Source organism: Leptospira ryugenii, assembly GCF_003114855.1.
GTDB classification, from domain to species: Bacteria; Spirochaetota; Leptospiria; order Leptospirales; family Leptospiraceae; genus Leptospira_A; species Leptospira_A ryugenii.
This window is the reverse complement of the sequence record NZ_BFBB01000009.1, coordinates 1-115,343: the sequence shown is the minus strand read 5'-3', so window position 1 is coordinate 115,343 and position 115,343 is coordinate 1. Positions and strand designations below refer to the sequence as shown.

105 protein-coding genes and 1 pseudogene (1 of these 106 running past the window's edge) are annotated in these 115,343 nt (G+C 40.2%); 56 read left to right on the top strand and 50 right to left on the bottom strand.

What is annotated here, in order from left to right; translation table 11 throughout:
• The 4 genes in view from DI060_RS17525 to DI060_RS17510 are tightly spaced (at most 9 nt apart) and all read left to right on the top strand, a layout consistent with a single transcriptional unit that may run on beyond the window.
• A protein-coding gene (locus DI060_RS17525; RefSeq protein WP_108978296.1) for a ParA family protein crosses the window boundary here: on the top strand, window positions 1-738 show its 3' portion. It extends 186 nt beyond the left edge of the window; the window shows 738 of its 924 coding nt (coding positions 187-924); its start codon lies off the left edge, out of view; the stop codon is at window positions 736-738.
• Window positions 722-1,429 carry a ParB/RepB/Spo0J family partition protein gene (locus DI060_RS17520; protein WP_108978295.1) on the top strand — a complete coding sequence of 236 codons (708 nt, stop codon included), beginning with the start codon at window positions 722-724 and terminating at the stop codon, window positions 1,427-1,429. Before DI060_RS17525 ends, DI060_RS17520 begins: the two co-directional genes overlap by 17 nt.
• A 9-nt stretch (window positions 1,430-1,438) precedes the next feature.
• Window positions 1,439-2,095: a DUF1569 domain-containing protein gene (locus DI060_RS17515; protein ID WP_108978294.1), complete on the top strand. Its 657-nt coding sequence runs from the start codon at window positions 1,439-1,441 to the stop codon at window positions 2,093-2,095.
• Window positions 2,092-2,697, top strand: coding sequence for an NADPH-dependent FMN reductase (locus DI060_RS17510; RefSeq protein WP_108978293.1), 606 nt, complete (start codon window positions 2,092-2,094; stop codon window positions 2,695-2,697). The genes DI060_RS17515 and DI060_RS17510 overlap by 4 nt, the downstream gene beginning before the upstream one ends.
• On the opposite strand, the gene DI060_RS17505 is transcribed toward DI060_RS17510, so the two are convergent.
• A complete protein-coding gene (locus DI060_RS17505) occupies window positions 2,666-3,718 on the bottom strand; it encodes an acyltransferase family protein (protein WP_108978292.1) in 1,053 nt (350 codons plus the stop codon). The genes DI060_RS17510 and DI060_RS17505 overlap by 32 nt on opposite strands.
• A 103-nt stretch (window positions 3,719-3,821) precedes the next feature.
• Here DI060_RS17505 and DI060_RS17500 point away from each other — a divergent pair, with 103 nt between their 5' ends.
• Window positions 3,822-4,259 carry a Crp/Fnr family transcriptional regulator gene (locus DI060_RS17500; RefSeq protein ID WP_108978291.1) on the top strand — a complete coding sequence of 146 codons (438 nt, stop codon included), beginning with the start codon at window positions 3,822-3,824 and terminating at the stop codon, window positions 4,257-4,259.
• A 1-nt stretch (window position 4,260) separates the two neighbouring features.
• On the opposite strand, the gene DI060_RS17495 is transcribed toward DI060_RS17500, so the two are convergent.
• Window positions 4,261-4,512: a hypothetical protein gene (locus DI060_RS17495; protein ID WP_108978290.1), complete on the bottom strand. Its 252-nt coding sequence runs from the start codon at window positions 4,510-4,512 to the stop codon at window positions 4,261-4,263.
• Window positions 4,509-6,011, bottom strand: a complete 1,503-nt coding sequence (locus tag DI060_RS17490; protein ID WP_108978289.1) for an HDOD domain-containing protein — start codon at window positions 6,009-6,011, stop codon at window positions 4,509-4,511. Before DI060_RS17490 ends, DI060_RS17495 begins: the two co-directional genes overlap by 4 nt.
• Between DI060_RS17490 and DI060_RS17485 the strand changes: the two genes are divergently transcribed.
• On the top strand, window positions 5,996-6,634 hold the full coding sequence (locus DI060_RS17485) for a hypothetical protein (RefSeq protein ID WP_244594490.1): 639 nt from the start codon (window positions 5,996-5,998) through the stop codon (window positions 6,632-6,634). The genes DI060_RS17490 and DI060_RS17485 overlap by 16 nt on opposite strands.
• On the opposite strand, the gene DI060_RS17480 is transcribed toward DI060_RS17485, so the two are convergent.
• Window positions 6,591-7,091 (bottom strand): hypothetical protein, encoded by a 501-nt coding sequence (locus DI060_RS17480; protein WP_135355094.1) that lies wholly within the window; start codon window positions 7,089-7,091, stop codon window positions 6,591-6,593. The genes DI060_RS17485 and DI060_RS17480 overlap by 44 nt on opposite strands.
• Window positions 7,092-8,372 carry an STAS domain-containing protein gene (locus tag DI060_RS17475; protein WP_108978287.1) on the bottom strand — a complete coding sequence of 427 codons (1,281 nt, stop codon included), beginning with the start codon at window positions 8,370-8,372 and terminating at the stop codon, window positions 7,092-7,094.
• A 171-nt stretch (window positions 8,373-8,543) separates the two neighbouring features.
• On the opposite strand from DI060_RS17475, the gene DI060_RS17470 reads away from it, so the two are divergent.
• The 6 genes from DI060_RS17470 (at window position 8,544) to DI060_RS17445 (ending at window position 14,234) form a co-directional block, all read left to right on the top strand.
• Entirely contained in the window at window positions 8,544-8,846 is a 303-nt protein-coding gene (locus tag DI060_RS17470; RefSeq protein ID WP_108978286.1) for an HU family DNA-binding protein, read from the top strand.
• Between the two features lie 49 nt (window positions 8,847-8,895).
• Window positions 8,896-9,339, top strand: coding sequence for a M14 family metallopeptidase (locus DI060_RS17465; RefSeq protein WP_108978285.1), 444 nt, complete (start codon window positions 8,896-8,898; stop codon window positions 9,337-9,339).
• Window positions 9,340-9,416: 77 nt separating this feature from the next.
• Window positions 9,417-11,033: an FAD-binding oxidoreductase gene (locus tag DI060_RS17460; RefSeq protein ID WP_108978284.1), complete on the top strand. Its 1,617-nt coding sequence runs from the start codon at window positions 9,417-9,419 to the stop codon at window positions 11,031-11,033.
• A gap of 1 nt (window position 11,034) precedes the next feature.
• A complete protein-coding gene (locus DI060_RS17455) occupies window positions 11,035-11,670 on the top strand; it encodes a TetR/AcrR family transcriptional regulator (RefSeq protein ID WP_108978283.1) in 636 nt (211 codons plus the stop codon).
• Between the two features lie 3 nt (window positions 11,671-11,673).
• Window positions 11,674-12,600, top strand: a complete 927-nt coding sequence (locus tag DI060_RS17450) for a diacylglycerol/lipid kinase family protein (RefSeq protein ID WP_108978282.1) — start codon at window positions 11,674-11,676, stop codon at window positions 12,598-12,600.
• Window positions 12,594-14,234 carry a glycerol-3-phosphate dehydrogenase/oxidase gene (locus DI060_RS17445; protein WP_108978281.1) on the top strand — a complete coding sequence of 547 codons (1,641 nt, stop codon included), beginning with the start codon at window positions 12,594-12,596 and terminating at the stop codon, window positions 14,232-14,234. The genes DI060_RS17450 and DI060_RS17445 overlap by 7 nt, the downstream gene beginning before the upstream one ends.
• Here DI060_RS17445 and DI060_RS17440 read toward each other — a convergent pair.
• From DI060_RS17440 to DI060_RS17430, 3 genes are read right to left on the bottom strand one after another with little or no spacing between them, the layout of a single operon-like run.
• Window positions 14,231-15,187, bottom strand: a complete 957-nt coding sequence (locus DI060_RS17440; RefSeq protein WP_108978280.1) for a P-loop NTPase family protein — start codon at window positions 15,185-15,187, stop codon at window positions 14,231-14,233. The two genes, DI060_RS17445 and DI060_RS17440, sit on opposite strands and share 4 nt — an antisense overlap.
• Window positions 15,184-16,341 (bottom strand): PP2C family protein-serine/threonine phosphatase, encoded by a 1,158-nt coding sequence (locus DI060_RS17435; RefSeq protein WP_108978279.1) that lies wholly within the window; start codon window positions 16,339-16,341, stop codon window positions 15,184-15,186. The genes DI060_RS17440 and DI060_RS17435 overlap by 4 nt, the downstream gene beginning before the upstream one ends.
• An 8-nt stretch (window positions 16,342-16,349) precedes the next feature.
• Window positions 16,350-18,374 (bottom strand): protein meaA, encoded by a 2,025-nt coding sequence (locus tag DI060_RS17430; protein ID WP_108978278.1) that lies wholly within the window; start codon window positions 18,372-18,374, stop codon window positions 16,350-16,352.
• Between the two features lie 225 nt (window positions 18,375-18,599).
• On the opposite strand from DI060_RS17430, the gene DI060_RS17425 reads away from it, so the two are divergent.
• Window positions 18,600-19,808 carry an LTA synthase family protein gene (locus tag DI060_RS17425; RefSeq protein WP_244594489.1) on the top strand — a complete coding sequence of 403 codons (1,209 nt, stop codon included), beginning with the start codon at window positions 18,600-18,602 and terminating at the stop codon, window positions 19,806-19,808.
• Between the two features lie 2 nt (window positions 19,809-19,810).
• Here DI060_RS17425 and DI060_RS17420 read toward each other — a convergent pair whose 3' ends face one another.
• Together DI060_RS17420 and DI060_RS17415 are read right to left on the bottom strand one after the other, a co-directional pair.
• Window positions 19,811-20,401, bottom strand: a complete 591-nt coding sequence (locus DI060_RS17420) for a lytic transglycosylase domain-containing protein (RefSeq protein ID WP_108978276.1) — start codon at window positions 20,399-20,401, stop codon at window positions 19,811-19,813.
• A 66-nt stretch (window positions 20,402-20,467) separates the two neighbouring features.
• Complete coding sequence (locus DI060_RS17415; RefSeq protein ID WP_108978275.1) at window positions 20,468-21,013, bottom strand: DUF4334 domain-containing protein; 546 nt, start codon at window positions 21,011-21,013, stop codon at window positions 20,468-20,470.
• A gap of 104 nt (window positions 21,014-21,117) precedes the next feature.
• Here DI060_RS17415 and DI060_RS17410 point away from each other — a divergent pair, with 104 nt between their 5' ends.
• The 5 genes from DI060_RS17410 (at window position 21,118) to DI060_RS17390 (ending at window position 23,476) form a co-directional block, all read left to right on the top strand.
• Window positions 21,118-21,753 carry an NAD(P)-dependent oxidoreductase gene (locus DI060_RS17410; RefSeq protein ID WP_108978274.1) on the top strand — a complete coding sequence of 212 codons (636 nt, stop codon included), beginning with the start codon at window positions 21,118-21,120 and terminating at the stop codon, window positions 21,751-21,753.
• 4 nt (window positions 21,754-21,757) lie between these two features.
• Window positions 21,758-22,171, top strand: a complete 414-nt coding sequence (locus tag DI060_RS17405) for a hypothetical protein (RefSeq protein WP_108978273.1) — start codon at window positions 21,758-21,760, stop codon at window positions 22,169-22,171.
• Window positions 22,172-22,235: 64 nt separating this feature from the next.
• Window positions 22,236-22,685 carry a Spy/CpxP family protein refolding chaperone gene (locus tag DI060_RS17400; RefSeq protein WP_244594488.1) on the top strand — a complete coding sequence of 150 codons (450 nt, stop codon included), beginning with the start codon at window positions 22,236-22,238 and terminating at the stop codon, window positions 22,683-22,685.
• Between the two features lie 19 nt (window positions 22,686-22,704).
• Window positions 22,705-23,226: an RNA polymerase sigma factor gene (locus tag DI060_RS17395; protein ID WP_108978272.1), complete on the top strand. Its 522-nt coding sequence runs from the start codon at window positions 22,705-22,707 to the stop codon at window positions 23,224-23,226.
• The gene (locus DI060_RS17390; RefSeq protein ID WP_108978271.1) at window positions 23,216-23,476 is read left to right on the top strand and encodes a hypothetical protein; all 261 of its coding nucleotides are present in this window, start codon (window positions 23,216-23,218) and stop codon (window positions 23,474-23,476) included. The genes DI060_RS17395 and DI060_RS17390 overlap by 11 nt, the downstream gene beginning before the upstream one ends.
• A 1-nt stretch (window position 23,477) precedes the next feature.
• Here DI060_RS17390 and DI060_RS17385 read toward each other — a convergent pair whose 3' ends face one another.
• The 15 genes from DI060_RS17385 to DI060_RS17315 form a co-directional block, all read right to left on the bottom strand.
• Window positions 23,478-24,164, bottom strand: coding sequence for a sulfite exporter TauE/SafE family protein (locus DI060_RS17385; protein WP_108978270.1), 687 nt, complete (start codon window positions 24,162-24,164; stop codon window positions 23,478-23,480).
• Window positions 24,161-24,331, bottom strand: a complete 171-nt coding sequence (gene ccoS, locus DI060_RS17380; RefSeq protein WP_108978269.1) for a cbb3-type cytochrome oxidase assembly protein CcoS — start codon at window positions 24,329-24,331, stop codon at window positions 24,161-24,163. Before ccoS ends, DI060_RS17385 begins: the two co-directional genes overlap by 4 nt.
• A gap of 1 nt (window position 24,332) precedes the next feature.
• Window positions 24,333-26,789 carry a heavy metal translocating P-type ATPase gene (locus DI060_RS17375; protein WP_108978268.1) on the bottom strand — a complete coding sequence of 819 codons (2,457 nt, stop codon included), beginning with the start codon at window positions 26,787-26,789 and terminating at the stop codon, window positions 24,333-24,335.
• Between the two features lie 9 nt (window positions 26,790-26,798).
• A complete protein-coding gene (locus DI060_RS17370; RefSeq protein ID WP_108978267.1) occupies window positions 26,799-27,293 on the bottom strand; it encodes a FixH family protein in 495 nt (164 codons plus the stop codon).
• A 1-nt stretch (window position 27,294) separates the two neighbouring features.
• Window positions 27,295-28,605 (bottom strand): cytochrome c oxidase accessory protein CcoG, encoded by a 1,311-nt coding sequence (gene ccoG, locus DI060_RS17365; RefSeq protein ID WP_108978266.1) that lies wholly within the window; start codon window positions 28,603-28,605, stop codon window positions 27,295-27,297.
• 1 nt (window position 28,606) lies between these two features.
• The gene (locus tag DI060_RS17360) at window positions 28,607-29,134 is read right to left on the bottom strand and encodes a c-type cytochrome (protein ID WP_108978265.1); all 528 of its coding nucleotides are present in this window, start codon (window positions 29,132-29,134) and stop codon (window positions 28,607-28,609) included.
• A gap of 3 nt (window positions 29,135-29,137) precedes the next feature.
• Window positions 29,138-29,287 (bottom strand): CcoQ/FixQ family Cbb3-type cytochrome c oxidase assembly chaperone, encoded by a 150-nt coding sequence (locus DI060_RS17355; RefSeq protein WP_108978264.1) that lies wholly within the window; start codon window positions 29,285-29,287, stop codon window positions 29,138-29,140.
• A 6-nt stretch (window positions 29,288-29,293) separates the two neighbouring features.
• Complete coding sequence (locus DI060_RS17350) at window positions 29,294-29,989, bottom strand: cbb3-type cytochrome c oxidase subunit II (RefSeq protein WP_108978263.1); 696 nt, start codon at window positions 29,987-29,989, stop codon at window positions 29,294-29,296.
• Window positions 29,989-31,419: a cytochrome-c oxidase, cbb3-type subunit I gene (gene ccoN / locus DI060_RS17345; RefSeq protein ID WP_108978262.1), complete on the bottom strand. Its 1,431-nt coding sequence runs from the start codon at window positions 31,417-31,419 to the stop codon at window positions 29,989-29,991. Before ccoN ends, DI060_RS17350 begins: the two co-directional genes overlap by 1 nt.
• Window positions 31,420-31,616: 197 nt before the next feature.
• Window positions 31,617-32,612: an LA_0442/LA_0875 N-terminal domain-containing protein gene (locus DI060_RS17340; protein ID WP_244594487.1), complete on the bottom strand. Its 996-nt coding sequence runs from the start codon at window positions 32,610-32,612 to the stop codon at window positions 31,617-31,619.
• 206 nt (window positions 32,613-32,818) lie between these two features.
• The gene (locus DI060_RS17335; RefSeq protein WP_108978261.1) at window positions 32,819-34,261 is read right to left on the bottom strand and encodes a glutamate synthase subunit beta; all 1,443 of its coding nucleotides are present in this window, start codon (window positions 34,259-34,261) and stop codon (window positions 32,819-32,821) included.
• The gene (gene gltB, locus DI060_RS17330) at window positions 34,254-38,831 is read right to left on the bottom strand and encodes a glutamate synthase large subunit (RefSeq protein ID WP_108978260.1); all 4,578 of its coding nucleotides are present in this window, start codon (window positions 38,829-38,831) and stop codon (window positions 34,254-34,256) included. The genes DI060_RS17335 and gltB overlap by 8 nt, the downstream gene beginning before the upstream one ends.
• Window positions 38,832-39,108: 277 nt before the next feature.
• Window positions 39,109-39,636, bottom strand: coding sequence for a shikimate kinase (locus tag DI060_RS17325; RefSeq protein WP_108978259.1), 528 nt, complete (start codon window positions 39,634-39,636; stop codon window positions 39,109-39,111).
• Window position 39,637: 1 nt separating this feature from the next.
• Window positions 39,638-40,492: an HDOD domain-containing protein gene (locus DI060_RS17320; RefSeq protein WP_108978258.1), complete on the bottom strand. Its 855-nt coding sequence runs from the start codon at window positions 40,490-40,492 to the stop codon at window positions 39,638-39,640.
• 6 nt (window positions 40,493-40,498) lie between these two features.
• The gene (locus DI060_RS17315; protein WP_108978257.1) at window positions 40,499-41,002 is read right to left on the bottom strand and encodes a chemotaxis protein CheD; all 504 of its coding nucleotides are present in this window, start codon (window positions 41,000-41,002) and stop codon (window positions 40,499-40,501) included.
• A gap of 60 nt (window positions 41,003-41,062) precedes the next feature.
• Here DI060_RS17315 and DI060_RS17310 point away from each other — a divergent pair, with 60 nt between their 5' ends.
• The 3 genes from DI060_RS17310 to DI060_RS17300 are packed head-to-tail and all read left to right on the top strand — an operon-like array spanning window position 41,063 to window position 43,200.
• The gene (locus DI060_RS17310; RefSeq protein ID WP_108978256.1) at window positions 41,063-42,289 is read left to right on the top strand and encodes a TraB/GumN family protein; all 1,227 of its coding nucleotides are present in this window, start codon (window positions 41,063-41,065) and stop codon (window positions 42,287-42,289) included.
• Between the two features lie 19 nt (window positions 42,290-42,308).
• Window positions 42,309-42,698, top strand: coding sequence for a hypothetical protein (locus tag DI060_RS17305; RefSeq protein WP_108978255.1), 390 nt, complete (start codon window positions 42,309-42,311; stop codon window positions 42,696-42,698).
• Between the two features lie 55 nt (window positions 42,699-42,753).
• Complete coding sequence (locus DI060_RS17300) at window positions 42,754-43,200, top strand: four-helix bundle copper-binding protein (protein WP_108978254.1); 447 nt, start codon at window positions 42,754-42,756, stop codon at window positions 43,198-43,200.
• A 3-nt stretch (window positions 43,201-43,203) separates the two neighbouring features.
• Here the strand turns inward: DI060_RS17300 and DI060_RS17295 are convergent, their stop codons facing one another.
• Genes DI060_RS17295 through DI060_RS17285 form a run of 3 tightly spaced genes read right to left on the bottom strand, consistent with a single transcriptional unit; the run spans window position 43,204 to window position 47,443 of the window.
• Complete coding sequence (locus tag DI060_RS17295) at window positions 43,204-44,013, bottom strand: esterase/lipase family protein (RefSeq protein ID WP_108978253.1); 810 nt, start codon at window positions 44,011-44,013, stop codon at window positions 43,204-43,206.
• A 47-nt stretch (window positions 44,014-44,060) separates the two neighbouring features.
• On the bottom strand, window positions 44,061-46,229 hold the full coding sequence (locus tag DI060_RS17290) for an adenylate/guanylate cyclase domain-containing protein (RefSeq protein ID WP_108978252.1): 2,169 nt from the start codon (window positions 46,227-46,229) through the stop codon (window positions 44,061-44,063).
• Window positions 46,229-47,443, bottom strand: a complete 1,215-nt coding sequence (locus DI060_RS17285; protein ID WP_108978251.1) for a M48 family metalloprotease — start codon at window positions 47,441-47,443, stop codon at window positions 46,229-46,231. Before DI060_RS17285 ends, DI060_RS17290 begins: the two co-directional genes overlap by 1 nt.
• Before the next feature lie 98 nt (window positions 47,444-47,541).
• On the opposite strand from DI060_RS17285, the gene DI060_RS17280 reads away from it, so the two are divergent.
• From DI060_RS17280 to DI060_RS19375, 5 genes are read left to right on the top strand one after another with little or no spacing between them, the layout of a single operon-like run.
• The gene (locus tag DI060_RS17280; protein WP_135355093.1) at window positions 47,542-49,083 is read left to right on the top strand and encodes a hypothetical protein; all 1,542 of its coding nucleotides are present in this window, start codon (window positions 47,542-47,544) and stop codon (window positions 49,081-49,083) included.
• 3 nt (window positions 49,084-49,086) lie between these two features.
• On the top strand, window positions 49,087-50,550 hold the full coding sequence (locus tag DI060_RS17275) for an OmpP1/FadL family transporter (RefSeq protein WP_108978249.1): 1,464 nt from the start codon (window positions 49,087-49,089) through the stop codon (window positions 50,548-50,550).
• A gap of 4 nt (window positions 50,551-50,554) precedes the next feature.
• Window positions 50,555-50,917, top strand: coding sequence for a hypothetical protein (locus tag DI060_RS17270; protein ID WP_108978248.1), 363 nt, complete (start codon window positions 50,555-50,557; stop codon window positions 50,915-50,917).
• A gap of 15 nt (window positions 50,918-50,932) precedes the next feature.
• Complete coding sequence (locus tag DI060_RS17265; protein ID WP_244594486.1) at window positions 50,933-52,351, top strand: UTP--glucose-1-phosphate uridylyltransferase; 1,419 nt, start codon at window positions 50,933-50,935, stop codon at window positions 52,349-52,351.
• Between the two features lie 2 nt (window positions 52,352-52,353).
• Window positions 52,354-52,617, top strand: coding sequence for an LA_0364 family Cys-rich lipoprotein (locus tag DI060_RS19375; protein ID WP_108978247.1), 264 nt, complete (start codon window positions 52,354-52,356; stop codon window positions 52,615-52,617).
• Between the two features lies 1 nt (window position 52,618).
• Here DI060_RS19375 and DI060_RS17255 read toward each other — a convergent pair whose 3' ends face one another.
• Window positions 52,619-55,021, bottom strand: coding sequence for a C1 family peptidase (locus DI060_RS17255; protein ID WP_135355092.1), 2,403 nt, complete (start codon window positions 55,019-55,021; stop codon window positions 52,619-52,621).
• 177 nt (window positions 55,022-55,198) lie between these two features.
• Between DI060_RS17255 and DI060_RS17250 the strand changes: the two genes are divergently transcribed.
• Genes DI060_RS17250 through DI060_RS17240 form a run of 3 tightly spaced genes read left to right on the top strand, consistent with a single transcriptional unit; the run spans window position 55,199 to window position 60,659 of the window.
• Window positions 55,199-57,043 (top strand): hypothetical protein, encoded by a 1,845-nt coding sequence (locus tag DI060_RS17250; RefSeq protein ID WP_108978245.1) that lies wholly within the window; start codon window positions 55,199-55,201, stop codon window positions 57,041-57,043.
• Window positions 57,044-57,055: 12 nt separating this feature from the next.
• Complete coding sequence (locus DI060_RS17245) at window positions 57,056-60,259, top strand: efflux RND transporter permease subunit (protein WP_108978244.1); 3,204 nt, start codon at window positions 57,056-57,058, stop codon at window positions 60,257-60,259.
• Between the two features lie 43 nt (window positions 60,260-60,302).
• Window positions 60,303-60,659 (top strand): PilZ domain-containing protein, encoded by a 357-nt coding sequence (locus DI060_RS17240; protein WP_108978243.1) that lies wholly within the window; start codon window positions 60,303-60,305, stop codon window positions 60,657-60,659.
• 4 nt (window positions 60,660-60,663) lie between these two features.
• On the opposite strand, the gene meaB is transcribed toward DI060_RS17240, so the two are convergent.
• From meaB to DI060_RS17220, 4 genes and pseudogenes are all read right to left on the bottom strand, one after another.
• The gene (meaB, locus tag DI060_RS17235) at window positions 60,664-61,701 is read right to left on the bottom strand and encodes a methylmalonyl Co-A mutase-associated GTPase MeaB (RefSeq protein WP_209452081.1); all 1,038 of its coding nucleotides are present in this window, start codon (window positions 61,699-61,701) and stop codon (window positions 60,664-60,666) included.
• Window positions 61,702-61,747: 46 nt separating this feature from the next.
• Window positions 61,748-63,814, bottom strand: a pseudogene (scpA, locus tag DI060_RS17230) (methylmalonyl-CoA mutase); the annotation flags it as partial.
• Window positions 63,815-63,896: 82 nt separating this feature from the next.
• Window positions 63,897-65,693: a methylmalonyl-CoA mutase family protein gene (locus DI060_RS17225; protein ID WP_108978241.1), complete on the bottom strand. Its 1,797-nt coding sequence runs from the start codon at window positions 65,691-65,693 to the stop codon at window positions 63,897-63,899.
• Window position 65,694: 1 nt separating this feature from the next.
• On the bottom strand, window positions 65,695-66,000 hold the full coding sequence (locus tag DI060_RS17220; protein ID WP_244594485.1) for a hypothetical protein: 306 nt from the start codon (window positions 65,998-66,000) through the stop codon (window positions 65,695-65,697).
• Window positions 66,001-66,064: 64 nt separating this feature from the next.
• On the opposite strand from DI060_RS17220, the gene DI060_RS17215 reads away from it, so the two are divergent.
• From DI060_RS17215 to DI060_RS17200, 4 genes are all read left to right on the top strand, one after another.
• Window positions 66,065-66,715, top strand: a complete 651-nt coding sequence (locus tag DI060_RS17215) for a lysoplasmalogenase (protein ID WP_108978240.1) — start codon at window positions 66,065-66,067, stop codon at window positions 66,713-66,715.
• 73 nt (window positions 66,716-66,788) lie between these two features.
• Window positions 66,789-67,514: a ferritin-like domain-containing protein gene (locus tag DI060_RS17210; RefSeq protein WP_108978239.1), complete on the top strand. Its 726-nt coding sequence runs from the start codon at window positions 66,789-66,791 to the stop codon at window positions 67,512-67,514.
• Window positions 67,514-67,996 carry a DUF2505 family protein gene (locus DI060_RS17205; protein ID WP_108978238.1) on the top strand — a complete coding sequence of 161 codons (483 nt, stop codon included), beginning with the start codon at window positions 67,514-67,516 and terminating at the stop codon, window positions 67,994-67,996. Before DI060_RS17210 ends, DI060_RS17205 begins: the two co-directional genes overlap by 1 nt.
• Window positions 67,997-68,002: 6 nt before the next feature.
• A complete protein-coding gene (locus tag DI060_RS17200; RefSeq protein WP_282097157.1) occupies window positions 68,003-68,878 on the top strand; it encodes a DMT family transporter in 876 nt (291 codons plus the stop codon).
• Here DI060_RS17200 and DI060_RS17195 read toward each other — a convergent pair whose 3' ends face one another.
• Complete coding sequence (locus DI060_RS17195; RefSeq protein ID WP_108978237.1) at window positions 68,879-69,322, bottom strand: hypothetical protein; 444 nt, start codon at window positions 69,320-69,322, stop codon at window positions 68,879-68,881.
• Window positions 69,323-69,431: 109 nt separating this feature from the next.
• Complete coding sequence (locus DI060_RS17190) at window positions 69,432-70,523, bottom strand: TMEM43 family protein (RefSeq protein ID WP_108978236.1); 1,092 nt, start codon at window positions 70,521-70,523, stop codon at window positions 69,432-69,434.
• A gap of 151 nt (window positions 70,524-70,674) precedes the next feature.
• Between DI060_RS17190 and speE the strand changes: the two genes are divergently transcribed.
• From speE to DI060_RS17135, 11 genes are all read left to right on the top strand, one after another.
• A complete protein-coding gene (speE, locus tag DI060_RS17185) occupies window positions 70,675-71,520 on the top strand; it encodes a polyamine aminopropyltransferase (RefSeq protein WP_108978235.1) in 846 nt (281 codons plus the stop codon).
• Between the two features lie 10 nt (window positions 71,521-71,530).
• Window positions 71,531-72,772, top strand: coding sequence for a TMF family protein (locus tag DI060_RS17180; protein WP_108978234.1), 1,242 nt, complete (start codon window positions 71,531-71,533; stop codon window positions 72,770-72,772).
• Between the two features lie 10 nt (window positions 72,773-72,782).
• The gene (locus DI060_RS17175) at window positions 72,783-73,478 is read left to right on the top strand and encodes a hypothetical protein (protein ID WP_135355091.1); all 696 of its coding nucleotides are present in this window, start codon (window positions 72,783-72,785) and stop codon (window positions 73,476-73,478) included.
• On the top strand, window positions 73,475-74,341 hold the full coding sequence (locus tag DI060_RS17170; protein ID WP_108978232.1) for a hypothetical protein: 867 nt from the start codon (window positions 73,475-73,477) through the stop codon (window positions 74,339-74,341). Before DI060_RS17175 ends, DI060_RS17170 begins: the two co-directional genes overlap by 4 nt.
• Window positions 74,338-75,168: an orotidine-5'-phosphate decarboxylase gene (gene pyrF / locus DI060_RS17165; RefSeq protein ID WP_108978231.1), complete on the top strand. Its 831-nt coding sequence runs from the start codon at window positions 74,338-74,340 to the stop codon at window positions 75,166-75,168. The genes DI060_RS17170 and pyrF overlap by 4 nt, the downstream gene beginning before the upstream one ends.
• Window positions 75,169-75,185: 17 nt before the next feature.
• Window positions 75,186-76,454, top strand: a complete 1,269-nt coding sequence (locus DI060_RS17160) for an NAD(P)/FAD-dependent oxidoreductase (RefSeq protein ID WP_108978230.1) — start codon at window positions 75,186-75,188, stop codon at window positions 76,452-76,454.
• Window positions 76,451-77,260 carry a DUF1365 domain-containing protein gene (locus DI060_RS17155; protein WP_244594484.1) on the top strand — a complete coding sequence of 270 codons (810 nt, stop codon included), beginning with the start codon at window positions 76,451-76,453 and terminating at the stop codon, window positions 77,258-77,260. The genes DI060_RS17160 and DI060_RS17155 overlap by 4 nt, the downstream gene beginning before the upstream one ends.
• Window positions 77,261-77,357: 97 nt before the next feature.
• Entirely contained in the window at window positions 77,358-78,542 is a 1,185-nt protein-coding gene (locus DI060_RS17150) for a class I SAM-dependent methyltransferase (RefSeq protein ID WP_209452079.1), read from the top strand.
• 52 nt (window positions 78,543-78,594) lie between these two features.
• Window positions 78,595-79,041: an SRPBCC family protein gene (locus tag DI060_RS17145; protein ID WP_108978228.1), complete on the top strand. Its 447-nt coding sequence runs from the start codon at window positions 78,595-78,597 to the stop codon at window positions 79,039-79,041.
• Window positions 79,042-79,100: 59 nt separating this feature from the next.
• Window positions 79,101-79,463, top strand: coding sequence for a PLU-1-like domain protein (locus tag DI060_RS17140; RefSeq protein ID WP_108978227.1), 363 nt, complete (start codon window positions 79,101-79,103; stop codon window positions 79,461-79,463).
• Window positions 79,464-79,579: 116 nt separating this feature from the next.
• Entirely contained in the window at window positions 79,580-80,608 is a 1,029-nt protein-coding gene (locus tag DI060_RS17135; RefSeq protein WP_244594483.1) for a DUF1574 domain-containing protein, read from the top strand.
• On the opposite strand, the gene DI060_RS17130 is transcribed toward DI060_RS17135, so the two are convergent.
• The gene (locus DI060_RS17130; RefSeq protein ID WP_108978225.1) at window positions 80,532-82,106 is read right to left on the bottom strand and encodes a peptidase MA family protein; all 1,575 of its coding nucleotides are present in this window, start codon (window positions 82,104-82,106) and stop codon (window positions 80,532-80,534) included. The two genes, DI060_RS17135 and DI060_RS17130, sit on opposite strands and share 77 nt — an antisense overlap.
• Here DI060_RS17130 and DI060_RS17125 point away from each other — a divergent pair.
• The 6 genes from DI060_RS17125 (at window position 82,088) to DI060_RS17100 (ending at window position 88,770) form a co-directional block, all read left to right on the top strand.
• Window positions 82,088-82,768: a hypothetical protein gene (locus tag DI060_RS17125; RefSeq protein WP_108978224.1), complete on the top strand. Its 681-nt coding sequence runs from the start codon at window positions 82,088-82,090 to the stop codon at window positions 82,766-82,768. The genes DI060_RS17130 and DI060_RS17125 overlap by 19 nt on opposite strands.
• A 33-nt stretch (window positions 82,769-82,801) precedes the next feature.
• Window positions 82,802-84,274, top strand: coding sequence for a glycosyltransferase family 2 protein (locus DI060_RS17120; protein ID WP_108978223.1), 1,473 nt, complete (start codon window positions 82,802-82,804; stop codon window positions 84,272-84,274).
• Window positions 84,267-85,307 carry an NAD-dependent epimerase/dehydratase family protein gene (locus DI060_RS17115; protein WP_108978222.1) on the top strand — a complete coding sequence of 347 codons (1,041 nt, stop codon included), beginning with the start codon at window positions 84,267-84,269 and terminating at the stop codon, window positions 85,305-85,307. The genes DI060_RS17120 and DI060_RS17115 overlap by 8 nt, the downstream gene beginning before the upstream one ends.
• Entirely contained in the window at window positions 85,308-86,024 is a 717-nt protein-coding gene (locus DI060_RS17110; protein WP_108978221.1) for a glycosyltransferase family 2 protein, read from the top strand. It begins immediately after the preceding gene.
• 62 nt (window positions 86,025-86,086) lie between these two features.
• Window positions 86,087-87,547 (top strand): hypothetical protein, encoded by a 1,461-nt coding sequence (locus tag DI060_RS17105; protein WP_135355090.1) that lies wholly within the window; start codon window positions 86,087-86,089, stop codon window positions 87,545-87,547.
• Window positions 87,544-88,770: an AZOBR_p60025 family cell surface glycopolymer formation protein gene (locus DI060_RS17100; RefSeq protein WP_108978219.1), complete on the top strand. Its 1,227-nt coding sequence runs from the start codon at window positions 87,544-87,546 to the stop codon at window positions 88,768-88,770. Before DI060_RS17105 ends, DI060_RS17100 begins: the two co-directional genes overlap by 4 nt.
• Here DI060_RS17100 and DI060_RS17095 read toward each other — a convergent pair.
• Both DI060_RS17095 and DI060_RS17090 read right to left on the bottom strand, forming a co-directional pair.
• Entirely contained in the window at window positions 88,767-90,251 is a 1,485-nt protein-coding gene (locus DI060_RS17095) for a PDZ domain-containing protein (protein ID WP_108978218.1), read from the bottom strand. The genes DI060_RS17100 and DI060_RS17095 overlap by 4 nt on opposite strands.
• Before the next feature lies 1 nt (window position 90,252).
• On the bottom strand, window positions 90,253-91,749 hold the full coding sequence (locus DI060_RS17090) for a S1C family serine protease (protein ID WP_439956944.1): 1,497 nt from the start codon (window positions 91,747-91,749) through the stop codon (window positions 90,253-90,255).
• A gap of 91 nt (window positions 91,750-91,840) precedes the next feature.
• Here DI060_RS17090 and DI060_RS17085 point away from each other — a divergent pair, with 91 nt between their 5' ends.
• Window positions 91,841-92,881, top strand: a complete 1,041-nt coding sequence (locus DI060_RS17085; protein ID WP_108978217.1) for an ATP-binding protein — start codon at window positions 91,841-91,843, stop codon at window positions 92,879-92,881.
• Between the two features lie 3 nt (window positions 92,882-92,884).
• Here the strand turns inward: DI060_RS17085 and DI060_RS17080 are convergent, their stop codons facing one another.
• From DI060_RS17080 to DI060_RS17060, 5 genes are all read right to left on the bottom strand, one after another.
• Window positions 92,885-93,418 (bottom strand): adenine phosphoribosyltransferase, encoded by a 534-nt coding sequence (locus DI060_RS17080; RefSeq protein WP_108978216.1) that lies wholly within the window; start codon window positions 93,416-93,418, stop codon window positions 92,885-92,887.
• An 87-nt stretch (window positions 93,419-93,505) separates the two neighbouring features.
• On the bottom strand, window positions 93,506-94,399 hold the full coding sequence (gene htpX, locus DI060_RS17075; RefSeq protein WP_108978215.1) for a protease HtpX: 894 nt from the start codon (window positions 94,397-94,399) through the stop codon (window positions 93,506-93,508).
• A gap of 98 nt (window positions 94,400-94,497) precedes the next feature.
• The gene (locus tag DI060_RS17070) at window positions 94,498-96,108 is read right to left on the bottom strand and encodes a permease (RefSeq protein WP_108978214.1); all 1,611 of its coding nucleotides are present in this window, start codon (window positions 96,106-96,108) and stop codon (window positions 94,498-94,500) included.
• Window positions 96,105-96,578 carry a ClpXP protease specificity-enhancing factor SspB gene (locus DI060_RS17065; protein WP_108978213.1) on the bottom strand — a complete coding sequence of 158 codons (474 nt, stop codon included), beginning with the start codon at window positions 96,576-96,578 and terminating at the stop codon, window positions 96,105-96,107. Before DI060_RS17065 ends, DI060_RS17070 begins: the two co-directional genes overlap by 4 nt.
• Entirely contained in the window at window positions 96,575-98,455 is a 1,881-nt protein-coding gene (locus tag DI060_RS17060) for a polysaccharide biosynthesis protein (RefSeq protein WP_244594481.1), read from the bottom strand. Before DI060_RS17060 ends, DI060_RS17065 begins: the two co-directional genes overlap by 4 nt.
• A gap of 83 nt (window positions 98,456-98,538) precedes the next feature.
• On the opposite strand from DI060_RS17060, the gene DI060_RS17055 reads away from it, so the two are divergent.
• Window positions 98,539-99,051: a protein NinF gene (locus DI060_RS17055; protein ID WP_108978212.1), complete on the top strand. Its 513-nt coding sequence runs from the start codon at window positions 98,539-98,541 to the stop codon at window positions 99,049-99,051.
• Here the strand turns inward: DI060_RS17055 and hrpB are convergent.
• Window positions 99,043-101,517, bottom strand: a complete 2,475-nt coding sequence (gene hrpB, locus DI060_RS17050) for an ATP-dependent helicase HrpB (protein WP_108978211.1) — start codon at window positions 101,515-101,517, stop codon at window positions 99,043-99,045. The two genes, DI060_RS17055 and hrpB, sit on opposite strands and share 9 nt — an antisense overlap.
• A gap of 9 nt (window positions 101,518-101,526) precedes the next feature.
• Complete coding sequence (locus tag DI060_RS17045) at window positions 101,527-102,123, bottom strand: TetR/AcrR family transcriptional regulator (RefSeq protein WP_108978210.1); 597 nt, start codon at window positions 102,121-102,123, stop codon at window positions 101,527-101,529.
• A 112-nt stretch (window positions 102,124-102,235) separates the two neighbouring features.
• Here DI060_RS17045 and DI060_RS17040 point away from each other — a divergent pair, with 112 nt between their 5' ends.
• Window positions 102,236-102,703: a PaaI family thioesterase gene (locus tag DI060_RS17040; protein WP_108978209.1), complete on the top strand. Its 468-nt coding sequence runs from the start codon at window positions 102,236-102,238 to the stop codon at window positions 102,701-102,703.
• Here DI060_RS17040 and DI060_RS17035 read toward each other — a convergent pair.
• On the bottom strand, window positions 102,674-103,294 hold the full coding sequence (locus DI060_RS17035) for a TetR/AcrR family transcriptional regulator (RefSeq protein ID WP_108978208.1): 621 nt from the start codon (window positions 103,292-103,294) through the stop codon (window positions 102,674-102,676). The two genes, DI060_RS17040 and DI060_RS17035, sit on opposite strands and share 30 nt — an antisense overlap.
• Before the next feature lie 104 nt (window positions 103,295-103,398).
• Here DI060_RS17035 and ppnP point away from each other — a divergent pair, with 104 nt between their 5' ends.
• Window positions 103,399-103,713, top strand: a complete 315-nt coding sequence (gene ppnP / locus DI060_RS17030; RefSeq protein WP_108978429.1) for a pyrimidine/purine nucleoside phosphorylase — start codon at window positions 103,399-103,401, stop codon at window positions 103,711-103,713.
• Window positions 103,714-103,843: 130 nt separating this feature from the next.
• Window positions 103,844-105,625: a sensor histidine kinase gene (locus tag DI060_RS17025; RefSeq protein WP_108978207.1), complete on the top strand. Its 1,782-nt coding sequence runs from the start codon at window positions 103,844-103,846 to the stop codon at window positions 105,623-105,625.
• 13 nt (window positions 105,626-105,638) lie between these two features.
• On the opposite strand, the gene recD is transcribed toward DI060_RS17025, so the two are convergent.
• From recD to DI060_RS17005, 4 genes are all read right to left on the bottom strand, one after another.
• Entirely contained in the window at window positions 105,639-107,372 is a 1,734-nt protein-coding gene (recD, locus tag DI060_RS17020; RefSeq protein ID WP_108978206.1) for an exodeoxyribonuclease V subunit alpha, read from the bottom strand.
• Entirely contained in the window at window positions 107,372-110,845 is a 3,474-nt protein-coding gene (locus DI060_RS17015) for a UvrD-helicase domain-containing protein (RefSeq protein WP_108978205.1), read from the bottom strand. Before DI060_RS17015 ends, recD begins: the two co-directional genes overlap by 1 nt.
• Window positions 110,842-114,189 carry an exodeoxyribonuclease V subunit gamma gene (locus DI060_RS17010; protein WP_108978204.1) on the bottom strand — a complete coding sequence of 1,116 codons (3,348 nt, stop codon included), beginning with the start codon at window positions 114,187-114,189 and terminating at the stop codon, window positions 110,842-110,844. The genes DI060_RS17015 and DI060_RS17010 overlap by 4 nt, the downstream gene beginning before the upstream one ends.
• A gap of 64 nt (window positions 114,190-114,253) precedes the next feature.
• Complete coding sequence (locus DI060_RS17005) at window positions 114,254-114,703, bottom strand: hypothetical protein (protein WP_108978203.1); 450 nt, start codon at window positions 114,701-114,703, stop codon at window positions 114,254-114,256.
• 80 nt (window positions 114,704-114,783) lie between these two features.
• On the opposite strand from DI060_RS17005, the gene DI060_RS17000 reads away from it, so the two are divergent.
• The coding region (locus DI060_RS17000) for a serine aminopeptidase domain-containing protein (RefSeq protein ID WP_209452076.1) at window positions 114,784-115,343 on the top strand (560 nt) is incomplete at its 3' end.

Below are 115,343 nucleotides of genomic sequence, written 5' to 3'. Positions count from 1 at the left end.
GCCATCTCAAATCAGAAGGGCGGGGAGGGGAAAACTACTATCAGTCTCTATCTCTCTGAAGCCTTGGCCTTGCATTGCAAGGTTCTATTGGTTGATTGGGATCCACAAGCGAACGTAACTCAGTTGTATAGTAAGGAAGACGGACCTTCCATTATGGATTGTTTATCTTATCGAGGACGAAAACCTTTGGAATTGTCTAAAATCATTAAAGAGATTACGGACACTTTTCATATCGTACCCTCGAGTCTAGAATTGGCAAATTTAACTACTCCTTACGAAAGGGACGATTTTGAGTTACTCTCGGAGGCACTAATGCCAGTGAGATCGTCCTATGAATATATCATCATTGACTGTCCTCCCTCATTGGGATTGATTTTGGAGAATGCATTAATAGCAGCGGATTATGTTTTAGTTCCTATTCAAACGAGAGCATTTAGTTTACAAGGGATAAAGGATTTGTACGAAACAATTTCCAAAATCCAAAAAAAGGCAAACCAAAGGTTAAAACTATTGGGTGCAGTATTAAATCAATACGAATCTCAAAAGGCTTTAGCAGGTTTGGCAGAAGGCATAAAAAAATATTTTCCAGTTTTTGAAACCGTCATTCATCGGAGAGAATCGATTCCTCAGGCTCAAGCCAAGATGACTCCTCTCGCAAAAATTGATCAGAATACGCTGAAAAATTTTAAGGAATTGGCTAATGAATTAAAGGAGAAGTTAAATGTCCAAAAGAAGTGAGTTCAAAGCTCTGGACTTAATCTCTGCTTACACCGAGAAAAAAAATAATCCAAGTGTTATTGAGATGGAGCTTATTGTACCAAATCCCATTCAACCAAGATTAATTGGAAAAGAAGATGTAGAAGATTTGGTACTCTCCATGAAACGATTGGGTTTAATTGAGCCTATCATCGTACGCAAAGAAAAGAATCGTTATACAATTGTTGCTGGCGAAAGAAGATTTAGAGCCGCGACAAAGCTTGGTTGGTCTACTATTCCCGCGGTGGTTACTGATGCAGATGAGGATGTCTGCTATGAAATGGCATTAGCAGAGAATGAAAAAAGGAAAAATTTAAATCCTTGGGAAGTAGGTAGGGCGATTCAATATCTCAGGAAAGAGAAGAAAAAAACTGCGGATGAGGTCGCAGAATTACTGGGATACTCAGAAAGGTATATAAAACAACTTAGTTCAATTGCGAGATTAGACCAAAAATCAGTAATGGAACTTTTGATATCAGGAAAACCTCTTTCCGTTAAAAATTTGGAGTCTTTGCTTAAATCTAAAGAGAATAGAGGGGGTGAAATGGTTTCACCCCAAAAAAAACATCGATTCTCGCTCAGTTTGGATTTAAGCAAATTATCTTCAAAAAATAGAGAAAACTTACAGAAAGAAATCTCGAATATATTAAAAAAATATGGCTTATCCATCTAAAGAGGAAAAATGAAAGCGCCACAAAAGTATAAATCAATTTCGGATGTAGAAGATGAGTTGAACATCATTATATCTTGCAATCGTAAACCTAAATACGATTTATCAATTTACCAAATTATGAACTTCATTGCAGAGTTTATTGAATTGTCCATTCAGTCAGCAGACCAAAAGCGAATCTTCAATACTTGGCATAGGATTATAGGTAAATATAAATTCGCAAAACTCATGTCATCTGGATTCTATTCAAAGGCCTCCCAGGTGTATGGATTCCCATCAAAGGCTGAATCTGGAGATGAAAAATCTGCTGAGATGAGGCTTCGCACAGCTTTAACTGCTTTCAAACTACATTCGGGACCTTTCGGAAGCCATCCTATTTATGGAGATCTTGATAAAAAACAATGGGAAAAAGTAATAAGTATCTTATCGGGTTTCTTGTTCGGATATATTCATCTAGAAGGCGATGAGAAGGCTCGGTTTTTAAGGGACAAGGAATTACAAAAGGAAAAACACGAAAAGCGAAAACAAGACCAAAAAGAGAGTAAATATCTCTCTGATAAGAATTCTAAAAATCACAAACATAACAATAGAAATAAAAATAGAAATTGGAAAAATAAAAAGAGACACCATAAAAAAGATAATCGTAATCAAGGCGAAGGTGCAAAATGAAGATATCGTTAATTTCAGGGAGCCATCGGAAAAATTCTCAATCAACTAAAGTAACCTCCTTTGTCCAAGGCATTCTTGAGAAAAAACACGGAATCAAGACTCAGACATTCGATTTAGGGGAAAAACCTCTCCCAGTTTGGGAGCCAGGTATGTGGCAGAAAGATTCTGAAATTAAACAATTTTGGAAGACTTATTCAAATGGACTTACGGAGTCAGATGGATTCATTTTCTTCTCACCAGAGTATTCTGGTATGGCAAGCCCTGCTTTAAAAAATTTCTTTCTATTTATCAGTGGTGCCGATTTCGCTCACAAACCTGGCTTACTTTTTTCAATATCATCCGGTAGAGGAGGAGCCTATCCTATTTCCGAGTTGAGATCCTCGAGTTATAAGAATACTAGAATAGTCTATGTTCCTGATCACGTTATTGTACGGAATGTAGAAAAGGTTTTGAACGATGTCAATGCGATCGATGAGGATGATACTATGATTAGGGAGAGAATTGAATATAGTCTCGCTGTATTTTTGGAATATAGCAAAGCTCTCCAGACGGTCCGTTCAAGTGGAACAATCAATTTGCAAAAGTTTGGGAACGGTATGTAATCAGATATGCGATGAGGGTTGGTATGCCGATGTTTAAAATCAAAGTGATAAGATAACCAACCAAGGGATTGAAGAAGAAATACGGATCAATAGCGTGCATATAGTGGATAACAAAAGGGTGGATTAAAAAGATATACAAACTGTTTTTGCCTACAAATCCAAGGAACTTTGACATTTTACCAACAGATTGGGAAGCGAGTATTTCTCTCAGAAATAATACCATCAAGATTGGGTAACCTAGATGGTGATTTTTAAGATCGATATGCTTATAACTATAAAAAATGATGAGCACTCCCATTGAGATTGTAAAGGGTAGTAAATATGATATCAGTGCTTGTTTAGGAAGTGAGTTTGAATTCTTCGAGTTTTTCAAAAGTATTCCGAGGAAAAAGAAACCAATATAGTTAAAGATTGAAATTGCATGGTATTGTTTTGGCAGCAATTCATCTAACAATCCCAAATTTGACAGAAAGTTAACAATTAACGAAAGTATAGAAACCAAAACTAAACTCAGATAATTCCATTTTTCTAGGAAAAGAAAATAGTATAGCAGATAAAACTGAAAGAGTAGTGGTACAAAGTAATAAGGAGTGAATACTTCCCCAAAAAGGATTTTTGCACTTAAATCCAAAAGTGAAAGATTAGAATACTTTACAAAATATCCAATACAAGAAGCCAATAAATACGGCAAAACCAATGACTTCCCTTTGTTCAACCAATAGCCTTCTTTTTTACTCAGAAATAATGAAGAAGCAAATATAAATAAAGGTACTGAGAAACGACTGAGATTGGAAAAGAGTAGGGTATATGTAAGGATCTGCGTGTCTTTTGGGTGGAAAAAGGAAAAATATGAATGAATGTGAATACAAACAATTCCAATCATAGCCAAGCCTCTTAGCTGGTCTAAGGTAGTATCCCTTCCATTTTTGTTCTTTTGCCAGATTGGAGAGTTCTCCCCAGAAACCCGATAGCAAAGATAAAAAATCCCGATTAGTGCAATTCCTAGTAATTCCCAGTCCATTTTTACCCCAGATAGAAGTTTCTTAGGAAATTACCTGGTAGCCAAGCGAAAATGAATTCAGTTTCGGGATAAAGATGCCAAAAATAATACCAGGAGCCTTTTAATGAGCAAGATCAGCATTCCTGCCGGACAAAGAATATTCAAAGAAGGTGAGTTGAATAATTCTATGTACATCATTCTTCAAGGGAATGTGGAAATCTATTTCACGGTGAACAATAGCCAAACGAGATTAGCTATCATGAAACCTGGTGATTTTTTTGGTGAAATGGCCTTGTTTAGCTCCAAACCCAGAAGTGCAACCGCTCGGACTATCACTTCTGCCGAACTGGCAATCATAGAAAGCAAACAGCAATTAGAAAATTTTTTAGTTAAGAATCCAAAGTTTGCAGCAAAGATGGTGTCGATTATGGCAGATCGTCTCGCACGCACGAATGAATTGTTGATCTCAAGCATGGAGAAATCAGTTGCGAAAAAGATAGAATACAGCACTGGTGATAAGGAAGCACACACCTCACCGAATGATGTAGAAGATATTCCTTAAGCTATCCGTAAATTGAAGGCAGATTTTTTCTATGTAATGTAATTTCAAAAATTGGTGCATATTGTAACAAATTTTTGATACTTACGATTTGGCCTTCTGCTTCCAAAAATTCAGATAATATTTCCAAAACTTCCTCTTCATCCAATTGTGATAAAAAAGGATATTCTGGGTGGCCTTTTAATGAAAATTCTTTGGCATTCCTCGGATCATCTAAAAAAGCATCCTCTTGGTTGATCATCTCTTTCCAATTCATGATAAGATCCTTTCATATTCTTCTTTTTTAGATTCGTACTTACGTTTGAGATGAGCAAGGAGTTCCTGAAATGATTTTTCATCGTAAATTCCGAATGTCGATAGTACCTCAGGTTCAATCGTATAATAATTTCCCTTTCCCCTATGCGTACTTGCCATGATATCACTCAAATAGACAAGTCGACAATACACTTCATTGGATGTGCGGCAAAGCCAGGGTTTATGATGGAATCGAATGACGTCTAAAATCTCCTCAGGAAAATTCCACTTTTTCCCAATCATATAGCCAATCTCTGAGTGTGTTATGCCAAGGGTGTATTCTTCTACCCATTCGGACAGTTGAGTGTTATCCTCGCTTTTCAAAACACGAATTTGATCTACAAGGCTTAGATCCAAACTCAACAAGACCATCCTTCCAATGTCATGTAAAAGACCAGAAACAGATGCTACCTCTGCAAATTTTGCATAGGTATGTATTTGCTCTCCTAAAAATCGAACATACAAGCTAACTTTAAAGGAGTGGGACCAAATCGCAATTTGTTTGTCATACTTTCCATTCAGAATTTTACGTGCCCCTAATGTAAGAAGGATCGATTCTAAATTCTTTAGTCCAATTCGCTTAAGGGCTTCTTCCATTAAAATGACTTTTTGGTGTGCGCCAAATAAAGGAGAGTTTGCAATTTTTAAAATTTCCGCTGTTACGGCTGGTTCTCGTTTTACTTCCTCAGCAAGAGGGTGCCAATCAGAGTCTTTCTTTTTGACTTCACGAATCAAATGTTGGATGTGAGCGGAAAGTGGAGGTAAACTTTCTACTTCTTGCGTAAGTATATTTCTGATTTTGGTTTGAGAATCAATGGGGAGTAAAAGTTTAGGTATTCTTACCGTAACAGTTGTCAGGTGCTCTTCGGTTTTTAATTCAAAAAACTTTTCTTTCACTCCTGAGTTTCTAAGTAGGATATGTATGAGCACAATGCCAAGCCCAGAGCTTTCTTCGGAATCTACAGACTCTTTATACGCATCATTGATATTTTTGTATTTTTCTGAAGCTAGGATTCTTTGGTTGATTCGGTTTCTCTCTTCTTCAAGAATCTTTGCATTGTTGGACACTTTAAACTCGAGGTATTGTGGATGGTTTTTTGCGATCACATTGACGAGATACTCGGTATTCTCTAACTGTCGAAAGAGTTCCGTACGATGGTGCCCAAATTGGAATTTGAAGAGGGAAATTCCTTTTTTATAATCCGATGGTTCTTGTAGGTTGAGTGACTTTTCGCGGAAAAAAACCCGTTTGGCATTTGCTTTGCAGCCATTGACAAGAAGCTCATTTAGGATGGTAAAGAGAATTTCATGCAAAAATTCCAAGGAGACAGAACGGCAGATTCTACCAATCCATAGATCTAGGTCGTGGCAATTGACCTCTGAAAAATGGACATAATCTTTCTGGGCGGGTTTTCCGGAAAGAAATTCTTCTTGGAAAGCCACTAGTGGAGAATCTGGCATTGGTTCCAGTTATGGCTTTGTTTCCCTTTTTGGAAACAGAAAATTTTCTTTCCAGTCTCGTAGTTCTTTTTCCGATACTTTTATTGATGGAACGATATAAAAATTCAGTCATTATGATCCTTGTCATAGCAATGACCGGAATAGGTTCATTGGTTTTGGCTCAGACCACAACAAGTCCCAATAATACGGGTTCAACGCCAGAAACTGAGAACCATGATGGCAAAGAAGGGCAAGATAAAGAGTTTTATGAGTATTATTATAAAACTCAGGCAGAAAACCTACCACTTAAAAAAGCAAAGTTAGAATACAATCTAATCAGAACCCTAAAGAAAGAGATTTTGAGCAGAGATTATTCTAAAGCGAATCTTGAGTTGGTAAAGAAAATCGAAGGCTCAAATATCAAATATGAGCGAGTCTATCGAGATAGCAAATGGGTGAGAGGTTTTCTTTCACAAATGCCACATTTAAACGTGTTAGACTATATGTACATTGTTAAACATGACAAGTATATGTGTTTTTTAACGTTTGAGACGAATCCTGAGTCGTATTTACAGGAAGCCAGACAATCTCAGTTATTATTTACGGGGAACGATAAGTTCGAAATTGTAATCCCCAAGCCCTGAATAGGGTTGCTAGTCCAATGAGGACTGCGAAGTAGGCAACTGCTCCACGAAAGAATCGTTCCAGGTGGATGAGTGGTGTGCTTACTTCGTCGTTTTCTTTAATTTTTGAAACGGCAATCTTCCTGCCAAAAACCGTCATTTCTTTCCGGTAAATTTGAATTGAATCACCTAATTTCAGTTTTCTGTAAATTGAGTAAGGGATCACCTCTGAGGACTCAGCAAGTTGGCCGTTCTTTAATGAAAAAGAATAATGACATTCATATTGAATAGGAAACTTGTTTTTGACTCGACCAATCTCTTGTACCACCGCAAAACTTAGATTACCTAAGTTTTCCAAATGGTTCATCTCGTCTTGAACTCTTACAAATTCCCTGTGTACGAAAAAATAAATCCCAAGTGAAGTTAAAAAACAAAGTAGTATCGTGTTCGATACCCATATGGGTAAACGAGCTGACATTTAGGATTTGTTTTTGCCCTCAAAGTACTGGAAGGCTTCTGGTCTACTTTCAAAAAATTGGAAGGCACCTGAAAGTCCAAGCAGGTGAAAGACTTGGGCAATAGAGCTACTAACACCCACTAAGGCTACGTCTTTGGATTTTTTCTGTAGGCTTAATTTCACATCGAGAATCATTCGTATACCTAAACTGGAGATATAACGAAGTTCTGAGAAATCGATGATGAGGTGCTTTCGTTCAGGAGCCACCATTTCATCTAGGATGGTTTGAGTGATTTTATCAAGAGGCCCTGATTCCATTCGACCTTTAATCTGAACAATCACTGTACCGTTCACCTTTTCTCGTTCGATTTCGTAAGGTAATTCCTGCATTGTTTTTCCTCTTCCTTTCGGAACCACAACGGAGAGAGTATCATTCGACAATTTGAATCTTGCCTTAGAGTAAGGTGGGAATGAGTAATGTCGTTCTGTAAGCGAGTCGACAGCGATTCCCCCATTCATCTCCGAGATTACTTCCACTTCATCCAAAGCCCTGAAATCTGCCAAGGAAAACTCATACCCTGTTTGTTTGCTTCTGATTTCCCTTGCATAGACATGAAAGTATGGTTCTTGTTTTGCAAAAGGTGGGAATTTCTTAGGGAAACAGGAGGAAATCCATCCAGTAGAGCCAGCACCAGTGTATACAAGCAAACCTGAGCATTTCTGCTCCTCTTTAGTGCCTTGGTATGAGATCCAATAGCGTGAGGTCAAGTCAGGGCTATTGTTGCGGATGGAAAGTTCACACACGGCAGGCACAGTATCCACCTTGGTCCCATCTGGGTATTCAATCTGAGTTGTGATGAGACTCCACTGTTCGATTTCTGAACCTATGAAACTCTGTTGCACTTCTTTTTCTAATTCCTCTGCCGTATAACTAAGGAGAGCTCCAACCGATGTAAATGGATCAGAGTTGACTCCTATCAAGGGAATATTGGCTACTTGGTGGGCAACATAAGTGAAATGATTGTCTCCTCCATGTGAAATGACTAGATCATACTTTTTCTTTTTGAGTAAGTCTTCAAACTCCTCTCGAAAGACAAAGTCAGCATTTGGGAATACTCTTTCACGAAGGTATTTACGGGAAGAAATCTGCCTTTCGTGAGATGCAAGAGTTCTCTCATAAACTTCTGGTTTATCTTTTGTGACTCTCTCGTAGGCACTAAGGGATCCAAAAGACTCAAGGTCCAATTCGAATTTAGTTCGTTTCCATACGACAATCACTTTGGAAAAGAAGAGTTTTGGCATCGTAAAGTCAGAAAATGCAGAATTCTTTAGGAAAATAAAGGTTTTTTTAAAAAATCTTTATTTTTCCTAAGAAAAATGAAGAAAAGTGCTATCCAAAAAATTTTCGCTTGTACGAAAATCATAATTCATCGAAATATTGAGTAACCGAATGGTTCCGAGGAAGAACAAAGTATGGCAACTGCAACCCCAATGAAAAAGTCTGAGATGTTATCAGAACTTGCTGAAATCACAGGAATGACTAAGAAGAACGTCGCGGCATTTCTTGATGCTTATGTGGAATTAGCTTACAAAGAAACCAAAAAAAATGGCGTATTTGTAATCCCAGGTTTGGGAAAACTAGTGAAACGAAACCGTCCCAAAAGAAAAGGTAGAAATCCTGCGACAGGTGAATCCATTGTGATTCCTGCAAAAACTGTTGTTAAATTTACTCTTTCCAAGTCTGCAAAAGACGCAATTGTTCCACCTAAAAAATAAAGACTCATCTACCCAGGTTTACTGAATGACTCCTGGGTAGATTCTATTCATGGAAAAAAGACCTTTTCCTTTTTCACCTTTCGTTGATTCTCTGTTAGGTGAAAAAATTCTCATCATAGCGAAGAAACATGGATTAAGTGAAGATTTTCTTTTATCATCGCTTAAAAAGAATCTCTCTTTGCCAGAATTCTATTTCACGCCAAATTCTCAGAAGCAGACTCTGATGGTGAGGTATCCGAATCTTATTCGAAAGTTGATCGAGAGTGGAGACTTCAATGGATTGGTGGACATATTTTTAAAAATTTCAAAAGGCCAAACCCAAGAGTTTGAGATACCTGCCATTGATTTGAGTTTTGAACTCATAGAATGGCTGTTAACTGGATTTGAAATGAAAAACCAAATAGCTGATATTCTCAATGCTTTGTTTGGGGTTTCAGAATTCCAAGAATCTTGGATCGAAGAAATATGGATAGAATACCAAAAGGAGTTGTGAATTTCACAAAATAAAATTTCTTTATTGTCAAAAATTGACACCAGTTCAAAATTGCTCATCCGCCAAATAGGACATATATGACGACACGTAACATATTTAAGTGGGGAGCAGAAGATATTGAAGAAAAGCTTCCGCAACACACACGACATTTTTTTGAAACTACCTTCCAAGTTCGAAAAGAGTTCCGCGAACATTTTCCGAAATCCGCTTCCCATCTAAAGATAAACTCCAAACAGAAACTCAAACCAGCTACAATCGCTAAGTTTAAAAAAATAGTGGATAGCTCCTCCTTTGGAGTTGATGAAGTAACACGCGCCAAACATTCGATAGGTAAGTTTTATTCCGAAATCTACCGTGCGCGGTTCGGTGAAGTAAATTCAGCAGTTGATTTAGTTTTATATCCAAAATCAGAGAACGAAGTAGTTAAGATTGTAGCCTTGGCCAATTCGTTAGGCGTTCCTATCATTCCCTATGGGAAGGGATCAAGCGTAACGATGGCATTACAAGCTCCCAAAGGTGGGATTTCTGTAGATATGTCCCGAATGGATCATATTCTAGAACTAAATACAACGGATGCGACAGTGACTGTGGAAGCTGGGATTAGCGGACCTGCTTTAGAAGCATTTTTGAATGAGAAAGGGTATACCTGTGGGCACTTCCCGCAATCATTTGAGTTCTCCACTGTTGGTGGTTGGATTGCCGCAAAAGGTGCAGGGCAAGCCTCGACCGGATATGGGAAGATGGAAGATATTCTTCTGTCTTTAACTTCTGTTACCCCGGAGGGAACTTTCGTATCCAAACCGTATCCTGCGGCATCCATTGGCCCAGATCTCTTTCGATTATTCCTTGGTGCAGAAGGAAGCTTCGGAATCATCACTAAGGCAACTCTAAAGATACGGAAATACAATCCTCAAAATTCAGCCAAGGGATCCTTTATTTTTAAATCATTTGAAGATGCCGTAGAAACAATGAGAATTGTGATGCAGTCTGGATTTGGAAAACCTCATTTCTTTAGAATCCAGGATCCAGAAGAAACAGAAATTTCATTTCATATGAGTGGGCTTGCGAATGGAAAGGAAGATAAAATCCTTTCCTGGCTCGGTTATAAGTCTGGGAAAAGATCTTTGATGCATATTATTGTGGATGGCGATTCTGAATATACTCAATTTGTTTTAAAAAAGATCAGGAAAATTGCAAAGCAGAAAGGAGCCTTTTCTACAGGGAAATCTCCAGTTGAAAAGTGGTTGCACCAGCGTTATTCGAGTGCATATCTTCGCGATGCTTTGATGGACGAGGCTATTCGCATAGACACAATTGAAACTGCTGTTACATGGCATCAATTATTGAATCTTTGGGAAAAGACTCGTGCCTATATAAAAAGTTTTCCAAATCAAACATGTATGGTGCATATTTCACATGCTTATGAAACCGGAGCAAATTTGTACTTCATCTTTATTTGCCCTATGGATGAGAAAAATGAAATTCAATCTTTTGAAAAATTTCATAAGGGCCTTATCGATACCATCCATGCAAATGGTGGATCTTTATCTCATCACCATGGAATTGGTCGCCTTTTGTCACCTTGGGTAGAAAAAGAACTTGGAGAGGAAGGGCTGAGAATTTTAACAGGGTTAAAGAAAATCTTCGATCCAAAAGGGATTATGAATCCAAAAGGATTATTGGGTATCAAGTAAAATGGGAGTTTCTGAACGAAAAAAAAGGGAATTCGCGATTCGAGAAGAGAATATACTTAAGGCGGCTATAGGTTTCTTTCAGATTAAACATCCGAGTTTAGTGAAAATGGATGACATCGCCAAACAATTAGAAATAGGACGAGGTACAATCTATCTTCATTTCAAAAGTAAAGATGATCTCATGGCGAGAATTCAGTATGAAGATTACGTTAGGTTAAGACAGAAATTGCAAAATGCTCTCAATGAAAGCACTGGTCTAGATATGGCAAAGGCTGCCCTTAGGATTTATATAGAACACTGTTTGGGAGACAAAAATATGTATTTGGTTGCGAAACAATGTGGTGATTCTATGAATCTGGACAATGTATCGCCAGAAATGCAAGAAAAGTTGATCGAAGAAAGAAACAATCGACTTTCGATTTTGGAAAAGATCTATCGACAAACAAGAAGCGAAAATCTCACAAACCAGAAGGGTGCCTATCCGAACGTAGCAGTCGCTTGGGGAATGATTCGCGGTGCTGTAGAGGTTCTTCTAGACGGTCACTTCCAAAAAGAAATTAAGAGTGAGAAATCTTATATTGAAACCATTGAACACGTATTATTCTTTGGTCTTTTCCCGAAAAATCATCAGGATTAAACTATGGCTATCAAAATCATTCTCAATCCAGTTTCCGGCGGTGGGGCATCTAAAAAAGTATGGAAGCAAATCCAAAAAACTCTGTCTCAATCTGGTCACAGATTTGAGTTTGCGGAGACTACGGAAACCATAAGTGCAAAGGAATTGGCAAGCGAGGCATTGAAGAATGGATTTGATTGGATCATAGGAATCGGTGGAGATGGAACACTTTCAAATATAATCAATGGTTTCTTTGAAAATGGAAAAGCTATCAATGCGAAGGCGGTATTTAGCCCGATACCTGCTGGTAGAGGAAATGATTTTGTGAAGACGATTCAAGTTCCTAGAAATCCGAAAAAAGCCATCGAAAAGGTGTTAAATGGGATAGAAAGGAGTATTGATCTAATCGAAGTCAATTATACTCTGCAAAATGGTGAGGGTAAATCCACTTATCTCTGCTTAAATCTTCTGGATTTTGGGATGGGGGGAGAAGTCGTTTATAAAGTAAATCGATCTCGTTTGGGACGATGGTTAGGTGGGAAAATTGTTTTTTTACTCTATACTCTCATCTGCCTGTTTACTTATAAAAACAAAAAAATTACATTGAATTTAGATAATAAAAAGAAAATAGAAGAACGTTGTCGGTTGATTGTTTTAGCTAATGGACAATATGCAGGAGGAGGGATGTGGTTTGCTCCAAAGGCATCTCTTGATGACGGGCAAATTGATTTTCTGGCTATCACGGATATTGGAATACCAGAATCGCTTTTGAAGTTTTCAAAGATTTATAAAGGTCAACTAACCCAAGAAGATAAAGTTATTTCTGATACCATACGTTATCTAGAAGCAAGTTCTGAGGAAGATGTCTATATTGACGTCGATGGAGAAAATATGGGAAAACTTCCTGCAAGTTTTTCTATCAAGGAAAAATGTATAAAAATTAAATGTTAACTGCAAAGAATAAAAAAAAGAGTCGCCTATCAAATATTAATCGAGAATACGATATCATTATTGTCGGTGGTGGCATCACTGGGGCTAATATTCTCTGGGATGCTACCCTACGCGGATACAGATGTTTATTGCTCGAAAAGTCGGATTATGCCTCAGGAACTAGCCAAGCCACTTCTAAATTGATACACGGAGGTTTGCGCTATCTTAAAAATTTAGAATTTTCTCTAGTAAGAGAATCGCTCAGAGAAAGGCGAATCTTAGCAAAAATTACACCTCATGCAATGAGACCCATGGGGTTTCTCATCCCAATACGATCTCTATATGCAAAACTGATTCTATGGGCAGGGATGTTTCTTTACAATCTTTTCTCCTTTGATCGAAACGAGGAGATTTTAGATGAAGTTAAAATCCCTCGGTATATTTGGAATTCATTTGAAGAAACAATATATAAATCCCCGAATATCCATCCAAAGAATGTCATTGGTTCTTTTCAATATTATGATTATTTGAATGTAAATCCAGAAAGGCATACTTGTGAGTTTATCTTCTCTGCCAAGAAAAAAGGAGCACATGCTTATAACTATGCAAAAGTTAGTTCAATAAGTAAAACTTTTTCGGGGAAAGCATACCAAGTAAAAATAGATGATTCCATCTCTGGAGAGACCATCTATACACAAACAAAAGTATTAATCAATTCAGCTGGTCCTTGGGCAGATTATATCGATGCCTTGGCAGGTATTCCGACTGATACAAAAATCATACGTTCCAAAGGAATCCATGCCGTAGTTCGGAATATTTGTGATAAAGAATGTGTCGTTGCTCAAAAGAGAGATGGTTCTCATTTGTTTGTTATCCCTTGGAGAAATAGGACAATCATTGGTACGACAGATGTCCGTTATGACCAACATCCTGATCAATTTTCTGTCACCGAAAAGGATCTTCAAGAGCTTATAGATGATATCAACTATGCGTATGGATTTTCAAATCTGACTCTTAACGATATCGTGTATTTTTATGGTGGACTTCGACCGCTTGTAGAGGATACAAATCATAAAGATGAAACTTATTCTGCCTCGCGAAAGGCAGAGATTTTTCACTACAATAAGGATGGATATCCTGGAGTTTTTGCTGCCCTAGGTGGAAAGTACACAACAAGTCGGTCGGTAGCAGAAAAAATAGTAAATCAAATCGATATATATTTTGGTTATACAGATAAAGTTTGTAAGACAAAGGATGAACTTTTAATAGGAGCTTACCAAAAACCTCGTTTAGAATTGATTCGGGAGTTACAGGCAAAGTTTCCAAAAGTTTCCGGTAGAAAGATTGAAATCCTTACTTTTAGATACGGAACTATAGCAGAGAAAATGTTAGCAAAGCCAGGTAAATATGAGATCCCCCTTGCTAATGGCGAAATATTTTTTGAAGAAGAAATAGATTATCTTTGTGAAGAAGAGGAAATCATCAAGGCATCTGATTTGTTTTTTCGTAGATCAGGGATAGGCACGGTCGGAAGACTTGGCAGGGAGCAATTGAATATTGTAATAGACCATCTTGCGAAAAAACTCTCTTGGGACCAGAAACGAAAGAAAGAAGAAATGGCTGAAATAGAAAAACGATATCTTTGGAATCGTTAAACGATCTTTGCATATTGTTTTATTTTTTCAGATACCAAAGTTTCTAATATCTCAAAATAATTAAGCGATTTTGAGTCTGCAGGTGGGTTTGGTAATTTGGGCACGATACTCAAACCAAATCTTCCATATTCTTCCTTTATCCACTTTTGGATCTGAGTCCTTGCTTCATTCACTTTATCTTTTCGATTTGGATACAATATGATAAACTGCAACAATTCCTCGATCCCCATTTTTTTAACAACAGATGTTTTGAAAATTGGAGGGAGGGTTTGGTTTGGTAACACATCTTTTAAGAATGATAAAGTAGTTTCTAACATATGGAAGCTATTATTTGCAAGTCCAATTTCATCACATTTATTTATGATGAATGCTTCTGGAACCTCCATGATTCCACTTTTCATAAATTGAATCTGATCACCACCTAAAGGTTGTAGTACTAAAAATGAGATGTCTGAAATTAATGAAACGGAGATTTCATTTTGCCCAATTCCAACCGTTTCAACAAACACATAATCAAAAATACTTCTAAGAAATCGGATCACGTGGTATGTATACGGATTTAAACCTCCCAATTCTAGCTGAGATGGTTGTGATCTAAAGTAGATAGCATTTTCTCTTCTTGGCAATTGAATTCGAGTTCTGTCACCAAGTATAGATCCTCCGCTAATATTGGAGGAAGGGTCGATGGCAACAATTGCCATCTTTTTACCTGGAGCCATTCTTAAAAATTCACGACAAATCTCTCCTAGTAAGGATGATTTTCCAGCTCCAGGGGTTCCTGTGATACCTATGGTGAGTGAATTGTGTAACGAACGTCTTTCTGTGAGATAAGAAAATATTTCATTTCTAAATTTTTGGCTATTTGGTGATTCAATCTTTGAGATGACTTGAGCAATCGCATATTTTTCACCTAACATAGAATCTTCAATTAGTTTAATTGTATCTTTTGTCATAATTCTTTTTTATCAAAGTCAATAACCAATAATGCTAGGTCATCATTAAAATTTGCACTTGGGGTAAATGTGTATAAGTCTTTTAAGAGTAGATTAGGGAGAACCTCGGTTTTACACTCTATGTTTTCACTTAAAAAATCTTTCCATCGCAAACTATCGTAATCACTACCTTGGCCATCGGTCGTTTCGAGGATACCATCTGTACATAAAATTAAACGGTCACCTGGGACAAGAGTAAATTCAGATTTCAAAAATGGTTTTCGTTTTAACTCGTAGTTAAGCCCTAAAGGAATACCAGGAGTAGAGAATTCCAAAAAAATATTTTCAGTTCTTCTATGCAGGAGTAGGGGATGGTGACCGGCATTTGAATATTCCACCAAGCCAGTTTTCGGAAAGATTCGCAAAATCATTGCAGTTGCAAACATCCCAAGCGCTCCACGTTCGGACACACTTTGGTCCATAAGCTTCAAAGTATCCGTAGGAGATAATTTTAATGTGTGAGCGTATTGGAAAGACATCTTTAAGACTGTAGCAAGTAAGGCACCCGGTACGCCATGACCAGATACGTCTGCAATTAAAAAATCACAGTATTCTTCTTCTTCCTCATAATCAAAAAAATCTCCTCCGACTTTATCCATAGGAACGTATAAAGAACTCACAACAAATCCAGGTAAGAAGGGAGATTTTTTTGGTAAGATATTGATTTGAATTAAACGTGCTATGTCCAATTCTTTTTCGATAATATTATTCCTTTCTTTCAATTGACTGTGAAAACTTTTTATTTGCAAAGCGGATTCTATCCTTGCTAACAACTCTTCCTTGTTAAAGTTTTTTTGTAGGTAATCATTAGCACCTAGATGAAATCCTTTTACAATGTCTTGTGAATCGTGCATTGCAGTAATTAAGATTATGGGAAGCTCCACTTGAGACTTTGTTTTTCGGAGATGCTGAAGTACTGAGTAGCCGTCCATTTCGGGCATCATGAGATCCAACAGGAGCATATCAGGATTTTCTTCGCTCACTTTTGATAAAGCATCCAAACCATTGACGGCTTCGATTACCTCATAGTGATGTTGTAGGAGAGGTTTGGCTAATATCTTGCGGTTGATAGAATCGTCATCAACCACAAGAATTTTTGCTTTCGGATGGCGCACTAAAGGCTCTAAGCGGGGATAGGTTCCTTAGAAATGATATCCACAACTTTGTTCATGATCGACATCAAATCATAATCTTTGGGAGTGAATATTTCCTTGATTCCCATTGCTTTTAACTCTTCAAAATCAGACTCAGGAATGATACCGCCAATCACTACTGGAATTTTATCCTTTGCCTTGTAATGATCTAGCTCATCAAACAATTGTTTTACGATTTCTTTGTGTGAGCCTGAAAGTATGGACAAACCAATGACATCTGCATTTTCTTCTACAGCAGATTGTACGATATCTTCGGGAGATAATCGTATGCCCGAATAGATTACATCAAAGCCACTATGTTTGGCAGATACTGCAATCATCTCTGCACCATTTGAGTGACCATCGAGCCCAGGCTTACCAACTACCATTTTAGGTCTGTGGCCAGATTTTTTGATGAAGGATTCAACTTTTTCTCTTACAGTAGCTACTTTGTCTTCTGTGAGGAAAAGTTTTTGTCCCTCCACTCCTGTTGGTGGGTTGTACTCTCCGTAAACTTCTCTGAGTGCATCCGCCCATTCTCCTGTTGTAACAAGGGCTTTTGCGCATTCAATAGAATAATCCATTAAGTTTTTGCCATCTTTAGCAGCTTGCTTTAGTTTTGCGAGGGCTTCAGTTGCTTTTGTGTTGTCCCTTCGTGATTTTACATCGGAAAGAACACCTAAAGTTTGTTCTGCTGACTTCGGATCAACTTTGAAAATACCACCGTCAGCGTCAGTCATCAAAGGTGATTTGATACCATCGGTCCACTTATTCTTACCAACGATAATCAGCTCATTAGAGTTGATTTTCGAAAGTCTTTCTGTTTGTGACTTAACAAGTTGGGATTTCATGTAGCCATTTTCAATTGCATTCAAGGCTCCGCCCATTTCGAGGATCTTATTGATTTCTTTGTTAGCCTCATCTTTAAGAGCTTTTACTTTGGCTTCTACAACTTTTGAACCATCGAAAAGATCAGGATACTCTAATAAATCTGTCTCATATGCTAATACTTGTTGCAATCGAAGTGACCATTGTTGGTCCCAAGGTCTAGGCAATGAAAGTGCTTCATTCCAAGCTGGTAATTGTAAGGCACGGCACCTTGCCTTTCTGGAGAGGGTGACTCCCAAAGACTCAATTAAAATTCTCCAAGCATTGTTCTCCGGCTGTTCTTCTGTGAGACCGAGCGAGTTTACTTGCACACCATATCTGAACACTCTGTATTTTGCGTTCTTGACGCCGTATCTTTCTTTTGTGATTTCTTCCCAAAGTTCAGAGAAGGCACGCATTTTACACATCTCTTCTACAAACCGAATCCCTGCATTGACAAAGAAGGAAATCCTTCCTACGCACTGCTCAAATTCAGCTTCCGTAAAGCAGTTTCTTTCTTTGATGGCATCCAAGACAGCAATCGCAGTTGCAAGAGCGAAGGATAATTCTTGGACAGGGGTAGCTCCGGCTTCCTGTAAATGATAGGAACAAATGTTGGATGGGTTCCATTTCGGTATATTGTGGAGGCAATACTCATACATATCCACTATGATCTTCATGGAATGAGCGGGAGGGAAGATATAGGTTCCTCGGGCTAGGTACTCTTTGATAAGGTCATTTTGTGTGGTTCCATTCAATTTTTCTAATGGCACACCTCTTTCCTGTGCCAGTGCTACATAGAGCGATAAGAGCCACATAGAGGTTCCATTGATGGTCATCGAAGTGTTCATTTCTTCGATGGGGATTTGGTCAAAGAGTATGCGAAAGTCTTCGAGTGAATTGATCGGAACTCCTACTTTGCCGATCTCTGGCCGGGAAACTGCATGGTCGGAACTATAACCACACTGTGTGGGTAGATCAAAGGCAATGGAGAGTCCTGTTTGGCCTTTCGCTAGGTTTTTGCGATACAGCTCATTGGAGGCCTTTGCATTCGTATGCCCAGCATACGTTCTAAATATCCATGGTTTGTCAGGGGAAACCTGACCTTTTTCATCGTATAGGAGATAATCTTTTTTCTCCGTAGACATGGGGCGCCTCTTTTTATGAAATTCTATGTATAATCGAAATTATTCTGGAATAATTTCACCTAAAATTTATCAAAGGACTAGTTTAAAATCTAGCTTTTGCCCATGCGAGAACCAAAGCCCATTTCATATCCTTCTTTCTTTTTGAGCATCTTGGTACTCTCGTTGGCTTTTACTCTTTTTTCTTGGTTTAGGCCTTTCCCTTTATCTGAGACTGAATGGGAATTTTTGGCAAATTTACGTTCTTTGACCGAGGAGGGAGGCTTTCTTTCGGCAAGAGAGCCGCTTCCATTCGTTCTTTTGCTCACCTGGAAGAAATTACTAGGCCTAAACTATGCTCCCGCATTTTTATCGTTAGCTGGTTTTTTTTATAGCTTGTTTTTACATTTGTTTCTGTTGTTGCTCCGAAGAAATTTATGGGGAAGAAACCACTACCTTGCTCTCTATCTTGCTGCTTTCCTTCCTTTTTCTTATTCATTCCCGACTGAATATTTCCCTGAGCTAGTAGCTTTAGATTTTATCTTGCTAGTCTTTTTAACTTTCCGCTTAGAAAAGATGGGGGATCTGCTTGTTTTCCCTAGCTTCATTTTGTTTGCGTTCCTTTCTAGTTTAAAGATGTTTCTTCTTGCATTTACTTTTTTTGTTCTCTTTTCTGGGATCCGAGGGGCTAGGAAACAAGCTCAAAAGACTTCGGTATTCTTCAAAAAGAGAAATGTTCCGTTTATCTTCTTGTTAACTTATTTGTTTTCTCTTGGTATTACAATATTCTGTTTTTCTTATTTTGATTTTTTTGGAAAACAATCTAGTCGTTTTTTATTTCAAGATTGGCTTTCTATCACCAAACTTGTAATCGCACCTATGCTACTCATAGGCATTGCTCATATTCTTCTCAAAACGGAGAAAGAATTAAATACATACACCGCATCTGTAGTCGCAGTATTTCTCGTGGCGCTTTCCATCTTTTTTATCTATAGAGATTTAACTCGGTCAGCCATCGAACCATGGGACGCTCAGACAAATGCAATTACCAAGGCCTTTGGCCAAGCCGCCATTTTAAAATCCGATCCTATCTATCTGCCTAAAGAGTTTGCATATTCCCTTTATTTCTCTACAAAAACAAAGACCAACTACCTACAGACAAGGGATGAAAATCCAAAGATTTTTATTTATGTGAAAGGGATTTGGACCCAAGATGTCGCCTTGATCCAGAAAACATTGTTTGGCAAACGTAATACACGTGTTTCTGGTTTGGTTCCTTTAGGAGAGGATACGGCCTTGGTGCAAATGACCTTATCTCAAAGGATAAAGTCGATTTCTAGTCTTGATTTTATCAACAAGAAGATCTCAGATGCTTGGGAATCGATTCCTGAGGGCTCCTCTTATGGTCGTTATACGAAAAGTCTTCAGGCAAAATTTGGCTATCTATCTTTCTTTTGAGTTTACAGTTCCCTCGAAAACTTCTTATAATTAGATTTTACCTTTTCGATGTAAGTTTGCGTTTCTGAGTAGGGTGGGACTCCTCCGTACTTTTTGACCGCACCTGGTCCCGCGTTGTATGCGGCTAGAGCTTTGTCAATGTCTCCAAACTTTTGCAACATATCCCGAAAGTATGTCGTTCCACCTTCAATGTTTGCGCTTGGATCTAAAGGATCATCCACACCTAACATTTCTGCAGTTTTCGGCATCAATTGCATAAGACCAAGAGCTCCCTTGGGAGACACAGCCTTTGGTTGGAACCCAGATTCTGTTTGGATGATGGCTTTCACCAAGTTAGGATCCAATCCTTTTTCCTCTGCTTTCTCGTGTATGATGCTGCTTAGGTTTGTTTCTGATTTTGGTGCTTGTGCCGGCAAAACTTGCGTAGGGGAGACAGTGGCCTCCCTATTTTCCTTGGGAACATCTGGTTTTAAGTTCTTTTCAATCAATTCTGGGAAGCTTACCCACGACTTTGGCTGGGAAGTCAATACTTCCAGTTCGCGGACTCTGCCCAAAAGTGGCGCGAAGGAAGAAGGTATTTGGGAAAAGTCCATATAATATTCTCATCGGCCAAAAGTGGACATCCTTGAGAAAAAAATATGTCTCATTTGGAAAGGAACTTAGGGCTCTACTTTCTCCAGAACAAAGAAGAAAAACTGACCCATTCCTTTATAGTCCATACAGCCGAGTAAAGTTTTGTCATTGACCCGGCGAAATACGTCATGTATGGGAAGTTGGTCATACACCATAGTTGCCGTCACCTTCCCCCGAAACTCTGTTAAACGCACTCTGGCTTTGGAGGACCAAGCTTGGAAAAAGAAACGTAGAGGCAGAAAGATGTACTTTAAGAATCCAAAAGGTTTTGATGGAATGAGAGTCGCTAACCGAACAGGCATTAAAGCTGGATTTACCTTGAAGAGAGTACCAAACAAGGAGCGGAATACCAAAGGGTGAACATGGTCTGCATCCTCAAACTCTTTACCATACCAGTTAAAAGTTTCAAGGGCCCCATCCATTGTATGCCCAGTGGGAAATCCAGAGCCTTTCCACATGCCCATCATTTCTTCGATTTGGACAACGGGGAGGGCATCATAGAGCCGAAATGCTTCTTCGGTCGTATTTATGGACTTTCTCATCGCTTGAAATTTCGTTTCTAAATCTTTCATGTTCACCGCTATTCTAGTAGGCCCTCTCAGAAAACAAGTCTCTTCTAAGAACCATGATCAGATTTGAATTGAAATGGAAAGGGTATTAACGAACAATTTGATCTATGAATACAAAGACCATCGCTGTCATTGGCGCTTCCAAGGGAATCGGCCTAGCTACCACCAGTTTGGCGCTCGAAAGAGGCTGGAAGGTCAAAACCCTGTCGAGGAGTCCTTTGCCCATCCCTCTTTTGCCAACGCTCACAGCACATTTAGGTTCTGCCTTGGATCCCGAGGCAGTAAAGAATACCATTGTGGGAGCAAATACAATTATTGTGACTTTAGGCCTTCCCATCCAATTTTCGCATTGTTCCTTTTTTTCCCAAGCCACAAAAAATATCATAGATGCAATGTTAGGCTGGAATCCAAAGGCCTATCTCCTAGTAGTCACGGGAATCGGCGCTGGCGATAGCAAAGGTCATGGTAGTTTTTTTTATGCCTATTTTACGAGACCCTTCTTGTTAAGAGCCTTATATAAAGATAAGGATAGGCAGGAGAACCTTGTAAAAAAATCGGCACTGGATTGGAGTATCTGCCGTCCCGGATTTCTGACAAATGGACCACTCACGGGAGTTTATAGAGTTTTGGAAGATCTGACGGATGTAAGAGCGGAGAATATTTCTCGTTTCGATTGCGCAGATTACTTGATTCGTGAGGCAACTTACAGGAATTATCTTAAAAAAACAACATTGGTAGGATAGGCTGTTGAAACTGGAGTACTATACAAAAGGTCCCAATCGCGTGGTGGTTCGCAGTGTAGGAGAATTGAGTAGAATTCATTCCGCTTTGGATTTCCATTTTAAAGATGAGGCCTTGTTATTTTTGGAATATTACTCTGCGAGATTGGGCATTGTAAAAGTGAACTTTCAAACAAAAGAAATCAGCGGGAATGTTTGGGAAACGAGTGAAGCTGCTCAATCAGCTTCCAACATCAACTATCACTATACAGGATTTCTTTTGCAAGGTCAGTTAACGGCTACTGCCAAGGAAGCCATTCTTTCAAGTGTCTTGTTTGATATCCAAGATCCAAATTTAGAGTTTATGATTGAAAAGAGAGAATCCAAAGCGAGGATTTTGACTCATATCCAATCGAAATACACTTTCACCGAACATCCCTAATTTTTTTTGATCTGGGAACTTTTCTCTTCTTCTTGGGTCTCATAGGCAAAACAGGAGAAGAATCGTGTTACAATCTTCAAAATTCAAGAAAATTAGTTTGTTTGCTCTCATGACAATAGTGTCGCTGACCGTGCTCGCAAATTGCAGAGGCCACTATAGTTTCGAAAAAAGGATCAATTGGGTAGCAGATAAACTAACCTCAAAATTAGATCTGGACGATGCCCAAAAAACCAAATTGGAAAGTATCAAAACAGAGTTGATTGCTAAGCATAAAGAACTGGATCCTCAAAAGGAAAATTGGGTGAAAGAAGTGGTCAGCCAAATTCGTAAGGATACCATTGATACAAAGGTTCTTGATAAACTTAGTACAGAACAAGACAAAAGGCATACAGAAATGAGAAAATTCTTTCAGGCAAAAATGATTGAGTTTCATGCCGTCCTTCGACCTGAACAAAGACAAGAACTTGGTGATTTGATTGAAAAATTCGCGAAACGATTTAAACCTGAAGAGTAAGTAGATTTCTTCAAAGAATATGCAAAGCCATAACAATTTTGAATCCTTGGTGTCTGAAACAAAGTTGTTGGTACTCAAAACGATCGGTGAAACCCTCATCGATCGTTTTGATGATTCCACAGAAGACATTGTCCAAGAAGTCTACTTCCGTGTGTATAAGTCCTTACAAAAAGGCCAATTTCGAGGTGATTCTAAACTTTCAACTTGGATCTACCAAATAGCCAAAAATGAATCTAAGCGTGTGAACGCAAAACGAATCAAAGAAGAGGAAAAGGCAAAAAAATACTTGGACTCCGATCAGTTCCAAACATTGCAGAGAGAGGAATCCGAAGACCTTATCAACTCATTTCAAATGGAGAAGCTTTTGAGAACAGTGCCTGAGCCATACAAATTGCCCTTAAAGCTATATCTTGCAGGAAAGTCGATGGAAGAAATTGCAAATGACTTGGCAATGAAACAAGGAACTGTAAAATCAAGATTGTTCCGAGCCAAAGAATGGATTCGCAAAAATCTCATAGGAGAATTGAAACATGAAACCTAAAAAACGAAAATGGGAAGAATTGTTACAAGATCAGACCTTTGATCTTCGTATCAAACAAAAAACAGAAAAACGATTCCAAAGAGAAAGAAGAAACACTCGTTTGGTGGCGGCTGCATGTTTATTTGCTTTGCTCGGTCTTTTTTCTGCAATGGGATTGAATATAAACAATGATGAGTTTTCAAACCAGCTTGCTTACTTAGTGGAAGAGTATGATTCGGTCTCGATACTTTTTTCCGATGTAAACGAATGAGTCAGTCCGAGTGGGGATGTGCACAAGACTCGGAATGGGTCGGGTGCATCAATCGATACGAGGAAAATCCCAAGGCCACTACGACCATCACAACTCCTAGATACCGCACATACCTTGGCCCTAAAACCGAAGCAAAAGTGCGAAATCCCAAGGAAAAACCAAAGAGTGCCGGTACTGTGCCAATAAAAAAAGAAAGCATCACCATAAGGCCCATTGAAATTTCGCCCGTAGCAAAGGACATGGCATAGGCTGGATATAAGATACCACAAGGCAGAAAGGCACTCAAAGAACCCAATAGAAAACGATCCCAATGAATGGAATGTTTATCATTCCTAAGTCGATTTTGTAAAAATGCATAGATCCTACTAAATGCATTGATACTCTTCCCTCTGACAAGGTATTGAAATCCAAGCATTATAATCATCAAAATTGAGAGTATTCCTGCAATGTTTTGGATTTCAACCAAGCTACCAAAGGAGTTGGCACCCTTCCCGAGAGAAGCAAGGAATATACCCATCAGGAGATAGGAAAACAATCTCCCAGATTGATGTAGAAAAAAAACCTGATTCTTGGGTGCAGACTTTTGTAAGAGACTCACAATCGGACCACACATAGCAACGCAGTGCACGCTACTCGTGAGGCCAAAGAGAAAAGCCGAGCCCAACAATCCTAGAGATTCGGGATTCATTTTTGACCCTTTTCCCTATCAGATGGAAGATCATCCTCAAAAAAGATTCGGTACTTTGGTGCTTCGATATCTTCAAATTGTCCTTTTTTAATCGCGGTAACAAATAGCCACAAAAAGAAAAAAGCAATCACGGTCGCTATAGGGATGGTAAGGTACAGTGCCTCCATTTTAGTTCCTCCGATATCTGATGGAAAGAGAATTTAAGATAACAGTCAATGAGGAACTTGCCATAAATACTGAGCATAGAACTGGCAGCATAAAACCAAAAACGGCAAGAGGTAACATGATGGAATTGTAACATAAAGAAATTATAATATTCTGTTTAATTACCCTTCTTGTTAGAGCTGCAGATTCGATAGCAAATGTGATTCCATTTAGATTTCCGGAGGTCAAGACGACGTCAGATTTTTCTAAGGATAGGTCTTCTGCTTCTGTATGTGAGATTGAGACATCTGCTGCCGCGAGAGAAAGACTATCATTAATCCCGTCCCCAACCATAGCTACGATTTTGTGCTGATTCTTTGCCGATTCTATCTTTTTCCATTTGTCGTCTGGGCTTTGGTTTGACTCGAAATCGTTGATTTGTAGTTCCTCGGCAGTGGCAGCAACGGCTGAATCTCCATCACCCGATAATAGAACGATTTGGCTGATACGGCTCTGCAATGAAGTTACTAAATTTTGCGCACCAGGTCGAATGGAATCAGATAAACTCATCTGTCCTTTGTAGATCCCGTTTATGGCTAAATGAACAGAGGTGCCTTCTTCGGTGCTTTCTCGAGGCCAAGGGATTTCGTTGATATCCATCAGTCTATGGTTGCCAAGTAGAACAATCCAATCCTCAGCCCCAAGGCTAACGATTGCTTTGATTCCTTGCCCAGGTATTGCTTGGAAAGATTTTTTTTCGATCTGAGATGTTGACGGAGATGACTCTACCAGCGGTTTTAAATACCGTACGATGGATTTAGCCAAGGGATGGTTCAGTTCTCGTTCGAGATGATACACAACAGGTAAATATAGATCGGATATGGTATTGCTTTTAACTTGGAATTTTCCTTCTGTCAATGTCCCTGTTTTATCCAAAAAAATAATGTCAATCTGAGAAAGGGGCTCTATCACACTAGGATTTTTTAAAAGTACACCATGTTCGGAATTTACGATATGGTTCATAACCAAAGCTGTAGGCACAGAAATTCCAAGAGCACAAGGACAAGCAACGATTAAGACCGAGATAGTATATACCAAAGCTCTTTCAATGTCAAAATTTGTTCGAATGAGCCAGACGGCACAGGTGAGCAGCGCAATGATAAAAACGATACTTATAAAATAAGATGCAATTTTTTCGGTGAGGACTTGGATTTTAGGTTTTGTCAGGAGTGCCTCCTCCAAGCGGACCTTCAAATTGGAAAGGGTAGAGGCATGGTAATCAGAACTTGCAATCAACTCAATGGGAAAATCCAAGGCAAGAGAACCTGCGAGCAATTTGTCACCTTTTTGTTTTTCGATTGGTTTGGATTCGCCCGTTAGAAATGATTCGTCAACGAGTACCAGATTGGTTTCGATGATTCCATCCACAGGTACTCGCATACCTGGTAGAATCTTAATTCGATCATTTTGTTTGATGCGGTTTGATTCTACCTGAGTTTCGACACCTTCCACAACCAAAATTGCTGACTCTGGTAATTTACAGAGCAGTGATTCTATTTCTTCGGAAGCTTTAAACCTTGCCTTTTCCTCAAAGTACTTACCGATTAAAATAAAGAAATAGATCATCGCAACTGAGTCAAAATACACTTCGCCTCTATCTGTTAAAGTAACAAAGACAGAATAAAAGTAGGCGAGTGAGATCCCCAAAAAAAGAAGAAAATCCATAGTTAGAGTTTTTTGTTTTATACTTTGGAAAAAACCTCTCATAAAAGGATAGCCAGAGTATAGATAGGCGGGCGTTGCAAAAAACCAAGAGGCATAGTGAAATAATCTCTTAAAATTTGTATCTATTCCTGAAAAGTAACCACTATAAAGAGCAACACTCAAGATCATCATGTTGCCAAATGCGAAGCCAGCAATGCCAATACGCATAAAGAGAGTTTGTAAGCTTTTTTTCTGGGTCTGTGTTTTTTGTCCCGGGGCATAGAGTTGGGCCTTATAACCTATGTTTCGGATCAATCGGATGATAGATGATAGTTTGATTGTACTTGGCTCGAAGCTTACTTTTGCTCTGCCTGAAGCAAAGTTGATTTTGGCAGACAGAACACCTTTGGCTTCGGAGAGAACCTTTTCGTTTAACCAAACACAGGCGGCACAGTGTATATTGGTGATTCTTATATATACTTCAGCGATTCCATTTTGAAGGGTTACGTATTTTTCAAAAACAGCAGGCGAATCAAAAGAATCAATATCAAAGTCTTCATGCTCCTCGCGGCTTACTCTTTCAACAGTTTGGGATCCTCGGAGTTTATAATAATTGTCAGCGGAGATTGAATGAACGAGCGAGTAAACCGTCTCACACCCTTCGCAGCAAAAGTATTTATCTAGGCCATCAATTTTTGATTGGATCCGAACAAGTTCAATCGGATTCCCACAATGGGAACAAAGTTCCAGGCTAGAAACACTTAATTTAGTTTGCATCTATTTTGCCTATCGGACAATGATCTGGCCCTGTTTTTCAAAGTAACGGTTTTCGATTTTTGCTATGACTCTCGTATTCCAAGTCCCTGGATCCAAATCAGGAAGTTTCGCTGAGAACACTCCTGTTTCCTTTTCATTTAAAACCAATCGTAGTGTTTTGGAAACAGTTGCATTTCTTTCTAATATTAACTTTACCTCTTCACTAGGAACCTTTGATTCATTCTGTAAGAGAGAGACTTGGAGGATCAAATTTTCCTTGGGTAGAATGTCTGCATTTGCTCCCCAATTTAAATCAAGTCTATAGCCAGCAGACATTAACTCTTTTTGGTCACGGATTGTTTTTTCATAGTTCAATCCAATTTCATAGTAATCCTTATCCATAACAGGTTCATATTGTTGGTAGGTAAGTCGGATCGTATAAAAGGTGGCTCCCACCAAACATAAAAAGGCAGCGAGTACCACATACATAGCTTTTCGTAAAGAGGGGTCGAGATTTTTGAACATATTAAGTACCTGGTATTTTTAATGATAAGGCTTTTTCCAGTTTGAGGCTTGGGTCATGTGCATTGCTTAGCCGAATTAAACCTGGAATGAATGATTCAGAGATTTCAGAGGCTGTTAATACATCTGTTTCTAAGACGACAGAAAAGCTCTTGAGCTCTCCTGATCTTAATGTGAAGGTAGTCCCCTCACCAGAGAGTATTTGGATTTTTTTGTTGTGACGAATATCCAATGCTTCAATCTTATATTCTTGTTCATTGGGGTCAATGTTCTGAATTCTAAGAGATACAAATGCTCTTAGCCTATTGTCTGTTAAAAGAACCGGAGGCATAGATTTGTTATTTGCCGCAATCATAGAAAAGGGCAGTCTAGTGATGAGTTTATAAGAGGCACCCACCAATACGATACTCAATAAAATGGCATAGATAACTGTTCTAGGTCGGATCCACTTGATTGGACCTCTTGTTTCAATTTGACTTAGAGAAAAATAACCGATCAAAGTTTTTTTATTTTCTTTCGCCATGATACTAGTGCAGGCATCGACACACTTACCGCAAGCAACACAGCCAACTTGTAATCCTTCACGGATATCGATTCCGGTAGGACAAACCACAACACACATATTGCAAGCGATACAATCGCCAATTTGTGTTTTTTTATCTCTCCTTGGCTCTCCACGTTTGTAATCATAAGTTACATTCCAGGAATGCTCATCCATAAGAAGCGTTTGGAATCTAGCATATGGGCATGCATATTTACAGAACTGTTCGCGAATAAAACCGATATCGATAAACATTGCGCCAGTAAAAAATAATGTAAAATAAAAATATGTTTCGAAGGAACCTTTGGCATACGCTCCTATCATTTCATATGGACTGACGAAGTAGGCGATCCAATGAAATGAAGCAACGAAGGAAACCAAAAGCCAAATAGAGTACACAATGTACTTTTTGAAAATGGGGGCATCCTTTTTTCCGTATTTGCTATCCAGAATGAGCCTCCCAATTCGATCAAAAAAATCCGTGTAAATGGTTTGTGGGCAAGCCCATCCACACCAGACACGACCAATGACAGAAGTAAAGAAAAAGAGAGATAAGCCCATAGTCAAAAGAAAAAACCATAGGATTAAGCCCTCCTGAGGAATAAAGAGACCACCAAACAAATGAAACATTCGATTTGGGATATCCAATCGAATCAATGGGCTACCCGAAGGCAATATGACCCAAGGAGCTGAGAAGAAGAGGGCGACTAAAAATCCCATCACCCAATTGCGTCTTGTTCTGATTTTACCTGATTGTGGTCTCGAAATAATCATCTTACTTTGCCTTGACCAATGTTTGATTTTTGGTAGCCAACCATGCCATGATAGAGTAAACCTTATCAGCACCCAATCCATTCCAAGCTGGCATACCGCCGCGATTTAACTTTTGGCGTTCTGGACCAATTCCACCCATTACATTTGCAAACACTTCTTTATCTGTGTTTCCATGTATCCATTCAGCGTCTACGAGACTAGGTCCGACAGCGCCTTCTGCATTTGGTCCATGACAGGCTGCACAGATTTGTTTGTATGTAGCTTCTCCTTCTTTGATGGCCACAGCATCCTCACGGAAGGGATTCGATCCATCGGCTGTTTCCACTAACTTTGGCTTGTTAGGATACTTTGCTTCATGCTCAGCCACTTCTTTTGCATAGGCAACTTCTTGCGGCCAATCCGAAAACCAATGAAAGTAAACCACATAGCCTACAGAAAATATGATTGTGAGCAACCATACCAACTGCCACCAAGTTGGCATCGGGTTATCAGCTTGGTAAATGCCATCTACTTCTTTAGGTTGTTTCATAAATTAATCCTCCTCGAGCATTCTTTGTGCTGGGCGCTCGACTTCCTCTTTGGTTCGTACTTTGTACACATAATAGATGATGTATCCGATTGCCAGAACGAGTACTGGCAATCGTAACCCTTTGTAAACTATTAGGATATCTGATTCTGTCATATCTTCCTACTTTACTGTATTCTGAAGTTCTGCAGAGTCTCGACCTAACTTTTGTAAATAAGCAACCAGAGCATCACCTTCTGTTTTGCCTTTCAGAAGTTCATTAGCTTTTAGATAATCTGCTTCTGTATAGGGAACTCCTACTTTCGCAAGTGCCTTCATATGGCTGATGATTTCATCGGCATCCACAACATTATCCGCATCAAACAGCCATGGATAAGCAGGCATAATTGAATTGGGAACCCCACCCAAAGTTCTCGGGTTTAGTAAATGGTTCTTATGCCACTCATCAGATCTGAGCATCAAAGATTCATGAGCTAAATCTGGGCCTGTTCGTTTGGAACCCCATAGAAATGGATGGTCATACACAAACTCTCCACCTTTTGAATACCCATCTCTACCTAATTTTTTTGTAGGGTCAAAGCGGTCTACTTCCCATTTAAAAGGTCGCACCATTTGCGTATGGCAGCTCATACAGCCTTCTTTTTGATACACGTCTCTTCCAGCTAACTCTAGTGCATTGTATGGCTTCACTGTTGAGATCGGAGTCACAGTTTTTGTCAGGAAGAATGGAGGAATGAGTTCAAATAATCCTCCAATCAAGACCGCTATAGTTGCGTAAACCGTGAATTTTACTCCTTTTGTGTCCCAATGGTCTGCAATGTTTGAAAACCAATCTAATAGTTTATTAAATCCTAACATTATGCCCTCACTCCAATTCTAAGATCTTGTTCCACAAAACCACTGTCTTTCGACTGAATTGTCTTTATAAAATTATATACCATAAGAATGATACCAGTAAGGTATAGTGTTCCCCCAATAGCACGGAAGAGTCTATATGGTTTTAAATATTCAACGATCTCAATCCAATCTTTATAGATTAGCTCACCATTTTCTCCTACTGTGCGCCACATTGTACCTTCTGTAATTCCAGAAACCCACATTGAGATGATATAGAGTAGGATACCAAGTGTTCCTAACCAGAAATGGATGTTAGCGAGTCGCTCACTATACAGATTTGCATTCCACATCCTAGGAACTAAATAGTAAAGTGCTGCTGCTGACATGAAACCAACCCAACCAAGAGTTCCCGAGTGAACGTGTCCAATGATCCAATCTGTATCATGGCCAAGAGCTGAAACAGCTCTAATGGAAAGTAAGGGTCCTTCGAACGTAGACATACCGTAGAAAGTGACGGCAGCGAGCATCATCTTAAGCGTAGCATCGACTTTGATCTTATCCTTTGCTTGTGTAAGGGTAAGGAATCCATTCAACATACCTCCCCAAGACGGCATCCAGAGCATGATCGAAAATACCATCCCGGCTGTTTGTAACCAATCTGGGAGTGGTGTGTAAAGAAGGTGGTGAGGACCTGCCCAAATGTAGATGAAGATCAAAGACCAGAAATGAATGATGGAAAGTCTGTGAGAATAAATCGGCTGTTTGATATGCTTAGGTAGATAGTAATACATCAAACCTAAAAATGGAGTGGTTAAAACAAACGCAACAGCGTTGTGACCATACCACCATTGGATATTTGCATCGAATAATCCAGCATATACCGAGTATGATTTTAAGAAGGATGCAGGGATTACTATGTTATTCACAATGAACAACAAAGGAACTGTGATGAAGGAAGCGAGGTAGAACCAAATCGCCACATACATCTGCTCTTCTTTTCTTTTGAAGATGGTAGCCATATAATTTACCAAAAAGATTACATACCAGACAACGATGAGTAGATCGATTGGCCATTCAAGTTCAGCATATTCCTTTGATTGGGAGAGTCCTAGCGGCAAGGTGATCGCTGCTAAGACAATCGATAAATTATACAATGCCAAATGGGCGATCGAAAGTTTATCATTCCACATACGGATACGACAAAGTCTTTGTACTGTATGGTATGCCGTTGCAAAAATTACACTTAAAGCGAAGCCAAAGATGGCGGCATTGGTATGAAGAGGGCGTAATCTACCAAAGGAAATCCAAGGTAGTTCAAAATTCAGCTGTGGATAAACCAATTGAAAGGCAATGATCACACCGATTAACATAGATGCGAGGCCCCAGATCAACGCTGAAATGATAAACCCTTTCACGATAAAATCGTCATATTGAGGTTTTTCTGTAGTCAATGTCGTACTCCTAAGTCACAGTTCCTGCGAATGATTTTTATATCTCTCACTCACAATCTTACCGTTTAAGAAAACAGACGAAAGCTGTGCTACATTTTCAGGATTTCAGATAGGCTGTTTGGTATTGATTTTTGTCATGAACCGAATAGAATGAATATTAGAATCATTCAATATTCATTCTATTCGGATAAGGGGTGTTAGAAGACGAATTGGTAACCGACGTTTGTTTTTGTTTCGAAGCGACGTTCAAAGAAAGAAGAGAATGGCACTGCATCCAATTGGTCCATTGTGGTTTTAACATAGAACCTGTCTTTTTCTTCTGGGACTTGGAGGTCAGCTACAGATTGTTTAGGATGGAACAAGAAAGCGTCCAATACGTTCCATGCATAGAGTAGGGCAGTGGCTCCCCCGATGTATTGCATTTGGCGGTAGTGCTTTTCTACGGACTCTCTCTGTCCTTTGAAAGGAGATATTTCGTTCGCTGTGTACGCAAACAGCGGGTCTGCCGGAACAGCGCTGACCACAGGGCCAGCTCCCAAAATGGCACGGATATAACCAGTCTCTGTATAAGGATTGTCTAGGTTGTTATAATCACGCTTTGCATTTAAATAATAGCGATTTTCTTCGTAGGTAAAGAAAAGTCCGACGGCAATCAATGTCGGATACACAAATGCGACAACCTTCCTACCTTGGCGGTACTGACCCCAACCAGGCAAAACCGCTGATCGCCAAACAGCACCACCACGTGTTAAGTTCTTTCGGCTTTCTTGGGCAAGTTTTTCTTCTGCCTCTCGCTTCTTCTTGGCTTCTGCATCTTCTTTTGCTTTTTTATCTGCGTTTTCTTTATCGGCCTTTTCCTTTTCTGCGAGTTCTTTCTTTTGTCGCTCTTCTTCTTTCTGTCTTTCTTTTTCTTGCTGAAGTCTAGCTTTTTCTTCTTCAGCCTTTCTAAGCTTTTCTTCTTCGGCCGCAGTGATATGTTCTTTGTAGACAACTTTTAATATTTCTGATTTGGAGATCGTTGCAACCGTTCCATCTTCTTTCTGGATCTTTAGCTTGTTCTGGTCTTGTTCAATGATCTTTCCTTTCACAGTACCACCTCGCTTGAGGAGGACGTTTTCGGCAAACATTGGTACCGAAAGAAGCAATACAAACAAAAGGGGGGTGTGAATATGAGTTCTTAGGACAGATTTCAAAGTTAAACTCTTATGTTAGAATATTACCTTACGTATTCAATCGTAGGATTTGCCATTTTCAGGCTTTCCTTTCCAATCGTCTCCATAATTTACAATCAAAGCAAGAAGTTTTTTCAAGTTAAGGATGGACTCAGTGACACTCCCTCGGACAAATACCCTTCTGCGGAGGAAGTGTGTCAAAAGTGTTCCATCCCTATGGATAGATCTTAAACTTCTACCTCTTGTGTGAGAAACTGGTGCACTTGTTCGGCGCACTTTCTACCTTCCGAGATTGCCCAAACGATAAGAGACTGGCCTCTACGCACGTCACCGCAGGCGTATACCTTTGGTAAACTTGTGGCAAAGGAACCAGGCTTTGTACCAAAGGATGCTTTGACATTCCCTCTTGGGTCAAGTTCCATCCCTTCCTGAATCAAATCTTCAAGAAGCCCATCGCGGATCGGGTTCACAAATCCCATGGCTAGTAGAACTAGGTCGGCCGGCCACTCGAACTCAGTTCCAGGGACAGGGACTAATTTTCCGTTCTCCTCTTTTACCTCTGTGCCATAGATAGAGGTCAACTCACCTTTTTCGTTTCCTTTGAAACCCAAAGTAGAGATTGCCCATTTGCGATTTACACCTTCTTCGTGTGATGTGGACGTTCTGTACATTTTGGGATACAATGGCCAAGGCGTTGAGCTATCTCTTTCTTTTGGTGGTTCTGGGAACAACTCAATTTGAGTGATTGACTTTGCTCCATGTCGGTTGGAAGTTCCGACACAATCCGATCCAGTATCGCCACCACCGATTACAATGACATGTTTGTCTTTTGCGGAGATGATTTCCAATTGGTCGCCTGCAACATACTTGTTATTTTTGCCAAGGAATTCCATGGCAAAGTGAACACCTTTAAGTTCTCTTCCAGGTAGAGGGAGATCTCTAGGGACTTCGGAACCGCAGGCAAGAACAATCGCATCAAAATCAGCTTGCAACTGTTTTGTGGAGATATCTTTACCAACATTTACATTGGTTTTAAATATAACTCCTTCTGCCTCCATTTGCTTCATGCGACGGTCAATATGGCGTTTTTCCATTTTAAAATCGGGGATACCATAGCGGAGGAGCCCACCGATTCTATCATTCTTTTCGAAAATGGTAACACTATGTCCAGCCCTGGCCAATTGTTGTCCACAAGCAAGGCCTGCTGGCCCAGAGCCAATCACTGCAATTTTTTTACCCGACTTTTTTGACGCGGGTTCTGGTATGACCCAACCTTCATCCCAGGCTCGATCAACAATTGTTCTTTCAATTGCTTTGATGGAAACTGGCGGTTCAATGATACCTAACGTGCAGGCAGACTCACAAGGAGCAGGGCATAATCTGCCTGTAAATTCAGGAAAGTTATTTGTTTTGCTAAGATTTTCCCAAGCTTCCTTCCATCTGCCCTTAAAAACAAAATCATTGAATTCAGGGATGAGGTTGTCTACCGGACAACCTGTATCCCCATGGCAAAAGGGAATGCCACAATCCATACAGCGTGCACCTTGCTGTTTGGCGGTATCGTCTGGAAAGGACTTCTCAAACTCTTTATAATTTTTGATCCTTTCGTTAGGTGCGATTTTTTGAAGGTACTCTTTTTTGAACTCTAAAAATCCTGTTGGTTTACCCACGTGCTCCAACCCCCTCTTTTTTCTGTGCGGAAGCATCTGTTCCATTTTTCATCTTAAGTAATGCTTTTTTGTAATCTGTTGGAATTACTTTGATAAATTTTGGCAACTCTTGGTCCCAGTTTGCAAGGATCTCAGTGGCTCTTTTAGATCCAGTGTATAGCTTTAAATTTTCAATTAGAGATTTAACTTCTGCAATCTCAGTTACATCTGTTATGCTTTCTAATTCTACCATTTCCTGGTTGATCATTGTCTTAGCTGTACCTTTCCGATCCCAAATGTAAGCGATTCCTCCGGACATACCTGCCGCAAAATTTCTGCCGATATCGCCAAGGATAACGGCACGTCCACCTGTCATGTATTCACAACCATGGTCGCCTGTGCCTTCAACAACAACCACTGCGCCAGAATTTCTGACACAAAATCTTTCCCCCGCCAAGCCATTGATATAGGCATGGCCACTGGTTGCACCAATGAAGCAGGTGTTTCCAATGATGATGTTTTCTTCGGCAGGGTAGGGAGCAGATTTTGGAGTTTCAAAGATCAGTTTTCCGCCACAAAGTCCTTTCCCAACATAGTCATTGCCCTCGCCAACTAGCTTAAAGGTCATGCCGTGAGTGATAAAGGCGCCAAAGGATTGGCCTGCTGTACCTTCAAAGTTGATCTTTATGGTATCTTCCTTTAATCCTTCCAAACCATATTTCTTTGTGACTTCGTGCGAGAGCATAGTGCCCACTGAACGATTTAAATTCACTATGGGAGCATTGATTTCTAACTTTTGTTGGTGGTCAATAGCCGCCCTTGCTTTTCGGATGAGTTCATTGTCAATCTGCTCATCTAAATGGTGGTTTTGTTCTTTAGCTCGATATAGACCTGTCGGAAAGATTGGGTTTGGTCTATGTAAAACTTTCGTAAAGTCCAATCCTCTGGCTTTCCAGTGGTGGTGTGGACGTTTGAACTTAATTTTTTCAACCTGACCTATCATCTCTTCAAATGTTCGGAAACCAAGTTTTGCCATGATCTCTCTCACTTCTTCTGCAACGAAAGTCATAAAGTTCACAACGTACTCTGGTTTACCGGTAAACTTGCTTCTGAGGAACTCATCCTGAGTCGCAACACCGACTGGGCATGTATTCAAATGACATTTACGCATCATGATACATCCTACTGCAACTAGTGCAGAAGTAGAGAATCCAAACTCTTCCGCACCTAGTAATGCTCCAACGACAACGTCTTTACCGGTTAAGAGCTTTCCATCAACTGCTAAGTACACTCTGTCCCGAAGCCCATTGGCAACGAGAGTTTGGTGAGTTTCCGAAAGACCAAGCTCCCATGGTGTACCAGCATGGTGAATGGATGAGATAGGGCTTGCACCCGTTCCACCTTCATGCCCTGCAATTAAAATATGGTCAGCATGAGCTTTTGCTACTCCCGCCGCCACAGTTCCTACACCTGATTCAGAAACGAGTTTTACAGAAACCCTTGCGCGTGGGTTTGAGTTTTTTAGATCAAAGATCAACTGTTTCAAATCCTCAATGGAATAAATATCATGGTGAGGTGGTGGAGAGATCAGTGTCACACCTGGAGTGGAATATCTAAGTCTTCCGATATAATCATCTACCTTATGGCCTGGGAGCTGACCACCTTCTCCTGGTTTTGCGCCTTGAGCCATTTTAATTTGTAAGTCATCAGCATTTGTTAGGTATTCCATGGTAACACCAAAACGAGCAGAGGCTACCTGTTTGATGGCAGAGCGCATAGAATCACCATTCGGAAGGGTTTTGAAACGGATTGGGTCTTCCCCACCTTCGCCTGTGTTCGACTTTGCGCCAATTCTATTCATCGCTATCGCAAGTGTGGTATGGGCTTCCCAAGAGATTGAACCATGGCTCATAGCTCCTGTTTGGAATCGCTTCAAGATTGATTTTACGGACTCTACCTCATCCAAAGGGATTTCCTTTGAACCCTCAAAATCTAATTGGAACAAACTTCTGAGTGTAATCAATCGATCATGTTGGTTATCAATCAATTGGGCAAACTCTTTGAAAGTTTGGTAATTCCCTGTCTGCACTGCTTGCTGTAATTTGTGTACGGTTGTTGGTGTGTATAGGTGAGTATCTCCATTTTTTCGGAAATAATGGACTCCGCCTGGTTCCAGGTTATTGGGATAAAACCTTGGGTCATATGCATTTTTATGGCGGCGAACAGTTTCCTCTTCCAACATCTCGAGAGATAGACCTTCAATCTTTGATTGGGTACCAGCAAAGTAATAGTTCACTAGTTCAGAATCGAGTCCTACCGCCTCAAAGATCTGTGCCCCGCAATACGATTGCAAAGTAGAGATTCCCATCTTAGAGAAGACTTTAAAAAGACCTTTGCCAATGGACTTAATGTACTTTTTCTTTGCATCCTTATACTCTTTGATTTCAGGGATAAGACCTTGTTGAGTTAAGTCTGCAATCGTTTCGAATGCCAGGTAAGGGTTGATAGCATTTGCTCCGTAACCACATAACAACGCAAAGTGAGCGACTTCTCTGGGTTCCCCTGATTCAAGGACGATGCCAGCACGTGTCCTTAATCCTTCTCTGATGAGAAAATGGTGTAAGCCTGCTACAGCTAATAGTGAAGGTATGGCCGCTTTTTCGGCCGAAACTCCATGGTCTGTGAGGATGATTAAGTTCACACCATTTTCACGGATTGCTTTTGCTGCTTCTTTGCAGACACGATCTAGAGAGTTTCTCATATCGTGCTTTTTGTTCGGTTCAAATAGAATTTCAAAGGTCTTAGATTTGAAATGCCCCTCGCTAATCTGTTTGATTTTTTCAAAATCTTCGTTGGTAAGAATTGGGTGTTCCAATTCTAAACGATGCGCGTGCTCGGCTGTCTCATCTAAAAGATTTCCCTCTGGACCGATATAGGTAGTCAGCTCCATCACCAATTCTTCTCGGATGGGATCGATAGGAGGGTTGGTCACCTGCGCAAAATTTTGTTTAAAATAGCGGAAGAGGGGTTGGGGTTTTTCGCTAAGCACAGCCAAAGCGGAATCAACACCCATGGAACCGACTGGTTCTTCACCATTGACAGCCATAGGTTTAATGATCGTAAAAACATCTTCATGGGTGTAGCCAAAGGCTCTTTGCCTTTCTAGGATGGTTTCGTGTTGCGGTTGTTTTACGAAATCTGGATCTGGCAAAGAACCCAAACGGATCATTTTTTCTTCCACCCATTTACGGTATGGTTTCTGAGTAGAAATTTGTTTTTTGATTTCTTCGTCGTCTAGGATTTGGCCTTTTTCCATATCGATGAGTAACATCCGGCCTGGTCGCAAACGATCCTGTTTTACAACTTCAGAAGGAGGTAGGTTGAGTACACCAGCTTCTGAAGAAAGGATGATTTCATCTTGTTTGGTCACAACATAACGAGCAGGTCTTAGTCCATTTCTGTCCAAAGTTGCGCCGATGATTCTACCATCTGTAAAAGCAATGGCTGCTGGGCCGTCCCAGGGTTCCATAATCGTCGCATGGTATTCATAGAATGCTCTGCGGTCAGGATCCATATCTTTGTTCTTTGACCATGCTTCTGGGATCATCATCATTACCGCATGTGGCAAACTTCTTCCACCCATCACGAGTAGTTCTAAAACTGTATCGAAAGTAGCTGTATCCGATTGTCCTTCCATGACGATGGGCAACATTCTCTTAAGCTCATCTCCATATAACGGAGATTCCATGACCATCTGCCTTGCGGCCATCCAGTTCATATTGCCCCGGAGCGTATTGATTTCCCCATTGTGAGCGATTTGGCGATATGGGTGCGCCAAATCCCAAGTAGGGAAGGTGTTGGTTGAGAAACGAGTGTGGGTGAGGCAAAATGCAGAAGTTAGATCTGGGGATTTTAGGTCTTCATAAAATTTTTTGACCTGGTCACCCAATAACATTCCTTTGTATACAATCGTACGAGAAGAAAAACTTGGTACATAATACTGCGATCTATCCAATTTATATTCTGTTCGGATCCTTCTGTCTATCAGACGGCGGATCAGAAAAAGCTTTCTTTCAAACTCATCAGAGGTTTTGATCTTTTTTGATTTTTTTCCGATAAACACCTGTTTGAAGACAGGCATGGTCTTTGATGCTACAACGCCCGCATACTCTTTATTCACAGGGACATCTCGAAAGCCTAAGAATTCTTCACCTTCATCGACTATGATTTTCTCGATTACGTTTTCTATGGCCTCTCGTGTGTCTTTGTTTTGGGGCAAAAATAGAAACCCAACTGCATAGTCGCCTTCTTTTGGAAGGTTAAATGGCAGTGTTTTTCGAAAGAAGGCATCGGGGATATTGATCATGATCCCAGCACCATCTCCAGTCTTTGGGTCTGCTCCTTCTGCACCTCTGTGCTCTAGATTGCACATGAGGCGGATACCTTTGTCTATGATGTCACGGGAGCGTTTGCCCTTGTAATTGGCAATGAAACCGACCCCACAAGAGTCTTTATCATCTGCTGGGTCGTACATGCCTTGCGCTTGGGGTCCAAGGCTTGGGAGAGAGTAAGGATGTCGTTCTGTGTGCATGGGTATCCTTCCTGAAGCAAGTAATGTACCTTGTTTTCAAAAAAGGATTTCATGTCGAATCCTTTTGAAATCAGCAATTTGTGATGATTTTGAGCAAATGGAGAAAATTAAAAATGTACTACTATAAGGCATTTAGCTCTCATTATAGACGTATTGTTTATAAAGTGAGCAAAAATAGGGTAGTACCCATAAGCAAGTTTGGTAGGAACTAAACAAGACGGTCAGGAATGAGGCGGAACCAAAAAATGCTAAAAATATAGGCAAAATGGAAAAAAATTCAGAGTAAGAGTAACTTTTTGATCTCTTTTGCTATTTCTTCTTTGGACTTGCCGTCCGCTTGGCAGATGTGGTGCGCTGCCTCTCTATAGAGGGGAAGGCGTTTAGTTAGAATTTCAGAATATGCTTTTTTATTGGAAAGATCCGGCCTAGTTTTATCTCCAATCACTTTGCCAACAAGCTCATCAAAATCTCTTTCCAAAAGAATAATTTTACCAATTTTTCGGAGTAAATGCAATTTTCTCTGACTGATGATCTCAGTTTCATCTTCTGCGAGGTCAAACAGAATCCCACCTCCACAATCTAAAATCAGATTATGAGCATATTCTAATTTTTTTAAAATCTGGTATTCTAGTTCACGGAAATGTTTCCATCCATGTTTATTTACAATTTCGGGGATACTCAGTCCACCTTCTTCGTAAACTGCTACAGAGTCAGTAGATACAACTGGAAATTGTAAAAGTTTTGAAAGAGAGCGTGAGACTTTTGACTTCCCAACACCGCGTGGGCCAATTAATATCAGGTTCATTTTACATATTTAAGAGATCAGCAAGACCAGCTTGTAGATCGGGTATATGAGTAAAATAGTTTTGGATATCTAAATCGGTGATACCTGTCTTCTGCAGGGCAAAGGGGGAGAGGGGAACCGATTCTCCACCGATGTCGATTCCGATCCCCGAAACAACAATCAGAATACTCGCAACGTGGACCACACTCGTGAGCAATGGGTTCACTTGAGAAGCCTCGGGGTTTAGATAATGTGCCGCCACATCTACTAATTCATTTGGGAAGTTCCATTGTTTGAGTAAAATTTCGGAGACTTCCATATGTGTATAGCCAAAGTACTTCTTTTCTAATACAGGGAAGGGTTCTTTAAAGTCCTTTAACTCTGCACGTAAGTCGTTCATAACAGGCTGAAAGAATTGAGCTAAAACGATTTTGCCAACGCTACATAAAAGACCAGAGGTAAAGGCTAGGTCTTTATCTAGACCGAGTTTTTTGTGTATGGAGATCTTACTCGACATCTCGGCAACCAACAAAGATGCCGTCCACAATTGGGCAGCTTCCAATTGGTATTGGTTTAAGTCTTGTGCTAGGATACCTTTTGCGGCTGTGACCAAAACGATTTCTTTGACAGTTTTTGTGCCCAAAGTCATCAGAGCCTCTTGGACAGTACGGATTGGCTTTGATGCTCTGTAGTAGGCTGAGTTTGATAGTTTGATGACGGAAGCAGTGATAGCAGGGTCCTTTGAAATCTCAGTAGCTAAATCAGTGATGTTCACATCGGGCTTTTGTAATTTTTCCAGTACCTTCGTTACCACAGAGGAAATGGAAGGAAGTTTTGTAATGTCTTTTAAAACGAGATCAACTTTATCCTTTTCCATAGCCGACTAACGCACCTTATATAGGTATTTTTCCATACCCGCTTTTTTTAATAAAACTCTTCCATCATCACAATACAAACTGATCGTTCTGCCTTCGTTCCCAGCCACATCTTCTACGATGATGGGTACTTTGAGGTCTTCCATAAACTTTCTTACGATTTGTATATTTTGTTCTCCAATGTTTTGTAAAAAATTGGAATTGATGCCTTTAAACATCGAGGCACCACCGAACATACGGCAAGAAAATTTGCCAACAGGCGAACCTGCTTCTTTCATCATCCGAATGAGTTCGGGCAGCGCAGTTTCACCATATTTGTGTGGGAACTTGAGGCTGTCTTTTCCGGTGGGGTCTTTTGCTAACATTATATGGGAGATTGCACCAATTTTTTGCTCTGGGTCATATAAAACGATCCCAATGCAAGACCCCAAAGTTGTACGTAGGACAACATCGGCTGCTCCCACTTTGATATCTGCAATTCCTACGTTGATTATTTTAGATTTTATGGACATCTAGATTGTTCTTTAAAGAATGGAACCATTCAGATCGTTTTGAGATTAAACTCCCCACATATGCCTTCAATCAAAAAATCAGCAACCAAAACAAAAAGCAGCAGAAAATCAGGTTTTACAACGGATGAGCCTTATCATGTCGAATACATAGGTAAGACTGAAGTTCATTTATTGGGAACTGCCCATATTTCAGAAAAGAGTGTAGAAGCCGTCGAAGCTCTTGTGGAAAAGGTAAAACCGGATGCCATCTGCGTTGAGTTATGTGATTCTAGAATGAAATCTTTAGAAGATCCTGATTATCTGAAAAAAATGGATATCTTTAAGGTATTCAAAGAAAGAAAAATGTGGCTCCTACTTTCAAGCCTCATTCTATCCTCTTTCCAAAAAAAAATGGGGAACCAGAAAGTCAGACCTGGCGATGAAATGAGGAAAGGCATTCAATTGGGTAGGGAGAAAGGATTGTTAGTCGTTCCTGTCGATCGGGAGATCCAAACCACTCTAAAACGTGCCTGGGGAAATGTTGGTTTTTTTTCTAAGACATTTTTGTTCTCTGCTCTTATCACTTCTTTGTTTGTAAAAGAAGATGTATCCGTTGAAAAGATTGAGGAAATGAAAAGTGAAGATATTCTAAATGATCTATTTTCTCAACTGCCCAGACGTTATGATTCCATTCGTAATGTTATCATTGATGAAAGAGATATCTATCTTTCAGAAAAGATTAGAAGAGTAGCTCTCGAAGGTAAATTTAAAAAGATCATCGCTATCGTTGGGGCGGGGCACCTAAAAGGAATCTTACAGCATATCCAACATGAGCATCCTTTAGAACCACTCGAAAGTTTGCCGAAGAGTTCTTGGTTAGATTATGCTAAGATTGCTATTTATCCGATTTTCTTTGCTGGTCTGATTGGTTACACAACATATACGCAAGGGAAAGAAGCGGGCGGCGACATCCTCTCTCAATTGGTTTGGATCAAAGGTGGTCTAGCCGCTTTCGGAGCTTTGGTCGCTTGGGGGCACCCGATTTCCATTTTTCTTGCTTTTTTAACGGCACCCATCGGTACCTTTGTTCCGATCTTCAAGGCTGGCTGGGTGGCAGCATTGAGTGAGTCCTATTTACGTAAACCGACTGTGGAAGATTTTGAAAAGATTGCAGAAGACTCGGAAACAGTCTCCGGATTTTGGAGAAATAGAGTCATTCGAATCTTTCTCATCTTTTTTCTACCTCAAATTGGATCTACGGTTGGTACCTTTTTGGTAGCTTGGAAAGGAATTCGAAATCTTTTTTAAATCGATTTCGTCTATAGATATGATGGGAAGAAAAATACTCAACGCCACACTTCTTGTTGGATTTCTCCTCTTTTGGGCTTGTCGCTCTTCCCTTCTCGAGGCATGCCCTCAAATCCAGACTTCTCTCGGAAAGGCAGAAAGATCTCTGCCTCCTTGTCACCAATCCCAAAGCAAACAAGATTCCGAACACAAAGACTGTTCCTGTCCACTCGCCTACCAAGAAGTATGGGAAAAGGCCTACTCACCTCTAGAGAGCACTAAACACAACGAACACAATGTTCTCCAATTCATAGATAATAGTGATCTTTCGCGATTCGTTTTATTGAGAAACGCGCCTAGTTCAAGAAAGATTCGATCCTTTCCGAGTTCTAATTCACAATTTTTGCAAACGATTCGACTTTTGATCTGAGATTGGTTCGACCATTCTTTCCTTACTTAAGATTAGATTCAAAAGGAGTTATGATATGAATCGCAAACAATTTGTTACCAATTCCGCTGCACTTTTTGCAGGAGCAAGTCTTCTTTCTAACCTCGCTGCAGAAGACCACAAACATGATCCATCCATGAAAATGAGTTCTGGCAATTCAAAGTATAGTAAGGCATTAATGTCGGCTATCCACTGTAAGTTGGCCGCAGAACTATGTTTGAGCCATTGTATTTCCGAGATGGCAGGTGGAGATAAGAGCTTAGGATCTTGTGCGAGCTCTACAAAAGAAGTGATCGCAGCTTGCGATGCTTTTATTAGCTTAGCTAGCCAGAATTCTTCGTTTACTAAGAAGTCTGCACAACTCTGCGCAGAAATTTGCCAATCCTGTGCAAAAGAGTGTAAAAAACATGCAGACCACCATAAAGAATGCAAAGACTGTATGGAAAGCTGTCTATCTTGTGCTAAAGAAATGGCTAAGGTTTAAAACTTAGCGTTTTTTCTTTTTCGCGGGCGAGGATGTTTTCTTTGCCTGCGTTTTTTTCTTAGCAACTGTTTTCTTCGCTGACTTTCGTTTTGGATCATACTTCGAAAAATCTACGATCTCTACTTTCTTCGGCGCGGCAAAATCTAAACTTGGTTTGGCACCAATACTAGCCATAATAGGGTCTTTGGGTGTGCCTAAAAATTCTCGGATTGTTCGGAGATTTTCTTTTCTCCTAACTAAGTTGTAGTTTCCAGGAATGTCAAACCAGAGGTCACGGCCTTGGCCAAACTCTGTACTTTCTTGAGGCGAAAAGGAAAAGTCTTCTATCGCTGAAAGTGGTTGGAAAAGAGGAAAGAAGAGGGCATTTTTGTAATTCTTTGTCACCCAATCGGATTGGTATGCCCAGAACGAATACCGAGTGTTTTTAAATGTTTCTGAGCCATGATACGGAGTACCCAATGTAATAAGTCTTTTTACCTTTCGTCTGGCCTCATCTGGAAGGATTAGCACTACCAAGCCACCTGTATTGTGAGCAATCAAAGTTACATCGTTAGGTGCCGTTAGGATTTGTTTTGCTAAGTGCTGTACTGCCTCTTCGAGTGATTTGGGTTTGCGAAGAGTAGAAAGGATGCCTACATGAAACCCTAAATTGTCTAAATTTGATTTCAGCCTACGATAAAAACCTTTCCCTGCTTCCCATCCAGGTACGATCAATATATCTTTGCCAGAACAATCCTCAGGCTCCAAATGTCCAGGTAAGAAAAAATAGAGTTTCGCCCAAAATTGTTCGAGGGTATCGAGAAGCCGAAGCATATTAAGAAGATTTTGCCTTTAGAATTTCTTGTCGAGGAAAAAGTGAATTACTTGGTCGTTCTTGTAAATACCCCATCCCAAGTAAGGGGAGGAGGCTCCCGAAACAAAATCTTACAACGTTCTATCAAAGCGATGCAAGATGCGTCATCTTTACCAAAAAAGTGCATGGCCTCTTCAAAACTTCGAATGGCTTTGTCCCATTGTTGGCTACTATACAGTTGGAATGCATTGCGGTAGATTGTCTCGCCTGATATAAGAGTTTCTGTGACCTCAGTTTTCTTACAAATCAATCCATAGATCTTCACAGGGGCATCCTTCCCTTTGACGCGGATTTTGTCCAAAAAACGAAAATGGAACTCATCTTTGCAGGCAGATTCAATGGTTTCTGAGACGAGAACATTCATGCCATAATCTTTGGCAGCAGCTTCCAATCGAGAGGCCAGGTTTACTGTATCTCCCATCATTGTATAAGATGCCAAACTGTCCGTACCCATAAACCCGACTTTTGCAAGCCCACAATTGAGTCCGATACGAAATTTCATATTACGAGCAGAGGGGGTATAATCATTGTTAATGATCCACTGCTTTCGTAAAATTTCCAGTCGGTCTACCATTTCTAATGCAGATTTACAGGCCATTTTAGGATGGTCTGGGTAAAAGATTGGTGCACCGTATATCCCAACAATGGCATCACCTATGTATTTGTCCAAGGTACCTGAATTTGCTTTTAGAATTTCAGTCATTGCCGAAAGGTACTCATTTAACAATCGAGCTAAGTCACTTGCTGTCAACTCTTCACTAATACTTGAAAAACCAGCAACATCAGAAAAAAATGCAGTGATTTCCCATTCTCCACCTCTTTTTAGTGTTTCCATATCATCTAAGGCTTGTGATACGACACCTGGATCGACTAAGTTTCGTAATATGCTATTAAATTTTCTTTTTTCTTTTCCTTCTGTATACGTTAAGTAAGCAAATCCAAGAAGGTAGGAAAGCGGAAATGAAATCAGAGTATAGGAGCTAGGTAAAACAAGATTATTTCTATAGAGAATGTAAAATGCAGAGAGGAAAATACCGAATGCAAAAAAAGGAAATAAATTTCGAAACCAATGGGCTTGGGACACAAACAAAACATATAAGCTGATGAGGAGCAAAAGTCCTGCAAAGAGTATTCCCAAGTATTCTTCCAATTCTCTTAAACAATGTCCTTGGATGACATTCGAGGCAAAAACAGACTGTGCCATTACTCCTGGGAAAAGTCCATAGGGTATGACAACATCGTCATGCGTGGATGCAGCCGATGTACCTAAAATTACAATCTTATTGGCAAAAACGCTGGGAGAAACAATCAATTGCTCTGGGTCTTCCACTTCGCCTTTTTGGATTTGTTTCATCGACTCTATGATGCCGGCAGCGGAATAACGAGGGATGGACCGTACCTCTTCTTCCGAATAAAAATAGGTACGAACCAAGCCCTTGTTGCCAAGAGGGATGGATGTTCTCTTCCCATCTTCCCTCTCTAACTCTAATTCTCCATCCTTCCATTCTATTTCCAATGGTTTACCTTCGGCAAACGCTTGTATGGGGAGTGTAGGGTAGTGCAACTCATGCCAGCGCATAAGGGGTGAAAACCGGCGTAGGACTCCATCTGTATCAGGGATCACATTGACGACATGGATTGCGGGTGTAGTATTCCCAATACCGCCATTGGGAAAAGCCGCACTCTCATAGATGGGAAAGGGACTCGTGTCAGGAAGAGGAATTTCGAATCTTTTGAATCGCTCTGCAACAGTAGGAAGGATTTTTGAACCAGGGTCGATTCGAAAGTTTGCGGCATGTGAAATGCCACCGATCTGGTCATTTGCATCTATTAAGGCCTGGTCATAGTCCGATCGCTCCGTAAACATGATATCAATTAAAATAATCTTGGGTGGCTGAATCAAGTGGGTGAAGCTAAGTAAAGTAGGGTATACATTGCGTTTCCAAGGCCATTGCCCAAATGCGAGTTCGTCGGCATATTTGGCAATGCTTTGTTCATCTATATCAATGATAACAATCTCATCCGACATATGATAGTGGTGTGGTAGGATTGCGAACAGTCCGTCCGAAAACTTTCGGTTTAAGTAGCTAGAAACTCCTGAAATAAATAAAAGAAAGATCAAAAATAAAGGGAGTATAACGACTAAAATAAGTGGGAAAAGATACTTTTGATTCATTAATTCAGAAATGCCTTATAACGGTACCAACGTTCTTTGGGTGAGGGGACATTTTTGATTTGTGCTGTCGCTTCGGCTTTCACCAGTTTTGCGATTCGGCTGGAGGTATCAGGATGAGTCTTTTTTAAAGTATCTGCCTTATCCAATTTGCTCAGACTGATCAAATAGTTGCTGAGACCTGCGACTCCATAGCCAGTACTACCCGCATAGACAACACCAGCTTCATCCGCTTCATACTCTGCTTGGCTGTCTCTTCCCGATTCAAACAATTGTTTTTCCATCTCATCCAATAGATTAGCAGTTGTTTGGTTGACAACTTCTGCACCTGGTGGACTAAGGAGACTAGAAATTATATCTAAATAGACATTGTTTTGTATAAACTCTCCAGAATGAAATAAGGCAACATGGCCGATTTCATGACCAAGAACGCCAGCCAGTTCTGATTCCGATCGGATGTTTTTTAAAGCACCTTTTGTGATCAAAATAAATCCACCAGGACAGGCAAAAGCATTGACCTCTTCGGTATCTAATACTCCAAAAGTGAAACTCAGTTCGGGGCGTGAAGAATTAGAGGCAATCTGTTTTCCGACTTGGCCCAGATAGACGGTGAAATCTTTATTTTTCCAGAGTGGGTATTTTCTTAGGAGTCTAGCTGCGAGCGACCTTCCCACTTTAACTTCTGCTTTTGTTTCTTCGGAAACAGAGCCTACCTTTCTTTCTTCTGGCTTAGCAAATGCAGTAGACGAAGTGCCATTTGTTTGATTCGTATCTACTTTGCTTTCTGTTCCCAGCGATTCCAACCAACGCAAACTTTCGAAATCGTATAGATCCGCCCCACCTCTAACCCGCATCTTTTCCGTTTCAGAAAGCCCTCGAGCGGCCGCAGTCTTCGTAAAATCAGAGGCCCTTTGTCTTGCCACCACCGCCTCAACGGATTGGCTTTTGCTGCCTAATTGGATTTGGCTGCTAGGCGGAAGAGGAGAGACAAATAACTTGGAGACCCATCCTGTCTTTTCATTGGTCCTTACCTGTACGAACAAACCTTGTTCTGTGATGGGAGTTAACTTTTCCCCTAAGGGAAGCAAACTGCCTTCTGCATTCATTTGCGGCTCTGCCAAAAGTTTTGCTTTAGGGTTTTGTACGTAAAGTGCTCCTTTGCTGTACACATTCACAACTGAAAATATAAATAAGGAAAGCAGAAGCAGCTTGCGCATGGGTAGAAGGGAATGGAAGGGAAGAGAAAAAGAAACTCTTTTTTCAAATTTCTCTTTGGTATTGACAGCCTTAGCTCAATGCCTTAGCCTACCCAAGCATGTGGCGAATCCTTTCTTTGATTCTCTCTATCCTCTTGGTAAGCTCTTGCCAGAAAAAAAAGGATGATAGCAACTCTATAGAAAATCTTTTAGGCCGGTTATTGATCCGAAATGCCTTGCTTGGCTCTTCTGCGATCAATCCTGAGCTACCTAAAAACATAGCTGTCCCTATCCCTCGCTCTTTGCGTAAGCCAAGCACCACAGGTAGTGCTAACATACGATCAGGCCAGACTCCGAGAGGTGTTTCCAAGGCTTTGGATGCTGTCGACTTTTATCTGAGTGGTTACTCCTCTCAATTTGATATGTTAGGAGCTGGCGAAGTATTGGGGGAGATTTTACAAGAGTCCAAACGCGATTTGATATTGGTGAGTGCAGCGTATTCGGAAGCAAAATCAAAGCCAGGTACATGCATTCCTGGAGGATTTACCACAGTATCTATCACACAATCTATGTTAGATGAGATGGTTGATGGATTGGAGCGATTGGGTTTGTCACCTGACGAAGCCAAGGCGGAGCTTTTAAATCTTCAAAATGAAGGGGTATTGCCACAGCTTGGGCAACAAGTACCTACACCTGCTATGCAATTCCGAGCTCTATCGACTGGCGATTATGATAGCGAGATTTCCTATTCTCTTTCAGATTCTATTGGCACACCGCAAGCCTGCCCATCCAATGGGAAATACCAAAAAGTCATCCGGTTCAACACAGAACTTACGGCTGTCCTAACTTCAATTTCCAGAAGTGTAACCATTGTTGGTAGTTCCATTCGGGTCAATGCATCAGTTCGTTACTCCAACGAATCTGGCAAAAAGGATAAGACTCTCGTGCGCATGACTCGTGCCGTAAGCAATGGCCGTGGCAACACTACACTCACCAAAACCAAAACATTGATCGAAGAATGCGAACGTGAGTCGGCCAACAATACGAGCGGTTGTGTAACCTTAAAGTACAAAAATGAAGTAAAGAGCGGTGATTCTTACGTGAGTACGGAAGTGGAGGGCCGGACAGACAACGATGGCGGCTACTTACGATCCATTTACTTTGATGATTCGGATGCTGCGAATGTTTATTTTTATGAAGAAACCTTCGATGCAGAAGGCAATGCCGATTACTATTACATTGCATATATTGATGTAACAACTGACACAACCAATGATGAAGCTGAACTAGGGTTTTATGATTCCTCGATCTATGGAAAGTACTACGAGTCAACCTATCGCTTTGAAGGTGAAATCTTTGTAAAACTTTCAAATGTTGGTACGACGTTTGGAACTGGTTCCTTTGCTGCGGAAGATTATGCTGTATATTATCCGAATGGCATCAATCCAAACAATGATCCTTTGGAAGAATACCTCTTGGGCTACATCACGGGGAGTGCCAGTGATGGCTCGAATATCGATTTAACAAATACAGATGACTATTATACGGAGTTCTATGGAGATGCCGCCGATTTGACTGGCCTTAAGGTTTGGAGAGGGGTTCTCAAAGAGGATGGCACTTTTACCTATACCTTGATCACTGGCACGGTAGTACAAATTTAAACCATGACATACAGACAAAAATCCCTTCTACTTCTTTCTTTATTCTTATACTTAGCTTTGGTTCCGAGTCTCTATGCATCTGAACCTTTCCATAATATCCAAGGATTTTATGGGGAACGGGCGGCAGGGCTTGCGGGAGCATTTACCGCGATTGCAGATGATCCATCGGGAGCCTACTACAACCCTGCTGGATTAGGTTTTACCTATCATGATGGCATTTCGATCTCAGCTAGTAACTTCAAAAATGTAAAAAGAAGCTACATCAATATTGATACACCAGGACAAACCTATAACCAAACACATAGAGGTTTTGATCCAAATTTCATAGGACTACTCAAAAACTACGATCGATGGAAATTCGCCTTCTCCATTGTAAATACATACAATTACGAATACAACCGGGCTGACCAGGTAAACTACCCCTTGGTTGCCCCTAGCATCAATACGACAAGGAACTATACCAAAGAAAGATACAATCAGTTGCTAATCGGTCCAAGCCTTGCCTATTTGATCAATGACCGTCTTTCCGTTGGGGCTACACTCTATTATATCAATGACACCAAGGATATATCTCGGACTCAATTCCAACAATTCTCAGACTTGTCTTACGTGATGCGGAGTTTCGTAGACAATCGTACTACCTCTGGGCTAATGCCTGTTTTGGGTATACAGTTCCAACCTATGCCTAAACTCTCCTTGGGGGCAAGTATCCGCAGAACGATTGTTACGGGTGGGAGTAGGCTCTATAATGAAGTGTATGTGGATTCTTTAAGGCCACGGGGTAGTTCTGCTGTTGATTTTATTGAAGGTACAGGATCTGGTTTTTCTTCAGTAGAAAATGGTGCGATTACGAGCCGACCAAAAATGATCACATCGATTCCAGAAACCACCGAGCTGAGAGCTGGTGTCGCGTATTTTCCAAGTTCCCGATTTTTGGCCTCCTTTGATATCATACATACGTCAGGATACAAAAAGTTTCGTTCGCAGGACCAAGTAAGTGTTCGGGGCAATCGAGTTACCTACGCTCTGAATGACCAAGAAATTCGTGAGCTCACAAGATTTGCCACCACCAATTTTGCCTTTGGTATGGAATACTACCTGGCAGATACCTTTTCCGTGTTAGGTGGAATTTTTACAAATGAGCCAAATACAAAACCGATATCCTGGACCGACTCCGCCATTGACCTATACTTGCAATCTGTCATAGGAAACCAACTGAGAGCTGGCAATGAAAACACCTCGCTTGTCTATAACATTGCTAGGACAGGGACAGACCCGAGAAATGAATACTCAAAGAATCGAGGCTTTAGCATTGGTTTTTCTTGGCAGACTTCAAAATCATCTCTATCGGTTACTTTGATCCAAGAAAATGGAAGAGGCAATTCCCGGATTGACCCCAATTCACTCTCCCAGGCTTTTGAATACAGTGCGCAGTCTATCTATATCATGGTCTCCTCTAAAAACTAGACCGGTGAGAATCTTAGGTTTTTGTTTGCTTCTCTGGTTTGGCTTGTCGCAAGGGCTTTTTGCTGAGAGTCGACCTGATTACCGAAAGGCTCGTGAGACCTTGCCCCTCGCTTGGGAGAGGCTGTACCCTTTGCCTTTTGACCGGATTCTGAAAGAAGATCCGAAAAAGTTGGGTATCCAAAAGGAGAAAAGGGGTGATGGACGCATAGTCTATATCTACAACTTCCTTGTGTTCATGCCAAAATATGACCGAAATGAAAATGAGCCCAAAAAAAGGGATGAAGGAAGAGAAATCCTGGTATATTTCCTATGGGAACCAGGAAATCTGGAAGTCCCGTACCGCATCCAGCTTGGGGATTTGAACTAACACCGAGGGGAACCTATGCCAGTCTCAAAAGAAACTTCTGATCAATTGATCCGCGAGAAAATGAAACGTGAAGGATTGAGTGAGGCTTTCATTCAAGATTTTTTAGATAAGGTGGACCAAGTTCGAAAAGGAGAAACGGGAATCGTATCTTGGGAAACCGTCGGAGATTTAGACCCAATACAAGATGAGATCACCCTAGAGCAAATCCAAAGCCACTACCCAGAAACAAAAGCCAACTTAGCAAAGTTAGTTGTAATCAAATTAAATGGAGGTCTTGGTACCTCCATGGGTTTAGAAAAAGCAAAATCACTAATACCAATCAAAGACAATCGTTCCTTTTTATCTGTCATGGCTGACCAGGTTACCTACATTCGGAATCATTATGGCATTGAGATTCCTTTAATTTTAATGGATTCCTATAATACCCAAGAAGATTCACAAGCTGAACTGAAAAGAATTGGATTCCAGCAAACATTGCCCACAAGTTTTCTCCAACACAAAGTCCCTCGCCTAAGCAAAGATGACTTTGTTCCTGTGTCTTTAACAAAACCCAAAGAAGAGTGGTGTCCACCTGGACATGGAGATATTCATTTTACCTTAGTGGAAACTGGATTGATAGACTCATTAATTGAAAAAGGTTATGAGATCGCGTTTCTATCCAATGGCGATAACTTAGGTGCGACAGTTGATTCTCATATAGTTTCCTTTATGTTAGAAGAAGGGATTCAGTTTGCAATGGAAATGACGCCAAAAACCCTTGCAGATAAAAAAGGAGGCGCCATTTATCGTAAGTTAATTGATGGGAAATTCACTCAATTTGAACTTTTAGAGACAGCCCAAGTTCCAAAAGAACATGAACATGAATTTAGTGGCCTCGGTAAATTTCGGACGTTTTCCACAAACAACCTCTGGATCAATCTACGCGCATTGCGGGATAGATTTAACAGTGGGAATTTTTCGCTCTCCTTAATTGTAAATCCCAAAAAGGTGGAAGGACAGGACGTCCTCCAATTGGAGACTGCTATGGGCTCTGCTGTCGGAAATTTCTCAAAGTTTAAAGGGATCATAATCCCCCGAGATCGATTTGCCCCTGTTAAAAAAACGGAAGATTATTTGATCAGGCGAAGCGATGCGTATTCATTAAATAAAGACTTTTCTCTTACAATGTCTGCCGAAAGGAAAAAACTTGGATTAGGTGAGATGTTGGTCACATTAGATGAAAAGTATTACAAGAAAATCAATGACTTTGATCAATTGTTTAAAGTTTACCCATCATTAGTGAAATGTGAAGAGCTGGAAATCCATGGCGAAGTGGTTTTTGATCAGGCAATTTCCATTGAAGGGAAAGTTATCATCAAAAATGAGACTGGAAAACGCAAAAACATATCCGAGCTAAACCTTAAAACGGTTACAAACCAAACGCTGCATTTCTAATCGTGAAATTTTTGATTTTCATTAGTTTATTTTCGGTTCTATTTATAGCCAATTGCGGGGCCCCTTTTTCACCACGTTCTGAATGTATCCAGAGGAATCGGTGCTCTACGATAGAAGGGGAATGCTTTTTAAGAAATGATTTATATTATAAATTTGTAACCAATTCGCCAAACTATTCAGAGGCAGATCTCGCAATCCTTTCACAATCATGCCTGGGCCTACGAAACCGATGCCGAAAGAATTGTGAGAGCTCTACACTATTTTAGTTTATTCTCGTACAAAGGACAATCGGCTTTTTTCTGGCAGTAAATCTTTCTCGTAGACTTCAGCAGATAAGGAATCATACTGATTTGACAATTGGATTTTCCATTTTCCTTTTTCTTCTATGAGAAGAGCATCTATGATGTAGCTTCCTCGGAAAAATTCTTTTTGGTTCCACTTCAAAACAAATTCGTCATCAGACAATGATTCTATATCTAGTTTGATCGGCTTCACAGATGATTTACCATCCCAATACATAGCGGTCCATGGTCCGAGGAATCGACTTAGATTGGACTCACCAAAAGTCCTCACTTTTTTTAAGTCTTTAACTGGTTCTGTTTGCACGTAAACAAGAGAGTTTGAGAAGAAACTTTCCTCTTTGTTGCTTTCTTTTGCTGTGAGTGCTAAAAAATGGAAGGTTTGTTTGCTCAAATCTGGGATAGGGATCTCAGTTTCATTGGCATCAATCTTTCTCAGTAAGTTCCATTTTTTATTTTCCTTAGTTCTTACGTAAAGTTGATAACTTTCCACATTCTTCAATTGGTTCCACCTTAGCATCAGTCCTTGTTTTTTATCATTTGTGAAACTGATCAAAGGGGTTTTACTTCTTTCTCCTCGTGCGGCTGTGAGATTTACATAGCCACTTTCTAATTTAGACGGAAGGGAATAACTTAGGTCTTCAAACTGAACAACGATTGCATATAGATAATCAGATTGAGAAAAGTCAGAGTCAATGAACTCCGTCTCCTTAGTCCTTGCAATGATTCCCCAATCACTTTCCCCACTTTTGGTCCTCAAAACTAGGTAGTTCTTTGCGGCAGGAATTTCGTTCCAGCGAACTAAAATTTGACGGTTCAACTCACCTTTTGAAACAAAAATTTGATCGGGAGGATTTCTGAGCTGTTGTAAAGGATCGAGGTATCCTCCCGCATAACTAGAACCATCCGCCATTAAATTTCCTTTGCTAGGTACAACTCTGTAGACTTCGACGTCTCCGTTCTTGCTCGCTTTGAAATCTATAAATTTTGTCTGGTTTGTTTTACCTAAAAACTTAAAAAGTTTTGAACTAGCATTCCATTTATATATGGAATATTGATCCGCACTGAGATGGGGATCCCAAGTGAGTAGGATCCTATCATTATAAATACCTTTACTCGCTTCCAAGTTAGTGATGGGTAAAAGTTCAGTAATCTTTTGTTCGGTCGAAGCAAAACTTTCATTTGACTCATGAGATGGCTTTGAAGATTTTTCTTCGGTTAGGCTAACAATACGATAGGTGTAGGTTTGATTTTTTTGTACCCCAAAGTCTTCAAAACTATGGCTCCTAGATAGTCCGACCAATTCAAATTTCTTTTCATTCTTCCGTCTTCGGTAAATCTCATAACCGATAACCTGTGGAACTTTTGTCCAAACTACGCGGATCTTATTTTCAAATTCTCCTTTAGATGCATACACATCTTTTGGTGGGGCTATTCCTTGCCAGGCATCCGATTCAAGTAGCTCAAATAGATCATTTTCCTTTTGTAAGGTAAATCGGTCACGCGATAGAATGGCAGTATAGGCGATTTGCGTCAATTGTTGGAAACTGGTATAATCAATCCAAGCATAACCTTGGTCTCCCCATTCCTTTCCCCAAGAATTTAAAATACGAAAAGCACGCAAATCATCATCATATCCGATTACAACTACGGATTGAGCACCAAATGTTTGTTTGGAGTTCTTAAATTTGTAAACAGAACTTCCTTTAAATTGAAGGAAGTCATCAAAGCATAAGATATTCGTAACAACTGGTTTCTCTTTGGCCAGGAGATACTTTATATATTTAATTTGTGTCGTGTTGACCTTTTGAATTTCTTCGATTCGGTTTTGTCTACCCACTTCAATGAGATTGGCATTTGGCCTGACTTTAAATGTATCCGCGAGATAAGGGTATTCTCTTAAAGAAACCGAGCCTCTACTTTGTACGAAGAAAAGAGCGTCCAGAAGAGAGATGCCTTGGTCACGGCCACCATTCAAGGAATGATAGATATACGCTGGTGAATAGACAGAGGCTGTCCCATTCTCTGATCTTGGGTCTAGGTCTTTAAGATTTTTCTTGCCCTTGTCTTTTGCGACCAGAAAGGAAACGAGTCCATAGCCCACCGCAAAGGCAGCGCTGTTTTTTTGTTTCACCTGATTTCCAGGAGGAGGGTAAAGGCTTTCCAAAGAGACTTGGTTTGGTAGAGTGAAGGTCTCATCAACTTTGTATTCCGGTACGGACTCAAAGAGTTCAAAAGGGTCAATCTGTGTTCCAGTAGGAAAGGGGGATTGGTTTGTTGGGTCACCTTTGATGGGGCGTGATAGGAAACCCACAAAAGACAAAATCGATATCGAAACCAAGGTGAGGGCGAGGATTCCGTTTCGTTTCATGTAAATGCCTCCCAAAAGAGGTGCCGTATCCCAATCTTTCTCTCTAGCCAAAGAGAGAAAGTGAAAAACAGGTCTATTTTGGAATCCCGTTGGGGGAAATCTGTTAAAAAATATACAATTTCAGTGTGAATTGTACCAGTATGGCTTCACAAAAAGGAGAGAGATACTAAATACAGTATGGTGAAGATATTAAAGTCGGTTCCTTTTTTCGTACTTTCCGTGTTCCTACTTGGCTACTATGCAGTGAAGGCTTGGCAGGTCTTTCTGAATGATTGCCCCAATAACGATTTTTTATCATGGGATGAAAACATTCGGTTGTCTCAAGTACTGGACCAATCGGTTGATTTGCGAAATGGAAACTATTGGAATGGAATCCTACCTTTTTTTGAGTCTCCTACCTGGCCCCCCCTTCGTTCTCTAACGACTTTTTTACTCCTCTATTTGCCAACAGATTGGCCTATCCCATGGAGAGATTCTTTCCAAGGTTTACTCTACCTAATCCTTACATTTCCCGCACTTTTTCTCATTCTCATTCGAATGACAAATTCTATGTTTTGGGGCTCGGCATTTAGTTTTTTTGTGATGGTACTCTGCATTCAAACAAGAGAAATTCCTGTCTACTCATTAACTTCTATGTTGGAAACCCAAGCGATGTTCTTTTTGCTGTTGGCTACCTTTTCCGTATATCAGCTGTACCTTGAAGATAACCAGAAACAAGAAAAAAATAGTACAAAGTATTTAGTATTTATTTCTCTATTTGGCTTTTATTTTACAAAATACCCCTATGGAATTTTATTTTTTATCTCCTGCATTGTTTACGAAGTAATTCGTTCTGGAAGAACATACAAAGATTTCGTTATATACTTATATAAAAATTATGCGAAGGGATTTCGGCTATTTTATTTGGTTTTTGTTGTGGCAATGGTTTTATCTCTTCCAATCGTAAGAGTAGTATCAGATCTCAATTTAAACCAAAGACAGTTCAAATCTTTTATGTTTTACATCACTGTCCTACTTTTCATAGACTTTTCGAGCTTTATCTATAGAAAAAGAGAAATTGTGAAATCTATACTTCCAAGAACTGTTCAAATTCTCTGGGTTTACGCAATTTTCCCCGCATTTTTTTGGCTTTTCTTGAATCCGGACAGAGTGAACGCACTAATTGATGCACAAATGATCGTGAATCAATACACACGTAGTTTTTTTCTTACACTCTGGACTGAACCAGGTTTGGATCCAAAGGTGCCAGGTGTCTTTGATTTCATCTGGGGATTCAGGGCTTTGCTTTTAATCTCTTGTGTTTCATTATTTTATTTTATCGCGAGGTCTGGTTATAAAATCCAGGACAAGCTGAAAGATCCGTTATTGGCCGCAAGTCTCATTTTATTTTTAGAGCTTTTGATCTTAGAACTAACAACAGGCAATAAACAACCAAGACACGTGCTCCAATTTATCCCTGCGATGGGTGTCCTAGGATTTGTATGGATACATCGTTTTGTCCAAGCAGCTGAAAATCGAAATCATAGAATTTTATCACATGTCGTATTAATATCGGTTATGTCCTTAGTTGGCTATAATCTCTTTTCTGAAGAAGGACTATTGACTGGTCGTTTTTTCGAAACCAGAGCTATGTGTTACCGTGGCAAGGATGTTCGAATTTTCCAGCCAGCAAGGGAAATCGCCGAACAATTAACGCCCGAAAAGAATTATATTCTAATAAATGCTTTTCATGATCAAAGTAAGTATAGCACAAAAGGTAGGTTAATTGCCTCCGATTTTGATTTGGCTATGAAGTTAAAAACGTACACAAAGGGCTCCGTGCGCAATGACCACAAATACCGATGGAAAGATTGGAATCAATTTGATTCTATTTTGCTCTTAAGTGATTCATGTCCTGATTCGTTCGTTGAAGAAAAATTTGAAAACCGCTCAAAGATGTTGACCGTAAAGTCAACATTATTGAAGACATATAGAGAGAGTTCTGGAATTGCCTGTTTACAGGAGTACCAAATCATAAAATGAGAGGTTCTTCGTTTGAGTATCGCTTCTTTTTCGATCAAACGTCCGATTTTTATTTCATCCATCGTAATTTTGATGGTCTTTACAGGCTATATAAGCCTTAAGAGAATAGGGGTAGATCTTTTTCCGGATATCAATATTCCATTTGTGGTTGTTTCCACCGTTTATCCTGGTGCCGGCCCAGAAGAGATTGAAACATCGATCTCCAAATTATTAGAAGAAGAGCTCAGTTCGATTTCTGGATTGAAAAAAATTACATCTAGAAATCAGGAAGGTATTTCTATTGTCTCTGCTGAATTCACCTTGACTACGGACATAAAATACGCAGAGCAGCAAGTCCGTGATCGCACCGCCCGAGTCAGACCAAAATTACCCGAAGCAGCAAAGGAACCTCTAGTCCAAAGATTTGATCCTTCAGACCAACCAGTCATGCGTATCTCATTGTTTGCGGACTTACCAGATGCTGAATTGTATGACCTGGCAAAAGAGCAAATCAAAACCAAACTAGAGCAAGTAAATAATGTTGGAGCGGTGAAGATCATAGGTGGAACGAGGAGGGAAGTTCGGATTGAACTAGATCGCAATCGCCTAAACCAATACCAGATCTCTGCTCTTTCCATCGCTAACCAAATCAAAAATTCAGGTACCAACATTCCTGCTGGGAAAGTGGACTCAGGCGCTATAGAAACATCCTTTCGGACCGTGGCAAAATATGAATCTCTTTCTCAAATAGAGAACACAGTGGTTTCTTTTGGTGGCGAATTGGGCAGAGGAGTACTGGTAAAGGATTTAGGAAATGTGTTAGATTCTTTGCAAGACAAACAAACGCTTGGTTATTTATACGCTCCAGTTTCATCAGAAGAACAAGAAGAACCAAGCTTTCTAGGAAAGTTGCTTTTTAAATATGAGCCTCCCCAAAAAACAAGAGTTCAAAAAAAGGCATTGTTTCTGGATGTTTACAAACAATCCGGCGCAAACACAGTAGAAGTTGCAGATGGCGTACTTATAAAAATCAAACAAATCAATGAAAAGATGATAGGTCAGGCGGGTTCGCCAAAATTGATTTTAATCCGTGATGGTTCTCATTGGATACGGGCAAATATTGAAGATGTTACAATTGCCATCGTTCTTGGGATACTCTTAGCAGTTCTCGTTGTTTATCTATTTTTGGGCAATGTTCGTTCTACAATAATCACTGGTATGGCACTCCCCAATTCTATGTTAGGTGCATTTATCATCATGTATGCCATGGGTTTTACTATGAATGTGATGACTCTTTTAGCTCTTTCTTTGGCTGTTGGACTATTGGTAGATGATGCAATCGTTGTTCGGGAAAATATATTTCGTAAATTAGAAGAGGGTGAGTCTGTTCTCGTTGCTGCCCAAAAAGGAACTGAAGAGGTAACCTTAGCTGTGATTGGAACCTCTCTCACAGTAATTGCGGTTTTTTTGCCTATTGGCTTTTTATCAGGGATCGTTGGACAATTCTTTAAACAGTTCGGACTTACTGTGGTGTTTGCCATGATCATTTCTTTATTTGATGGACTAACTGTTGCCCCAATGTTATCAGCATACTTTGCGGGCCAAACAACTCATGGTGGAAAGAAAAATATCGTTCTGGTTTATTTTGATGCATTTCAAAATAAATTAGACAGACTGTACGCAAAAGTCATGGGTTTTGCCTTAAAAAGGCCGGCCATAGTTCTGTTACTAACGTTTTTGACTTTATTTTGTAGTTTGCTATCACTTAAGTTTGTGAAAAAAACATTTCTCCCTGCCAGTGACCAGGGCGAATTTATGGTAAACATTGAAATGAGTCCTGGTACCTCTCTTTCGGGAACGTATGAACGAGTTGAAGAAATACAAAAAGTCTTGATTGATAAGATTCCAGAGATCGATTTGTTGGCGACTGTTGTTGGAAATACCGACGGTGAATCAAACATCGCAACGATTGCTGTCGCACTACTTCCTTCAGAATATAGAAAAAGATCCACTGCAGAGACAAAAGACCAAGTAAGGGAGATATTAATCCCTTATGCAAATGTCCGTCCAAAAGTTAATGACTATTCTGCAATCGGTGGAGGAGTGCAATATCCTTTTAATTTGAATATCAAAGGTGAAAACCTAAAAGATTTAGAAGAATATTCACAAAAAGTTATGAAGGAGTTAAAAGGTATTCAAGACCTTACCGATATCGATACATCTTACAGGACTGGAAAACCAGAATTTCAAGTTGTCCCTGATCGTTCGAAAATGCAAGCAGTCGGAGTTGTGGCAGGTGTTATGGGGGCTGAGCTTCGGTACCATGTGGAAGGGGCTGAAGTAGCAAAGTTTGTTCAGAATGGGATTGAGTATGATGTACGATTACGATTGAAGGAGGAACAGAGAGATTTGGGTAAGTATTTTTATGAGACAAAGGTTCCTAACATACAAAATCGTATGATACCACTTTCAGCCGTTGCAAACTCAAAAATTAGTAGTTCTCCCGCACGTATCATACGCGAAGATAGATCTCGTGTGATTCCAATCAATGCCAATCTTACTCCCAATGGAGCGATTGCTTCAGCAACTGAGGCAGCAGCGAAGATCCTAAAAGAAAAAATTCCACCACCACCTGGTATAAGTTATGCGTTTGTTGGGCAATCAGAAGATTTTAAGGAACTGATGCAAAACATCATTCTAGCATTTGGGATGGCATTGATCTTTATTTATCTTGTTTTATCCTCACTCTATGAATCTTTCATCACTCCAATCACAATTTTATTTGCGATACCACCTGCGATATCAGGTGCATTCTATGCCTTGGCAATTACGGGAGAGATGTTAAATTTGTTTAGTATGATCGGATTGATATTGTTAATGGGGCTTGTGGCAAAAAACTCGATCTTGTTAGTTGATCATGCCATTTTAGAAATGAGGGAACGAGGAATGTCACGAACCGAAGCAATCTTCGATGCTGGTGCCAAACGCTTACGACCGATTTTAATGACTTCCCTGGCCATGATCGCAGGTACGATGCCAATTGCTTTTGGGATAGGTGAAGCTTCTAAATCTCGAACTGCCATGGGGATAGCGATCATCGGAGGTTTGGTTTTATCTACAGTGATCACTCTCGTTGTCGTACCGGCTGTCTTTGGCTATGTAGACCGTTTACGTGAATATATTGAGGGGAAATTTCGACCAGATTTTGGTGGAGAGATAAATGCGGACAAACACTAAATTTCAGCTTGTCATTTTTGCTGAAGTGTGAAGGATCAATCCCATGTCTTCCGAAAAGAGAGTCTACCAGAGGATCAAAGAAAAGATACTCTTGCAATACCGAGTCATACAGGTAGGCTCCGATCAACACTTTCTTCCTAAAGACAATGGGATGGGAGAGTCGCAGGATATCTCCATTGGGGGTTTACTTTTCCAAAGTAAAGAACCCATTCCTGTGGGTGCCAAACTAGAACTTGAGTTGCGTTTTCCTGATGTACGTTATGTACTTTATCCAAAGGCAAAAGTGGTGAGATTGGAAGAGTTTGCGGATGGGGAGTATTATGAAATTGGTTTAGAGTTCAACCAACTATTCGAAAACGATAAAAATCTCATCGAAGAACATATAAAAAAATTGTCTTAATGGATTAGGTTTTTAATAGACCTTTGATTTCTTGGATGACAGAGGATTTTCCTTGGCCTATCTTACTTTCAGCCAAATGTATCCTATCACGCATACCTTCTCTTTCTAAAAATTGATCCAAAATAGCTTCTTTTAGAGTTTCACGGAACCATAACGTGATTTGTTCTTCTCGGTTTTTTTGAAAGTATCCTGACTTAGTTGTATGCCTTTGGTAATCGAGTGCTAGATTCCATATTTCATCTATCCCTTTCCCATACTGCCCACTGCAAGTAACTGCTCTAGGCATCCAACCAGAAGCCGCTGGCGGGAAAAGATGTAAGGCAGATTCATATTCAGCCTTTGCTCGGGTCGCATAAGGTTCATTTTTCCCATCTGCTTTGTTGATGGCGATTAAATCAGCCATTTCCATAATTCCTCTTTTGATGCCTTGTAATTCGTCGCCTGCTCCTGCAAGCATCAATAGCAAAAAGAAATCGACCATAGAATGCACCTGCGTCTCAGATTGCCCAACTCCCACAGTTTCAATAATGATGGTGTCAAAACCTGCCGCTTCGCAGAGATAAATGGATTCTCGAGTTTTTCTCGCGACTCCACCTAAAGATCCACTGCTAGGTGAAGGTCGAATGAATGCATTTTCTGATTTGGCTAGTGACTCCATTCTTGTCTTGTCGCCTAAAATACTACCATGTGTTAGTTGAGAGCTTGGATCAATGGCAAGTACGGCTAACTTCCGACCTAAAGAGAGGATGTGATTTCCAAAGCCCTCGATAAAAGTAGATTTCCCAACTCCAGGCACACCAGTAATCCCAATGCGTATACTTTTGCCCGAACTTGGTAGGACTTTTTCAAGAATGGATTGAGCGATTTCATTGTGATCTTCTCTGTTACTTTCCACGAGGGTAATTGCCTTCGATAGGAGAGTACGATTCCCGGATAGGATTCCTTCCGCTAATTCTTCAGGGGTATAGATACGCTTTTTTTGGAATTTTCTTTGTTCTGCAACGTAAGGGTTTAGTGACGGAACATCGGACACCCCGGGCATTACATGTAAGGCGCTCGGTGGTGTCTCATCCAAAGGTTGGTCCGAGTTACGCGGCTCTCCGTTCATTGAGCATAATCGTTAGGATTTGTTTCGCCGCTTCCGAGATCACAGTACCAGGACCAAATATGGCAGCAGCGCCAGATTGGTAAAGGAACTCATAATCTTGGGCAGGTATCACTCCGCCCACCACAACTAACACATCTTCTGCACCTAACTTACGTAATTCTTCAATCACTTGCGGTACAAGTGTTTTATGCCCAGCGGCTAGAGAAGAAATACCTAGTATATGAGCATCATTTTCTACTACCTGTTTTGCAACTTCGGCTGGCGTTTGGAATAAAGGCCCTATATCAACATCAAAGCCCATATCTGCAAAACTTGTAGAAATAACCTTGGCACCTCTGTCGTGTCCATCCTGGCCCATTTTGGCAACCATGATCCTAGGTCGTCTACCTTCCAAGGTTGCAAACTCATCGGCCAAACCGCGAGCCTCAATAAAACCTTTGTCCTCAGAGATTTCTGAGGAATACACACCTGATATGGAACGTATCACTGCTTTATACCTACCAAATACTTTTTCCATGGCAAATGAGATTTCACCTAAGGAAGCACGTTTTCGCGCAGCATCCACTGCCAAATCTAGTAAATTGCCTTCTCCCGTTTCTGCACAACGTGTGATCGCTTGGAGAGCAGATTCCACCGCCTTTCCATCCCTCTCTGCTTTCATTTTCTGCAACCTGCGGATTTGGGCTTCTCTTACTGCTGTATTATCAATATCTAATATGTCGATAGGTTCTTCTTTTGGTAGGCGATATTTATTTACACCGACGATGACATCCTTTCCAGAGTCGATACGAGCTTGTTTGCGAGCTGCAGCCTCTTCGATTCGCATCTTCGGAATTCCAGTTTCGATAGCTTCTGCCATTCCACCTAACTTCTGTACTTCTTGGATGAGGCCCCATGCTTTATGGACAAGATCATGAGTCAATTTTTCCACATAAAAGGACCCTCCCCAAGGATCGATCACGCGGTGTATATTGGTCTCTTCTTGCAAATAAATCTGTGTATTCCGTGCAATCCGTGCGGAAAAGTCGGTTGGCAGGGCAATGGCTTCATCCAATGCATTGGTATGTAGCGACTGTGTATGTCCCAGTGCCGCCGCCATTGCCTCAATACAAGTCCTCCCCACATTGTTAAACGGGTCTTGCTCTGTGAGGGACCAACCTGAAGTTTGGCAATGAGTTCTTAATGCCATTGACTTTGCATTTTTTGGTTCAAATTGTTTCACAATTTTTGCCCACAGAAGTCTACCTGCTCTCATTTTTGCGATTTCCATAAAATGATTCATACCTATTGCCCAGAAAAAGGATAGGCGAGGTGCAAATTCATCAACGGTCAGACCAGATCGTATTCCTGTTTGTAAGTATTCCCAGCCATCAGCCAAAGTGTACGCTAATTCTAGATCGGCAGTGGCACCAGCTTCTTGCATATGGTAGCCTGAAATCGAGATGGAATTAAATTTTGGCATATACTTGGATGTATAACCGAATATATCTGCAATGATTTTCATGGAATGTTTTGGTGGATAAATATAAGTATTTCTCACCATAAACTCTTTTAAAATATCATTTTGAATGGTTCCAGCTAACTTATCTTTGCTGACTCCTTGCTCTTCGGCAGCAACAATATAAAATGCCATTACCGGAATTACAGCTCCATTCATTGTCATCGAAACTGACATCTGGTCGAGAGGGATCTGATCAAATAGGATCTTCATATCCAGAACCGAATCAATGGCCACACCTGCTTTACCAACATCACCTACCACTCGTTCGTGGTCAGAATCATAACCTCTATGGGTAGCTAGGTCAAAGGCAACTGAAAGACCCTTTTGTCCTGCTGCTAAATTCCTTCGGTAAAATGCGTTTGATTCCTCTGCAGTAGAAAACCCAGCATACTGTCTTACAGTCCAGGGTTTGTTTACATACATAGTAGAATAGGGCCCGCGTAGGTAAGGAGGTAAACCCGCTGCATAGTGGAGGTGCTCGAGTCCCTCTAAATCGGCCGCCGCATACCGAGATTGTATCGGTATCCCTTCTGGAGTTTGCCAGAGTGAGGTACTATCTTTTGAAAGTTTGGGAGACTTCGGAGAATAAGATACTTTTGAAAAATCATGTCTCATGTGATCGTTTCCTTTATAACCTTGCCTGCGCTTTTTCCATGAACTCTATGAGGTTTCGTTTCAGGTGGATGAACTCGGAAATACCATTTTGGGCAGCTACTTCAATGAGGTCCTTTGGATAACCTGCCACCAAAGGCCATGCGCTGGGGATTTGTTCTTTTAACAATTTGCCAAATTCTGGGATGAGAGTGGCGTATTCTTCATCAGAAGAGCAGAGGACCACAAGGTCAGCTTTGGCATCCTTGGCAGCCTTTACGCCATCTTTCAGATCAGAAAATCCAGACTGTTCGAGAATTTCATAACCAAGACAACCAATAAAATTAGCACTGAAACCAGCTCTTGCTTTTCTCATGGTGAGATCTCCAATGCTTAAGAGGAAAACTTTTGGCACACTTTTCCCTTGGGCAATCCGCGCATCCGTAAGGGAACGCAAGCGGTCCAAATCGAATGACAAACGTTTTATGGGAAGAGCCGGATACTGTCCACCCTCTCCTTTTCCTTCCTTCCCATTTGCGAGGATCGATGGCAACTTGGGGTGCCTTTCAGAAGCTAAAGGGTATTGGTTTGAACCCAACAGAGTTTGTTTCTTTGTCGCAACGGCATCACGTTTTTGAGAAGCTGAGGTGAGAACCTCTTTTTGGACTTCACCAGTTTGAATGCCAATGAAAAATCCTCCCTTTGCCTCCCAAGTTTGGAAAGACTTCCATGCAGTTTCTGCCAGCTGGTGGGTGAGATTTTCTATGTAGTAAGAGCCAGACGAAGGGTCATGGACTTTATCTAAATGTGATTCATGCCTTAGGAGTAGCTGTGAATTTCTTGCAATCCGTTTCCCAAACTCAGTCGCACCTTCTACTGTATCAAAGGGTAATACGGCAACAAAATCTGAACCGCCTAAAACAGCAGACATAGCTTCCGTTGTACCTCGTAACATGTTCACATAAGGATCATAGGCAGTGTAATTCCATGTGCTCGTTTGGGAAAGAACCGTCGGTAATGTAGATTCTCCTAGACCGGTTTCATATTGTTCCAGGATCTGTGCCCAAAGGATACGAAATGCACGAATCTTGGCAATTTCTGAAAAATAATCCGATCCAATACCCATCCAGAACCAAATGGATTCGGCGGCTAACTTTGGCTTTTGACCTTCACTTACAAGCATTTGCAGGTATTCATGTCCCCAAGCAAGGGCAAATGAAAGCTCCTGGCTGATGCTTGCACCCGCATCACGGAGGTAATGCGAGTGGACACAGATACTTTTCTTTGGCAAGGATAGGGAAATCGAATAAAGGTGTTTGGATAAATCAGATTTAGGTAGTCCCAAGTCTCCTGAGGAAAGTATATTTACAAATGGATCGATATCAAAGTGTATATTAGTATAGTCACTTCCAAAGGATTTCCATTCCGTAACACTTTTAAGATACGGGGAAAGGTTTGTGAACAGGAGGGGAGTTAATTTTGTATCGATACCTAATGTCGTCTCTCGAATTAAATCCTCTAACTTTTTGATTTCACTCCCTAATGAAAACACTATAGCTTCCGCACCCGTTTGGATGGCTTGTTTGGCTTCCAAATTTGCTTGCGTACTTTCTTTGGAAAGAGGGATAAACTCAGTGATCTTCCAAGATTTTTCTGCCCTTCGGATATCTGGGAGACTTACTGGAGCCTCCGAGTAAAAGGGCTCTACAATAAAGCCGTCTTCAGTTTGCCACCTAACTTTACTATAGTCGAGGCCTTTTAGGTCTTTGGTTATTGTTTGTATCCAAGTTTCGGATGCGATGGGTGCAAATTCTGCGAAAAGTTTTTCTTCCAATCTAGTCCTCTACTGTCGCGTATTCTTCCATATAGCCTGGGAATTCACCGAGGCCTCTAGTGAATGTAAACTTTGCAGGATATAGAACCAATCGGCGCATAGACTGAGTCCATGTACCAGACAACAAAGTAAAGGGAGTCGAAATGAGCAAGGCCCCAGTTCCCAGAACTGTACCTGCAAAACCGACTGGCCTTGCAATGGCGAGATCGATGAGCATTTCACCACCACTGGGAACTTCTCTTGCTTGCATCGGTAAGCTCAAAGAGCAGAATAATAAAAGGATGGACATGTGACGTAATAGTTTCATAGAATTAAACACTCAGTTCTCCTCATGATAAAATCTTAGCAGAGTAGGGTGTAAAGTAAGAATTATGAACCTTTTACTAGTTTTATTTCTCGTTTTTTCTGTCTTACATTTTTTAGCCATAGGGTTTTCAAATAAGGAAAGCCTTCTCTATTTACCATCCAAAGTGGTTCCCATCTTATTGCTTCTCTATGGAATGATACGGCATGGGAAACGATTGCCAAAGCCAGGAAAGGTTTTCACTCTAGGTTTGGTTTTTTCCGTCTTTGGGGATTCGTTTTTAGCCCTTCCCGGCAAAGAATACTTTGTTCCTGGTTTGGGATCTTTTTTGATCGCCCAATTGTTGTATGCTTATGCTTTCTCTTTTGGTGAGTCTTCCTTCTGGAAACGAGCCCTTCCTTTTTTCGCATTTGGAGCCGCTTATTATGCTTTGCTCTTGCCACACCTGGGAAATCTTTCCCTTCCTGTCTTTGTCTATATGACAGCAATTTGTTTGATGGGTTGGCGCGTAGCTTCTGCGAGTAGTCGACCCAAACAAAGCTTTCAGTTAGGATTGATGGGTGCGATTCTTTTTATTCTCTCTGATTCTATCATCGCTTATTCAATGTTTTTGGCTCCTGAAATGAACCGCATGCTGGCATCGTTTTTAATTATGAGTACGTACTACATTGCGCAACTGTTCCTTTTTCTGTCTATGGAACCAAAAGAATCGATCTAGAAAGTACGGAAAAGTACTTGAAACAGAAGGTCTTCTCTAAGAAAATATAAGCTCCCAAAAAAGGAACCTCTTTATGAAATCATTAAAAAAGACTACATTTTTAGAAGCAGTCGCCGCGGCCATCGACCATGAGGTGAAATGTTTCCAGTTCTATCTTAGGCTATCCGAACAATTACCCGAAGGTCAGATTCGAGAAATATTCAGCCAACTCGCTCTCGACGGAGATGAACACATTAAATTCATCCGTGAGGTATATAAAAATGCTGAAGGCAAAGAGCTGCCCAATTTAAAACAGCTGAATGAAATTGAGAAGTTTCATTCTTCCACCATGCAGAAGTTAATGGATAAATTGGATCGCAACAAAAACGTCGAAGTCAAACAAGATGAAAAAAAAGCTCTAGAGCTTGCGATCCGAGAAGGAGAAGATGCTCGGAATTTCTATGCAAAGATACGAAATAAATTCCAAGACCCAAAGATCAACTTACTCTTTCAAAAACTAGCAAATTTCAATGAGGCGAATAGTTCTCTCTTAGAAGCACAAGCCTTGGCAATGGAACAGTCGACTGTTACAGAACAAGTTTTCTATTGGGAAGACGATTCCCTTCTAAGTGTAGTGGAAGAATATTCTCGCCCTGTTAAAATCCTACCTAAGGCCAAGACAAAAGCTCAGTCCAGCCCATCCAAAACGCTTGCCAAGAAGAAGGCTAGCACACAGAAAGCTAAGAAGGCAAAACCGCCTGCAAAGAAAAAACAAGCGGCAAGCAAAAAACCTGCAAAGAAAAAAGGAAAGAAAAAATAGTGAAATACACAGTTACACATGAATTTGCGGTTTCTCTAGAAAAACTCTTACATGCAAGGGAAGAGCGTTACAAACATTTGGACCAGTTCCCAGACCTTAAGAATGTTACACTTCTTGAAGAAAAGAAAGAAGGCAATATCATCACACAAAAAAGAAAAGTGAGTTTAGAAGGGTCTATGCCTGTTGTCTTGCAAGCCGCACTTTCCGATTTATCTTTGCTTGAAGATTCTACGTTTGACACGAGCACAAATACACACGTCTTTAAGATCGCTCCACCAGGCAAAGACAATGTGTTTGTGATCAAAGGCAAGAGTATGTATTCCTCTAATGGAGCCAATTCCAAACGTTCCTATGAGGTAGAAGTCACATCTGGCTTACTCTTCGTTTCCCCAATTGTAGAAAAGGCAATTGAGGAAATCCACAAACATAGTTTGGAAAAAGACAGAAAATCCATAGCCAAATTTTTGGGATTAGAAACCTAGGAAGTAGTGAATGCTCCTTCCTCCAAAACACAGACACTCCTAGAGTTAAATGTCTCAGTTCTCATCATGGGGAACGTGACATTGTTTGCGAAAACCTTACCCTTCCATGCGATTACGATCATTGCCGGAAGGGCAGTCTTCGCATTTCTACTTCTCCTGTGTTTTCTAAAGCTAAGAGGCAAACCTCTTTTGCCAAATTCAAAAACTGACTTTTTAAAACTATTTGGTATCGGTATCCTCTTTGGCATCCATTGGGTTACCTACTTTCATTCAATCCAAATTTCAAGTGTAGCAATAGGTATGTTATCATTATTCACCTACCCAGTGTTCACAGCTATACTTGAGCCCTTGTTTGTCGGAAAAAAGATAGACCCTTTTTCTTTTCTTTTAACCTGCTTCGCTTTTTTAGGACTCTTTTTTATGGTCCCAAAATTTGATTGGTCAGACCAATCTTTCCAGGGTGTTGTCTGGGGTCTTTTTTCCGCTGTCATTTATTCCCTAAGAAATATCTTAACCAAACAAATGCATGTTCACTATCCAAGTGCACAAGTTCTATCCATTCAGTTGTTTGCTAGTTCTATTTTGCTTTTGCCATTCGCAAATGGACTTTCGCAGATGTTTTTTGTTCCCGAATATTTGCTCTCTCTTGTTGTACTTGCTGGTGTCTTCACGGCACTTGCACATACACTTTGGATCCGCAGCATAGGTAAACTACCGGTTGTAACAGTAGGACTGTTGTCCACTGTGAGTCCTTTTTACGGAACAATGTCTGCTTGGTTTTTTTTAGGTGAAGTCCCACCAGATCGTATCTGGCTTGGAGGTGGGATCATTTTGTTTTGCGCCGTGATGGAAGTCATCCGAACCATAGACGCAAAACTGTGATCATTCTTTTTTGGGAAGGTTTTGCATATCCTCTATGGCAGGGAGTTGGGCAGAATTGTACCTTACCTCTCCTGTCGTATTTAACAAATAGTAACGCGGAAGCGAACCTGATTTGATCTCGAGAAAACGATCATCCGTGATGAGTTGGGAAAAATCTTTCTGAGAAGGGCTAAGATTTAGTAAAACATAGACGCCTAGATCGGGTTTGCCCTCCCCACATTCCAACCCAATGAGAGCTTCACAAGGTTTTTTGGTAACGGAGAGAAGGATGAGCTTACCCTCCCTTTGGGCTTGGGCAAAAGCGAAGGCCTGGTTGTGTCCCCAATGTAGGTCCTCACTTGCCAATTGGTTGATATAGACATAGCCATAAACCAATAGTAAAATAAATACTGGCATAGCAAGAAAACCGAGAAGATAAAAAACTTTGTAATACTTTTTAAACATAGGGGCAGATTGCCGTTTTCTGTAGCATCCCTACGAGTGGCAGAACTTGCCAATTAAAAAAAGGTAATTCCTTCCTTGTCCAAGGAACTACCTTTTCTTTGGTCGTTTTTTAGTTTTGGGGATTTGTCTTTTCAAACTTACCTTTTTGGCTATATAGATAAATAAATGCTCCTACGCCTAGCGCTAGCAATGCGAATCCAAGTAGTGGTCTGTAAAAGATCCAAGCTATGGAAATCGTCATAAAGGACAATGAGAATGCTAGGATACCAGATACGATGCTAACTCCCATTTCCAAGATTCCATCTAAAATCGGGATCCAACCGCCAGCTGCGGCTATAGGTCCAAAAAGCAGACGGAATCCTAAAAACATCAGAAATAGACCCGCCGCTCTCACCATCCAAGTACGTGTGACATTGGCATCTTGCGCCTCTTGGAACATGGATGCCGCATCTTTTGAACCATAATCAAACATAAGGATGGTGGTGTCTCGTTTGGTTTTGTATGGTCCTACGATTCCACTTTGTAGCTGACCGATGATGGAAGCGATTCCTTCAGGTGCAATTTTATGTTTGATCCGAACATCACCTATCTCTGGTGAGGCTGGATTTTTACCGAGATAGATCCTTCCATCAGCAAGTTTAGCTCTACCTGACATTCGGTTTGTTTGGTTCGCATCGTATTGCAAATCTTCTGTTCTTGGAATGGAATTGATCAAGTCATCAGAAAATTTTACATTTCCAATGGAAACCTCTGAAGGAGAAAAAGTTTTGGAAGTATAAGTAAAGGGAGGATTGTTATGCGTATTGGCTTCGTCAAAACGAGAAGAGTCTATTTCTGTAGAAGACCATTTTTTTTCATATCTATATGTTTTCTTTTTGTCTTTGTCTTCACTCACATTTTCGTCCCATTGGTACATTTCCACTTCACGGGTAAGACCTAGAGAAGGTACAGAGATTGAAAAATCAGAATCAACTGTAGGGGAACCTGCTTTTGCCTCACCAATGGTATGGATTAATTTACCTTGGTATTGGTTGCTGTCTTGTTTTGCGTCAATAGAGACAACAATACCAGCCCCTTCTTCTAATCCCTTTGCTATATCAACAGCACATCCTTCATTCTTGAATAAAACAGGAAAGGAGACAATGAGAAGGGCAACACCTCCGATGGTTCCTTTTAAACTTTCTGTAAAATTTCCTAGCATAATTGATTGTAACCTCGAGCCTTAGATTCAAAAGTCACAAAAGTATCTCCCTCTAAAGTACTTTGGAAAGCATTTTTTACCAAAAAAAACTACACGGAATCTTCTCACTGGAAAGCCTGGCATTTACAAAACAGGAAAAGGTTGGGAATCCATGGAAATCTGGTACACTGAAAAATTAGAATTAGAGAAAGGACGAGCTGTCAGTTATCGTGTCACAAAGACCCTCGATTCATTGAGCTCACCCTTCCAAAAAATTGATATCTTTGAAACCCAAGCCTTTGGGCGGATGTTCACTTTAGATGGCGTGACGATGGTCACAAACAAGGACGAACATTCCTACCATGAAATGATAGCACATATCCCGATGATGAGCCATCCAAACCCTCAATCTGTCCTTGTGATTGGAGGAGGAGATGGAGGGACAGTTCGGGAAGTATTAAAACACCCGTCTGTCAAAGAAGTAGTACTTTGCGAGATTGACAAAGCAGTTGTTGATATCAGTTATCAATACTTTCCCGAATGTGCAGATGCCTTAAAAGACAAAAGAGTTATCCACCATTATGATGATGGAGCAAAGTTTGCAAGAGAGAATAAAGGGAGATTTGATGTCATCCTTGTTGATTCGAGTGATCCTGTGGGCCCTGCGGAAGTTCTCTTTAAGGAGCCATTCTTTCGTGATATGGCATCTGCTCTCTCCTCTACCGGGATTATCGCTACACAGGCAGAATCTTTTTGGTACCATGGCGATGTGATTTCCGCACTCTTTGACTTTATTCCTAAAATCTTTCCAGAATATGGATATTATTATACGACTATTCCCAGTTATCCCTCTGGTGTCATAGGTTTTACCTTCTTATCAAATGCCATTGATCCATATCAGGTTATCCCTGAGCCGGGAAGAGTTCCAAAAGGATTAAAATACTATAGTCCCGAAATCCACAAGTCTGCTTTTGTCTTGCCAGAATTTGCGAAGGCATTTATAAAGCGTAAAGGATAACGGGTGCAAAGTGAGATTTCTTTTTTTCGTTCTATTAACAGCCTTTAGCTTCCGTACTGTCATCGCAACCGAAGTTGAGGCAGTGCGATTGGAAGAAGACTTGCTAAAGAATGAAACGAAGCTCAGTAAAGAGGAGTTGGAAGAAAAAAGAAACCGCATAAAAGAAATCAGAAAGAAAAACTACGAGCATCCCAAATCATTCGAGTATTCCAGTGGGAACCAGCAGGAAAAGATTTTACCACCTTTCCATGCAGGGAAAACAGAAATTTGGGGTGGCTTTTGGGAAATAGGCTTTCGAGCCAATGCTCCTTTTGCAGACCACAAATCAGGCCAAGATTGGTTGATTGAAGAACCTGAGGTAGCCATCCAACACGGAAACTTCTTTGCCCCAAGAAATTATATTGGCTACCAGAATCAGTCAGTTTTGCCATTGGTCGACAGTCGGCGCAGGGTGCGACCTGATCGATCCGTATTGCCCAGCTTTACCTTCCAATACACCAATTCTAAACGCACTTGGTCGGTGGAGTATGCGCACACTCCTTTATACGGTTCGATTTCTCATTCTGCCTATGGATTAGATTTTCAGTATGCAAAGTATGAATCTGGTTTTGTCATGAATGAGCATAAAATGACTGCCAGGATTCATGAGCAGTTTGATAAGTTTCTCTGGTTTTCTTGGGAGTTTGGGCTTCGTTATGCAAATTGGAAATCGGAGTCCTCATATCTCTCACCAACCTTAAACCAAGCGGGGGATATGAAGGAAACAGCCAACTTCCTGGCTCCAGGGACAGGATTTCGGTTCAATCTTCCGATCGTCGATTTTGGGAAAGTGGACGTAGGAGGAGAAGCATTCTATACTCCGTTAGGTGGATTAGACTATTCGCGTAGAGTATTTAAAGATGGTCCGCAAGATATCTTTGGACTTAGGTACTCTGAGCAATTTGCATACCAAATCCAATCCAAAGACCTTCTCCCAATGACAGTCTCCGGTTTAGAGGGAAGCGCCAATTTATCTTTGTTAATCGCAAGTCAACATCGAATTACCTTTGGTGGTCGATTAACAGGTTACACTTGGCGAGTCAATGAATCGGCTACACCTCAAATTACAGCATTTGGAACTTCTTTGGCTCTTGCTCTTCAGGATGTGTACAGATCCTCTGCTCTCTATGAAGCTGATGGAAGAGATGGAACAAGAGCTTCTCGTTATTTTACAGTTACAAACTTTTATGTTGGATACAACTATGTCTTTTAGTAGGTCAAGAATGAGGTTCAACATCCTTTTTGTTTTATTGGTGATTTCATGCTCTACTTCACTTCGGGTTTATCGACCTTTTCCCAATGAAACTCCTTACGAATTGGTGCAACCAAAACCAAACGTAAAAATTTCTGTGCCAGATGTGAAAGGGATGGCAGACTACGATCCATATCTCTTTCGATTTCCTAATATCCAATGGCTAGGCATTGCGTATCGACTCGAAAATGAGTATGGCAGCCTCGAGTATCTCATCAAAAAAGAGATCTCAATCCGTCCAGAACGCTACCCGGATCTAATGAAACAGGGCGGTTCCATCCAAATCACCAAATTCCAACTAGCAAGTAAGGACTTTTGTACAAACAATCAAATAACTATAGAAATGCAGGCAAATGTGCAGATTGGGAGAGCTGGTCAGGAGGCGTTCCAATATATAGACCAATTAGAGACCTATGTAACAGATTGTTTCCATTTAGCAATGGGGATACCGATCCTTCCCTTGGTTTGGTATGGCTCTTATGTGGGGTTTCGCGGAAACCGAGAGGACCAATTGAACCAAGTAGGTAGAAATGCGATTGAGGCCTTCTTTCGTTTTTTAGAAAAGAAGAGTGGCTACCAAGAAGTCAATCTTCCCGCCAAGGCTAAGGCAATTCCTATGGAACAGCCAGCCGACCCAAAATTAAAACCAATAATGGAGGAGTTGTGAAACCTAAGTTCCAATACCTAGCCCTCCTCAGTCTACTCTTCCTGAATAGCTTCTGTTACTCCATCGAACGGCGGTACAACTACGGCAATCCATATTCTCCAGCACCTGCATTTTCCGAGAATGATCCGCAATTTGAAGAAGGTGAGCCGGTCTGGATAGTTGATAAGCTTGGGCACTATGTATTTTCTTTGCCCTCAAAGGTAATACTCTTAAATTGGTCCATGGAAAATCACAATCTCTCTGAGGAAACTAAGAACCACTTAAAAAATTATATCAGAGAAAATAATCTTAGAGATGTTAAAGTAAGGTTCAACCAATATGCCCCACTTTCGGAATGGAGACGTCTCGGAAAGAATGAAAATGTAAATGTATTTGCACGGTATACATTAGGATCACTTAGTTTGTTGGCCTATACTTTTTTACCAGAGAGGCTGTTGGCTGGACTCATAGGTGGGGATCATTACAATCCATTTACAAATACCATAAATGTATACTCTGACTCTGCCGCTGTTTTGATTCATGAAGGAGGGCACGCAAAAGACTTCGCCCAGAGGGAAAACAAAACAACCTATGCCCTGATACGTGCTATCCCAATTGTCGGAGCACTCTACCAAGAAGCTCGGGCAACAGATGATACCTTGAACTACTTTGCAGAGAAAAATGACAAAAAGAAATTAGAGGAGTCCTATGATATTTTGAGCCCTGCCTATGGGACCTATGTCGGTGGATCGATTGGAGATGTGATTGTGGCGCCTGCCACTGCATTGGCAGTCATTCCCGGCCATATCTATGGTAGATATAAAAAAAGATCGATTGATTCGCAATTGAGCCAAAGGAAAATAAGGCTCAACGAATCCAAATGAATCCTTCCTTTTATCAGAAATTTATCCAAAGAAGGGATAAACTCAATTCACTTCTCTGTATAGGATTAGACCCCGAATGGGAAAAATTGCCCCATTCCTCTCTACAATCGGAATCCCCTTTGGTTCATTTCTCAGAATCCATCATCCGAAATACACATACTTCAGCAGTGGCTTGGAAGCCCAACATCGCATTCTTTGAACGGTTTGGTGCTCAAGGTTATTTTTCATTTGAGCGGATGATTCAGATATTGAAAGATACAGATGATTCCATTCCGATCGTCGTCGATGCAAAGCGCGGTGATCTCGCCAATACCTCTAAAGAATATGCAAAGTATTTTTTCCAAACCCTAAAAGCAGATGCCCTAACCGTGAATGCCTATATGGGTCGAGATACTTTACTTCCGTATCTAGATGCAGGAGGATTTATCTTTATACTTTGCCTTACTTCAAATCCCTCCTCTCTCGATTTACAAAAATTAAAGATCAGTGAAAGGGATTCCTTTTTATACGAAGCAGTTTCAGATTTTGCCGCTGATCTAGAGAGAGAATTTCCAAAACAAGTTGGGATCGTAATGGGCGGAACACATAGCTCCGAAATTCAGAACATTCGAAACCGCCACCCCCATTTGGTATTTTTAGTTCCTGGCTATGGAGCACAAGGAGCTAGCCTCAAAGAGATATACAGAGCAGGTGGGGATCTATGTCTGATCAACTCATCACGTGGGATCACTCTTCTGAGTCGGGAATCAGATTTTGGTTCCCTGGCTGGAAAAAAAGCAAAAGAAATCCAGAGTGAGTTTACGGAACTGAGAAGCACTTCCGTCTAAAACCAAAAGGAGTTTCCGTGAAGGAACGTTTAGCAATCATTGGAACTGGGATTTCAGGTCTCGGTGCCGCCTATTTTTTACAAAAAGACTTTGATCTCACAATTTTTGAAAAAGAAAATTACATCGGTGGTCACACCAACACATTAGATGTGGAAGAAGAGGGCACTTTAATCCCCATTGATACTGGGTTTATCGTTTTTAATCATGTTACATATCCGAATCTAGTACGCTTATTTAATACCTTGCAAGTCCCAACAAAAAAGTCGGACATGTCGTTCAGCGTACAATATACTCCGAAAAATTTAGAATTCTGTGGTTCTGGATTGAACGGTTTGTTCACACAAAGAAAAAACTTGATGAACTTACGTTATATCAAGATGCTTTTGCAAATCAATCAATTTAACTTAAGTGCGCCTAAGATCTTAGATGATCCCATGTATGATGATTGGGATTTGGGAAGATACATGGAAAAAGAAGGATTTGGTGAGGATATTTTACACCAGTACCTAGTTCCTATGAGCTCCGCAGTTTGGTCAACACCTCCAGATCTTATGCTAAAATTCCCTGCAAAAACTTTGATACGATTTTTTTATAACCACGGCTTTTTGGGCCTGAATACTCAGCACCAATGGTGGACGGTTGATGGCGGCTCGAAAGAATATGTTAAGAGAATTACAGAGGGCTTTAAAGACAAGATACAACTGAACTCTCCCGTAAAACAAGTGATACGTGAGAATGGCAAAGTTAAGATTGTTTTATCAAATGGTAGTTCACATATTTTTGATAAAGTTGTGATGGCAACACATGGCCATCATTCCGCTAAACTTCTCCAAAATCCAACTGCATTGGAGACAAAGCTATTGCCCCTCTTTGAATACCAGAAAAACATAGCGACGCTCCACACAGACGAATCAGATATGCCAAAGAAAAAAATGGCATGGTCGAGTTGGAATTATAAAATTTGGAAAGACGCGAATGGGAAATTACATCCCTACACAATTTATTGGATGAATCGTCTCCAAAATGTTTCAAAAAAGAAAAACTATTTTGTATCGATCAATGACCCTGGTCGTATCAGACGAGAGCATATCATCCGGGAAATCGAATACGAACACCCTCTCTTTTCAGTGGCCTCTTCGCAGGCGCAAAGAGAGCTACCAAAACTAAATGAAGGGGGACCTATCTTTTATGCTGGTGCATACTTTCGGTATGGTTTTCATGAAGATGGTTTTCTATCTGCCGTGCAGGTCGCCCAAGCGATTCTAAAGCGAGACCCTTGGACATGAACTCCTCTATCTACAATGCCTGGGTGAGCCATACAAGAACAGCTCCAAAACGAAATCACTTTCGCTACCGCATTGGAACCTTTCTGCTTGATCTCGATGAATTGGAACATCTGAACAAACAGTATCTTTTGTTTGGTTACAATTCCTTCTCTATTTTTTCGTTTTGGGACAAAGACCACATTCGCTATGGCACCGGCCCTCTAATCGATCAAATTAGAAACTTTCTAAAAGATAGCGGTTATACGGAGCCTATCCAAAAAATCTATTTGAACACAAACCTTCGCGTACTAGGTTATGTCTTTAATCCCGTGAGTTTTTATTTTTGTTTAGGGAATGATGGTAAATTGGTATACGCAATCGCAGAGGTAGGAAATACTTTTGGAGAGATCAAACCTTATATCGGAACGTTGAACCAAAATAGCCGCGGAACCATGGCTGATCCGGATGTCTATTTACGAGTCCAAAAGAATTTCTATGTATCTCCTTTCATTGCTCTCGATTCTGAATTTGAGTTTCGACTCAACTTACCAAATGAAACACTGCAGATCGCTGTCAATTCATGGGAGAATGCTGAGCGAATCTTGACAACAGCCTTTGTTGGTGAAAAAAAATCATTTTGTAATCAGAACTTACTGTTTCTTTTTTGCCGATATCCGTTCGTAACCGTCCAAATAATAGCGCTGATACACTGGCAGGCCATTAAGTTATGGTTCATGCGCTTGCCTTATATCAAGAAACAAGAAAATAAAGATAAACAGACAGGAGTTCCCCTTGGAGAAGTTAGTCAACCAGTCACTCGCGCCTAGCACGCTAGAACCAGAAGTCCTAAAGGACTTTGAGTCAGCACGAGTAGGACAGAGTTCTTCATTCTTTCAATCCATTTTCTTCAAAGCCCTTGGTCGCATGAAACGAGGTTCCATTCGTTTTCTTCTTCCAAATGGGGATCAAGTTTTGTTAGGTGATCCAAATTCTGCTTATGAGCAAAAGTTCCATTCTGCTCTTGTTCAAGTGAAAGACCCGAAGTTTTTCCAAAGATCTGTTTTACATGGAGACATTGGTTTTTCAGAAGCTTACCTTCTAGGTGAATGGGAAACAGACTCCATAGAAAATGTCATTGCTTGGTTTATCTTGAATGTGGATGATTCTCCCAATATTTCTGGAACAAAAAAGAAATTATTTCATTTAGACCTATTCAATTTGGGGAACAAATTCCTTCATTTTCTTAGAAAAAATACCCTTCGCGGAAGTAAGAAAAACATCGTCGAGCATTACGATCTAGGCAATGATTTCTACAAACTTTTTCTTGATCCAACGATGACCTATAGTTCTGCCTACTTTGATTCCAAAAACCAGACTCTCGAAGAGGCTCAGCATGAAAAGGTTCGTCGACTCTGTGAAAAATTGCAATTGTCTCCGAAAGACCATCTTCTGGAGATAGGAAGTGGTTGGGGATTTTTGTCTCGGTATGCAGCAAAAAATTATGGATGTCGAGTTACAACCGTTACGCTTTCGCATGAACAGTTTGAATATGCATCGCGCAAACTGAAAGAAGAAGGATTAGAAAGTCTGATTGAGATTCGCATCCAAGACTACCGCGATATCCAAGGCAGTTTCGATAAAATTGTATCTGTGGAAATGTTAGAGGCGGTAGGTGATGCCTACTACGAAACATTTTTCCAAAAGTGTCAGGAAGTATTGAAGCCAGATGGTTTGATGGCCTTCCAAGTGATTACCTGTCCAGATGTACGGTTCCAATCTTTTAAAAAAGGAATCGATTTTATTCAGAAACACATTTTCCCGGGATCTCTTTTGCCATCGATAGGCAGGATGAACCAAGCAATCAACAGAACGGGCGATATGTTCTTATATCATTTGGAAGATTTTGGAACGAGTTACGCGAAGACTTTACGTCTCTGGTTGAAGGCATTTGAAGAGCATTTACCTGAAGTCCGTAGCCAAGGATATAGTGAAACCTTTATACGTAAGTGGCGGTACTATTTGGCTTACTGTGCGGCGGCATTCCAAATGCGAAACATCAGTGTCGTGCAAATGGTCTATACAAGGCCGAACAATCTAGGTCTTGAATAACTGCAATAAAAACAGATTGCCAAAGTTCTAATACTGGTTGATCTTCAGTCCCATGAGAGAAACCAGATCTGAATTTGAATTCGATGAGCCAGTGGAAAGGCTTTGGCAAGCTACCACAGTTTATGAAGTGCTTGTGCACTGGCTTGCAGATGAGGTGAGAGGCCGACCAAAAGTGGGCGGCGAATTCTCTTGGACTTGGCATTTAGGGATCGAAGGGAACTTCACTACAAAAGGTACTTACAAAAAGATTGAACCTGGTCATGAACTTGTGATGGAATGGAAAGACCATCCTGCAGGTGATATCTACTTACAACTGATATTCGATAGCCTTGGTCAAAAAAAATCCAAACTAACGATTGTAAACGGTGGTTTCCCTAGCTCTGATGCATTTAACCACTGGTTAGATGGCATTCGGGAGGGTTGGGAACACCAAGTTGTCACACTCAGAAAATTCTTAGCTGAAAACCCTGACTTCTCAAAATTTTTAAAATCTCCTTGAATTCCTGCCCTCTTTTAAAACCCTGGTAAATATAGGGTGTTCAGAGAGGAGGGTTTATCATGGAATTTCCAGAACTGGAAACCTACTTCCAAAAGCTAACGGATATTACAGACCGTATCGCAATGATGAATAATCATTTTGATGCGACTCCTGATGCCGACATTCCCCGGTTAGTTGAGTTTTTTGAGGATATTCAAAAGCATTCTTGGGAGAATGCGGAACGTGAATATTATGAGTTATTTACTAGTTACTTTACTTTCCATGTAAAAACTGTGGAAGAAATCATCCAAGAAGCTAGGGAAATCTTAAATCCAGAAAACCGGGATCATGTAAAGAAGCTTGTCCAACACGTGAAGTTGGCAGACGATTGGTTCATAGGTTTGAAGAAACGCAGAAAGGTCTTGAGGACACAGGTCGCTTAAAATCTCATTAAAACTCTCTAGCAAAACTAGAGAGTTTTTCCCCCATTTGCTTTACTTTTCTTTGCTCTCTCTTATCTTTTATCCAAATGAAGAACCGTAGGTTTTTACTTTACCCTTTGTATCTGCTTTTATTTCTTTTTGGCATTGATTCCATCTTTCGGATTCCTTATGTCCAATTGCTCACAAAGTTAGATCTTACACCTATCAATTATAAAGCCAAAAGTGATCTTCTTGACCAATTGATTGAAACACAAACATCTCGCGGGAAAGGTAACAAAAAACTGATGATCATTCTTGGATCATCAAGGCTTCTTTATTTTGATGCAGACGACCTAAGAGCATTTTATCCAGATTGGGAAATATACAATTTATCCTCGGCTGTAACAACACCTGCCTATTATGATTACAATTTGTACAGACTTTTGGAAGCAAACATAAAACCTGATTTAGTACTTTTAGAAACAGATCCAAATCAGTTTAACCAAAACTCTATTTTTAAAATTTCCAACTTAACTTTTAGTTTCGATTTACCTTATGTGTTAAAAAATCTTGATTTATTTGGAAAGGAACATCTCTCATTTTTTTTGGGCCGCCGCTTATTTGCGATCGGAACTTACAAACCGTACCTAGACCAGATTTGGAGAAATTCTCAAAATGAAAACCTGGCTGGGTTTTTGGACATGAGAGATAAAACTTACCAACACTTGCTTTCGAAGAATGGACATGGTCTTTCTCCGATTGATCACTATACAGAAAAAGATTCCAATGTGCTCGAACTCACAAGCCATCGTACCTTAGATTGGTTATTTTCTTCTTACCAACCAAGCAAAATGCAATTTGGATTTTTTACTCAATTGATGGAAAGACTGAAAGAGGCTAAGGTTCGAACCATCATTATCTGGCCAAGCTCTTCTCGCAATTTTGAAATGTTAATGGAAAAACAGAGGATTGTGGAAGAGTGGGAAAAAAATGTGGACACAATCGCAACAGAGTATGGATCTCCTGTTTTAAAACTGAAACAGGATCCAAATTACTCCTGCAGTGCTTTTGCAGATGGAGGTCACATTGCTAAGGAGTGTTATCACTCTTTGATGAGGGCTGTTCTATTAGAATACTTTCGTCGTTATGAATCTTCTCGTCTATAAAAACCGTTCCACACATAGGAGAACTATGGCCAAGGGGATTTGGATTCTCAAATACACTTTTGTACTTATCCCGTGGGCTTGGCTCTTCTGCTTTCGCAAATCCTCTAACTGAGGTTAGAGGTGATGTACTGGAATAAGCCCCCCAAATCACTGTCGATCGAGATGCGGAACTAGTCGCATTCTTGACCAGACCGATATTCTCAAATTTATTTGTGAGATCTGCCAAGTTTACGTCAGAAGCAATGTTGAAGGCAGATCCCGTTCTAAGGGATAAATTCCCAGAAACAGTCACAAGCGGGTTGTTTACCAGATACGAGAGGTTAGATTCAAAAGGATAAGCAGCATAGGCTGTGGATAAGTCAATGGTGTTGATGGTCGTTAGGTCTTGAGCAATGCGGTTGACTTGTGAGTAGGCATTGGTTCCCGAAGATTGGCCAAAGAACAATACCATAGTCCTAAAAAATGCTTCTGGATTTGTACTCCCGAGTAGGCTTGTTTGGTACCGGCTTGTTTCCCGAAAGAGCGCCATGAGTTGGCTTGCATTGTTTGCTCGTATGCCCGAACTCGTTCCTTGCACTGAACGCCGGAAAAATGCATTCCGTTCACTTTCCGTTGTTCCTGAGAGATCATAGAGATACCTCATATATGCATAGGCCATGGAGTATTGTTTAAGAACTGTGGTCGAAGAAGAGCTGGATAACCAAGTCAGTAGCGAGATTCCATTGGCTCCATTGGGGCATCGTGAGCTATCTCTCCCACTAAAACATTCAAGTCTATAAGATTGTGGCCCAAATCCAGCAATATCGCTTGCAACTTCACTTGTGCCTTCATTGATCCAAGTATCATCAAGCGTTTGGCTCTGTTGCATGAAGGGATAGCGTATCAGATGTTGGAACTCATGTGCCGCCGTAGAAGCTAAAGCAGTAGGATCGCGGCTCAGGCTTGCCACTAGTTCTTTCCCATCTAAGTAGAGAATCTCACCGAAATTGGAGCGAAGTGGTAAAGCAATTCCATCGGCAAATTGATTGACGGGATCAAAGAATCCAGCCACATAAGCACCGTTTGGCGTACTCCCATCTCGTATATCAAGAATTAGAATGATAACTTTGCCATTATTATCCAAATCGGAAGGATTGCCAAAGGCATTCGTGATTTTAGGATAGGTTTGGTCATTGAACTGTTTTGCAAAGGCTTCCAAATCAATCGGAACATTCAATCCTCGCTCTTTGTACAACAGTACTTTATCTTGAATGCTAATCAGATCTACCGGGACACAATAAGATCCTTGTGTTTGTATGTTTCGAGCCCAAAGATCATTCCCAGTATCACAATTCCCTAGACTTGCTAAAAATAGTCCTGCTAACAATGGATCTGAAGCTAGTGAGTTTTTTTCTTTGTCTTGCGAAAGTAAACTAAGGACCGAACAAGCGTTTAGAAAAGAGAATGCAATGAATAAGAAGGCATAAAAGATGTAGAAAAATGGGCGAGAAAAATTCACAGCATACCTGGCGCTTAGGCTATATCCTTTTTGTGACCTCATTGCTGTTCGCATACCCAAAAACGATCCTTGCCAAACCTAAGTTGGGCTTATTTCTTTCCGATCAATTGCCCCTTTCTCGTGGCTTTCTCTACCTTGGACTTGAAATCCAGGAGGAGTCCGAAAAAAAAAATTTCCTGGCCCAAGAACTTAGGTACCACCCTGAATTGGGTTGGGAGGAGCTCATCTATGCAGGGAATTGGAAAGAGGAGAGTGGTACGCTCTATTTGAACCCAAATTCCTGTCAGGTGCGTGCCTCCAAAAGCTTTGGGGAAAAGAAAGGCCTCCTCAGGAGGTTCGACTGCCAACACCTTATGCTTTCCCTGAGTCTGGCTGATAGCGGATTTATTCTCTCGACTAATTTGAGCCTTGGCCTTGAGCAAGTGCCTTTGCCACACTACTTACCAGAGCTTGCAGGAGAGCCAGTGGCACTTTCCTTTCCCCTCCCAGACAATCAAGAGATGGGTATCTGGGGCTTCCATTTGACTGGAATCGGGAAAAAAGACCCAGTGCAGGTCTGGAGCCAAAAAGGGAAGCGATGGGCTCCTTTTCGTGGCTTTCTGGAATCTCCGAGTGCAGATGGAGCCATTTTCTATCGATGGAGGAGAACCTTTTCTGATTGACCGTTCACCGAAAAGTCCGCACCTTCCATTTACGTGAAAAAAATAAGAATTGGCGTCATAGCAGCCGCGGGAAAAGGAACGCGCGCATACCCTAGGACGAGTTTCATCCCCAAACCACTCTTTGTCATCGAAGGAAAGACGATTCTGCATCGAAATGTGGAGTTACTTTGTAAAACCTTTGGCGTAGAGAAGGTATACATCCTTGTTGGGCACCTAAAAGAACAAATCTTAGCTGAAATTGAAAATATTCGCCTTTCACTGCCCAAAGTAGTCATAGAAGCGGCGCCTTGGACTGAAAAAGGCCTTGCATCCGACATTGCTAGCTTGGAATCCCAGATACGCGAACCGTTTATGACCATCCTTGGCGATGAATATTATTTTAAAACAGACCATGATCAATTCCTAAAAACAATCCGCACCTATCCAAAGTTATCTGCTTCGATAGGGATTGTCAAAACATCCCTGCTCTCCAGAATCAGAAAAAATTATTCAGTAGAGCTATCTGGAGATAAGATTGTTGATTTAGTTGAAAAACCAGAAGATCCACCCAATCAGTTGTTAGGTCTTGGATCCTATCTCTTTACGCCTGAATATTTTGAATTCTTCAAAAAAACCCCTCCTGCACCAAAATCAGGCGTTGTCGAAATCACACATGTAATAGATAAGATGGCAAAAGAATCGAACGGTGGAGTATTTGCAACCAGACTAAGTTGCGAATACTTTAACATCAATTCTATGCAAGATTACTACCATGCGGTATATGAAGTACGTAATGAACTGTTCCCTAAGTTTAAATGTTCGCTTGTTATCCCTACTAACAATAATGAGAGATCTATTACAGATGTAATCGTAGACTTCAAAGCCAAATTCCATGAAATTGTCGTTGTAGATAATGAATCCACCGATGAAACAATTGCCCTTTGCAAAAAAGAAAAAGTAAAAGTCATTTCTTTCCCTGGTGATGGTGACCCTTCAAGACTAGGCGAACAAGTAAGAAAGGGCATAGAGTATGCATCTGGCGATATTATTGTTGTGGTAGCTCCAGATGGTTCTTTTCGTTCAAAAGATTATCCAAAGCTACTTGAATATATGAAAGACTCCGATATGGTGATTGGCACGAGAACAACTCGACAGATGATAGAGCAGGGCTCTAATTTAGGTCCCATGTATCGACTGGTAAATCTTTTGTTAGGCAAAATTGTTGAGGTTTTTTGGTGGGGTCAGGAACCGAGATTTACGGATGCCGATTGTCATTTTTTTTCTATTTGGAGAGAATCCTACAACCAAGTTAGGAGTCAGCTTACAGCAGTAGATCATAAATATGTAGTTGAGTTAATGATCGAAATGATCAGAAGTCATATGCGTTGCATTGAAATCCCGGTGTCATATTTTAAGCCTGTAAACCCTCTTACATACAGCACAAAATCAATGTTAAGCGATGCTATAGGCGTTTTGAAATTAATTTTTACCAAAAAGTTTATATTAGGAGAAAGTCAAGATGACTAAAAGAGTATTGGTAACAGGTGGTTGCGGATTTTTAGGTTCCCATGTGTGCGAACTTTTCCGTAAAGAAGGTTGGGATGTAATCAGTTTTGATAGCATGACGAAGTATGAGTTGAAAAGAACTGGTTATGGCACGGAAGCAACTCGTGATTATAATTGGGATTATCTGAAAGGTTTGGGTGTCACTATGGTGAAAGGTGATATCCGAAACTTGGAACATCTTACAGATCGAACAGAAGGATGTGATTACTTAATCCATACGGCAGCCCAACCGGCAATGACGATTTCATGGGAAGACCCCGAGTTGGACTTTTCTACCAATGTCCTCGGGACATTTAATGTTTTGGAAGTTGCAAGAAAGAGAAAGATCCCTGTTGTAAATACTTCCTCCATACACGTTTATGGTAACTCAATCAATGACTCGCTCAAAGAAGGCAAAACTTCTTATGAAAGAGATCCTATTGAAATTCCTGAAACGCAACCTACTATGGTGGGTCAACTCTCTCCTTTACATGCATCTAAGATGAGTGCCGAACATTATGTTCGTTCATATACTGATATGTATGGTATCAAAGGAGCTTCTTTTCGCTTTACTGGAATCTATGGCGAACGTCAATTTGGTGGAGAAGACCATGGATGGGTAGCAAACTTTGCGATACGATCTTATTTTGGTTTACCACTTCGTATTTTTGGAACGGGAAAACAAACTCGCGATATCATACATGCCGCTGATGGTGCTCAGGCTTATTTAGCTTATTTTAAAAATCCGATTCCTGGTGTGTACAACATTGGAGGTTCCAAAGAGCATAAAATTTCACTTTTGGAATGCATCGAGTTGATAGGTGAAATTTTAGGTAAGAAGCAAGAGGTTCTTTTTGAAGTAGAAAGACCTGGAGATATGCGATATTTCATTTGTGATATCAAGGAAGCGAGAAAATTCGGATTTGCTCCGTCTATAAAACCAAAAGAAGGTGTGACACGATTGTTGAAATGGATCGAAGCAAACAAAGATGTATTCAACATAGATGGAAAATAAATGAAGACTTTGGTCCTTATTCCCGCATACAACGAAGAATCGACAATCGAACAAGTAGTACGCGGTGCGATTCAGTATGCGGATGTTTCGGTTACAGATGATGCTTCTAAAGATGCAACACCTGAGATTTTAAAAAATCTCCAGTCTGAATTTCCAAATCGTTTGTTTGTGATTCGTCATGAGAAAAACACCCATATCCCTGGTGGCATCCAAGATGGAATGAAATTAGCAGTCGAAAAAAATTATGACTGGGTCATCACTATGGATGCAGGAATGTCGCATGACCCTGATCGTTTGCCTGATTTTATCCAACACGAATTTTGCGATCTTTTGATTGGAAGCCGAAGCGAAACCGTAAACGTTCCCTTGTATCGAAAGTGTATCTCTTTTTTGGCGGCTCGAGTGATGAACTATTGCCTTTCGAAGGGTATCTTGGATCTCTTTGGTCCAGGGATCAAGGACTGCACCTCTGGTTATCGAAGGTATTCGAAAGAGTATGTGAAAAAAATCGCAAGTTACCCTCTGGAATCGATCGCGTTTGATTTCCATATGGAAGCATTGAGTATCGTCTCATTGGGTGGTGGTTCCATCAAAGAACTGCCCATCAAATATGTATTTTCGAATAGTTCTTTCAATCGAAAAGTTTTGAAATTAGCGACTGATTTTGCAAAGAAACTGCTGTTAAGAAAATTACATCTGCTTCCTAAATATCCGTGATCTCTAGACATCTAAATATAAAGGTTAAATTTCTATTCATCCTTTTTAGTTTAGCAGGCAGTTTGTGGGCACTCGATCATGTCATTTTCGACTATTTATTTTTTAAATTTCCAAATGAAATGGAATGGGACTCCTCTCATTGGTATAATTTTTTAAGTTTAAGAAAAAAACTAGAGAGAGAAGGAGAGAGCGAAAAAGTTCTATTTGCAGGTAGCTCAGTTTCTCTCTATTCAATATTGCCTGAAAAGCTCTTCCAAGACCAAACATACAAAGGCCAATATTACTCACACGTTGCTATGGCTCCTACAGATTTGTACTATTATAGAGAGCACATTTCTGAATTAAAACCTAAAGCTGTCGTATATATAGTTAATTTTGCTGACTTACAATGGGAATACGTTGAGGTCAAGGACGGAAAGACCAACTTCAATGAAAAGCTTTGGACGAGCGAATTTTCGGATCGGATTCCAGCAAAAAACATCTATCCATTTGCATTTTTGAAGGACCATTACCAAAATTTAACAAAAAAACAGACTCTTAGTTTGCTTGGGAAATCCTTACTGAATGTAAATCGCGTCAGAGCATTTTTTTTTGACCCAATAGAAGTTTGGTTTGAAAACCATTTTAGAAGTGGCCGTAGTTACCATCGTTACGCGGGCGAAAAACCTAGCCAAGATATTTGGGCAGCGGGCTGGATCAAAGAGGAAGCAACGATGACTTGCACCTTGGATAGAGAGGTAGATGACTATATATTTTCCGCAAAGGACCAGGCTACCATACATTTGGAAATTTGGGGAAAAAATAAGAGTGTTAGCCCCATTTTTCAGACAGAGATTTCTTTTAAGAAAAAAGGATGGCACAAGTTCCCATGGGAAAAGTTTCCAAAGATTAGCCAAGAGTTTCGTCTTCATCTCAAAATGAAATCCGATTTAATCACAGCAAAGGAAGCAAATATCTATCATTATGGCAAAGATTTTTATGTAGGTATTCGTTTATCACATTTCTTTTGTAAGGCGCCAAATTTCACAAATAAATCTTACATTCGAGAGTCTTTTTTTGATGAAATTCGTTTTAATACAATGAGTGACCAGGCATACGAAGAAGATTATCGTTTGCGAATATTACAATCTACAGAGAAAAGACCTGAATTACGTCGTTTAAATACAATAAGAGATAAAAAATCCCAGATTTCAAATTTGGAATTTGTGAGTTGGTTGGAATCAGACAGAATTTTACAATTAAGTGAACATTTTCAAAAAATGCATATACCCTTTATCGTCATTTTGAGTCCTGAAAATCCGATAGAATCGCAGTTGTATATAAAAGGAAAATGGTTTGCCGGCTTTAGAAATTATCTAAGTTCTCAACTAGAGAAAAATGGGCATTATTTATGGGATCTAACGGAAGTTTTGCCATACCCACAGCTCTTTTTTGACCCACACCATCTAACTTATAATGGTGCCTTGGAATTTACAAAGATAATGGAACCCAAGTTAATCGAGATTTTAGGAGAGAAACGATGATTCACAGATTTTTCAAACCACTCAACCAACTCCTTCTTTTTTTAGATCGTCGTATCTTAATTTTGACCTTTGCTTACGTTTCTCTCATTTTTATCGTAAGTCTCAGTTATTGGAAAAGATACCAGTGGAATCCTTCATCCATGGTAAATTTTGGTAGAGAATTCGTACTCCAAAATGAAGAAGAAACTCCCAAAAATTCTATCGTCTTTCTCGGTGAGGAAGGCGATTTAGGTGCAGGGTATGACGGACAAATATTCTATTTTTTTTCCAGGTCGCTCACCAATGTAAGTTTTGAATGGCCCAAAGGTTTTGATGAGTCCTACCGTGCCCCGAGGATTGGTTACCCATTTCTTATCTCACTTTTCGGATTTCTGGGGAAATGGGGGAGTATCTTCGGGATGTATTTCTGGAATCTTTTCCTTTGGATCCTTTCTTTCTTCGCCTTGCGTAAACTTCTGCCGGAGGACCTTCGTCATTACTCGATCTTTTATTTATTCAATCCATTTGCTTTGGGTAGCTATTATGTGCTGGTGAGCGACTCAGTTATGGTTTCGCTAGTCATCCTTGCTTACTATTGTTTTTTGAACCATAAACCTTTAGCTTTTGTGCTGTTATCCTCCCTTGCTATCTTAACAAAAGAGCCAGCTTTGTTTTTTCTTTTTCCACTAGGATTGAGTGTTTTAATCAACCGCGAGTGGAAAAAAGTTTTTCTCGTTGGATCAACGTTGCTAATTCCTATACTATGGCATTCCTATCTATCATATCGATTTCCAAATTGGCGTGCATCGCGTCTAACTGATTTTATTCTACCGTTTGAGGGAATGATCTCCTACACAGAAACGATTTTCTATTCAATGAACCAAAGTGTGATCCAATGGAAGGAAATTGCGAGATTGTTCTCACGTTTCCCATTAGTCCTGTTATTTTTTTTAGGGACGATTTCTGCTTTTACTGGGAAACTAAAAAAAGGATGGGAGTTCAGAATTGGCCTGCTTTTCACTATGTTTATGGTCGCAACAGCAGGCTATTATCATTTTTGGTCTGTTTATGAAAACGTCTCTCGCATGTTTACTATCTCCGTTCCAATTTTTCTCTTTCTCATCGCAAGAGACCGAGAGGTAAAGTATAAAGAGTATTTTATTTTACTCGCAATCGTCTTATTTCTCTTTTTGCTTAAGGCAATTTTTATTTCAAAGACCTTAAGCTACCAAATATGGAACTAGTCTTGGTAAGTATTGGGTATTTTAAATATTTTTTGACTCTCAAGATTTAATGTTTCCATTTCTTTTTTGGTAAATACCACTTCTGTACCATTGGTAAATTCTAGATGGAACAGGTTTGATTCTGGAGCTTGCATAATTTCCCGAAGCTCTCGTAGAGTTTTTACTCTTTGTTTATTGACTGTCTTGAGTACTAATTGGTACAAACTATGGTAGGATTGGTTCCCAGTCAAGGGCAGTACTTGAGACAAGATGATGACATTTCCCAGAGAAAGATCTCTTTGGATCGAATGAAAATCATTTAGGTAAAGTAACTCTTTGCTGACCCTAGCTCTCCATTGGTTTCCAAATTCCATCAGATAGTGCTCAGATAATTCTGTAAAAACGATTCCACCAATCAGAGCGAAGCTAGGTTTTCTCCCTCTCGTATTCCCATAGGGAATTCTGATCGCGGTTTCTTCAAAGGGTTTAAGCTCTAAATCAAATTCCATTAACTTTCGATTACGTAGTATCTTGATTGGGATTTTATAATTTAATTTCTTCTGGTTGGGATCCATCGCATGGATTAGAAAGGATAGCCAAACTTTCCCAAACTTTGGATGTTCAATGAAACCCTTAGGATCTACTTTGAAACCCGCAACTTCTAATAAGACATCTTCGATCTGCAAAGAAAGAGCTGGGTTTTGAAACAAAGAGGGATAGACTTCCGCAATGAGGACCCCTTGGTCATCTTTTTTGATACCATAATAGTCACGGCTTGCTTTGTCTTGCAAAGCACGGAATCGAAATCCTTTAAAAGGAATGCAGCTACCTTCTTTTTTGCATTCAATGAATTGGTTGATGCTGAGTCCTGGGATGAGTTTCCCTGAGTTTTGAGAACTTTTGAAGGAGTAGAGCAAACCAATAGCTAAGCGAGAAGATTCTTCAACAATGAGTTCTCCGATGCCTTCTAACTTTTCATCGGATTGGATTTCAAGGTAAGGAAGTTCAATATAACCATTCGCATATGAATCAACTTCTAATTTTACATTACGAATGCGTCTCTCAGCTAGATTTCTATATTCTTTATACTCAATTACTAAGCCTGTACTAGGGATATAAATATCGTTGGTAAACTGTATAGACTGTAACCCATTTTTAAAATCTGGATCATCCACTTTTAAGAGTGCTAGTCCCAAATCGTGGTCGATTTTCACTATAGTTCCAACATACGATTTTAGGCTTCCATGTTTATTGATTTCAATGTTTGTCGCATAATAGATAGGATGGCTTAGAGTGAGTATTTGGCCATCACCGATGTGAATTCCATAGAACCTGCGATTTTCTGGAGTTTTATAACGCCAAGGCTGAAGGAAATTGGGTGCTTGGGTTGTGGATCGGATTTGAACAACCGAGTTATCATCTTTGACAACTGATGTAGGTTTTGCGAATAAAAAATAAGGAAGGAAAATGATTAAGAAAATATAAGAAGATATAGTTTTCAATTTATTTTGGCTCCAGGTGGTAAAGACGATTGATCTCTATTTGTGCATTTCTGGCTTCTTCTCTATGTAGGATCAGTGGTATGTTAATATCTTTAAAATGAATCAGAATAAACTTTGAGTTTCCTTTTGATATCTGTTCCTTGAAGTGATTGAGATTTTTAATTTTTACATCGTTTACTTTTTCAACGATCATGTTCAAAAAATATTCCGATGAGGAGTTCATTGGATGCGCTAATTTTCGGTAAAAAATTATTTCCTCTTCTGAATCATCGCTAAGCTCCAATCGTTTGTGGAAACGATATAAGAACTGTGAGCCTCCTTGGGTTTGGTTCATTTTTGACCATGATTCCAAAAGATCCCTGTTTAAGGGTTGAAAGATAAGCCCCGCGAAAGAGAAGTAAGGATATTCATAATCATATCTGGAACGCAAAGTATCTAAAGCTTCGAGTTTTTTCGCAGGGAACTGAACTTTCTTTCGGATTCCTTTTCTGATGATTCCAAATTCAATAGTTTCTCCTTCATATTTCGCATCAATCAGTTCGGTAAATTCTATCGTAGAATCCCCGTTAAATTCCACAGTTCCATTGTTGGCAATGGGAAAACCGTCAATGGAATCAATCAAATCACCTTTCTCTAAAAACCCAAAGGCGGAACCTCCCTTTAACACATTGCTAACGAGAACACCTTGCACATCTTTTGGAATGTCTAGAAAGGATCTATGTGATTCGGATATTACAGTTTGGTAGTGAATTCCTATTTCCACATAACCATCATAATCTCCGTCTTCTATATCTTTTAAGAAGTGTTTGATGACATTGGTAGGGATGATATAACCAATATTTTCGCCTTTCGTAGATGCTTGGAAGGCAACTCCGACAACTTTTCCAAATTGAATTGCTGGTCCTCCTGAATTCCCAGGATTGATTGCTGCATCAACTTGCGCCACAAGATGGCTGTCGATCTGAGAATGTGCATACGCTGATTGTTCAATTCTAGATATGATACCTCTGCTAATGGAGATTTTACTTCCTCCAATCGGATAGCCTATGATATCAACTGGGCTACCGAGTTCTGGAATATCACCTAATTCGAGGTAATTGCTATTGGAATAAAAATCACCGGAAACTGCCTCTAATACGGCAAGGTCACAATCGTGTGCGACAAATTTTGTTTTTAATTGGTACCATTCTGTTTGGTTATTTCTTTGGCCTTCGATGTACTTTGCATTGGAAACAACGTGAGCATTGGTTAATATTCTGTTTCCTTCAATTAAGAAACCAGTCCCGGTCGAGGAGCTTACCCCACCAGAAAGCCAGGGGGAGTAAGCATCTTTTCCTTGGGAGTAAACTTTGATTTGAATGACTGATCGTTTGATCCTCTCCAATTCCTGGTTTTGTGGTTTAGGCGATTCAGGGATTTCCGCAAAAACAATGGAGGAAAGGAAAATAGTGCTGGAAATGAGAGATCGAAACAGAATGCTTTTGACTTGGAGCTTCATGAGTGCCTTTGAGTTATCAGTTACTAGTTTGACTGCCTTTTTGTCCGCTATAGCAGGGATTGTCTCTTTTAGCAAAAATCCTCGCACGCCAATGAAAGTCAGTTTCACGGCGATGGCAGCCTTTATTTGTATAGGGAACTTTGGTCTCATCCTAGATACTAGTTTTTTTCATTCTTATCTACTAGAAAACCCTCACACTGCTCCTACAATCCTTGTTTGTTTCAATTTTAGTCTTTTGTTGTTTGGCCTTCAATTCCCAACGTATTTTCGTACCTATCCAATTCTTGCGATCTGTGTTTCTTTACTGTTCGGCGCAGGTTCAACTTTACTTTTGATTGATTGGGCATTATCCAATGATATGAATCCCATAGCCAATCAAATTCTACTGATGTATTTCTATCCTGGTTTTTACTCTCTTTCTTATTTTTTGTTGCTAATCGTTGTCTCTATCAAGTTGAGCCATAGTTTTCCGGCGATCAGTCGTTTTGTCTCGACGACATATCTATGTGTATCTCTTGCCTTTTTATCTACAACTATCTTGACCATCTATACGAATTGGATTCCACTCACTAAGAAGTATTATTTACACTTTTTGTTATTCAATGATTTGGGTTTTATCTTTTGTTTTGTAGCATTTTTGTTTCATTATTCATTTTCTAGAGATTACTTAACTCATCCTTTTTCCTTCTTATTTGAGAGGCAGAAAAGAATCTTTGAGGCAGTAAGTGACGTCAGCAAAGATGGATCAAAAAGGTTGAAAGAAAAATTATGGGATTTGTACCAGAGAAAGAATTGGAAATCCTTTATGGACTCATTTTGGTTCCAAATCCTTGTAGATGAGACCTTGGACAATGCGCTTGAACATGGCGGGAAACGAGGTGATGATACGATCACAGTGCACGTGTTTGAATCTAGACGATACATTGATTTTTTTGTGATCGACAGAGGCAAAGGATTTAATCCTCGTTTGGTTCCAAATCCTCTGGAAGCAGACAGAAAGAAGGTGCCTTCAGGACGAGGACTTCATATCTTACGTAAGGTCTTTATTGTTAGATGGAACTTTTTAGGCAATGAGATCAATATAAGGATAGATAAAGAGAAAGGGGGAGAATGGAGCATCCCCCCTCAGTAAATATCAGTGCCCTTCAAAGGCACAAATAGAGTATACATTAATGCCGTATTTTTCTTGGATGCGTTTTGCGCCACCAAGATCAGGTAGGTCAATGATCGTCGCACATTCCAACACTTTGCCTTGTAACTTCTGGACGAGTTGGATAGATGCTTCTAAGGTTCCACCAGTTGCCACAAGGTCGTCCATGATCAAAACAGTTTCACCTGCTTGGATCGAGTCTACGTGGATTTCTACCTGGTCTTCTCCGTATTCGAGTGCGTAGGTTTGTGAGATCGTCTTCCCAGGTAATTTGCCCTTTTTGCGCACCGGTACAAAGCCAACTCCCAATTGGAATGCCAAGGCCGCCCCTGCAATGAACCCTCTTGCATCAATGGCAGCAATCTTTTGGATTTTTTTGTCTTGGTAACGTTCAACAAACATGCCTATTGTTAGGCGAAAGCCTTCTGGATCGATCAAAAGAGAGGTAATGTCACGAAACATGATACCAGGTTTCGGATAATCAGGAATGGTTCTGATCTTGGATTTCACTATGGACATAGTGAAGTGATAAATTGAGGCAGTTCTCTGACAATAAAAAAAGGCCGGCGTTTCGCCGACCTTTTCTTTCAAGAATGGAGGAATGAATTAGCGCAAAGATTTGAGTGCTAAAATCCTCTCTTCCAACGGTGGGTGCGTAGAAAAGAGAGCAAGAACGCCTCCGCCCTTTTTGGAGCTGATCTTCAAGGAAGCCAATGCGGCTCCTCTTTCATCCTCAGGTTCATCCACCAGCTTACGAAGGCTGTTGAGGGCTGCAATCATGGCATCCTTACCAGCGAGTTTGGCACCACCAGCATCCGCCCGGAATTCTCTTTGGCGGGAAAAGTATGCCACAACCATCGAGCCAAGAATTGAAAAGACAATATCCAGAACAATTGTCACAGCAAAACGAACAATGTGCGCCATTTCTTCTTTTACAGCCTGGGAAGCGAGCATCGCGATGATTCTGGAAAAGAAGAGAGCAAAAGAGTTCACAATGCCCTGGATTAAGGTCATGGTAACCATATCCCCATTGGCAACGTGTGACAACTCATGTGCTAGAACACCGTCAAGTTCGTATTGGTCCATCCGATTGAGTAAACCCGTGGAAACAGCAACAAGTGCGCTTGATTTGCTAGGTCCAGTTGCGAAGGCATTTACTTCGGGAGAGTCATAGATACCAACTTCTGGCATAGGGAGATGCGCTCTTTGCGCAAGGGATTGAACCCTTCGGTAAATTTCCATCTCAAGCGAAGATGCATTCTTCGGATCGATCGTCTTTACCCCCATGGTCCATTTTGCCATGTATTTAGAGAGGAAAAGGGAGACAAGGGAACCCGCCATACCCCACATGAGGCAGAATACGATCAACTGAGTTAGATTCACACCAAAGGCATGGATGCTAAAACCGAAGTATGCGAGGATGTTTGTCGCAATGGAGATGGTAACCATCACCAAAATGTTTGTTAGTAGGAAAAAACCGATACGTTTGATCCAAGTCATAGAAACTAAGTTCTCCTTATAGGTGAAAGAGTGTTTCCTTTCACCTTACCGTTTAGACTCCTTAGCCTACGATTCTTCCCACAGAAACACAAGCCTTTTTAGGTTCTTTTTTTGAAGGAACCTGTGGTAAAGAATTGAGTTAGAAAGAAACTAATCCCCAAAAGTGTGTAAGCCAAAGGAAATTGCCATTGTGCAAGTATGGAAAATTGATTCAGAATGGCATTCCCAGCCAATTGGTAGCTATGGATTAAGCCCAAACCAGCGAGAACCGAACCAACAAAACACCAAATCCCTGCTCTGTAAAAATCCTTTTCCAATAGGAAGACAATGATGGCTGCCCAAACCATTGAGGTTAATAAGAAACCTTGGGAAAGAGCAAGCAATCCACTTAGGGCATACGGTAGAAAACTTACATGCTCTCCAATATCCGAAAGAGAGTGGTGGAGTTCTGCCTTGATGCCTTGGTTGCTTAGGATGGTCTGGAGTTGTCGATCCAAAAAGAAAAAGGTATTTTGAATGATGAGGACAGCCCAACCGGCAAGAGCGGGCAATAAACCTATCACAACTGCTGGTGCGTGAAGAGATGGAGTTGCCTGGAAGGCTTGGGCACCAATCACAATTCCAATCCAAAGAACGATAGCCATACCTGCTTCAATCGGAACCAAGGCTTGTAAAATACCCATCAGTCCGAAAAAACATACGATGCTCATAAAAATACCATTTAACACGGAATAACCGTGCTTTGCTCCTAGGCCCTTCCAGCCTGGATGTCCGATATAAATGGTCGTTGGAAATGGTGAACCAAAGAAGGTACCAATGATGGTTCCGAGTCCATTCACTAGAAGTGATGTTTTGGTTGGAAAGGAATCTCCCGAAGCCTCCGCTGACTCTATATTTTGTAAAGAGCCGATCACATTGAAGATGCCCATAGGTAAAATCACCGCTAGATAGGCCTTCATATTCGCTGCATCGAGTACGGAGAAGAGATCCAAGATTGAGAGAGTGGGAAGATAGAATCCTACGGTTTCGACTCCGCGTTGCCAAGCTCCTTCCACAAAAATAGGTGTTCCTAATTTACCAGATATAAAAGCAAGCAAGATGCCAAGGAAAATGGAAACGAGTCCACCAGGTAATCCCAATGGGAATTTTACTTTTCCAAAGTATTGGAGTAATATGATGCCAAGAGGTAAAAAAGCAACAAGTGGGTACTCAAAGGTTTTTAATAAGAAGTCCATTGAGATAAAGGTAATCGCAATGCCTGCTAATGCTGACAAAAGTGCCGCTCTCGGCGTTGATTTTCGAATTCTTTCGGCAATGAAAGATCCAAAAAATTCAATTAAGCCTGATAAAAAAGAAGCAAGTAAACCTGCTTTCCATGCTGCTTTGTAATCATTTGTTGCCTGGTAGACGGGGAACATGACAAAGAACACGAATGCAAACAAAGACACAGTATTGATACCATAGGGAAGAGCGGTCACATCACTTCTATTTTGCTGTTTCCCGATTTGGTATGCCTGCCATGCATAGAAAATATTCCCAATCAAAAGAGAAACCGCAGCACCTGGCAAAACCACCGCTGTGACAAAGGGGAGTGGAAAACCACACAATCCTGTGCAAAGAGCTGTTAAAACCAATAATTGGATGAGATTGTCGACCATTAGGCCAAAAAATCCATCCACATCTCCTCTTGTTATTGTATAAAACTTCATTCGTGTTTTTTCCCCCCGAAGTCTACTCGTATCACATTCCCTTCTTCAGAATAATCATGTTTTTGGTTTGTCGACTTATCTTCATTGTTCAGCTTTTGTTCAGGTTCGGAGCTTAGACCAGAATCCACCTGTAGAAACCTAAGTTGAGTTGCCGCGTTTTGGTATTTATCATACATTCGAAAGATTGCATCCCATGGGATAATGGTTGGTTCCCAGGTACTTCCAAACTGGAGTTCAGCGTAGATATAGTCATTATGGCTTTCAATACTTCGAACGGCTTTGTCACCAAACACGAGTACGATACCAGATTCTTTTTCTGTATTTAGGAGGCCTCGTTTCCCAATTTCCAATTTAGGATGGGGCATTACGTGAATATAAAAAACACCAAACTTTTCCCAGTGTAAATTGAATAGATGCCTTTTGAATTCTCGCAGCGTTAGGATTTCTTCCGGACTTAAAGGTTCGCTCATAGAAATTTTTTACCTATCTTTGTTTCCCAATCAAGATATTCTTCATGTATCTTATACTCGGGGATGATATCTTTGAATGCGAATGGGATTTCCTTTTCCTTATTCGCTTTTGCCAATGAAAATAACTTATTTAATTTATTCTGAAAGAGAAGTAAATTATAGGATTCTAAGGGAGCAGCAATTCTAATCTTAGGGTGGTGGGTTTGTTTGATGCCTTCTTCGTTTAACATCAATTCTTCGAATAACTTTTCTCCGGGCCTTAATCCAGTAAATTCAATTTTGATATCTTTGTGGGGCGTATAGCCAGACAAACGAATCATCTCTTCCGCTAAGGAAAGGATCTTTACCGGCTCACCCATATCCAAGATAAAAATTTCTCCGTGTTCACCCATGGAACCAGCCTGGAGCACCAGTTGTGTTGCTTCTGGAATGGTCATGAAGTAGCGGATCACTTCAGGGTGCGTTACGGTGACCGGGCCACCACGTTTGATTTGTTCCCGAAATCTGGGGATCACGCTACCATTCGAGCCTAGAACGTTTCCAAATCGTACGGTTATAAATTTTGTTTTTGAATTTTGAGAAATATGTTGTAAATAAACTTCTGCAGCTCGTTTGGAAACTCCCATGATATTCACAGGGTTCACTGCTTTATCAGTCGAGATCAATACAAATCGATCGACACCATTGAGACGACACACGTCAGCCACGTTTTTTGTGCCCATCACATTATTAAGCACAGCTTCTGAGGGATTGATTTCCATCATAGGAACGTGTTTGTAAGCCGCTGCGTGGAAGACTACATTTGGGGAATGTTGTTCAAAAATGTATGAAAGTCTGGAAAGATTTTTTACGTCTGCGGCTACAGATTTAAATTGGATTGGTAAATGGGCAAAGTTTTTTCTCAGTTCGTAATCAATTTCGTATAACGGAGTCTCTGCGGCATCTAGCAGAATCAAAGTCCTAGGTTTGAAAAGAGCAACTTGTCGGCAAATTTCGGAACCAATAGAGCCTCCCGCTCCTGTAACTAAGATATCTTTTCCCTCGAGATAAGAACGAATTTCATCGATTTCTAAATCAACAGTGGGTCGACCCAATAAATCTTCCACTTGCACTTCACGCAGTTGGTCTATTTTTGGTTTGTTGAAAAAATAATCGCTAAAGCTTGGCAATATTTTAAACTCAACCCGATTTGATTCGCAAATCTTCATTAGTTGGCTGATCACTCTTCCGTCTGGTTGAGGGACAGTTAAAATCACCTTTCTAATATCATACTTTAAGATAATTTCTTCAGCGGAAGCCGTATCGCCTAAGATCGGAACCCCCTGTATGTAACCACCTACTTTAGCCGCATTATCATCGAGAAAGCCAATGACATTTAAATTTAACTCTTCAAATCTTCGAATCTCGGAGAGAAATGTGGCTCCGAGTTTACCTGCACCAACTAACAATACCGGGATGCCATTTTGTCCTCTGGGCCGAAAAATTTGATATCGTATCATCCTCCAACTTAAACTGCGTAGGCATAAAAAGCCTAACAAGAATAAGGTGTCAAGGATGGGAACCATCCTAGAGATTTGCGAAAAGCGATTGTAAAATAAAATGGCTATCGTTGCAATGAGAGAGGAAAGTAGAGTTGCCTTGATAATTTCTAATAGATCATGGATAGAAGCATAAGACCATAATGAGCGGTAGATTCCAGAAAAGAGAAAGACTAATGTTCTTGTTATGAGAACAATACCTAGACAAATCAGAAATACTCTTTTATTTTCCAAAAAACTCAGGTTTTCGAAGCGCACCACATGTGCTAAAAAATAGGACAAAGTCATAAAGACCATGTCAACGGGTAAGACCCAGTATCTGCGCGGGATCGAATTCATACTGGTATTTAGATTAAAAACTGCAAAATTCCTTGTAAATACAGAATCCATACCGAAGATCAAGAAAAGAGGAAAAAGATTACTTGAACTCTCATCTCATCTACATCGCAGGTAGCCTTTCTGCAGAATTGGGCTCAGAATTGTACCTAAAAATCAAAGAAATGAGCCAGGTTCCCACCGTTTTCTGTGTGGATGGTTCTGAATTAGATGACCTAGATGAAGTTGGAGCCGAGTTTTTGAAAAAGATCGCAACAAAACTCAAAGAGCGATCTTGCCTCTTGGCCTTAGCAGCCTTTCCAAAGCATTTGGAGCCCTCCCTCCAGAGTTTGCACCTCCTAGGCCTTTTCCCAAGTTTCCCCAATTCATCCTTGGCAAGGGCATACCTCGAGGAACAAGCCTTGGCCAAACCTTCCTCAGGGAATCGAAAGGAGCCAACGTCCCTCACCAGGAACAGCGCAGAGCGAGCCATCCATTGTCCGAATTGTGGACAAGGACTCTTAGTCAGAAATGTGGGAGACCATTCTTGTCCAAAATGTCACCATAAATTTTTTGTGAATGCAAAAGGCTGGGTTTCTTCCTACGAACGATTAGCTTAAATTTTGTTTCTTTGTACCTTTCGTTGGCAAGGCTTGCCACGGTTCATCGGGCCAAGGGTGTTTTGGGTATCTACCTTTCAGTTCTTTTTTCACATCAAAGTAGGTATGGTTCCAGAAACTTTCTAAATCACTCGTGACTTGGACAGGCTTTCCACCAGGTGACAATAAGTGGAGGCTCAATTTCAATCTACCCCCAGCAATGCTTGGCGTTTCCCTTAAGCCGAATAACTCTTGTAATTTGACAGAAATTTTTGGCTGTTTGGGATTTGAATAGTCAATGAGAAGTTTCGAGTTTGTGGGTGCGATCCAATAACGAGGGACCTCTTTCTCCAACAGCATTCGTTCGGAGTAACTTAGTAGCAATTCCAAGTGTTCTAATGGCTCACAGTCTAACAATTTGCAATTTGTTTTTTGAAAGTCAAAAAGCGGGAGAAGCCATTCGGAAGCTTTTGAAGCTAACACTTCTTCGGTGAAATCTGATTCTATATAACCATAGGTGCATAAAATTTCGACACGATTCAGGAATGTTTGGCCTCCCGCCTTTGAAGCTAAAAAATTTCTGTAACCATACTTTTCAAAAAAAGATTGGAGCTTCGTTAGGGAATCTTGAGATTTTTCTAGACTTAGATTTGTTTCTGAAAGTACGATCTGTCCCCATTTTTTTTGGAGTACGCATTTAAGGATGGGATCTGGTTTTTCTTCCAAAATACATACCGCCTCTTCCAGAATCCGATTTGGGTGTAGGGTAAAGACCTCCTCTTCGGAAATGGCAATCCAATATTTGATCTCTATATCTTGGTCCCCTTGTTTACCATCCATGACAATGATCCATTTAGGAGGAGTGGACTCCTCATTTGTCCAGATGGCGCCTTGGCCGTTGGCTAGTTTATACCTTTTGTCTGAAGGCTCTCTTAACTTTCCGATTCGATCTGGATAGGCAAAGCTCATACATCCCGAGAGACGGATTGCCTTTTTTTCGGCAGTAGGATTGGCAGCTGGGAGGAGTGATTCGAGTTTTTGGAACATTGTTTTTGCATGGGATAGATTGCCTAAAATTTTCTCTCGGTTTTCCCATAGTTTTGTGAAGTCTTTGTCTACTTCTTCAAACAATCCTTGGGCTTCGAAGAGAAGGGCTATCTCGATCCCCATCTGTTTTTGGCCTAATTCTGCTAGTTTTACGCAAAGTACGGCAAGACGGATAGGAAGAGGAACTGCTACACAAAGTTTTCCTAAGTATGTGAGATTTCCCTTTTCATCTAAACACTGTAAGTTGGTTAGAAGTTCCTTTGCTTCCCAGATATGAGAACGATTGGGTGGGTCTAAAAAGGGTAAATTTTCTAGATCTTCACCCCATGCTTTACAAAAGAGAAGGAGTTGGGATAGATCCGCCTGGACAATGTCAGGTACATCTGCCTCTGAGAAATCTCTTTCTTCCTCCAAAGACCAAAATCGATAGCAATTCCCAGGAGCCTCTCTTGCGGCACGACCAGCCCTTTGTGTTGCGGAGGAGATGCTAATGCGTTTTTTTTGCAAACGATGGAGTCCTGTTTTGGCATCGAAACTGACTTTTTTATGATAACCTGAATCCAAAACTACTCTCACCCCTGGGATCGTAAGGGAAGACTCCGCAATGTTTGTAGCAAGGATCACCTTTCGATAGCCAGACTTTGCCTTTTGGAATACCTTTTCCTGCTCAGCAAAGGAGAGATCTCCATACAATGTGTGAATTTGGATATTTGGTATGGCAACAAATTGAAGGGCTGACTCTGTATCAAAGATTTCCCTTTTCCCCGAGAGAAAGACAAGCACATCTCCCTCTGTCTTGGATAGAATCGTAGGTAAAACGTCTGTTATTCTCTGGTGGATTCTCTTCCCAGAACTTCCCAAGTATTCGATTTGGACGGGATAAACTTTTCCTTGGGTTTGGATTGGTTTGTTTTGGATGCCCCATTTATGAAGTGAGAAGTTTCCAATAGTTGCCGACATCAAAAGAATTTTGAGATCAGGACGAAAAAGCTTTTGGCAACTACGGATAAGAGCAAGACCAAGGTCTGTATCTATATTTCGTTCATGAAATTCATCAAAGAGTATCAATCCATATCCCTTCAATTCTGGATCAGAGAGTAACATCTTTGTCAATATTCCTTCTGTTACAATTTCAATCTGAGTATTTTGGGATACCTTTGTCTCCCAGCGAATGCGGTAGCCTATCGTTTCGCCCAATACACTTCCATGGAGTTGGCTCAGTCTTTTGGCTGCGTTTTTGGTAGCGATCCTCCTTGGTTCAAGCATCAAAATCTTTTTCCCTTCAGTGAGTCCTGAATGGAGAAGCACTAGGGGCAAAACCGTTGTTTTCCCTGAGCCGGGAGGAGATTCTAAAATACTAATCGTATCTTTGAGTAAAGATTCTATAAGCAAATCTTGAACAGCGAGGACAGGATATTCATCCTTGGAAAACGAAATCATATATCAATCTTATAAAGGTAGAATTGCATTCTGGATGACTTGCCTAGCAAAGGGAAGGTTTTTTTGTTTTAAAGCCTGTGCCTCTGCTTGAGGGAATTGTGTTTCTAAGCAAAGATTGGAATATCCATGGACCATGGACCAGCACATAAGTGCGTAAGCTCTTGGTTCTATCTGCTTTTGTTTTTCTTTCAGAGTTTGCCGACAAGCGGATACTAAAACGGAATAAGATTTTATTTGAGCCATCTTTAATTGACTTCCGGGGCTGTCTCGCCGAGTCATAAACATGATTTTATAGTAATTTGGATGTTTCCAGGCAAATTTTATATAAGACAGTCCTAGTTGAATGAGGCCCTCTGTCCGACTCTTTTCTCTTTCAAAAGCTCGTTTCTGGACCTGTGCCAATCTCTGAAAGCCATAGGCCGCCATAACTTCTAAAAGCTCTTCTTTGTCTTTAAAATGCCTGTAAATTGCTGAATGAGAGACTCCAGCTAAATCTGCGACAAGGCGGAGAGTGATTTCGTTTGGCTCACGTTTTACCAATAACTTATGACAGGCTTTAAATAGCGCAGATCGTAAGTCTCCATGATGGTAAGTTTTTCGCTTCATAAATCGAAACTAGAAAAAATGTAACCGTTGGCAACATTTTCTTTACAATGTGACTTCTAAATTTTAATGTGACCATGTGTCACATTAAACCTGAGAATACAAGGAGATCAGTATGACCATTTATGGCAAAGAAGAGGCAGACAAAATTTTACAAGAGATGAGAGCGGGATTCGCCTCTGGTCCCTATCAGATTACAGTACCACCTCCATCCTTTACAGATATGGATGCAAGTATCGAATCCTATGAGAAAAACAAATCGATTGTGGTGGCCTTTCCAGTGAAGTTGAGCCAAACAAATCCCATGGGATTTATGCAAGGTGGTTATATTGCGGCAGCTTTTGACAATGCATTTGGACCACTCAGCTATCTCGTTGCCAAAAAGCCAACGACGACAATTGATATGAATATTCAGTATATACGTAGTGTAAAGGTCAAACAGACGATTCTTGTGAAAGCTACGATTGAAGCTATGGGATTTTCCACCATTCACATGACAGCGGAAATGAAAACCGAGAAGGGCAAACTATTGGCAACCGCTACGACAAACCTCTTAATTCTTCGAATTCCCAATGCCGAGTGATTTGCAAGCACCATAGCGACTTAAGAAGAGATCGACTAACTTCTCTTCATAACCTAGCTCACTATGGTGTGCACAATCCAAAGAAAAAATACCATGTAAAAATACCCTTACAAATAGAAACTCTGCTTCCAAATCTTGTATGCCCAGACTCTTAAATTTTCTCTTGAGAGATTCGCGAAATGGTGCCAGTCGCCGCTCAAAATTATCGATCATTCGTTTGGAGAGGGCAACGGAGGAAGGTTGATATAGACAAACAGAGATCAGAATCATTGTCTTCTTTTCTTGTTTCATGAATTCAAGAGATTTCTGAAAGAACTCTTGTAGGTATTGTACTGGTGGAGAGTTTTCAGGGATGGTGCGGTAAATCGCCTCTTGTTTGCTTAGGTGTTGGTCTAAGATCATTTCGAAGATCTGATTTTTGCTGCGGAAGTAGTTGTAGGCGAGACCCTTGGAAACCTTAGCATGCTTTGCGATCATTTCCATGGTAGTTGCGGAAAATCCATGTTTCGAAAATAGATGTATAGCAGAATTTCGAATCTTCTCGATCGATTTTTCTCGAGCTAAAAGTTTTTTATTTTCTGTTATCGACATTTTCTTTCTTTAGACCTTTTCTGAAAAAAAAGTAAATGCAAACATTTTTTGAGCTTACTTTCTGGCTTTTCAAAATAAGGAGGATTTTCAAAAAGGTAGGAACCATGAGCACTTTTGAGAATGTAACTATAGTTAAAGAAGCCAATGTCTACTATGATGGCAAAGTCACCAGCCGAACCATCCTCTTCCCTTCGGGCGAAAGGAAAACTTTAGGAATTTTATTGCCTGGAGAGTATGAATTCGGTACAGAGGCAAAAGAAATTATGGAAATTTTATCTGGGAAACTCCAAGTAAAATTGCCAGGCTCGGACTGGATCCAAATCAACGGCAAGTACAGTTTTGAAGTGCCCAAAAATTCAAAATTCCAATTAAAGGTAGAAACAACAAGCGACTACTGCTGTTCCTACATAAACGATTGAGATTTGTAATCAATCCTTTTCTTCCCTTTGGAAAGTGGGAAAGAATATTCTACTATTCTTTTTAAGCTCTACCTATACCTTTGCATCAAAAATGGCTTAATCTTTAGATTTGAGCCATGAATATACATACATGAACCTAGATCCAAAAACAATCATTGTTATCAATACATTGGGTTCTCTATTCATGAGTATTGGATGTTTTGTAGCATCCTATGGACAATTGGGGAGATTGATCTATGTTAGAATGTGGGCATATGGAACATTGGTTCAGTGCCTTGGTTGGATTGTTCAGGGAGTGTTGCGAGGAATCATTCCAGATATCATATCCATTTCTTTTGGAAACGCTCTGATTTTAGCCTCAATCGTTTTTTATTATAATATTTTGCGTTTATTTTTCCATCAGGAAGCCTACATCCGGACAAGTATTCTTTTCATTCTTTCTGAAGTGATCGTTTTGGTTCTATTTGTCTCTAGCCATTATGACCAAAAGTTTCGAGTGAGTATTCTATCAATGTATGCGTCCATTCCGTTATTGCTCTCGGTTTGGGAGGTCATCAAAAATGCAAAAGATGAAAACTTCAGTTTATATTTCTTTGCTTTTTTCTGCGCCGTTGCTGGTTTGTTTTTAAGTTTCCGAGTGTATTATTACTTTGTGGAGGATGTAGATCCACGAGCCATCACCTTTGGTCCAAGTAAAATTCAGGATTTTACCTATTTGATTTTCTATATAACATCTATTATGCTTACCTTTAGCTTTGCGCTCGTCTGTATAGATCGATTTGTAAAAGAGCAGGTAAAGAGTGAGGAAAAGTATCGACTCCTAGCAGAGAATAGCTCCGATTTGATTTGGTTATATGATTTAAACCAAGACTCATTTAGATACATTAGCCCATCTGTCCAGCAGATGTATGGCTTATCTGTAAAGAAGGCGATGCGTAAAAAACTGAAGGATATGCTAGAGTTAAAGGAAAGTGAATCATTCTTTAAATTGTTAGAAGAAAGATTGATATTATTCAAATCCAATCCTGACTCAAAACGTTATTATCAGGATGAAATCCAAATCATGCATGCAAATTCTGAAAAGAAATGGATAGAGCTGATCTCTAGCTTTCAAGGAAGTACTGAGAGTGGCATTCAGATCTTGGGTGTAGCTCGAGAGATCGAAAAAAGAAAACAAACTGAATTAGAAAACCAAAAGTATCTTGAAGATTTAAAAACGATCAATTCCACGAAAGATCGATTTCTTTCTATCATTGCCCATGATTTAAAAGCTCCTATTGGTGGTATACATACGTATATCAATATGGTCTTGGAGGATATCCATGAGCAAAGTTTAGAAAAAACAAAAGAGGAACTGAGTTTGTTAAAAGATACAAGCTCGGAACTATTGAGTTTATTAAACAATTTATTGACTTGGGCAAGATCACAAAAGGGAGACATCCCTTTTGATCCTGAACACATCTCATTGTTTAGCGCCGCCAATCGATGCATTCAACTTTTAACATCATCGGCGGAAAACAAGGACATTGAAATTACAAACCAAATTCCGATCAAAACAGTTATTTATGCAGATGAACAGATGTTAGATACAATTCTAAGAAACTTAATTAATAATGCTATCAAATATAGTCACCCTGGAAACAAAGTAATCATTTCTTCCGAAGATTTGGATGATTCCCTTGTGATTCATGTCGAAGATTTTGGAATGGGGATGAATCATGGAACTATCAGTCGTCTGTTCCAATTAGAAAATAAGCAAGCAAGTGCGCCTGGTACCAGAGGAGAAAGAGGCACCGGTTTGGGATTAGTACTTTGCAAAGAATTTATTCTAAGACACCAAGGATCCATTAGCGTACAAAGTGAACGAGAGATTGGAAGTCGTTTTTCTGTTACCTTCCCCAAAGGCAATTGAAAAGACTATAGCTTTATATTTGTAGTCCAGAAAATCGGGCAAGCGAGTTCTTCATACCTTTTTCCCATGTTTTGGGATCTCCTACTAAGATCACTTTCTTTCTAGCTCGAGTAACGGCGGTATAGAGTATCTGTTTTGATAATAATTCTGAACTTTCGGATTCCTCTAAACTTGGTAAAAAAAGAAGGACATGGTCATACTCTGAACCTTGGCTCTTATGGACGGTCAAAAAATAGGCTGGTTCATGTTTTGGGAGTGTATCTAGAGCGAAAGCTAGGAGTTTGTTTTGGATTAGGAATACGGCTCTTAACTCATTGCCTATCAGTAGGACCATCCCAACATCTCCATTGAAGAGCTTTCTAGTTTTATCATTTTCGGTGATCATGAGAGGAAGACCTTCGTAATATAAAGACTCGGAGAGTTTAACCGAGGAGATAGGAAATTTTCGAAAGCTGATTTCGTATTCAACAATTCTTTCGATCTTGTTATGGATTTGTTCTGAGCCGAAAATACCATTCCTAAAAATTGTCAAACATCGAAAGGAGTTTAAGTGTTGCGAAAACTCCGAAATTGGGTATGTAAGTAAATCCTTTAGCTCAGTAAATCTTCGTTTGGTGATCTGCAGAATCGAATTTTGAAAGATCTCTCTCCACAATTCTTCAGTCAGATCTTGTATTGTCTTATGACTGGCTTCATTTTGTTTTAAAATCCAAACCATATCAGTTTTGCTTTGGATGGCTTCTGAAAGTGATGAGACAATGGGTAGTTCAAGACTTGCCTCTGTAGCTTCTTTGACCTCTATGGGGAAAGTCTGTTTCATCCAAGTTTGTATTTGTGAATCCGACCTTTGTCTGGCAGAGTGAACTAATTTTGTAAGGACATTTTTCTTTGTGGAAAAAAGAGATACCATATCAGAAAACACACCTCCAATCTCGACAGAGGGAAGTTGGTTTGGGTCACCCAGCAGAATGACTTTTGTCCGCCTAACATCAATTGCCTCAAATAGTGCACTCATCATCCGAAGGTCAATCATAGATGCTTCATCGACTATCAGCAAACGATGAGGCAATTTTCTTGTCTCTTTGTAAAGGAAACCAGACTCCCTTTTTCTAAATTGTAATAGGGAATGTAAGGTTTGCCCAAACAGCATATCTGAATGAGAAAATTGATTTCCTATGCGATGCTGGATAGATTCCGTAAGTCTTTGCGCTGCCCGACCGGTCGGAGCAATGAGAGCAATCTCCTCTGGTTCAGGAAGTGACTTCAGTTCTTTCAAACATAAGAGTAAGAGAGAGACTACAGTGGTCTTTCCAGTTCCTGGACCTCCAGTGATGATATGGAAGGGTTGGTTCAGGCATGCTTGGATCGCTTGTTTTTGTTCAGGAAAGAGTCGCGTGCTTTCATTTCCTTGAAGGTTTTCCCAGTTCTCAATCATCTGTGCAAAACTGGACTCATCAATTTTTATGGAATGTTGTTCCTCCAAAAATAAACGAATCTGTACCTCTAACTTCTGTTTTCTTTGGAAGATCGAATCTGTATAGAGATATGTCTTGTCCTTGTACTGAAATACCTGGAATGGGTGCGCGATACCCTCTAACAATGAGCTCCATTCCTTTTGAAATTCAACGGCTAAATTACCAATGGAATAAGCATTCTCCAGAGCTATCAGAATGGGGGAAAAATCTCTGGAGCTAGCAAATAAGGATTGTATGGTAATATTTTCAAATGAGACCAAGGGATTTAGCATTAGTTTGTGGCCTCCCAACGAAAGGTAGATTCAATGTATCTCATGATTTTGGTCTCAATCCGCTCGAATCTGTCGCCAGACCATGGGCCTTCTTCGAACTGACCAAAATCTGCATAGACTCCTGAATTTACTTCTCCATTCATCCCTCTTAGGAATAAATACAGAACCCCTCCGAAAGCGGAATTGGCATATTCTCTGCCTTTTAAGGAAATTAGATATTTATGAAATACAAATGCATAAAAATCTCTTTGCAAATCATATTGATTTTGATAAATTCTTTCCTGCAGGTCCGAAAGCTGATACTTGGGTAAACGATCAGATTTATAATCAACTATATAATACTTTCCATTCCGTTCGAACACCAAGTCTATGCTTCCTTTTAAGAAATTTCCCAAATCATCTTTACTATAGGTTTGATTCAATACAAAATGAAAATCCACTTCCCGGCTTAACTGTGATGGATGTAATTCGGATAACATTAATTTTGTTCCATCAGCTAATTGAAAGGGAGTACGAACTGTATTTTTGATGAGTCGGAAGATATGTGTTTTTAAGTCAGAAACTTCAGTATAGAGACTCTCATATCCAAACCAATCGAACTGTTCCTGTAAAAAAGAATCCCAATCAGCAGGCTCGGTTTCATAATGCTCCGAGTTAAAATCTCCAAACTCCAGTTCTTCCAGAATTTTATGTAAGAGAGTTCCAATCTCTGCCGATGAGGGCAAGGGATCAATAGCCTGAAGTGACTCTTCCTGGGATCTGCCTTTGTGGCTCTCAGCATCATCTTCTACTTTGGTAAATTCTTTATGAGAACCTTTCTTTAAGGAGGTATAACTATGTAGGTGTATCCTTTCATGAAGCGAAACATTCGGCGCCTCTAAAAAATGGATTTCTGTCTGCCTTGTTTGGATCTCTTCTTTTGGTTCCCATTTAGGATTTGGTTTTGGAATTTTTTCAATTCTGCGCCTGGAAATTTTTCCATTGTTTGTATCACATCTTTGTACCAATGGTGCAAGAATCAGATCAAAATAATTTATTTTTTTGCCAACTTCAAAGAAATGTAAATAAGAACGAATTTTAGCGCGCGTTAGAGCAACATAATATAATCTTTTCGTTTCGTTTAACTGAGTTGCTTTGTATAGGTCATCGTTTTCATTCCAAAAACTCAGTTGCCATTTTTGATCCTCATCTTGGTACTCATACAAAGAGTGTTTCCCAGGTCCTTTTAAATCAAAGAAAAATGTGATCGGCCATTCCAATCCTTTGGCGGCATGCATGGTCAATATTTTTATCGTATCCTTTTCTGTTTCTTGGTCAAAGAGCGGTAGACTCTCCTCAGCAACCTTTCGATCCTGGCTTCTCCATTCCTTCGCTATTGTTATCAAATCTTCAAGAGTAGATTGGCCTTTTATCTGCTCTTCCAAGAGACTTTGGAAGATTTGCCGAAAATTGGTGATCTTTCTCTCCCACATCAAATCTTTTGTGTTAGTTGTGAATAAAATGCGTGATTCTTCAATGATCCTTTTGAAAAGTTCAGAGAATTCTCTTGAAATTACTAACTTTCTCCATTGGTCTATCAATTTTTTTTCGTAGGATTCAATGCTATGTTCATCGAATTTGATGAGGTCGTATGGAGAGATCAAAAATAAATCACTCAGCAATAATTTTCGGTAAGATGCTGGATCATTAGGATCGGAAAGGCATTCAAGAATAGTGATGACTTGGTCCATTTCCTTTGATTGGTAAATACCTGTTTGTTTATAAAAAGAACAAGGTAGATTGTTTCTTCGCAGAAAATCTTCTGTCTTTATGCCATCCTCATTGGTCCTTACGAGAATGGCAAAATCAGATAGTTTAATCTTGGTTAATTTCCCTTCCCGTAGATAAGAAAAATCATTGATCATTAGATTTTGGATTTCTGATACGATAAATTGTAGCCATGCTTTGATACGATCCTCTTTTCTAGGAAGGGGAATCTTAAAATCTATGATTTGAAAGGGAGGCTCATTTTGTTCCGAGGCTAAATCTACCTTTCTAGACTCTAGTGTGGGCGCAGATATTTCTTCGTATTCGATAGGAAAGGACATACCTTCTTCTAAGATAGGAAAGAGAGATGTTTCACTTTTGAAAAAAACATTCATAGCTTCGATCAAAGAAGGTACCGAACGGAAATTGGTTTGCAATTTTTGGATACGTGTTGCCTTAGACTTTGCATAGTCATAGGTCCGCAAGTCGGCTCCCCGAAAGGAGTAAATAGACTGCTTTGGATCCCCAATCATGTAAAGGACCTGATTTTCTTTGCTAAATATTGTTTCGAAAATCTGGAATTGGTTTCTATCTGTATCCTGAAATTCATCCAGTAGACAAAACTGGAATTGATTTTGCAGCTCTTCTAAAAGTTGTTTGTTGTTTATAAGTGATTCCTTGAGCAAGAGAATCATTCTATCAAAAGAAAGGTATTTACCGGAATTAAATCGGTTTTTTGTTTCGCTGGCTATGTGGTAGATGGTTCGAATCAGGAATTCTTGAATAGGTAGACTTTGTAAACATAGTTCCAGCTTGGAAATCATCTCGTTTACTAGGCTTGTATGCTGCAACACATCCGATCTAGGCGCTGGGTCAACTCCTGCTGTTTTCCTTTTCGTAAAATCTTCAGGTGAGAGGAAGGCAGATGCAGCTGAATCCACTGTATGAAATGGAGAAACTTGCAATCTCGATATGAGTAAAGAAAGTTGAAATACGATATCTGTATTTTCCGCAGGAGACTCTGAGTCTAGCCCCTCTAATAATCCCTGCAAAGTCTCACTCTTTTTTTGGCCCTCCTTGAGTAATTTCCCACTTTGTTGAAAATCATAGCTTTCTTTGATTACAGTACGTACGATAGTTAAGAGTTGATTCCAATCTTCCTTTGGAATGAACGAAGAATCCTCTAATTGAATATCTGGATTTGGTTTCAGTGCATATTCTTTTCCAGAGAGAATTTTCTTTGCTGCAAATAAAACAGTTTCTTCCCATTGGGAAAAAAATTGACTAGCAAGAAGGTAGCAGCTAAGCATTTCCCTTGAGACGGAAAGAGCCGACCATTCGTTGTGCTCTAGGTCTCTCAAAACCTCTGCTAGAACATCTTCTTCTTTTACTAGTTTCCAATCGTCCCCTAAATTTGTTTCAATTGGATAATCTGCGAGTACGGAATTGCAAAATCCATGAATCGTGGAAATTTTAACTTGGTCTATTTCGAGCAGATAACGTTCAATAGATGAATCATTTGGATTGTTTTGGAGAACACTTTGTATTTTTTGCCGAAGACGAGATTTCAATTCTCCGGCTGCTTTTTCGGTGAATGTCAAAACCAAAACTTTTAAAAGAATATTCTCTTTTTCATTTTTGTGTTTTAACATAAGATCCGAGAGAATTTCCATGATCCTATATGTTTTGCCAGTACCCGCAGATGCCTCAATGAACTCTATACTCATGCAATCGTACCTTCTAGGCAAAGAGGTTTATAAAAATTGATTAATTCTTCTAATTTAGGTAATCCGAGCTTTTCTTCTAGTTCAGGGTATAATTTCAAAATGTCCGACAAGTTCTTTTTTAATTGAAAAAAATTCTCTTTTGCAAACTCTTCCCAATGCTCGTTAGTTTTCTCAGAGATTGAAAGAGGTTCTTTTGTTTTGGTATGCGCAATAAAATCCTGTAAAAAAGAACGAGGATAAAAGTACAATTCGTCAGAAGTAAATAGATGTAGAAGTCTCTCGAAATGCTCTTTTTCCAAGCCTTTTAAACCAAAATCTTCTAAAGATATGCTTGGCTTTTTTTGAGATTGATCTTTAAGGAGAAAATATTCAGCACGTAATCCACTCAAAGAAAAGAAATACAGCCCAACCCAAATCTCAGACATTTTGCCAAAATAGTCTCTGATAATGGTATAGGGGAACTCACTTCGATATGCCTCCATTTTGAGATAGATTGATTTTGTGTAAAAAAGAATGAGATGATCCTCTTTTTTATAGATATGTTTCCATTCTCCAAATAACTTTTGGTCTCTACCAAGCAATAGATGGGGTAGTTTGAGTGCTCCTGGATCAACCAGACCAGTATCACCAACGCAAGCATACGTAAAATACTTATACCCTTCGAGTCTTTCTTTCCAGGAGAGCCAAATGCTCCTTTCAGACAACATGTCAGAGAGAATTGTTTCCCTTTCTACAAGCGAGAAAGCATATTCTGGGAATCTTCCATTTCGTTTTTCGACCGATATAACATTCGTTATAATATCTAATAATTGATCTCGTGTATAAGAAAATGAAGGATTTGTGAGAATCGGTATGATCGAATCATACACCAAGGATTTGATGCGGTAGCGCGAGAGATTGTCTAGATAAAATGTTTCTTCTGGAAGTGTTTTATTTTCTAGATCAACATACATTCCCAATTTTTTCCGCAAGGTGAATTGCATGGGATCTTGCAAAAATGAAATCAGATCCGTGTGCTGAATGGCTTTTGGTTTTGCGGGCAAAACAGGTAAAGCTAAATCACTGGTATTTTGGAATTTGGGTAGTAAATCTACTGCAAAGTCATTGGAACTGATCCATTTCCGAGTGAAATCGAATGAAATAAAGCCCTTTTTGAGACTCTCTTCATCATGTATGTAACTTGAACTGTAGTTTGTAATTGGAAATTCAATCTCTTGTGGAGAACCCACCGCTTTTTTCAAACTTAGATAGGAAGAACAAGGCTCAAATATCTTATCCTCTTTTGTATCTCTTCCCACATAACTAAAAGTAATGGAAGTTTGTGCAGAAAAAATACTTTCCCAAAGCAAAGATTCTTGGATTTCACGTCGACCCAAATCCCATTCTTCTTGTTTTTGGTTCCGCAGGTTGAGGGGAGATCGATCTAAATTGCCTGGGAATTTTCCTTCCCCTAGGCCGATTATGTAAACATGTTTAAAGGGTATTGGTCGCATTGGCTGGAGTAGGGAAATGGAAACTCCCGCAGACAGATAACTTCCTTTTTTCACTTTTATATTTGAAAAAACTTGGGTAGTGATCGCTTCGAAAAGTTCCAAATATTCTTCCTGAGGGAGACGAATTCCTTCCCATGATTTCAATTCAGCAAAATAAGCTGTGAATTCATCTATCTCAGACTCGGATGTTTTGTGTACCTGAAAGAATTGAACTAAATGCCTAACGATCTCTTCGAGGTGTCTTGCCGATAATTCACCATATCGTAAACAAGAATTGATTGATTGAATGGTTTCTTTCAGCTGCCTCCAAAATGGGATGAGAATGGACAAGAGTTCAGACTCAGAAATTGCCAAGCCTGTGATGGAAAATTCTTGTTCCAGCCTATCTTTCGCAAGCAGATGGTGGCTCATCCATCGTTTGAGACCCTCTTCGATTTGGGCAGAAGCATCATTATATTTGTTTTGCGGATCAAAATACGAAATAGAAAGTTCCTGGAAGATAGAGGAAATCTCCTCCAAGTTTCCGAACAATGGATCTCTGTTAGAAAAGAGCGGATTTTGTAAGAGAGCCAGAAGATTATCCACTTTGAATCCCTTGGGGTGGCAGAGAGGCCAAAAATCTTGGAGCGCCTTACAGACATTTGACTGATCTTTGGCATTTAAATCGACCAACGAATAGGGAATCTTTTGTCTATGTAAAGTTGAACTATCCTTTTCAGTTCTTTCGACTAAAATCCCTCCATCAAACACCCATTCTATGGAAGATCGGTAGGTGCTGATATCTGGTAGAAGAATTGCAAAATCAGTCAAACGCAATCCTTCTCCATTTTTTTCCGAGACAGATAATTTGTAGAGAATATCATTGGCAACAATTTCCAATTCTCTATACCGTGATGGGGCATTCCAAAACCGTACAGAATGGTCAGAAAGGGAAAGTTCTGTTGAGGGAATGCCAATCAAAGCTTTCTTTAAACGATTGAGGTCTAAGGGAGATGATGAATCCTCAAGGGGTAATGGCTTGCTTGATTGCGCTATCGATTTTAACCTTTGGTTCAAATAAACATGGGGACGTGACCATTTTCGAAATTCACTCCCTTCAGCATGTTCCAATAGTTTTTCAGATGAAAATTGATAAAAATAGATATCAATGTTTTGTGCTTTGGAAATCCTTTCTAAAAATTCTAGGTATACATAGGATAGATTGGATAAACAAAATAAATGAACGCTTTGGTTTTCAGCAATCTTAGCCTCGTCCCATGCGTGCAGAAATAATTGGCCCCTTGGGATGCTCTCTTGGTTTACAAACAATGACTGGTAAATCAGCTTTTGGATTTTTGCGTATGGTAGGGATTCCATCTCGCTGAAAGACTGACGAATGTTAAATGTTTGAAAAAATGGAATTTGATGTTCACTATCCCACTCTTGGATCCAGTAGGGTCTATTCAATTCATAGTCTTTAAAATAGGCTGCTAACTTTCTACTCAAAGAATAGATTTTATTGGGTGATTTTAAGTACGAATGCAAAAATTCAAATTGCTTTTCATTCCTGTGTTTGAGTAAAAAAGCAAAAATATGTCTTTCCATTGCAGAAAGATCTATCGTTTTTTTCCTTAAAGATGGCTTATAGAAACTAGATATCCATTTTTCCAAGAAAAGAAACTTTAGGTTGATCGAGAGTTTGTCTTTGGAATACTTTGGCAGGTTCAGACTCAACCATCTTTGTATGTTTGGATTTGGAACGATGATAAGTGGAGATGAAAGAGGAGATTTGATCTGGTCTTCCCGAACGGAAGAATACATTTCTATGGCTAGCCGGTTCAGATCTAAACAATATTTATGTACAATGGGCATTGTCGTAACTTTCTTTCTAGCCAAATCCTAACAGTAGGCTAGGACAAAATAGGCACGGTTTTCATTATCTGTGGAAATGTAGGTCTTTTTCAAATTGGACTTTTCCACCAGGGTATGTGATAAAATATAAACATTCGCAAGCATACCATTCGCCATCACTCAGAGTAGGTTCTAGGATGGATTGGCATTCTTCCAAAACAGGTTTTAATTGCATGGAGATGAGATGAGTTTCGAAGGCTTTAGACTCCTCCTTTGTTATGTTATGTGCATTGGTAATGATGAACTTTCTCCATAGGTAGGGAGATTTGGCATACAAATCTGCTGACTCACGGCAACTACTTTGCCTCATACTTAAACTTTCTACACTTTTTGCCTTTTCACTTGCCTTTCCAGGTATACCTAAATAGAATCGATCTTCATTTCCAAAATGCTTCCATTCGCTTGGATAGGGTTTGTTTGCGCTATGGCAGGCAATTAGAAGCAAAAGAGAGAAAATACCTACGAATTTCTGCATACGATGATTGCCCAGGATAGAATTCGTTTGTCAACTGATTCCAAGGCATAAAATGTCGATAATGCCCTGCTATTGGCAGTTTGAATCCAAAATTTATGCCAGACTTTTCACCACTTCCATTTCTCTCAGGCCCGATGGCTCAGTCATTTCTTGCTTCCTACAAAAGCAAAACAGATGTTCGTTTGGGAGTACCGAAAGATAGTGTTTGGAAACTGATCCGTACACCCGAACAAGTATCTCTCCTATCTCTTTGGAATGAATGTCCAAATCCAAAGGGATACATTCTCATGATACATGGATGGGAAGGTAGCCATCTGTCTAGTTATATGGTGCGCACCAAACAATTTTTTTTACGAGAAGGTTATTCCATCATTCGATTGAATTTAAGAGACCATGGAGAAACCCATCATTTGAATGAAGGGCTTTTCAATGGAAGTTTACTTCAGGAAACGTACTCCGCAGTTTATGAAATTTCAAAAATGATCCCCAAAGGAATGCCACTGTTTTTACTAGGATTTTCATTGGGTGGAAACTTTGTACTCAGAATTGCAAAGTCACATAGTGAAAGTCCAAAACAAAAACAAATCCAAAATCTCAAACATAGTTTTTCGATCAGTCCAGCTCTAGATCCTTTGGCAGC

Coding starts and splice junctions, on each gene's coding strand:
- DI060_RS17300 (WP_108978254.1), top strand. CDS start 42,754: ATGAATCGCAAACAATTTGTTACCAATTCCGCTGCACTTTTTGCAGGA.
- DI060_RS17085 (WP_108978217.1), top strand. CDS start 91,841: ATGAAAGTCAGTTTCACGGCGATGGCAGCCTTTATTTGTATAGGGAAC.
- DI060_RS17005 (WP_108978203.1), bottom strand. CDS start 114,703: ATGCAGAAATTCGTAGGTATTTTCTCTCTTTTGCTTCTAATTGCCTGC.
- DI060_RS17280 (WP_135355093.1), top strand. CDS start 47,542: ATGTGGCGAATCCTTTCTTTGATTCTCTCTATCCTCTTGGTAAGCTCT.
- DI060_RS17505 (WP_108978292.1), bottom strand. CDS start 3,718: ATGGACTGGGAATTACTAGGAATTGCACTAATCGGGATTTTTTATCTT.
- DI060_RS17125 (WP_108978224.1), top strand. CDS start 82,088: ATGGGCGAGAAAAATTCACAGCATACCTGGCGCTTAGGCTATATCCTT.
- DI060_RS17360 (WP_108978265.1), bottom strand. CDS start 29,134: ATGAAACAACCTAAAGAAGTAGATGGCATTTACCAAGCTGATAACCCG.
- DI060_RS17385 (WP_108978270.1), bottom strand. CDS start 24,164: ATGAATCCCGAATCTCTAGGATTGTTGGGCTCGGCTTTTCTCTTTGGC.
- DI060_RS17070 (WP_108978214.1), bottom strand. CDS start 96,108: ATGAAGTTTTATACAATAACAAGAGGAGATGTGGATGGATTTTTTGGC.
- DI060_RS17025 (WP_108978207.1), top strand. CDS start 103,844: ATGAACCTAGATCCAAAAACAATCATTGTTATCAATACATTGGGTTCT.
- DI060_RS17040 (WP_108978209.1), top strand. CDS start 102,236: ATGACCATTTATGGCAAAGAAGAGGCAGACAAAATTTTACAAGAGATG.
- DI060_RS17375 (WP_108978268.1), bottom strand. CDS start 26,789: ATGCAAACTAAATTAAGTGTTTCTAGCCTGGAACTTTGTTCCCATTGT.
- DI060_RS17320 (WP_108978258.1), bottom strand. CDS start 40,492: ATGGAAAAGGATAAAGTTGATCTCGTTTTAAAAGACATTACAAAACTT.
- DI060_RS17250 (WP_108978245.1), top strand. CDS start 55,199: ATGGTGAAGATATTAAAGTCGGTTCCTTTTTTCGTACTTTCCGTGTTC.
- DI060_RS17415 (WP_108978275.1), bottom strand. CDS start 21,013: ATGAAAGATTTAGAAACGAAATTTCAAGCGATGAGAAAGTCCATAAAT.
- DI060_RS17065 (WP_108978213.1), bottom strand. CDS start 96,578: ATGAGCGAACCTTTAAGTCCGGAAGAAATCCTAACGCTGCGAGAATTC.
- DI060_RS17500 (WP_108978291.1), top strand. CDS start 3,822: ATGAGCAAGATCAGCATTCCTGCCGGACAAAGAATATTCAAAGAAGGT.
- hrpB (WP_108978211.1), bottom strand. CDS start 101,517: ATGATTTCGTTTTCCAAGGATGAATATCCTGTCCTCGCTGTTCAAGAT.
- DI060_RS17355 (WP_108978264.1), bottom strand. CDS start 29,287: ATGACAGAATCAGATATCCTAATAGTTTACAAAGGGTTACGATTGCCA.
- DI060_RS17195 (WP_108978237.1), bottom strand. CDS start 69,322: ATGTTTAAAAAGTATTACAAAGTTTTTTATCTTCTCGGTTTTCTTGCT.
- DI060_RS17035 (WP_108978208.1), bottom strand. CDS start 103,294: ATGTCGATAACAGAAAATAAAAAACTTTTAGCTCGAGAAAAATCGATC.
- DI060_RS17305 (WP_108978255.1), top strand. CDS start 42,309: ATGATGGGAAGAAAAATACTCAACGCCACACTTCTTGTTGGATTTCTC.
- DI060_RS17430 (WP_108978278.1), bottom strand. CDS start 18,374: ATGTCTACGGAGAAAAAAGATTATCTCCTATACGATGAAAAAGGTCAG.
- htpX (WP_108978215.1), bottom strand. CDS start 94,399: ATGACTTGGATCAAACGTATCGGTTTTTTCCTACTAACAAACATTTTG.
- DI060_RS17315 (WP_108978257.1), bottom strand. CDS start 41,002: ATGTCCATAAAATCTAAAATAATCAACGTAGGAATTGCAGATATCAAA.
- DI060_RS17110 (WP_108978221.1), top strand. CDS start 85,308: ATGAAGACTTTGGTCCTTATTCCCGCATACAACGAAGAATCGACAATC.
- DI060_RS17240 (WP_108978243.1), top strand. CDS start 60,303: ATGTCTTCCGAAAAGAGAGTCTACCAGAGGATCAAAGAAAAGATACTC.
- DI060_RS17470 (WP_108978286.1), top strand. CDS start 8,544: ATGGCAACTGCAACCCCAATGAAAAAGTCTGAGATGTTATCAGAACTT.
- DI060_RS17115 (WP_108978222.1), top strand. CDS start 84,267: ATGACTAAAAGAGTATTGGTAACAGGTGGTTGCGGATTTTTAGGTTCC.
- DI060_RS17175 (WP_135355091.1), top strand. CDS start 72,783: ATGAGGTTCAACATCCTTTTTGTTTTATTGGTGATTTCATGCTCTACT.
- recD (WP_108978206.1), bottom strand. CDS start 107,372: ATGCTAAATCCCTTGGTCTCATTTGAAAATATTACCATACAATCCTTA.
- DI060_RS17450 (WP_108978282.1), top strand. CDS start 11,674: ATGGCTATCAAAATCATTCTCAATCCAGTTTCCGGCGGTGGGGCATCT.
- DI060_RS17515 (WP_108978294.1), top strand. CDS start 1,439: ATGAAAGCGCCACAAAAGTATAAATCAATTTCGGATGTAGAAGATGAG.
- DI060_RS17220 (WP_244594485.1), bottom strand. CDS start 66,000: ATGAAACTATTACGTCACATGTCCATCCTTTTATTATTCTGCTCTTTG.
- DI060_RS17410 (WP_108978274.1), top strand. CDS start 21,118: ATGAATACAAAGACCATCGCTGTCATTGGCGCTTCCAAGGGAATCGGC.
- speE (WP_108978235.1), top strand. CDS start 70,675: ATGGAAATCTGGTACACTGAAAAATTAGAATTAGAGAAAGGACGAGCT.
- DI060_RS17350 (WP_108978263.1), bottom strand. CDS start 29,989: ATGTTAGGATTTAATAAACTATTAGATTGGTTTTCAAACATTGCAGAC.
- DI060_RS17310 (WP_108978256.1), top strand. CDS start 41,063: ATGCCTTCAATCAAAAAATCAGCAACCAAAACAAAAAGCAGCAGAAAA.
- DI060_RS17480 (WP_135355094.1), bottom strand. CDS start 7,091: ATGTCAGCTCGTTTACCCATATGGGTATCGAACACGATACTACTTTGT.
- ppnP (WP_108978429.1), top strand. CDS start 103,399: ATGAGCACTTTTGAGAATGTAACTATAGTTAAAGAAGCCAATGTCTAC.
- DI060_RS17080 (WP_108978216.1), bottom strand. CDS start 93,418: ATGTCCATAGTGAAATCCAAGATCAGAACCATTCCTGATTATCCGAAA.
- DI060_RS17275 (WP_108978249.1), top strand. CDS start 49,087: ATGACATACAGACAAAAATCCCTTCTACTTCTTTCTTTATTCTTATAC.
- ccoS (WP_108978269.1), bottom strand. CDS start 24,331: ATGGAGGCACTGTACCTTACCATCCCTATAGCGACCGTGATTGCTTTT.
- DI060_RS17325 (WP_108978259.1), bottom strand. CDS start 39,636: ATGAACCTGATATTAATTGGCCCACGCGGTGTTGGGAAGTCAAAAGTC.
- DI060_RS17140 (WP_108978227.1), top strand. CDS start 79,101: ATGGAATTTCCAGAACTGGAAACCTACTTCCAAAAGCTAACGGATATT.
- DI060_RS17465 (WP_108978285.1), top strand. CDS start 8,896: ATGGAAAAAAGACCTTTTCCTTTTTCACCTTTCGTTGATTCTCTGTTA.
- DI060_RS17155 (WP_244594484.1), top strand. CDS start 76,451: ATGAACTCCTCTATCTACAATGCCTGGGTGAGCCATACAAGAACAGCT.
- DI060_RS17490 (WP_108978289.1), bottom strand. CDS start 6,011: ATGCCAGATTCTCCACTAGTGGCTTTCCAAGAAGAATTTCTTTCCGGA.
- DI060_RS17510 (WP_108978293.1), top strand. CDS start 2,092: ATGAAGATATCGTTAATTTCAGGGAGCCATCGGAAAAATTCTCAATCA.
- DI060_RS17215 (WP_108978240.1), top strand. CDS start 66,065: ATGAACCTTTTACTAGTTTTATTTCTCGTTTTTTCTGTCTTACATTTT.
- DI060_RS17045 (WP_108978210.1), bottom strand. CDS start 102,123: ATGAAGCGAAAAACTTACCATCATGGAGACTTACGATCTGCGCTATTT.
- ccoG (WP_108978266.1), bottom strand. CDS start 28,605: ATGATTATTTCGAGACCACAATCAGGTAAAATCAGAACAAGACGCAAT.
- DI060_RS17265 (WP_244594486.1), top strand. CDS start 50,933: ATGCCAGTCTCAAAAGAAACTTCTGATCAATTGATCCGCGAGAAAATG.
- DI060_RS17395 (WP_108978272.1), top strand. CDS start 22,705: ATGCAAAGCCATAACAATTTTGAATCCTTGGTGTCTGAAACAAAGTTG.
- DI060_RS17460 (WP_108978284.1), top strand. CDS start 9,417: ATGACGACACGTAACATATTTAAGTGGGGAGCAGAAGATATTGAAGAA.
- DI060_RS17090 (WP_439956944.1), bottom strand. CDS start 91,749: ATGAAGCTCCAAGTCAAAAGCATTCTGTTTCGATCTCTCATTTCCAGC.
- DI060_RS17150 (WP_209452079.1), top strand. CDS start 77,358: ATGAAACGAGGTTCCATTCGTTTTCTTCTTCCAAATGGGGATCAAGTT.
- pyrF (WP_108978231.1), top strand. CDS start 74,338: ATGAATCCTTCCTTTTATCAGAAATTTATCCAAAGAAGGGATAAACTC.
- meaB (WP_209452081.1), bottom strand. CDS start 61,701: ATGCCCGGGGTGTCCGATGTTCCGTCACTAAACCCTTACGTTGCAGAA.
- DI060_RS17440 (WP_108978280.1), bottom strand. CDS start 15,187: ATGACAAAAGATACAATTAAACTAATTGAAGATTCTATGTTAGGTGAA.
- DI060_RS17285 (WP_108978251.1), bottom strand. CDS start 47,443: ATGCGCAAGCTGCTTCTGCTTTCCTTATTTATATTTTCAGTTGTGAAT.
- gltB (WP_108978260.1), bottom strand. CDS start 38,831: ATGCACACAGAACGACATCCTTACTCTCTCCCAAGCCTTGGACCCCAA.
- DI060_RS17420 (WP_108978276.1), bottom strand. CDS start 20,401: ATGGACTTTTCCCAAATACCTTCTTCCTTCGCGCCACTTTTGGGCAGA.
- DI060_RS17010 (WP_108978204.1), bottom strand. CDS start 114,189: ATGCCCATTGTACATAAATATTGTTTAGATCTGAACCGGCTAGCCATA.
- DI060_RS17255 (WP_135355092.1), bottom strand. CDS start 55,021: ATGAAACGAAACGGAATCCTCGCCCTCACCTTGGTTTCGATATCGATT.
- DI060_RS17060 (WP_244594481.1), bottom strand. CDS start 98,455: ATGAATTCGATCCCGCGCAGATACTGGGTCTTACCCGTTGACATGGTC.
- DI060_RS17295 (WP_108978253.1), bottom strand. CDS start 44,013: ATGCTTCGGCTTCTCGATACCCTCGAACAATTTTGGGCGAAACTCTAT.
- DI060_RS17445 (WP_108978281.1), top strand. CDS start 12,594: ATGTTAACTGCAAAGAATAAAAAAAAGAGTCGCCTATCAAATATTAAT.
- DI060_RS17290 (WP_108978252.1), bottom strand. CDS start 46,229: ATGAATCAAAAGTATCTTTTCCCACTTATTTTAGTCGTTATACTCCCT.
- DI060_RS17210 (WP_108978239.1), top strand. CDS start 66,789: ATGAAATCATTAAAAAAGACTACATTTTTAGAAGCAGTCGCCGCGGCC.
- DI060_RS17015 (WP_108978205.1), bottom strand. CDS start 110,845: ATGAGTATAGAGTTCATTGAGGCATCTGCGGGTACTGGCAAAACATAT.
- DI060_RS17475 (WP_108978287.1), bottom strand. CDS start 8,372: ATGCCAAAACTCTTCTTTTCCAAAGTGATTGTCGTATGGAAACGAACT.
- DI060_RS17145 (WP_108978228.1), top strand. CDS start 78,595: ATGAGAGAAACCAGATCTGAATTTGAATTCGATGAGCCAGTGGAAAGG.
- DI060_RS17455 (WP_108978283.1), top strand. CDS start 11,035: ATGGGAGTTTCTGAACGAAAAAAAAGGGAATTCGCGATTCGAGAAGAG.
- DI060_RS17370 (WP_108978267.1), bottom strand. CDS start 27,293: ATGTTCAAAAATCTCGACCCCTCTTTACGAAAAGCTATGTATGTGGTA.
- DI060_RS17100 (WP_108978219.1), top strand. CDS start 87,544: ATGATTCACAGATTTTTCAAACCACTCAACCAACTCCTTCTTTTTTTA.
- DI060_RS17520 (WP_108978295.1), top strand. CDS start 722: ATGTCCAAAAGAAGTGAGTTCAAAGCTCTGGACTTAATCTCTGCTTAC.
- DI060_RS17190 (WP_108978236.1), bottom strand. CDS start 70,523: ATGCTAGGAAATTTTACAGAAAGTTTAAAAGGAACCATCGGAGGTGTT.
- DI060_RS17495 (WP_108978290.1), bottom strand. CDS start 4,512: ATGAATTGGAAAGAGATGATCAACCAAGAGGATGCTTTTTTAGATGAT.
- DI060_RS17390 (WP_108978271.1), top strand. CDS start 23,216: ATGAAACCTAAAAAACGAAAATGGGAAGAATTGTTACAAGATCAGACC.